Source organism: Shewanella sp. SM32 (assembly GCF_025654235.1).
GTDB classification, from domain to species: Bacteria; Pseudomonadota; Gammaproteobacteria; order Enterobacterales; family Shewanellaceae; genus Shewanella; species Shewanella oncorhynchi.
In genome coordinates this window covers 1-91,105 of the sequence record NZ_JAKKRO010000015.1, presented here as the reverse complement: position 1 = coordinate 91,105, position 91,105 = coordinate 1, and the positions used below count along the sequence as shown (strand labels likewise).

Annotated in this window: 78 protein-coding genes and 2 pseudogenes; 45 read left to right on the top strand and 35 right to left on the bottom strand. The window is 45.9% G+C overall.

What is annotated here, in order from left to right; translation table 11 throughout:
• Nucleotides 1-233 (top strand): annotated as a pseudogene (locus L5M10_RS08550) (IS4 family transposase); the annotation flags it as partial.
• A gap of 373 nt (nucleotides 234-606) precedes the next feature.
• Here L5M10_RS08550 and L5M10_RS08545 read toward each other — a convergent pair.
• The 4 genes from L5M10_RS08545 to L5M10_RS08530 form a co-directional block, all read right to left on the bottom strand.
• The gene (locus L5M10_RS08545) at nucleotides 607-1,011 is read right to left on the bottom strand and encodes a GreA/GreB family elongation factor (protein ID WP_028759523.1); all 405 of its coding nucleotides are present in this window, start codon (nucleotides 1,009-1,011) and stop codon (nucleotides 607-609) included.
• Between the two features lie 597 nt (nucleotides 1,012-1,608).
• The gene (locus L5M10_RS08540) at nucleotides 1,609-1,743 is read right to left on the bottom strand and encodes a DUF2474 domain-containing protein (protein ID WP_105250029.1); all 135 of its coding nucleotides are present in this window, start codon (nucleotides 1,741-1,743) and stop codon (nucleotides 1,609-1,611) included.
• Nucleotides 1,744-1,847: 104 nt separating this feature from the next.
• On the bottom strand, nucleotides 1,848-2,855 hold the full coding sequence (cydB, locus tag L5M10_RS08535) for a cytochrome d ubiquinol oxidase subunit II (protein ID WP_105250028.1): 1,008 nt from the start codon (nucleotides 2,853-2,855) through the stop codon (nucleotides 1,848-1,850).
• Between the two features lie 60 nt (nucleotides 2,856-2,915).
• Nucleotides 2,916-4,250 carry a cytochrome ubiquinol oxidase subunit I gene (locus L5M10_RS08530; RefSeq protein ID WP_263255173.1) on the bottom strand — a complete coding sequence of 445 codons (1,335 nt, stop codon included), beginning with the start codon at nucleotides 4,248-4,250 and terminating at the stop codon, nucleotides 2,916-2,918.
• A 158-nt stretch (nucleotides 4,251-4,408) separates the two neighbouring features.
• Between L5M10_RS08530 and L5M10_RS08525 the strand changes: the two genes are divergently transcribed.
• Together L5M10_RS08525 and L5M10_RS08520 are read left to right on the top strand one after the other, a co-directional pair.
• Nucleotides 4,409-5,848, top strand: a complete 1,440-nt coding sequence (locus L5M10_RS08525; RefSeq protein ID WP_263211575.1) for a PLP-dependent aminotransferase family protein — start codon at nucleotides 4,409-4,411, stop codon at nucleotides 5,846-5,848.
• 122 nt (nucleotides 5,849-5,970) lie between these two features.
• Nucleotides 5,971-7,269, top strand: coding sequence for an O-acetylhomoserine aminocarboxypropyltransferase/cysteine synthase family protein (locus L5M10_RS08520; protein ID WP_263255172.1), 1,299 nt, complete (start codon nucleotides 5,971-5,973; stop codon nucleotides 7,267-7,269).
• 120 nt (nucleotides 7,270-7,389) lie between these two features.
• Here the strand turns inward: L5M10_RS08520 and L5M10_RS08515 are convergent, their stop codons facing one another.
• Both L5M10_RS08515 and L5M10_RS08510 read right to left on the bottom strand, forming a co-directional pair.
• Entirely contained in the window at nucleotides 7,390-10,620 is a 3,231-nt protein-coding gene (locus L5M10_RS08515; protein ID WP_263255171.1) for a DUF2339 domain-containing protein, read from the bottom strand.
• Nucleotides 10,621-10,824: 204 nt separating this feature from the next.
• Nucleotides 10,825-11,961, bottom strand: coding sequence for a methyltransferase (locus tag L5M10_RS08510; protein WP_263255170.1), 1,137 nt, complete (start codon nucleotides 11,959-11,961; stop codon nucleotides 10,825-10,827).
• 83 nt (nucleotides 11,962-12,044) lie between these two features.
• On the opposite strand from L5M10_RS08510, the gene L5M10_RS08505 reads away from it, so the two are divergent.
• From L5M10_RS08505 to dinB, 16 genes are all read left to right on the top strand, one after another.
• Nucleotides 12,045-12,659 (top strand): alpha-ketoglutarate-dependent dioxygenase AlkB family protein, encoded by a 615-nt coding sequence (locus tag L5M10_RS08505; protein WP_219235186.1) that lies wholly within the window; start codon nucleotides 12,045-12,047, stop codon nucleotides 12,657-12,659.
• 151 nt (nucleotides 12,660-12,810) lie between these two features.
• Nucleotides 12,811-13,131 (top strand): BolA family protein, encoded by a 321-nt coding sequence (locus tag L5M10_RS08500; RefSeq protein WP_173246445.1) that lies wholly within the window; start codon nucleotides 12,811-12,813, stop codon nucleotides 13,129-13,131.
• Nucleotides 13,132-13,384: 253 nt separating this feature from the next.
• Complete coding sequence (locus L5M10_RS08495) at nucleotides 13,385-14,503, top strand: TRAP transporter substrate-binding protein (protein WP_263255169.1); 1,119 nt, start codon at nucleotides 13,385-13,387, stop codon at nucleotides 14,501-14,503.
• Between the two features lie 167 nt (nucleotides 14,504-14,670).
• Complete coding sequence (gene luxS / locus L5M10_RS08490) at nucleotides 14,671-15,180, top strand: S-ribosylhomocysteine lyase (RefSeq protein WP_028761570.1); 510 nt, start codon at nucleotides 14,671-14,673, stop codon at nucleotides 15,178-15,180.
• A 164-nt stretch (nucleotides 15,181-15,344) separates the two neighbouring features.
• A complete protein-coding gene (locus L5M10_RS08485) occupies nucleotides 15,345-17,399 on the top strand; it encodes a TonB-dependent receptor domain-containing protein (RefSeq protein ID WP_263255168.1) in 2,055 nt (684 codons plus the stop codon).
• A 401-nt stretch (nucleotides 17,400-17,800) separates the two neighbouring features.
• Nucleotides 17,801-19,135, top strand: a complete 1,335-nt coding sequence (locus tag L5M10_RS08480; RefSeq protein ID WP_028761568.1) for a Na(+)-translocating NADH-quinone reductase subunit A — start codon at nucleotides 17,801-17,803, stop codon at nucleotides 19,133-19,135.
• Entirely contained in the window at nucleotides 19,135-20,334 is a 1,200-nt protein-coding gene (locus L5M10_RS08475) for an NADH:ubiquinone reductase (Na(+)-transporting) subunit B (RefSeq protein ID WP_105250021.1), read from the top strand. Before L5M10_RS08480 ends, L5M10_RS08475 begins: the two co-directional genes overlap by 1 nt.
• On the top strand, nucleotides 20,327-21,115 hold the full coding sequence (locus tag L5M10_RS08470) for a Na(+)-translocating NADH-quinone reductase subunit C (RefSeq protein ID WP_028761566.1): 789 nt from the start codon (nucleotides 20,327-20,329) through the stop codon (nucleotides 21,113-21,115). The genes L5M10_RS08475 and L5M10_RS08470 overlap by 8 nt, the downstream gene beginning before the upstream one ends.
• A complete protein-coding gene (locus L5M10_RS08465) occupies nucleotides 21,115-21,747 on the top strand; it encodes an NADH:ubiquinone reductase (Na(+)-transporting) subunit D (RefSeq protein ID WP_006080467.1) in 633 nt (210 codons plus the stop codon). The genes L5M10_RS08470 and L5M10_RS08465 overlap by 1 nt, the downstream gene beginning before the upstream one ends.
• A 5-nt stretch (nucleotides 21,748-21,752) precedes the next feature.
• The gene (gene nqrE / locus L5M10_RS08460; RefSeq protein WP_006080469.1) at nucleotides 21,753-22,361 is read left to right on the top strand and encodes an NADH:ubiquinone reductase (Na(+)-transporting) subunit E; all 609 of its coding nucleotides are present in this window, start codon (nucleotides 21,753-21,755) and stop codon (nucleotides 22,359-22,361) included.
• A gap of 46 nt (nucleotides 22,362-22,407) precedes the next feature.
• Entirely contained in the window at nucleotides 22,408-23,664 is a 1,257-nt protein-coding gene (gene nqrF / locus L5M10_RS08455) for an NADH:ubiquinone reductase (Na(+)-transporting) subunit F (RefSeq protein WP_028761565.1), read from the top strand.
• Between the two features lie 98 nt (nucleotides 23,665-23,762).
• Complete coding sequence (locus L5M10_RS08450; protein ID WP_113939874.1) at nucleotides 23,763-24,809, top strand: FAD:protein FMN transferase; 1,047 nt, start codon at nucleotides 23,763-23,765, stop codon at nucleotides 24,807-24,809.
• A gap of 15 nt (nucleotides 24,810-24,824) precedes the next feature.
• Complete coding sequence (gene nqrM, locus L5M10_RS08445; protein ID WP_105250019.1) at nucleotides 24,825-25,049, top strand: (Na+)-NQR maturation NqrM; 225 nt, start codon at nucleotides 24,825-24,827, stop codon at nucleotides 25,047-25,049.
• Nucleotides 25,050-25,301: 252 nt separating this feature from the next.
• On the top strand, nucleotides 25,302-25,775 hold the full coding sequence (gene bfr, locus L5M10_RS08440) for a bacterioferritin (RefSeq protein ID WP_006080475.1): 474 nt from the start codon (nucleotides 25,302-25,304) through the stop codon (nucleotides 25,773-25,775).
• Nucleotides 25,776-25,784: 9 nt separating this feature from the next.
• A complete protein-coding gene (gene bfr / locus L5M10_RS08435; protein WP_263192018.1) occupies nucleotides 25,785-26,252 on the top strand; it encodes a bacterioferritin in 468 nt (155 codons plus the stop codon).
• 202 nt (nucleotides 26,253-26,454) lie between these two features.
• Complete coding sequence (dinB, locus tag L5M10_RS08430) at nucleotides 26,455-27,531, top strand: DNA polymerase IV (protein ID WP_219255278.1); 1,077 nt, start codon at nucleotides 26,455-26,457, stop codon at nucleotides 27,529-27,531.
• A gap of 28 nt (nucleotides 27,532-27,559) precedes the next feature.
• Here dinB and L5M10_RS08425 read toward each other — a convergent pair whose 3' ends face one another.
• Complete coding sequence (locus L5M10_RS08425; protein ID WP_263255167.1) at nucleotides 27,560-28,459, bottom strand: LysR family transcriptional regulator; 900 nt, start codon at nucleotides 28,457-28,459, stop codon at nucleotides 27,560-27,562.
• A 92-nt stretch (nucleotides 28,460-28,551) separates the two neighbouring features.
• Here L5M10_RS08425 and L5M10_RS08420 point away from each other — a divergent pair, with 92 nt between their 5' ends.
• Nucleotides 28,552-29,484 (top strand): DMT family transporter, encoded by a 933-nt coding sequence (locus L5M10_RS08420; protein ID WP_263255165.1) that lies wholly within the window; start codon nucleotides 28,552-28,554, stop codon nucleotides 29,482-29,484.
• A 152-nt stretch (nucleotides 29,485-29,636) separates the two neighbouring features.
• Here L5M10_RS08420 and L5M10_RS08415 read toward each other — a convergent pair whose 3' ends face one another.
• The 3 genes from L5M10_RS08415 to L5M10_RS08405 form a co-directional block, all read right to left on the bottom strand.
• Complete coding sequence (locus tag L5M10_RS08415) at nucleotides 29,637-31,283, bottom strand: methyl-accepting chemotaxis protein (RefSeq protein ID WP_263255164.1); 1,647 nt, start codon at nucleotides 31,281-31,283, stop codon at nucleotides 29,637-29,639.
• Nucleotides 31,284-31,378: 95 nt separating this feature from the next.
• Nucleotides 31,379-31,933 carry a cache domain-containing protein gene (locus tag L5M10_RS08410; RefSeq protein ID WP_028761558.1) on the bottom strand — a complete coding sequence of 185 codons (555 nt, stop codon included), beginning with the start codon at nucleotides 31,931-31,933 and terminating at the stop codon, nucleotides 31,379-31,381.
• A gap of 243 nt (nucleotides 31,934-32,176) precedes the next feature.
• A complete protein-coding gene (locus L5M10_RS08405) occupies nucleotides 32,177-33,637 on the bottom strand; it encodes an aminoacyl-histidine dipeptidase (RefSeq protein WP_263255163.1) in 1,461 nt (486 codons plus the stop codon).
• A gap of 219 nt (nucleotides 33,638-33,856) precedes the next feature.
• Here L5M10_RS08405 and L5M10_RS08400 point away from each other — a divergent pair, with 219 nt between their 5' ends.
• Together L5M10_RS08400 and L5M10_RS08395 are read left to right on the top strand one after the other, a co-directional pair.
• On the top strand, nucleotides 33,857-35,395 hold the full coding sequence (locus L5M10_RS08400; RefSeq protein ID WP_263164228.1) for a leucyl aminopeptidase family protein: 1,539 nt from the start codon (nucleotides 33,857-33,859) through the stop codon (nucleotides 35,393-35,395).
• A gap of 1,075 nt (nucleotides 35,396-36,470) precedes the next feature.
• Nucleotides 36,471-36,791, top strand: a complete 321-nt coding sequence (locus L5M10_RS08395; protein ID WP_263255162.1) for a hypothetical protein — start codon at nucleotides 36,471-36,473, stop codon at nucleotides 36,789-36,791.
• Nucleotides 36,792-36,837: 46 nt separating this feature from the next.
• On the opposite strand, the gene L5M10_RS08390 is transcribed toward L5M10_RS08395, so the two are convergent.
• From L5M10_RS08390 to L5M10_RS08360, 7 genes are all read right to left on the bottom strand, one after another.
• The gene (locus tag L5M10_RS08390; RefSeq protein ID WP_173246420.1) at nucleotides 36,838-37,182 is read right to left on the bottom strand and encodes a DUF2956 domain-containing protein; all 345 of its coding nucleotides are present in this window, start codon (nucleotides 37,180-37,182) and stop codon (nucleotides 36,838-36,840) included.
• A 114-nt stretch (nucleotides 37,183-37,296) separates the two neighbouring features.
• Complete coding sequence (locus L5M10_RS08385) at nucleotides 37,297-38,136, bottom strand: heme ABC transporter ATP-binding protein (protein ID WP_263255161.1); 840 nt, start codon at nucleotides 38,134-38,136, stop codon at nucleotides 37,297-37,299.
• 10 nt (nucleotides 38,137-38,146) lie between these two features.
• Nucleotides 38,147-39,163, bottom strand: a complete 1,017-nt coding sequence (locus L5M10_RS08380; RefSeq protein ID WP_028761552.1) for a FecCD family ABC transporter permease — start codon at nucleotides 39,161-39,163, stop codon at nucleotides 38,147-38,149.
• A 50-nt stretch (nucleotides 39,164-39,213) separates the two neighbouring features.
• Nucleotides 39,214-40,107 (bottom strand): ABC transporter substrate-binding protein, encoded by an 894-nt coding sequence (locus tag L5M10_RS08375; protein WP_411569211.1) that lies wholly within the window; start codon nucleotides 40,105-40,107, stop codon nucleotides 39,214-39,216.
• Between the two features lie 190 nt (nucleotides 40,108-40,297).
• On the bottom strand, nucleotides 40,298-40,735 hold the full coding sequence (locus tag L5M10_RS08370; RefSeq protein ID WP_168824988.1) for an ExbD/TolR family protein: 438 nt from the start codon (nucleotides 40,733-40,735) through the stop codon (nucleotides 40,298-40,300).
• Nucleotides 40,732-41,487, bottom strand: coding sequence for a MotA/TolQ/ExbB proton channel family protein (locus tag L5M10_RS08365; RefSeq protein WP_219250302.1), 756 nt, complete (start codon nucleotides 41,485-41,487; stop codon nucleotides 40,732-40,734). Before L5M10_RS08365 ends, L5M10_RS08370 begins: the two co-directional genes overlap by 4 nt.
• A gap of 136 nt (nucleotides 41,488-41,623) precedes the next feature.
• Nucleotides 41,624-42,496, bottom strand: coding sequence for an energy transducer TonB (locus L5M10_RS08360; RefSeq protein WP_263185506.1), 873 nt, complete (start codon nucleotides 42,494-42,496; stop codon nucleotides 41,624-41,626).
• Between the two features lie 304 nt (nucleotides 42,497-42,800).
• On the opposite strand from L5M10_RS08360, the gene L5M10_RS08355 reads away from it, so the two are divergent.
• The 4 genes from L5M10_RS08355 (at nucleotide 42,801) to L5M10_RS08340 (ending at nucleotide 48,225) form a co-directional block, all read left to right on the top strand.
• Entirely contained in the window at nucleotides 42,801-44,891 is a 2,091-nt protein-coding gene (locus L5M10_RS08355) for a TonB-dependent hemoglobin/transferrin/lactoferrin family receptor (protein ID WP_263255159.1), read from the top strand.
• Between the two features lie 35 nt (nucleotides 44,892-44,926).
• A complete protein-coding gene (gene hutX, locus L5M10_RS08350) occupies nucleotides 44,927-45,508 on the top strand; it encodes a heme utilization cystosolic carrier protein HutX (RefSeq protein WP_263164217.1) in 582 nt (193 codons plus the stop codon).
• A 36-nt stretch (nucleotides 45,509-45,544) separates the two neighbouring features.
• Nucleotides 45,545-46,102, top strand: a complete 558-nt coding sequence (hutZ, locus tag L5M10_RS08345; RefSeq protein ID WP_263164215.1) for a heme utilization protein HutZ — start codon at nucleotides 45,545-45,547, stop codon at nucleotides 46,100-46,102.
• A 218-nt stretch (nucleotides 46,103-46,320) separates the two neighbouring features.
• A complete protein-coding gene (locus tag L5M10_RS08340) occupies nucleotides 46,321-48,225 on the top strand; it encodes an ABC transporter transmembrane domain-containing protein (RefSeq protein WP_263182771.1) in 1,905 nt (634 codons plus the stop codon).
• Between the two features lie 124 nt (nucleotides 48,226-48,349).
• Here L5M10_RS08340 and L5M10_RS08335 read toward each other — a convergent pair whose 3' ends face one another.
• The 3 genes from L5M10_RS08335 to L5M10_RS08325 form a co-directional block, all read right to left on the bottom strand.
• Nucleotides 48,350-49,951 carry an AMP-binding protein gene (locus L5M10_RS08335; RefSeq protein WP_263148345.1) on the bottom strand — a complete coding sequence of 534 codons (1,602 nt, stop codon included), beginning with the start codon at nucleotides 49,949-49,951 and terminating at the stop codon, nucleotides 48,350-48,352.
• A gap of 521 nt (nucleotides 49,952-50,472) precedes the next feature.
• Entirely contained in the window at nucleotides 50,473-51,945 is a 1,473-nt protein-coding gene (ccoG, locus tag L5M10_RS08330) for a cytochrome c oxidase accessory protein CcoG (protein WP_263237422.1), read from the bottom strand.
• A gap of 172 nt (nucleotides 51,946-52,117) precedes the next feature.
• Complete coding sequence (locus L5M10_RS08325; protein ID WP_105250005.1) at nucleotides 52,118-53,578, bottom strand: sigma-54 interaction domain-containing protein; 1,461 nt, start codon at nucleotides 53,576-53,578, stop codon at nucleotides 52,118-52,120.
• Nucleotides 53,579-53,947: 369 nt separating this feature from the next.
• Here L5M10_RS08325 and L5M10_RS08320 point away from each other — a divergent pair, with 369 nt between their 5' ends.
• Entirely contained in the window at nucleotides 53,948-56,524 is a 2,577-nt protein-coding gene (locus L5M10_RS08320; protein WP_263164260.1) for a TonB-dependent receptor plug domain-containing protein, read from the top strand.
• Between the two features lie 141 nt (nucleotides 56,525-56,665).
• Here L5M10_RS08320 and L5M10_RS08315 read toward each other — a convergent pair whose 3' ends face one another.
• Nucleotides 56,666-57,217 carry a thioredoxin family protein gene (locus tag L5M10_RS08315; RefSeq protein ID WP_113939891.1) on the bottom strand — a complete coding sequence of 184 codons (552 nt, stop codon included), beginning with the start codon at nucleotides 57,215-57,217 and terminating at the stop codon, nucleotides 56,666-56,668.
• Nucleotides 57,218-57,494: 277 nt separating this feature from the next.
• Here L5M10_RS08315 and L5M10_RS08310 point away from each other — a divergent pair, with 277 nt between their 5' ends.
• Nucleotides 57,495-58,109 carry a LysE family translocator gene (locus L5M10_RS08310; RefSeq protein WP_105250002.1) on the top strand — a complete coding sequence of 205 codons (615 nt, stop codon included), beginning with the start codon at nucleotides 57,495-57,497 and terminating at the stop codon, nucleotides 58,107-58,109.
• A 92-nt stretch (nucleotides 58,110-58,201) separates the two neighbouring features.
• On the opposite strand, the gene L5M10_RS08305 is transcribed toward L5M10_RS08310, so the two are convergent.
• The gene (locus tag L5M10_RS08305; RefSeq protein ID WP_263164208.1) at nucleotides 58,202-58,522 is read right to left on the bottom strand and encodes a DUF3144 domain-containing protein; all 321 of its coding nucleotides are present in this window, start codon (nucleotides 58,520-58,522) and stop codon (nucleotides 58,202-58,204) included.
• A 74-nt stretch (nucleotides 58,523-58,596) separates the two neighbouring features.
• Entirely contained in the window at nucleotides 58,597-59,160 is a 564-nt protein-coding gene (locus L5M10_RS08300; protein ID WP_028761538.1) for a Tfp pilus assembly protein FimT/FimU, read from the bottom strand.
• Between the two features lie 187 nt (nucleotides 59,161-59,347).
• Here L5M10_RS08300 and ung point away from each other — a divergent pair, with 187 nt between their 5' ends.
• A complete protein-coding gene (gene ung / locus L5M10_RS08295; protein ID WP_168825006.1) occupies nucleotides 59,348-60,013 on the top strand; it encodes a uracil-DNA glycosylase in 666 nt (221 codons plus the stop codon).
• Nucleotides 60,014-60,095: 82 nt separating this feature from the next.
• Here ung and ispB read toward each other — a convergent pair whose 3' ends face one another.
• Entirely contained in the window at nucleotides 60,096-61,067 is a 972-nt protein-coding gene (gene ispB, locus L5M10_RS08290) for an octaprenyl diphosphate synthase (RefSeq protein WP_049821790.1), read from the bottom strand.
• Nucleotides 61,068-61,339: 272 nt separating this feature from the next.
• Here ispB and rplU point away from each other — a divergent pair, with 272 nt between their 5' ends.
• From rplU to L5M10_RS08255, 7 genes are all read left to right on the top strand, one after another.
• Nucleotides 61,340-61,651, top strand: a complete 312-nt coding sequence (gene rplU / locus L5M10_RS08285) for a 50S ribosomal protein L21 (RefSeq protein WP_006080526.1) — start codon at nucleotides 61,340-61,342, stop codon at nucleotides 61,649-61,651.
• Nucleotides 61,652-61,665: 14 nt separating this feature from the next.
• The gene (gene rpmA, locus L5M10_RS08280) at nucleotides 61,666-61,920 is read left to right on the top strand and encodes a 50S ribosomal protein L27 (RefSeq protein ID WP_006080527.1); all 255 of its coding nucleotides are present in this window, start codon (nucleotides 61,666-61,668) and stop codon (nucleotides 61,918-61,920) included.
• 214 nt (nucleotides 61,921-62,134) lie between these two features.
• On the top strand, nucleotides 62,135-63,304 hold the full coding sequence (cgtA, locus tag L5M10_RS08275; protein WP_105250000.1) for an Obg family GTPase CgtA: 1,170 nt from the start codon (nucleotides 62,135-62,137) through the stop codon (nucleotides 63,302-63,304).
• Nucleotides 63,305-63,331: 27 nt separating this feature from the next.
• Nucleotides 63,332-64,093: a threonine/serine exporter family protein gene (locus L5M10_RS08270; protein WP_113939893.1), complete on the top strand. Its 762-nt coding sequence runs from the start codon at nucleotides 63,332-63,334 to the stop codon at nucleotides 64,091-64,093.
• The gene (locus L5M10_RS08265; protein WP_113939894.1) at nucleotides 64,090-64,563 is read left to right on the top strand and encodes a threonine/serine exporter family protein; all 474 of its coding nucleotides are present in this window, start codon (nucleotides 64,090-64,092) and stop codon (nucleotides 64,561-64,563) included. Before L5M10_RS08270 ends, L5M10_RS08265 begins: the two co-directional genes overlap by 4 nt.
• A gap of 27 nt (nucleotides 64,564-64,590) precedes the next feature.
• Nucleotides 64,591-65,073, top strand: a complete 483-nt coding sequence (gene folA / locus L5M10_RS08260) for a type 3 dihydrofolate reductase (protein ID WP_263255158.1) — start codon at nucleotides 64,591-64,593, stop codon at nucleotides 65,071-65,073.
• Nucleotides 65,074-65,292: 219 nt separating this feature from the next.
• On the top strand, nucleotides 65,293-65,706 hold the full coding sequence (locus L5M10_RS08255; RefSeq protein WP_105249997.1) for a DUF3718 domain-containing protein: 414 nt from the start codon (nucleotides 65,293-65,295) through the stop codon (nucleotides 65,704-65,706).
• 235 nt (nucleotides 65,707-65,941) lie between these two features.
• Here the strand turns inward: L5M10_RS08255 and L5M10_RS08250 are convergent, their stop codons facing one another.
• From L5M10_RS08250 to lptD, 7 genes are all read right to left on the bottom strand, one after another.
• Nucleotides 65,942-67,963 carry a methyl-accepting chemotaxis protein gene (locus tag L5M10_RS08250; RefSeq protein ID WP_263175731.1) on the bottom strand — a complete coding sequence of 674 codons (2,022 nt, stop codon included), beginning with the start codon at nucleotides 67,961-67,963 and terminating at the stop codon, nucleotides 65,942-65,944.
• 97 nt (nucleotides 67,964-68,060) lie between these two features.
• Entirely contained in the window at nucleotides 68,061-68,885 is an 825-nt protein-coding gene (locus L5M10_RS08245; protein WP_263164203.1) for a symmetrical bis(5'-nucleosyl)-tetraphosphatase, read from the bottom strand.
• A 21-nt stretch (nucleotides 68,886-68,906) separates the two neighbouring features.
• A complete protein-coding gene (gene apaG, locus L5M10_RS08240) occupies nucleotides 68,907-69,287 on the bottom strand; it encodes a Co2+/Mg2+ efflux protein ApaG (protein WP_263164201.1) in 381 nt (126 codons plus the stop codon).
• Between the two features lie 48 nt (nucleotides 69,288-69,335).
• Entirely contained in the window at nucleotides 69,336-70,142 is an 807-nt protein-coding gene (gene rsmA / locus L5M10_RS08235) for a 16S rRNA (adenine(1518)-N(6)/adenine(1519)-N(6))-dimethyltransferase RsmA (RefSeq protein WP_263164199.1), read from the bottom strand.
• Nucleotides 70,143-70,157: 15 nt separating this feature from the next.
• Nucleotides 70,158-71,144 carry a 4-hydroxythreonine-4-phosphate dehydrogenase PdxA gene (gene pdxA, locus L5M10_RS08230; RefSeq protein WP_105249994.1) on the bottom strand — a complete coding sequence of 329 codons (987 nt, stop codon included), beginning with the start codon at nucleotides 71,142-71,144 and terminating at the stop codon, nucleotides 70,158-70,160.
• A 6-nt stretch (nucleotides 71,145-71,150) separates the two neighbouring features.
• Nucleotides 71,151-72,455: a peptidylprolyl isomerase SurA gene (surA, locus tag L5M10_RS08225; protein ID WP_105249993.1), complete on the bottom strand. Its 1,305-nt coding sequence runs from the start codon at nucleotides 72,453-72,455 to the stop codon at nucleotides 71,151-71,153.
• A gap of 242 nt (nucleotides 72,456-72,697) precedes the next feature.
• Nucleotides 72,698-74,995, bottom strand: a complete 2,298-nt coding sequence (gene lptD, locus L5M10_RS08220) for an LPS assembly protein LptD (RefSeq protein ID WP_263164198.1) — start codon at nucleotides 74,993-74,995, stop codon at nucleotides 72,698-72,700.
• A gap of 117 nt (nucleotides 74,996-75,112) precedes the next feature.
• Between lptD and L5M10_RS08215 the strand changes: the two genes are divergently transcribed.
• The 5 genes from L5M10_RS08215 (at nucleotide 75,113) to L5M10_RS08195 (ending at nucleotide 79,393) form a co-directional block, all read left to right on the top strand.
• Complete coding sequence (locus L5M10_RS08215) at nucleotides 75,113-76,198, top strand: aminoglycoside phosphotransferase family protein (protein WP_263255157.1); 1,086 nt, start codon at nucleotides 75,113-75,115, stop codon at nucleotides 76,196-76,198.
• Nucleotides 76,195-76,872, top strand: coding sequence for an N-acetylmuramate alpha-1-phosphate uridylyltransferase MurU (gene murU / locus L5M10_RS08210; protein WP_263237420.1), 678 nt, complete (start codon nucleotides 76,195-76,197; stop codon nucleotides 76,870-76,872). The genes L5M10_RS08215 and murU overlap by 4 nt, the downstream gene beginning before the upstream one ends.
• Before the next feature lie 69 nt (nucleotides 76,873-76,941).
• Nucleotides 76,942-77,730: a co-chaperone DjlA gene (gene djlA, locus L5M10_RS08205; RefSeq protein ID WP_107402465.1), complete on the top strand. Its 789-nt coding sequence runs from the start codon at nucleotides 76,942-76,944 to the stop codon at nucleotides 77,728-77,730.
• A 41-nt stretch (nucleotides 77,731-77,771) separates the two neighbouring features.
• The gene (locus tag L5M10_RS08200) at nucleotides 77,772-78,404 is read left to right on the top strand and encodes a porin family protein (RefSeq protein WP_263237419.1); all 633 of its coding nucleotides are present in this window, start codon (nucleotides 77,772-77,774) and stop codon (nucleotides 78,402-78,404) included.
• 35 nt (nucleotides 78,405-78,439) lie between these two features.
• On the top strand, nucleotides 78,440-79,393 hold the full coding sequence (locus L5M10_RS08195) for a D-2-hydroxyacid dehydrogenase (protein ID WP_263238654.1): 954 nt from the start codon (nucleotides 78,440-78,442) through the stop codon (nucleotides 79,391-79,393).
• A 68-nt stretch (nucleotides 79,394-79,461) separates the two neighbouring features.
• On the opposite strand, the gene L5M10_RS08190 is transcribed toward L5M10_RS08195, so the two are convergent.
• From L5M10_RS08190 to purT, 4 genes are all read right to left on the bottom strand, one after another.
• The gene (locus L5M10_RS08190) at nucleotides 79,462-81,744 is read right to left on the bottom strand and encodes a hypothetical protein (RefSeq protein ID WP_263255156.1); all 2,283 of its coding nucleotides are present in this window, start codon (nucleotides 81,742-81,744) and stop codon (nucleotides 79,462-79,464) included.
• On the bottom strand, nucleotides 81,734-83,200 hold the full coding sequence (locus L5M10_RS08185) for a DUF3142 domain-containing protein (RefSeq protein ID WP_263255154.1): 1,467 nt from the start codon (nucleotides 83,198-83,200) through the stop codon (nucleotides 81,734-81,736). Before L5M10_RS08185 ends, L5M10_RS08190 begins: the two co-directional genes overlap by 11 nt.
• 143 nt (nucleotides 83,201-83,343) lie before the next feature.
• Nucleotides 83,344-85,068 (bottom strand): RluA family pseudouridine synthase, encoded by a 1,725-nt coding sequence (locus tag L5M10_RS08180; RefSeq protein WP_263255152.1) that lies wholly within the window; start codon nucleotides 85,066-85,068, stop codon nucleotides 83,344-83,346.
• A gap of 290 nt (nucleotides 85,069-85,358) precedes the next feature.
• Nucleotides 85,359-86,534, bottom strand: a complete 1,176-nt coding sequence (gene purT / locus L5M10_RS08175; RefSeq protein WP_263255150.1) for a formate-dependent phosphoribosylglycinamide formyltransferase — start codon at nucleotides 86,532-86,534, stop codon at nucleotides 85,359-85,361.
• A gap of 280 nt (nucleotides 86,535-86,814) precedes the next feature.
• Between purT and L5M10_RS08170 the strand changes: the two genes are divergently transcribed.
• From L5M10_RS08170 to L5M10_RS08150, 4 genes and pseudogenes are all read left to right on the top strand, one after another.
• Nucleotides 86,815-87,207 carry a DUF3302 domain-containing protein gene (locus L5M10_RS08170; RefSeq protein ID WP_028759246.1) on the top strand — a complete coding sequence of 131 codons (393 nt, stop codon included), beginning with the start codon at nucleotides 86,815-86,817 and terminating at the stop codon, nucleotides 87,205-87,207.
• Between the two features lies 1 nt (nucleotide 87,208).
• Entirely contained in the window at nucleotides 87,209-88,354 is a 1,146-nt protein-coding gene (locus L5M10_RS08165) for an HlyD family secretion protein (protein WP_263164186.1), read from the top strand.
• Between the two features lie 95 nt (nucleotides 88,355-88,449).
• Nucleotides 88,450-89,959 (top strand): annotated as a pseudogene (locus L5M10_RS24170) (AAA family ATPase).
• Nucleotides 89,960-90,094: 135 nt separating this feature from the next.
• Nucleotides 90,095-90,730, top strand: coding sequence for a DUF2625 domain-containing protein (locus tag L5M10_RS08150; RefSeq protein ID WP_263141545.1), 636 nt, complete (start codon nucleotides 90,095-90,097; stop codon nucleotides 90,728-90,730).
• Nucleotides 90,731-91,105: the final 375 nt, after the last annotated feature.

The window sequence follows — 91,105 nt, the reverse complement described above, 5'->3', positions numbered from 1 at the left end:
TGATGGTTCAATGCCTGTTGTGGCTAGTTGGTTTACACGCACAGCAACAGGGCTGGGATAAGCATTTTCAGGCCAATACCATTGGGCATCGAACGGTACTCTCAACGATTCGCTTGGGATTGGAGGTACTCAGGCGGCCTGATTATCAAATCACGGAGAAAGAATTGCTGGCGGCCTGGGTATTATTCGCCAATCAGTTGCTCAAATATGGCTATGCTATGGCTGATTTATGAGGGGATCCTTCAGGGCGCCGTGCTAAACCTCTTAACCCCTTTGCTGTTTACTCTAAAGCGCTGCCATGACTTATACGTAAATAGTTGCAAAGAGTCGTTAATTGTAGTGTTAAACTTATCTAAAGTGTCTCTTTAATAAATATCGCGGCCAGTTAATGACTTCAAAATAACATTCCCTCTTATTATATTTTGTTGAAAATGCCGCTATAAGCCACCGCTAATAGCGAGTTCAAAGCATGTTGCCACTGAATTGAACATGCTCTATTTTAAAATGCTTACAACCTTATAATCATATCTTTAAAATTTTCTGAAATGTTATCAAGTAGCAATACTCAATAGCCATTTACAAAAAGTATGCCCAAATGATTTTTTCCTATACAGACTTTTTAGGTTGTTTTTTCGTTAAACTGACATCTTTAATCATAAACAGAACTGGTTTGCCTAAAATGCTCACCTCTGCCAATTCGCCCTTTGATAACCCAAGTAAGCTGACGCCTAAATCTGATATGACAGAGAAACGTCCTGCACTGGGTTTATGCCTTGGTGGATACACGAGTTCAATTTGGTACTCTTGCTGATCCTGCAGATTAACTAAGTGAATTTCTCGTCCCACAGTCACTTTATCACTCGTCGTATCATGCTTTAGCTGCTCAAGCTTACTAATCACGCCTGCCAAAGCCGTTGGGCGTAGAGAGGCATTAAAACTGTTTTGTAAATAATAGGTTTCAGTTTTTAGAATAAAATTCTGGAAAAGACCACTAAAAAAAGAATATGCCATTGCCGCCTCTGAAATAACAAAGTTAAAATATAAGCATAGAAATTAAAATGAGTATTACTCTGTGCTTATTTCACAAGAAGTTATAATTCTGCCGAGCGCGAGTGACGCTCGGCTTAGACTGGGAATTTGAGCGAGAGGCGGATTGAGCTTACTGAACTAGATGTGTTAGCTAACACATGGGAAAATAGTGATGAAAATGCAGTGCTAAACATAGTGTTACATCTCCAGTCAAAAGTTGATATTCGATTGATTATTTATTTTTTTGTATATCGATTTAGTATATCGGTCTTGCCATTAACTAAATAAGTAATTGCTTGGCTGATACCATAGGTCAAGTAAAAATATAAAGCAAGCCTAACTAAGCTAATCTTGCTGAATATACTGATAACAGTAAAGTTGGATTTAACATTTTTTTAACTTTGCCACATTGGGGGCTAGTCTTCGTCAATTTAATGCTAGCACTCGTAAAGTAAACTGAGCACTTGTTAATTTGGCGCAAATTAATTCAACCATTGAATATTCTAGTGCATTGTTGCTAGATGCTATGGGCACTAACTGAATTAAGCCTTAATATAAGCTTCTAAAGTCAATATTTACTTAGGTTGTTAAGCCCGCACCTTTTAAAAGTATTTTGATACACATAGAGACGAGGAACAGACAGCTTACGCTCGTACACCAAATCAGCACTAACCAGCCGAGTCGATAGGCGAGGGATTTCGTTTGGGTCGTCATGTTGATCTCCTGCATATGTAAAGTCATCTAAGGTGAATCAGCGACCTAAGCCAAGTTAGCTTAGGTCGCGTTTTGGGAAGCCTCTTCTTTTATCTGAGTCATGGCTAGTGATAGCCTGCATCCTTGGTCACTTTGCCGCGGAACACGTAGTAGCTCCAAAAGGTATAAACCAAAATCAGCGGGATGATCATCAGGGCGCCGACGAGCATAAAGCTCAGGCTGCTGTCGGGGGCAGCTGCCTGCCAAAGGCTGATGTTGGGTGGAATAATGTGTGGCCAGATGCTGATCCCTAAGCCACTAAATCCTAAGAAAATCAGCCCTAGAGTGAGTAGGAATGGCTGATAGTTATCATCACGATTTAGGGATTTTATCAAGGCCCAACTGCAGGCTAATACCAGTATTGGCACTGGGGCGAAGTAGAATAAATTCGGTAAACTAAACCAGCGCAGGGCAATATTGGGTTGCACGAAGGGGGTCCATAAACTGACTAAACCTATGGTCATAAGCAGGCATAAGGTCAGTGCTCTACCGAGTTGTTGCATGGTCGTTTTAAGCTCGCCTTGGCATTTTTTTACTAACCAAGTCGCGCCGAGCAGAGCATAGGCCAGCATAAGGCCAAATCCACAGAAAAGTGAGAAGGGCGTTAACCAATCGAAACTACTGCCGCTAAATTGTTGGTTACTCACCGAAATGCCGGAGATAAACGCCCCCAGCACTACGCCCTGTGAAAAGGTGGCCGTGATAGAACCAAACATAAACGCTTTATCCCAGAATGGTTTAGCTTCTGCGCCCGACTTAAATCTAAACTCAAATGCCACGCCGCGAAAAATCAATGCCAGCAGCATGATGAGCAGCGGTATGGTTAGCGCTTCGAGCACTATGGCATAGGCGAGGGGAAATGCACCGAGCAGACTAGCGCCGCCGAGCACTAACCAAGTTTCGTTTCCATCCCAAACGGGGGCGACGGTATTGACCATAATATCCCTGTCGTCCTCGTCGTGAATGAAGGGAAACAGTATGCCGATGCCGAGATCGAAGCCATCCATCACGATATACATTAAGGTGGCAAAAATGATGATCCCGAACCAAATCAAGGGTAGATCGAATTCCATAGTGAGCCCTTAAATATGTTTAAGATTGAATAAGTAAAACTAGATTCATTTACTTTAAAATTAATGGCTTGTTACCGCGATATCTGGCCCTTTGCGGATGAGTCGCATCATATATCGATAACCAACGCCAAAGATGCCGCAGTAACTGACGATGAAAATCCCTAGGCTGATACTCAGGTGGGTAACGCTGTGGGAAGACACGGCATCCTGAGTGCGCATGAACCCTTGGATCACCCAAGGTTGACGGCCAAGCTCGGTGGTAAACCAACCCGCTAGTGTGGCGAGCAATCCGGCGGGGCCGAGCACGAGTACAAATCGCAGAAAGTGTTTGTTGCTGTAGAGGCTGCCTTTGCGCCTGAGATAAGCACTCCACAGTCCAGCAAAAATCATCAATAAGCCTAAGCCGACCATGAGCCTAAAACTCCAGAACACTAACAACACATTGGGTCTGTCCTCGGCGGGATACTCAGTCAAGGCTGGCACTTGTTTGCTTAAATCATGCTTTAAGATCAGGCTCGCGAGCCCTGGGATTTCGAGGCTGAAGTGGTTTTTCTCTGCGTCCATATCGGGAATCGCAAACAAGATAAGCGGTGTGGGTTTGTCACCCTCATTACGCCAATGGCCTTCCATCGCCGCGACTTTTACAGGTTGATATTCAAGGGTATTTAAGCCGTGAAAATCACCAATTACAGCTTGCAGCGGCGCGACGATTAACGCCATCCACATCGCCATAGACAACATCTTGCGGATAGCGGGCGTGTCGTTACCTTTGAGTAAGTGCCAAGCCGCCGATGCGCCCACAAAGAAAGCCGATGAAATAAAGGCCGCCACTGTCATATGGGCTAAACGATAGGGAAATGAAGGGTTAAACACTATCTGAAACCAATCCACAGGAATGACGCGATTATTCACAATTTCAAAACCTTGGGGCGTCTGCATCCAGCTGTTTGAAGCTAAGATCCAGAAGGTTGAGATAATCGTGCCCGTGGCGACCATACAAGTGGCGAAGAAATGCAGGTTTTTGCCTACCTTCTGCTGACCAAATAGCATGACCCCCAGAAACCCCGCTTCGAGGAAGAAGGCGGTGAGGACTTCATAGGTGAGTAGCGGCCCAGTTACGCTGCCCGCGAAGGCGGAAAAAGCACTCCAATGGGTACCAAATTGATAGGCCATCACTATGCCTGAGACCACGCCCATGCCGAAGTTAATGGCAAAAATCTTCGACCAAAATTGATAGAGTTGTTGGTACACCTGATTCGCCGTTTTCAGCCATAAGCCTTCTAATACCGCCAGATAGGTGGCTAGGCCGATAGTGATGGCAGGGAAAATAATGTGAAAAGAGATGGTAAAAGCAAATTGGATCCTAGCGAGTACTGTGGCATCAAAATCAAACATAATTTCCTCGAGCGATAGGCATTTCTCGTTACAAAGGCATTGTTCTAGTCGCGTTCACTGAACCCTAAATTGGCTTGACGGTGAAAGCTTGTGTGCTATTAGACCATGGGATATGCTGGCTATAACAGACACAGAATATCTTGACTTGGCTATAACAGATGACGAAGTACGAGCAGTTAGCGCAGGAATTAAAGACACGAATAGCCCAAGGTGTCTGGCAGGCGGGGGATAAGTTGCCGTCGCTGCGCCAAACTGTGGCCGATTCGGGCTTGAGTCTGATGACAGTGCTCAATGCCTATCAGCTATTGGAAAGCCAAGGCGTGATCTCGGCGCAGGCTAAGTCTGGCTATTTAGTGGCGCCAAAGCCGGAATTAATCGCGCGGCAGGGAGAAGCCTTTCGTTATCCCGAGCGACAAAAGCCGATTTATCTTTCCGATACCGTGGATATTAATGAGTTTGTCTTCAATGTGCTGCAGGCTTCAAAGCAGGCGGACATAGTGCCCTTTGGCTCAGGATTTCCCGATCCTAGTTTATTCCCGCAACAAGCACTGGCGCGATCTTTGGTTAAGGTGACTCGGCACATGTCACCTTCTTTTGCCGCCGATAATTTACCGCCAGGAAATGCGGGATTGCGTAAGGCTATTTCCCAACGTTATGCCAAATTAGGCATGAGCATTTCGCCCGACGAAATCATCATTACCTCGGGTGCCATGGAGGCGCTCAACTTGAGTTTAGCGACGCTGACTCAAGCGGGGGATTGGGTTGTCATTGAATCACCGACCTTTTATGGTGCGATGCAAGCGATTGAGCGGCTTAAGCTTAAGGCCATTGCGGTCGCGACCGATCCACAACAGGGGATTGATCTCGAGGCGCTGGCAGAAGTGTTAAATACCTATCCAGTGAAAGCCTGCTGGTTGATGAGCCAACATCAAAATCCCTTAGGTTGCAGCTTATCGGATGCTAAAAAACAGGCGCTTTATCAGTTACTAAATAAGCATAAGGTCAGTCTGATTGAGGATGATGTTTATCAAGAACTCTATGTCGACTCGAGCGCGCCAAGGCCAGTAAAAGCCTTCGATACCGAAGGACGGGTGTTGCACTGCGGCTCATTTTCTAAGTCTTTGATTGCTGGTTATCGTGTCGGCTGGGTGGCGGCAGGATGCCATGCACCGCAGTTACAACGCTTACAAGTCATGTCGACGTTATCGACCAGTGCGCCGATGCAGCTCGCCATCGCCGATTTTATTCAGTCGGCGCAATATGAACGGCATTTGAAACAGTTACGTAAAAAGTTAGCCAGCCGTAAATTGGCCATGTATCAATTATTGTGCGCGCATCTGCCCGAATCTGTGGGGGTCAACTTCGCGCAGGGCGGCTATTTTCTCTGGTTAGCGCTGCCATCACACATGGACGCTACACAAATTTATTATCAGGCGATTGAGCGTGGGATCAGTATTGCACCCGGAAATCTCTTTAGTAATCAGGTCGAATTCCGCTATTTTATGCGTTTGAATGCCTCATACGAGTGCTCGCCAGAGATAGTCTCTGCAGTCGTGGTGCTGGCCGAACTTATCCGTAACTATTCGCGCCGAAGTTAAAGATGTGTCTAAAAAATTTTAGACTTCTAGATGTCTATCTGGTAGCTTGTTGAACATGCACAAATCTTGTGCAATTCTCAATGTCGATTGAATACTGGGCTGCTACGGATAAGGAAGGGAAAATGAAATTAGAGTCACTGGCATTACACCATGGTTATGAGTCAGAAGCGACCACGAAGGCGGCCGCAGTACCTATCTATCAAACGACCTCTTATACCTTCGATGATACCCAGCATGGTGCTGATTTATTTGACTTAAAAGTCGCTGGCAATATTTATACTCGGATAATGAATCCTACCACTAGCGTGCTAGAGCAACGTCTGGCGGCCATTGAAGGCGGCATAGGTGCGCTGGCCGTAGCATCGGGTATGGCGGCGATTACCTATGCGATTCAAGCCCTGACTCAAGTTGGTGATAACATCGTCAGCACCAGTCAGCTCTATGGCGGCACTTACAATCTGTTTGCCCATACATTGCCGCGCCAAGGCGTTGAAGTGCGTATGGCGGCTTTCGATGATTTTGAAGGCCTCGATGAGCTGATCGATGACAAAACTAAGGCCTTATTCTGCGAATCGATTGGTAATCCAGCGGGCAATATTGTCGATTTACAACGTTTAGCCGAGATTGCCCATAAGCATGGCGTGCCTTTAATTGTCGATAATACGGTCGCGACTCCAGTGTTATGTCGCCCCTTTGAGCATGGCGCCGATATCGTTATTCATTCTTTAACTAAATACATTGGTGGCCATGGCACGACGATTGGCGGCGTGATTATCGATTCTGGCAAGTTCGATTGGGTGACGAATAAGGAAAGATTTGCCTTACTTAATCAAGCCGATCCTTCCTACCACGGCGTGGTTTACACCGAAGCCTTTGGTCCTGCGGCATTTATTGGTCGTTGCCGTGTGGTACCGCTGCGTAATACCGGCGCTGCACTGTCACCGCACAGTGCATTTTTACTGTTGCAAGGCCTTGAAACCTTAAGCCTTCGAATGGAGCGCCATTGCTCGAATGCGCTAGCATTAGCCGAGTATTTAGTGTTGCATCCTGCGGTCAGTTGGGTGAACTACGGCGCCTTGCCGAGCAGCCCTTATCAGGATAATTGCCACAAGATCACTGGCGGAAAAGCTTCTGGGATAATCAGCTTTGGGATTAAAGCGGTCACAGCAGAAGAAGGTAAGCTTGCTGGCGGACGTTTTATCGATGCACTGCAGATGATCCTGCGTTTAGTGAACATTGGGGATGCGAAATCCTTGGCCTGCCACCCTGCGAGCACTACGCACAGACAACTCGATGCCGATGAACTGGCAAGGGCGGGCGTGTCTGAGGATCTTATCCGTATCTCGGTTGGGATTGAGCATATCGACGACATCATTAACGATGTGGCGCAGGCGCTCGATAAGGCACTGGTGAGCAAATAGCTCGTATCGAATAGTTCATATTAAATAGCCGATACCTCATCGCTTTATTAAATCGTTAACAGTAAAAAGCCGCCATCGATTCAATTCGATAGCGGCTTTTTTAGTGCTTTAAAAACGATGTTAATCTTGCTGCAGTCGATTTCTCGCCTTCTGATAGAAGTAAGAAACAGTCAGCAAAATAACCCCGATCAGCATAAAGGCAATCACCTTTTGCACTAGCTCGAAGGACGCCATATCCAGTAATAGCACCTTGAGCGTCGATAAGGTAAATAGCCCAGCAGCGAGGCGGATCATATCGGCATTTTGTGGTTTTAAGCTGATAAACATCAACACACTGCCATGGATAACCAATAAAATCGCGCTGAGTGGGGCGGCAATAATGTTATCGAAGCTATAACTCCACATGAAGTAACTTAAGGCGAGTAACAGATGCCAACCCCACTTAAGTCCTTGTAAAGGTAAGATGCGTCTATGTAAGCGTATTGCTGCACCGTGCTGCAAGATAAGCCTTGCTAGGAGCGCCAGTGATAAAAACTCGATTAACATAAACGAGGCATTATCACGATTAAGCCCGAGTGTTAGCTCAAAATGCAACATGATGGGCAGCAGGGCTAAGCCTAACGTTAGGCCATAGGCGAGATGGTAGCTTTCCTTTATTGCGGCTTGGATTTCGGCTGCGAGGGGGAATTTTGCGCTATATGAGGTTTGGCCTACAGATGCCTGACTTACACCTCTCAGGCTTAAACCTCTTTGGATTAGCAATGCAAAATAACCACTTAAGGCTAATGCTGTCATGGCTATTCCTACTAGCTCAGAATGATTAAAGCCATAAACGATCACGGCCAATACCAGTGCAAAGTAATAAGGGCTCAATTGCCATTGTAGTTGCAGTAAGGGGCGCCAATGCTCGGGTAATTGGCGATAACGAAGCAGTGTGAAGCCCATAAAGAGGGCGCCAACGGTTAGCGCCGCGAGTCCTTGCCAAGCGTGAATAAGGCATAGCGAGGCTGTCATCAGAACCGCTAGCCAAGTGAGGATTTTGGCTTCTATATTCAAACTCTTATGTTTAACAAAGTAGGCTAAACCTAGGCTCATAAAACTGCTCAGCCAGAGTGCAATAGCGGTATATTCCCAATGGTTGCGGATGATTTTGGGCAGCAGAATAAGCGGCAGCAGCAAATAGCAGAAGATTTGCATCGTATAAGCGGCTTTGGCAAGTAAGGCATCTTTATAGTGGCGACGATACCAATAATGGGCCAAGAGTAGGGCGATAAATAACTCAAACCGTGCCAGTTTTACCATAAGCGGCTGGGCACTAAAGCTAAAACTGCCTGTGAGCGTTATGCCTTCAACGACCTTAAACAGCAGCGGCAATAGTAAGAGCCAAGCAGCAAACTCGCTGATAACGAGTCTGTCCTTTGCGCTCAAATACAGCAGTAATAGGCTGACCAGTGGCAAGATGGCGAGGTAGTAATCGCTGCTCAGAAGGTAAGCCGCGAGGATAATTGTCGCCACATAAAAACCGCTTAATAGCTCTTTTAACACTCTGTTTAGCTGACTTTCTAGGGTCGAAAGTAACGTATGATGGAGTGTTAATAGCCGAATCACTAAGACTAAGGCGGCGCAACTTAAAGCCAGTGCTAACAGTGGAAAGCCAAAAGCTGACAAGGGAGAAATTGGCGCCCCATCGATAAAGCTTGATTCTAAAAGGCTCATGCCTGTCAGTACACTAGACGCATTGAGCCCTAATCCCATCAGCAGCAATACATAGCCTTCGGCGCGAACGGAAATCAGTTCTTCTTTGGTGCCTATCCACAAGAGTAATAAGGCTTCGAGCAGTAATACTAATCCAAGGAAATCGTGGCTGAGTAAATACAGTGCGGCAAATCCCGCAAAACTCCCTGCAAAGACTAACAATAAGCCGTTGCGGGCTTTTTCTAGGTTGCCTGTGCGCTTCCAATAGAGGGCTGCGCAAATCAGTGCGTTGGCCGCAAAGATTTCCCCTGCGAACTCAGTAAATTGCGTCAACTCTAATAACACAAAGGCGAGCAATGCTATCGGTAGGGCGAGTATGCGATTGCTTAGTGCATTATGTTTTTCATTCTGATGGGTAAACTGCTGGGTAAATAGTAGGCCTGTGATGCCGTAGAGATAAAAGAACGCATTAATACTGATAAGCGCGAGCAGACTGACGCCGCCAACGTCACTGAGTGGCAATTCAATGAAATAGTTAAAGGCTTCGATGCAGCCTATGTGCAACAGGGCGGTGATTTCCAGTAGCAGCGGCCACTTAAGTTTGCGACTCTGGGCAAGGGCGCCGGCACCAATAAGTAGTAAATAAGGCAGATACAATAGCGGCGCATAGCTTTGGGATAACAGCATCATAGGCGCGGTCGAGCCACCGACTAAGGCGATCACGGCGATCACTTTGGCATCTAAGCGCATCGACAGGCCATAACCCGCCAAAGTGATCAATAACAGTAAGATAAAACTCGCGCTATTGGGAATTAACTCAAAATACGGCCCAATAAAGTACGCGCAGAGATAATTAAGTATGAGTCCGAGTCCGACAATACCTGAGCCAAAATCCGCCATGCCCGCGCGTTTTTGGCGAATAAAAATCCCGCCCACTATGATAGCGTTCGCGCTGGCAAACCCGAGTAGTGCTTTGCCAAGTTCTGAAAACCAATGGTTGATTGAATATTGCAGTAAATAACCAAAGCCTAAGGTCAGGGTAATAATGCCTGCGACAGTCATCAAAAAGACAGGTCCTAATCCCTTAGCCTGATAATGATGGTAGAAAGATTTGACTTGCTCGTTGACTGCCGCAAAGGGTGCCATGACGGCCGCGAGTCCTTGGGATAACAACTCATCAAATTGACTCGCCGCTTGCACGCTTGCCTGCAATTTGACTTCATCACTCAGCTGTTGATTTTGTGCTTGAGAAAGGTGTTCGGTTTTAGCGGTTTGTTCTGTCGAGGTATTTTTCGTTTTTCTTTGCCAAGGGTCTTCTTGCCAAGGTTCACTTGGTATAGGGCCTTGCTGCCATGGGTTGGGTTCTGCTGGGGCTGGCTCTACGGAAGCTGGCTCAAGGGTTGGTGTTTGTGACGCATAGGTTAATGTAGGCGCGTTATCGGCGGCGGTGAGCACAGATGCAATTGATGAAGCATTCGCTGCCATATTCAGAGTGGTTTCAGCTGCGTCTTCAGTCGCAATTTGCTGACTTAAGGTCTCGAGTTTAGTGGAGAATTCTGCTAATTGACGACCGAGCGAAGATTGCTGCGATAAATGCAGCGATTGTAACTGTGCCAGCTCAGCTTTTAGTTGGGCAACGTCATCCTTTAACGGCATATCTCATTCCTAAGTGTTTAACTCATAAACCTTTGTCGGTAAGAAGTGTACTTGTATGTGTATTTTTCGGCTAGTTGTTGTTGATTTTTAGGAAATCTCCGACTGCGATTTTTCCAACATGTCATTGCTCAGCATAAAAAGAGCCCTGTATAAAAAAGAGCCAAACATTGCTGGCTCTCATTTAACGTGTCAATTTCGATGAGGTTATTTTTTCTGTGCCTGCAGGATCACAAATTTACCGTTGGAGGCGACTGTGGTGCAGTTCTTAAATAAGCGCTGTAATTTTACATGGTAAGCCAGATGACGGTTACCGACGATATGTAAGATCCCCCCCTCTTTCAAGCGACGGCGAGCATCTAAAAACATCTGCCAGGCGATATGATCGGTAATGGCTTCACCTTGATGAAACGGCGGATTACACAGCACCAGATCCGGTTGAACATCATCGGGCAGATGCGTCATGCAATCGTCCCAATAGAAGTGGCCTTTGTCTGCGGATAATTGATTGCGTGCCCAGTTTGCCTTGGCTGATGCGACTGCCATTTCAGAATCGTCGATAAAGTGAATGTCAGCCTCTGGGAATAACTGGGCGGTGCGTAACCCCAGCACGCCATTGCCACAGCCGAGATCAACAATCGACTTAAAATCCCCTTTGGGCAGATTCTCTAGCATGATGCGTGCGCCAATATCGAGTTTGTTGGCGGCAAACACATTACTTAAATTGCTGATCTCAAGTTGATATTCGGGTACGGCCCAAGTCACTTCTTTGGCTAATGGTCTTGGTTTGCCATCACTGACACAGGTGATCACTCGCGTGTTTTTCCACGCTAAACTGGCGCTTGCGAGGCCTAAATGCTTAGCAAAGATGTCGAGTAAGGCGCCATTAATCGATTTGGATTTGGCGGCCACTAATACACGAGTGCCTGCGGGTAACACTTGCGACAAGCGCGTTAGCTGGTGGGCAAAGTAGCTTAAGTTCTTAGGCAACTTCATCAATACTAGGGCTAAGTTTTCTGGCAAGGTATCGCGGCTGGTAAACCATTGCAGATTATCCATAGGCAACTGATTGCGGCCATGGTTTTGTTCTGTGCCTAAAAAGCTGGTTCTGGCATCGGTTTCAACACGCAGTGGCCAACATGGATTCAATTTAGATAAACCGCAGCTTAAGGCGCCGAAACTGTCGTTGATAATGGCAGTTGGCACGGCGGCTTGCTCTGACTCAATAAGGCTTTTGAGTAAGTGTTCATCGGCGGCATCCCAAGCTTGAAGATTAGATTCCTGCTGAGCTGGATACCGTAAGAGTTCGAGTTCAACACCCGCTACTGAAAATTGTGTTGTCATGTGCCACACTGCGCCAATAAATTTAAGGCGCAGATTATCGCAGATTTCATGGCGCAGTGCGACGGCTCACATGGAGGACGTCAATGCAGCAAGGTAAGTTAGGGTTTGATACAGAGGGTGATGCTCAAATTAAACCGCCCATCACCTTAGTGCGGGGTTATCTTAATGCTGAGCAGCAAGCGGCGCTAATGAAAGAAGCGCTGACCTATCCCTTAAATCGCCCTGAAATCCAAGTCTTTGGTCAGCTTCACGCGATTCCTCGCCAGCAAGTGTGGTTTGGCGATTTGGGCTGCGACTATTTATATTCAGGACTGTTTATCCGCGCCTTATCTTGGCCTAAATATGCTCACAAGTTGAGGGATAAGTTAGCGCGGGATTATGGTTTGGAGAGCAATGGGGTATTAGTGAATCGCTACGCCGATGGTAAAGATTGTATGGGCGCCCACAGTGATGATGAACCTGAAATTGCTCAGGGGAGTCATATTGCTTCTATTACCTTAGGCGCCACGCGGGATTTTGTGCTTAAGCATAAGCACAGCCAAACCAAGTACAGCATAAGTTTGCACAGTGGCGATCTACTGATCATGCACTGGCCTATGCAAAGTGACTGGTTACACAGTTTACCTAAACGTTTGAAAGTAAAAGAGCCGCGTTGGAACTATACCTTTAGACAACTCATCGTTAATTTCCATGGTTAATTGCCTCCCGCTAACTGCCTATGGTGAAGCACTGCGAAATATGGCTGATATAAAGTGGTGGGGCATCAACAAATTGAAAGTGTGAATTTGATCTTTTCAATTTGAAGCAGTACTCTGCGGCAACTGGATTTTCCCATTCTGAGACTCGAATATGTCCAATACTCATGTGCAGGGCACTGTGGCTAACACTATTTCGCAGAAATTAACCGAATGCTTCTCGCCGACCCATTTAGAAGTGATTAACGAAAGTAATCGTCACCATGTACCACCGAATTCAGAAACCCACTTTAAAGTTGTGCTGGTAAGCGAGCAGTTTGATGGCTTACGTTTATTAGCCCGTCATCGATTGGTCAACACTCACTTAGCCTATGAGTTAGCCAATGGCGTGCATGCTTTGTCTATTCATACTTTCACTCAAAATGAGTGGGATGCGAATGCACAAGTACCTAATACGCCAAATTGTCGCGGTTAATTAATCGCTCAGCAATACTGTTTAGCTTAGATTTCAAGGCCACTCTTCATAGAGTGGCTTTTTGTTTTAGGCCAACTTAAGACCGTTTTTGGATTTGCCGACCTTAGTTTCTAGTTTCCCTACCTTAGTTTCTGTGTTAACAATATGTTTTATTTTAAGAGGTTGGGCGATGTGATTGTCGATACCCATCCTGAGTGCATTTCCATGTCAGTTGGATCCATGTGCTCGTTTGACATCAGGGAGACTATTAAAAATGCGTAAGTTAGGGAGTTTGTTTATCTCAGTGCTGCTGATGGGACTGAGCGGTTGTAACCCCGTCTCCAGTGATGCGCAAAGCGTAGCTGCCTCCCATGCCGCAACTGATGTTCCCCACGCTTTACCTGCTATTGAATGGCGTCTTGCGACCTCTTGGCCGAAAAACTTCCCCGGTTTAGGCATGGCTCCTGAGCGTTTTGCGCATTTAGTCGATGAAATGTCTAACGGTCGGTTAAAGATTAGCGTTTATGGTGCGGGTGAGTTGATGCCCGCTTTTGCCGTATTTGATGGTGTGAGTCAGGGTAAAATTCAAATGGCCCACTCCGCTTCTTTCTACTGGAGAGGAAAAGCGCCCGCAGCGCAGTTTTTTTCATCGATCCCCTTTGGTATGACCGCGCAGGAAATAAATGGCTGGCTTCACTATGGTGGTGGTATGGAGCTGTGGACTGAAGTGTATCAACCCTTTGGTATTATTCCCCTTGCGGGTGGCAATACTGGGATGCAAATGGGTGGCTGGTTTAATAAACCCATCAATACCATTGCTGATTTTAAGGGATTGAAGGTCCGCATGCCGGGCTTAGGTGGTGAAGTGTTGAAACGCGTTGGTGCTGTACCTGTAAACATGGCGGGGCGTGAACTTTATGGTGCATTGCAAACGGGGGCGATTGATGCCGCAGAGTGGGTAGGGCCAGTGAATGATCTTGCCTTCGGTTTACATAAAGTGGCTAAGTATTACTATTACCCTGGTTGGCATGAGCCAGGTTCAAATATGGAATTCTTGATTAATACAGCTGCCTTTGAGAGTTTACCTGAGGATTTACAGGCCATAGTCAGAGTTGCTGCGAGAGCCATTAACCAAGATATGCTCGATGAATACACGACCCGTAACGTGACCGCCCTTGAAACGTTAGTGAAGGACGAAGGTGTGGAGCTTAAAGCGTTTCCACAGAACGTGTTGTTGGAGCTTGAGAAAATTTCCAAACAAGTGATTGAAGATCAAGCGAATCAAGATCCCTTAATGCGAAAGGTGTACGATGCCTACCACACGTATGAGCAAGGTGTGCGCCAGTACCATAAAATATCTGAGGATGCTTACAGTCAACAGCGTCAACACTAAATGATGGTTTTTTTACTGCAAACTGTCACATTAGCATCTGATTTATATGAGATGATTTCATCTTAGATTATCTTGTTATCGGCGTAATTCATTTGGTGTTATGCTTGCAAGCCATAAATAGACAGTTACAGTGGCGTTGATGTCGCCCTGAGAATTTGGAGATCCCTATGCCATTACTTGATAGCTTTACCGTCGACCATACTCGGATGAATGCCCCTGCGGTTCGTATCGCTAAGCATATGAGCACGCCAAAGGGCGATGCGATTACGGTATTCGATTTACGTTTTTGCGCACCGAATAAAGAGATCCTCAGTGAGCGTGGTATTCATACTCTAGAGCATTTGTTCGCGGGTTTTATGCGTGACCATTTAAATGGCAGCGATGTCGAGATCATTGATATTTCGCCAATGGGATGTCGTACCGGTTTTTATATGAGTTTGATTGGTGAACCCACAGAGCGACAAGTGGCCGATGCGTGGTTAGCCGCGATGGAAGATGTGCTTAAAGTGGTTGAGCAGTCTGAAATCCCTGAGCTGAACGAATACCAATGTGGTACGTATGAGATGCATTCATTAGAGCAAGCACAAGATATCGCCCGTAATATTATTGCGGCAGGCGTAAGTGTTAATCGTAATGACGATCTAAAATTAAGCGATGAAATTCTAGGTAACCTGTAATTGTTCGCACTCTTATAGTATGAGAGTGCTTCTTTAGTAAATTCAGTTTCCTGAAGTAAATAAGAGAAAGCGACGAGAGTCGCTTTTTTTTTCATTCAAATTCAGCTATTTTACAAGTTAATAACAAAAACACCGTACGCTAACAAAGTTTTTGGGAGCTTGGTATGCCTAGTCGTTACTTCACTGTATCACTTTGTGCAATTTCTGTATCTCTTGCCTGTTCTAGCACAACGTTCGCCGATGATCTTCACAGTCAAATGCTTGAATTGAACAAGCTCAATGACACATTTCATTCAACGTCTAATCGTTTAGCATTAGGTCAATTGACGGCTTTGACGGTTTTGCCTGCGGATCTGAGTGGAAATCCCGCGAGCATCAGCATGCGCAGCGCGACTCAAGGTATTGCGGTATTACAAGATAGAGTGTATTTCTCACCTGCGCCTTATTCTGCACCGCAATTACAACTCTTACCTAATCTGCTGCAACAACAGAGTGTTACTGCCACCCCGATGGCAAATATGGCTGTCGGTGGGCAAGGTGCGTTTGGGGTGGTGAGTTATCAAACCTTACCTGTTGCTGAGCAGACCGAGAATAGTAAGGCGACTCTCGAGGGCAATACCGATTCAGACTACAGTGTCGATATGAATTGGGGAGTTAAGCAAAAAGAGTATGGCATGATACTCGCGGTTAATTATGCAGATAATAGCGGCGCAGATCACTTGCTCAATGGTCAAGACACAGACCACCAAACGACAGACATCTTATTTAAAATCAACGCCGCGAGTTTACTCGGCGCCAGAAGTCCACAGGTGACTGAGTTTACTTACCAGTTTCTCGATGATGATAGTTATCGCTCTCAGCTTGGGTTAACACAGGCTGATTGGCAACAAGATCCTATGAGTTTGTATTCGGCCACTGCGGCGGATAAACATCAGGGGCGACATCATAAGTACCAACTGTCTCACCAAGTTACGCTCAATGGTGGGCATAAGGTCACCACAGACTTTTACTACCAGTCTTATTCGCAGCAATTAAACCAACTCAATCAATTTGATGGGCAAATGCTCGATGCCCAGAGTCTTGCTGCGTTGGCCGCATTTGAACGTCAGCCGACAGTCGATGGCGTCGAACTGGCTTCTTTACAGCAAGACAATGATTTCAGCTCCTTTGGGGCACAAACTGAATCAGTGAATCAGTATGGTGCCCATCAAATGATCTATAGCGCCCGTTATCATACGGATAAAGCCGAGATGCGCCTTGGCGATCAACAGAGTCTATGGCAGCAGGACTTGAGTTTAGTGAGTGATGCACAAAATGCGTTATTGGCCTATACCGACGATGCAACTGCATTTACTTCGGCAATCGATTCCTTGTTTAATTGGGACGAATTACAGATAAAGCTCGCGCTCGCCTATGAACAAGTGAGCGTCAATCGCAAGGTCGATTTAGCTTATGTAGGACTGGATGCGGCTGATTTCTCCGACAGCGATTGGATGCCACAACTCGGTGTTTTATATGATGCTGGAGATTGGCGCTTTAGTACGGATATTCGCCGCTCATGGACCGCCGCAAGTGCGGGGAATCTTGAGCAAGAGGCGCAGGTATCATTGCAATATCAAGTCAGTGTCCAATATGCCAGTGAGCATTTTAGTGCTGACATCAAAACCTACGTTCAAGATTTTGATAATCTTCATGTGAATTGTGATGCGTATGCGCAATGTGCTGACAGTCGTTTGTGGGTTCAAGGCAATGTCGTGGATGTACTGACCAAAGGAGTTGAGCTGAGTCTTGGCTACCAGTGGGATATCGGTAGTGTACAGTTACCATTAGTTTTTAATTATCAATATTCGAATTCGGAGTATCAAACCAATAGCTGTAACGAAATCCAAGGTTGCGTTGTGGCTGGTGATAGAGTGGCTTGGTTACCTGAGCAGCAATTGCATTTTAGTGCTGGAATGAAATATGCCGAATATGAATTGAATGCAAATGTCTTTTATCAATCCGAGCGGGAAATGGGCCAATTTGGCGCTGAATTACAACCTATCGCAGTACAATGGCGAGTAGATTTGGCGGCGAATTATCATTTTAACCGTCACCATGAGATTTATTTTAGGGTAGAAAACCTCTTAGATGAGACATTAGTCACAACAGCATCAAATAGCGGAATTCGATCGGAAAATGGACGTATTAGCTATTTAGGTTATCAATGGCGCTTTTAAATTGAGTTTTATTTTGTTTGAATTTAAATCAATTGAAACAAATAAGATCGATTTCGGCTGCGTTTAGTGGACGTTTCGACTTTTTGCTAAATTAAATCTTTAATTATTAATGCTATAGTACCCAGTGGCCGTAATATTCTCTCTTTCTGATCAGTCACTAGGTCGGAAGGTGAACGCCGTAGCGCATGATTCTTTTCAATCCGTATTTTAGGTTTGAAATCACCTATAATTTTCGTGGCGATGCCAAGTCAATTGGGGTAAAATGCGCGCGACCAGCGTGATTGCGATCGCATTTCTGTGATAAATCTGCGCTAGCTCAATGCAGTAGGTTTTGTTTAAAACCTAAGTATTTAGCAGGAACGCGGCGCATTGTCTTTCCTTCAAACGTAGTGCTTGTGGATATGATTACAATTAAGAAAGGATTGGAACTGCCTATAGCAGGCGGACCAGAGCAAGTTATCCATAATGGCCCAGCCATTAAACATGTAGCTACTTTGGGTGAAGAGTATATTGGCTTACGTCCAACGATGAAGATCAAAGTGGGCGATAAAGTACAAAAAGGCCAAGTTCTTTTTGAAGATAAGAAGAATTTAGGCGTTAAATATACGGCTTTAGCCAGTGGTACTATATTAGACATTAACCGGGGCGCCCAGCGTGTTCTGCAGTCTGTTGTCATTGAAGTGGAAGGAAACGACAGCGTTGCCTTTGCTAAATATGATGCCACTGCACTCGATACGCTCGACTCGCAGTTAGTCCGTGACAATCTGATTGAATCAGGTTTATGGACTGCTTTGCGTACTCGTCCTTTTAGCAAAGTTCCTGCTGTAGACTCTTCTGCTGCTGGTATTTTTGTAACCGCAATAGATACTCAACCTCTTGCCGCTGATCCCGTTGTGGTGATCCGTGAGCATAAAGAAGATTTTGCTAATGGTCTTAAGGTCTTAGCAAGACTTACTGACGGTAAAGTTTACCTTTGTAAAGCGCCTGGCGCTGATATTCCTGCCGCAAACGCCCAAGTTGAAGAATTTGCCGGTGTGCACCCTGCAGGATTAGTCGGTACTCACATTCACTTCTTATTGTCTGCCTCTGCAAAACGTACCGTTTGGCATATTGGTTACCAAGATGTAATAGCAATTGGTCAGCTATTTACGACGGGTGAACTCAATACCGAACGTGTTATTGCGATCGCAGGCCCTAAAGCGGCTAAGCCAAGACTCGTACGCACTGTTGTGGGCGCGAGCATGACTGAATTAACCGCAGGTGAAGCCTTAGATGGCAATGTTCGTCTAATTTCAGGCTCTGTTCTGAATGGTCGTACAGCCGTTGGCCCACAAGGGTATTTAGGTCGTTACCATGTTCAAGTAAGTCTGTTAGAAGAAGGTACAGAGAAAGAATTTTTAGGCTGGGTATTACCAGGCTCAGACAAATATTCTATCACTCGTGCATTCTTAGGACATCTTGCTCCTTCTCGTCTGTTCAGCATGACGACCAGTACAGGTGGTTCAGACCGCGCTATGGTGCCAATTGGTAACTATGAGCGTGTAATGCCATTGGACATTCTTCCTACTATGTTGTTGCGTGACTTGATTTCAGGTGACTTTGACGGTGCTGCTACTTTAGGCGCGTTAGAGTTAGATGAAGAAGATCTCGCACTGTGTACGTTCGTATGTCCAGGCAAGTATGACTACGGTTCATATCTGCGTGACTGTCTAGATACGATCGAGAGGGAAGGCTAATGAGCTTGAAAGATTTTTTCGAACGTATTGAACCCGACTTTGAAAAAGGCGGTAAATACGAAAAGTTTTATGCCCTATTCGAAGCGGCATACACGATTTTTTATACCCCAGGTAAAGTGAACAAGGGCAAAACCCATGTTCGCGATAACCTCGACCTAAAACGTATGATGATTACGGTTTGGGCTTGTGCTTTCCCAGCGATGTTCGTGGGTATGTACAACGTAGGTTTACAAGCTCAATTAGCTTTAGTGGCTGGTTTTGCTACCCCTGACGTATGGCAAGTGAGCTTGTTCAGCATGTTCGGTACCGAACTTACGGCAAACTCTGGCTGGCCTGCGCTGATGTGGTATGGCGCCTGTTTCTTCCTACCTATCTACGCGGTGACCTTTGCCGTCGGTGGTATCTGGGAAGTGCTGTTCGCCTCTATCCGTGGTCATGAAGTCAACGAAGGTTTCTTCGTTACCTCTATCCTGTTTGCTTTAACGCTGCCAGCAACTATCCCATTATGGATGGTGGCGCTGGGTATCACCTTCGGTGTGGTCGTGGCGAAAGAAGTGTTCGGTGGTACAGGGCGTAACTTCTTAAACCCAGCACTAGCGGGTCGTGCCTTCTTGTTCTTCGCTTATCCGTTGAATATGTCAGGTGATACCTCATGGGTTGTGGCTGACGGTTACTCAGGTGCAACTGCACTGAGTCAAGCGGCGTCTGGCACTTTAGATTACGCAATTAACCAAAACTGGTGGGATGCGTTCTTCGGTTTCATTCCAGGTTCAGTGGGTGAAGTGTCTACATTAGCGATTCTGTTAGGTGGTTTGGTCATCATCTACACGCGTATCGCTTCATGGCGTATCGTTGGCGGTGTAATGGTGGGCATGATTGCCATTTCTACGCTGCTTAACGTTGTCGGTAGTGACACTAATCCAATGTTTGCAATGCCTTGGTACTGGCACTTAGTGTTAGGTGGTTTTGCGTTTGGCATGATGTTTATGGCGACAGACCCAGTGTCAGCGTCATTTACTAACCAAGCTAAATGGGCATACGGTATCTTGATCGGTGCAATGGCTGTGTTTATCCGCGTGATTAACCCTGCATTCCCTGAAGGCATGATGTTGGCAATTTTGTTTGCTAACTTGTTCGCGCCATTGTTCGACCACTTCGTGGTTCAGGCAAATATCAAGCGGAGGATTGCCCGTGGCTAGTAATAAAGATTCGTTCGGCAGAACCTTATTTATCGTCGTTGGCCTGTGTCTAATTTGTGCGATATTTGTGTCTACTGCAGCAGTGTTACTGAGACCGACTCAAGCAGAAAATAAACTGCTTGATAAGCAAAAGTACATTCTGGAAGCCGCTGGTCTTATCGATACTAAAGCTGGCAAAGTGACCAAAGCGCAAATTCTGGATACATACGGCAAACACATCGAAGCTAAACTGGTCGATTTGAAAACGGGTGCTTGGGTTGAGGGTGTTGATGCTGACACTTATGATCAACGTAAAGCGTCTCGTGATGTGAAAACCTCATTTGTACCTGAGAATGACATCGCTTCAGTGAAACGTGTTGCTGATAAGGCTGTGGTTTATCTTGTTCGTGACGGCCAAGGTAAATTAACCAGTGTCATTCTGCCAATCCATGGTTATGGCCTATGGTCTACTATGTATGCCTTCCTTGCTATGGATGCTGATCTAAACACAGTGCAAAGCTTAGTCTACTACGAGCACGGCGAAACGCCGGGCTTAGGTGGCGAAGTGCAAAATGCTCAGTGGAAAGCGAAATGGCATGGCAAAAAGTTATTTGATGAGCAAGGTAAACTCGCTATCAGCGTAACGAAAAACCCAACTGTTGCTAGCACTGAGTACGGTGTAGATGCATTATCTGGCGCAACCTTAACGAGTAACGGTGTACAACATTCACTGACATTCTGGTTGGGTAAAGAAGGTTTTGCGAGTTTCATTGAAAAAGCACGCAATGGAGGTCTCAACTAATGTCTGACGCTAAAGAACTGAAACAGGTTCTGACCGGACCTATAGTCAACAACAACCCGATTGCTTTACAAGTACTTGGTGTATGTAGTGCATTAGCGGTAACGAGCAAGCTCGAAACTGCACTGGTAATGGCGTTGGCGTTAACTGCGGTAACTGCGTTTTCGAACCTGTTTATCTCAATGATCCGTAATCATATTCCAAGCAGTGTGCGTATTATCGTACAGATGACCATTATTGCCTCTTTGGTAATCGTGGTTGACCAATTGCTGCAGGCTTATGCTTATCAGATCTCTAAGCAGCTGTCGGTATTCGTCGGTCTGATTATTACGAACTGTATCGTAATGGGTCGTGCCGAAGCTTACGCGATGAAAACACCGCCAATGATGAGCTTTATGGATGGTATCGGTAACGGTTTAGGTTACGGTGCGATTCTGTTAGCTGTTGGCTTCGTACGTGAATTGTTTGGTAACGGTTCTCTGTTCGGTGTTGAAATCCTGCACAAGATCTCTGATGGCGGCTGGTACCAACCAAACGGTCTGCTACTACTGCCTCCGAGTGCGTTCTTCCTGATCGGTGTTTTGATTTGGATTATTCGTACCTATAAGCCAGAGCAAGTTGAAGCAAAAGGGTAAGTGCGATGGAACATTATATTAGCCTGTTAATTCGCTCTGTTTTCATTGAAAACATGGCACTGGCCTTCTTCCTAGGTATGTGTACTTTCTTGGCTGTGTCTAAGAAAGTCACTACCGCCATGGGCCTAGGGATTGCGGTAGTTGTAGTGTTAACTATCTCTGTCCCAGCAAACCAAGTTATCTATCAAGGGCTGCTAGCTCCTGGTGCACTTGCTTGGGCTGGCGCACCTGAAGCTGACTTAAGCTTCTTGAAATTCATTACCTTTATCGGTGTGATTGCGGCTTTGGTTCAAATTCTGGAAATGGCACTGGACAAGTACTTTCCACCTTTGTACAACGCATTAGGTATTTTCTTACCTTTGATCACAGTGAACTGCGCGATTTTCGGTGCGGTATCATTCATGGTTGAGCGTGACTACAAGCTGGGCGAGAGTGTGGTGTTTGGTTTCGGCTCAGGAGTGGGTTGGGCATTAGCTATCGTATTGATGGCCGGTATCCGTGAGAAGCTGAAGTATGCCGACGTGCCTAACGGCCTACGTGGTTTAGGGATTACCTTTATCACCGCTGGTTTGATGGCCTTAGGTTTCATGTCGTTTTCAGGTGTGTCTCTGTAAGAGACACATAACGGCTTCTTGAATTGGACCTTCTAAGGATAAGTTAATGGATATTCTTGGTATTTTTAAATCTACTCCGCTCGAGGTTTACCTCGGTGTGAGTATGTTTACTGCTATCGTCCTCATCTTGGTATTAGTGATTTTATTCGCTAAGTCTAAGTTAGTGGCTAGTGGTGACATCACGATCGGCATTAATGACGATCCTGAAAAAGCGATTACAACCGGTGCGGGCGGTAAGTTGTTAGGCGTTTTGGCTAACAGCGGTATCTTCGTATCGAGTGCGTGTGGTGGCGGTGGCTCATGTGGCCAATGTCGCGTGGTGATTAAGTCTGGCGGCGGCGATATTCTGCCAACGGAACTTGACCACATCAGCAAAGGTGATGCCCGTAAAGGTTGTCGTCTTTCTTGTCAGGTTAACGTTAAGAACGATATGGAAATCGAGCTTGACGAAGAAATCTTCGGTATCAAGAAATGGGAATGTGAAGTTATCTCTAACGATAACAAAGCCACTTTCATTAAAGAACTGAAGCTGCAAATTCCTGATGGCGAGTCTGTACCATTCCGTGCTGGCGGTTATATTCAAATCGAAGCACCTGCTCATCATATTAAATATGCAGATTTTGATGTACCTGCACAATACCGTGGCGACTGGGAACACTTCGGTTTCTTCAATCTTGAATCTAAGGTTGATGAAGAAACTATCCGTGCATACTCAATGGCTAACTACCCAGAAGAGTTCGGTATTATTATGCTGAACGTGCGTATTGCTACGCCTCCACCACGTAACTTGACTCTGCCTTGCGGTAAGATGTCATCTTACATTTGGAGCTTAAAAGCTGGCGATAAAGTGACAATTTCTGGCCCATTCGGTGAATTCTTCGCGAAAGATACCGATGCAGAAATGGTGTTTATCGGCGGTGGTGCGGGTATGGCGCCAATGCGTTCACATATCTTCGACCAACTGAAGCGTCTTCAGTCTAAACGTAAGATGAGCTTCTGGTACGGTGCACGTTCTAAGCGTGAAATGTTCTACGTAGAAGATTTCGACGGCCTAGCGGCTGAGAATGATAACTTCGTATGGCATGTGGCACTTTCAGATCCTCAACCAGAGGATAACTGGGATGGTTACACAGGTTTTATTCATAACGTATTGTATGAAAACTATCTGAAAAACCATGATGCTCCAGAAGATTGTGAGTTCTACATGTGTGGACCTCCAATGATGAACGCTGCCGTCATTGGTATGTTGAAAAATCTTGGTGTCGAAGACGAAAACATCCTGTTGGATGACTTCGGCGGCTAATGTTCATTAGTCCTAGATAGAAAAGTTGCAGATGTTGAGGTTAACCTTTCATCTGCAACTTTTGCATTTAAGGGCCCAAATAAGAGTAGTAGGTCACTATGTTTCAGACCTTAAAGATCAATACCTCAGCGTTAAAGTATTCATTTAACTGGCTAGTCCTCGTGGGACTGGCCTTTTTTGTTTCAGCCTGTTCAAAGCAAAACGAAGTCATTTCGTTGGCCGGCAGCACTATGGGCACGACTTATCACATTAAAGTCGTCCCGAATGAGCAGATGCCGACGGCGCAGTTACTTCAAGCGGAGATTGATTTAGCCCTTGAGCTAGTCAATGACCAGATGTCGACCTATCGGCCTAATTCAGAATTATCCCGTTTCAACCAATTGCCATTGGAGCAAAGTGTTGAAGTCTCACCGGATACCATAAAAGTGGTGCAAGAGGGAATACGTTTATATCAAGTGACGGATAAGGCACTTGATATTACCTTAGGTCCTTTAGTTAATCTGTGGGGTTTTGGACCTGATAAGCGTCCAACGAAAGTTCCGACACAGGCTGATATTGATGCGGCTAAAGCCAAAACAGGGATTAGTGAACTTTCCATTGAAGGCAACCGTCTAAGTAAGCACAACACCTATTTATATGTAGATTTATCATCAATCGCGAAGGGATTTGGGGTTGATAAGATCGCTTCCATTCTTGATAAATACCACGCGACAGGGTATTTAGTTGAAATCGGTGGCGAACTGAGTATCAAAGGTGCCAAAGGTGATGGAAGCTCTTGGCGTGTTGCTATAGAGCAACCGACCAATGATGGCTCTGAAGCCGTACAGCAGGTTATTGCACCTGGTACTATGGCGATGGCGACCTCTGGCGACTATCGTAATTATTATGAAGAAGACGGCCAACGTTTTACGCATATAATCGATCCGCGTACTGGTTTGCCGATAAATCATAAGTTAGCATCCGTGACTGTATTGCATCAAAATTGTATGACGGCCGACGGTTTTGCGACGGCCATGATGGTTTTGGGCACAGAAGCATCATTGGAGCTTGCCAAGAAGGAACACTTGGCGATAATGCTAATCGAAAAGCAAGGCGACGGATTTAAGGTCTATTACAGCGACGCCTTCAAGCCTTTCCTTATTTAGTTTTTGGAGTAAACCATGACCTCTTTTATCGCGGCATTTGTGATCTTGTTAGTCTTCTTTTTGCTCATGTCGATTGGTTATCTCATCAAGCGCAAAGCCGTTGAAGGAAGTTGTGGCGGTTTAGGTGTTCTAGGGATTGAAAAAGCGTGTGATTGTGATGACCCTTGTGACAAACGTAAACGTCGTATGGCCGCTGAAGAAGCACGTCGTGAGAAGTTAACGAAAGACCGCATTATCTAAATAGTCTTGATTCGATCATAGCCTCCGATTTAGGGAGCTATTTTTTGCCTCGTATTTTCTTACACGGGTTAATCATTTGAGATTTATCCTTGGGATTAGAGTGGGATAGCAAGTTAATCTAAGCAGGAATGAGAATGCTTTTCATCATTAAGTGAGTGAAATATAAAGATAATTTGAGTTGGTCGATAAATTGTACTAGGCTAGAAGCTTGATTTAGATCAATCTTTTCACGCTTACCAAGGATAGTAACTTATGAAAGGTCATCCTAAAGTGGTTGGGCAACTGAATCGGGTGCTTACCTGTGAGTTGACCGCCATCAATCAATATTTCCTCCATGCCCGCATGTTTAAACATTGGGGCTTAGAGAAGTTAAACCACGTCGAATACAAAAAATCCATCCAAGATATGAAGCATGCCGATAAGCTCATCGAGCGAGTGCTGTTTTTGGAAGGTCTGCCTAATCTGCAACAACTCGAAAAACTTCGCATTGGTGAACATAGCCAAGAGATGCTCGATTGCGATCTGGCCATGGTGCAAGAGCAGCTTACATTGCTGCGTGATGCGATCAGCTTGTGTGAAGCTGAACAGGACTATGTGAGCCGCGATCTGCTGGAAGATATTCTCGAAGACGAAGAAGAGCACTTAGATTGGCTTGAGTCGCAGCAAGAGCTCATTACGCTAACCGGTATTCAAAATTATCTACAATCGCAAATTAGCGACCAATAGGAGCAAAATATGAAAGGCGATAAAGACGTCCTCGATGCGTTAAATCGACTCCTAACGGGAGAACTCTCGGCAATGGATCAGTATTTTGTCCATGCCCATATGTACGAAGATTGGGGCCTGAAAGAACTCTATGAGCGTATCGCCCATGAGTCAGATGATGAGAAAGCCCATGCAGCCAAATTAGTGCAGCGCATTTTATTCCTCGAAGGTACACCCAATGTTGCCGCCCGTGAGGCATTGAACATAGGTAAAGATGTAGAAGAAATGCTACGTAATGATCTCGCCTATGAATACAAGGTCGCGGACGATTTGCGCAAAGTGATTGCACTGTGTGAGCAGAAGCAAGATTACCAGACCCGCGAAATCCTTGAAGTATTACTCGACGATACAGAGTCTGACCATATGTATTGGCTCGAAAAACAACTTGGGCTTATTGACCGTGTTGGATTGCAAAACTACCTGCAAACTAAGATGTGAGCCTTAGATTGTTAGGTTGAGTAAATACCTAGGTCACTGAGTGTAATGGCCTAGGAAACTCAGTTATTAAGCATGTCTGTTGTTCCTCACACTTGTCTTGTTCTCTTTTCCAGCGCTAGGCCACATCTTATTGGCCCAAATCTATCAGGAATACTTGATTACTGTTTTTATATACAGTATTTTGGCGTTGGAGGAATTCAACGTGCGAAAAATTATTCATATCGATATGGACTGCTATTTTGCTGCAGTGGAAATGCGCGACTTTCCTGAGTACCGTGGCAAGCCTTTAGCTGTGGGTGGCAGTAGCGACCGTCGCGGTGTTATTAGTACTTGCAGTTACGAGGCACGTAAATTCGGTGTACGTTCAGCAATGGCGACGGCTTATGCCTTTAAGTTGTGCCCTGAGCTGATTTTAGTACCAGGCCGGATGCAGGTTTACAAAGAAGTGTCGCTACAAATTCGTGAAATATTTTCCAGATATACCCAATTAATTGAGCCGCTTTCCTTAGATGAAGCTTATTTGGATGTGAGTGAGTGCCAACAATATAAGGGCTCTGCGACCTTGATTGCCCAAGCGATTCGTCGCGATATCTTAGCCGAAACGGGTTTAACCGCATCGGCGGGTATCGCACCAGTAAAATTTTTAGCTAAGGTCGCCTCGGATCTGAACAAGCCAAACGGCCAATATGTCATTACGCCAGAGACGCTTTCTGAGTTTGTTAAGACCTTATCGCTGCGTAAAATTCCCGGTGTTGGTAAAGTCACCGCAGAAAAGCTCTCTTCGCTCGGGCTCAATACCTGTGGTGATGTGCAAGCTTATTCTAAACCTGAGCTCTTAGCGCGATTCGGTAAGTTTGGTGGCGTGTTGATTGAGCGTTCCCAAGGCATAGATGAACGGGGTATTTCTGCCGACAGAGAGCGCAAATCAGTGGGTGTTGAAACCACGTTAGCAAAGGATATTTATAGCTTAGAGCAGTGCCAGCAGGTGATGCCGAGTTTGATCCAAGAACTGTCGTTGCGTTTAAGTCGCAGTGCTAAGGAACGCAAAATACATAAACAGGTGGTCAAACTTAAGTTTAACGATTTCAAGCAGACTACAATTGAGCACCGCAGCGATGAAGTCTCGATTGTAATGTTCTATGAGCTACTCGCACAGGCTATGGAAAGGCAAGAAGGCCGTGGCATTCGTCTATTGGGGATTTCAGTTGGCCTTACTGATTCTACTCTTGTCGTCGCCACAAGCTTAAACGGCCAGACTCAGCTGGATTTAGCTCTCTAGTGGGTGGAGCACAATAGCCTATATTGGCTCAATAAGCCTCGGGTGGATTTGCCAGCATAAAATCAATTAACAGTCTGACCCGTAAGGGCAGGTTGTCCCGATCGCGATACATCAAGTAGGCGGTGCGCGGAATACCTTGCCACTCGGGCAGTATTTGAATGAGTTTGCCACTTCGTATCTGTTCACTCGCCATGCTGATGGGTATGAGTCCAATCCCAAGCCCCGCCACCACGGCCTGACAGGCAATCGCCATATCATCGACGGCTAGTTTGATATTCCCCATTGGTTCAAACTCGACATTTTGCCCTGTGCTATTGTGCTGTAAACGCCACGTTTTTGTGGGCTTGGCGATGATAACCGGATGCTGATCCAGCTCTTCAATGGATTGCAGCGCATGCCACTGCGTTGCCGATGTGCTGGTGCAAAGTACAAAGCTAATCGTGGTAAGTGGCCTTGCAATCCAATCGGGATCTTTAGGTTCGCCCACTCGAAAGGCGATATCGATGGCGTTTTCACTGACATCGATATTCATGTTCGACAGACTTAAATCGATATCAATATTGGGATAATGCCGTTGGAAGGCGTTGAGTGATTCACCTAGCCAGCGATAGGTTGTATTGATGGGCGCCGAGATCCGCAATTTGCCAACCGCTTGATGTTTATCCGCATGCAACTCACCAGATACCTGGTTTAACTCGATAAATAGCGGGCCGCAGCGTTCGAGATACCGCTGACCTGTGGCGGTAAGGTTGACTCTATGGGCGTCTCTGTGCAGTAAACGCAGACCTAAGGATTGTTCTAACAGATTGATTCGACGGCTTAAGGTTGAAGGTGGAATGCCTAAGTGCTGCGCCGCGAGCTTAAAACTCCCTTGCTGTGCCACCACCCAAAATAAGCGCATATCGTCTAAGGAATAATTAAGTTTCATATTTGGAATTTAAGCTCTCAATCTTGTTGGTTTTAATAATATATGAAACTTATAAACTAAGCTCAATCCCAATTACCTCCCTAGAGGCCGATATGAAATCCCATACACCTTACATGACATTCGTTTGTCTACTGATTTGCGTTTTTAGCTGGGGCAGTGTGTTTCCGATTGCTAAGCGAGTGCTGGAGGAGATGTCAGGAGAGTCCCTCGTCTTCTGGCGTTTTACCATTGCGGCTGTGACTCTAGCGTTATATATCGTTTTTACTCGTCAGGCTTGGCCCAAATTGAGTTTGGTGCAATATATTGTCATAGCGTTAGTGGGTGTGATTGGTGTGGGCGGCTTAAATCTGGCGTTATTTAATGGCCTGCAGCATACCTCTGCTGCCAATGGTGCCTTGATTATGGCGCTCAGCCCGCTGGTGACTTCAATCGTCAATGCGCTATTACAGCGTGAATGGCTCAGCAGACAACAAGTGTTTAGCTTAGTGGGTGGATTGGCGGGCGTACTGCTAGTGATCACCAACGGTAGTGTGCAGCAGTTGCTCAACTTTAGTTTTAACCAAGGTTATGTGATGATTGCCGCCGGCATGTTGGCGTGGAGTGGTTATACCATTTGTTCGCAACGGGTCGGCCATTGGTTGCCTGTGTTGCCCTTTACCTTGCTGAGTATGATAGCTGCCAGTGTGTCTATGTCCGTGGTTGGGCTTGGCCGAGGTGAGTTTCACCCTTGGCTGGAGTTGATGGAACTGTCGGCAACGGCTTTTTCTAGCGTGCTCTACATAGGTTTGTTCGCCACTGTGCTCGGTTATCTGTTTTGGATTAACGGTGTTAAGGCGCTTGGCCCCGCTAAGGCATCGATTTTTTTTAATCTCGTGCCCGTTTTTGCAGCATTAACGGCGTTAGCCATGGGGCAGGCGGTGACGGAAATTCAATTGGTAGGGATGCTGATAGTGATCCTTGCGTTGATGTTACCTATGTTAGTCAACTTACGCGCGGCAAGAGGCTTAGTGGTTAAGCGCTGCTAATCAGTGCTAGCTTTGCTGTTTAAATATAAGGGAGCACCTGAATTCAGATAATCACTGCGGCAGGTTTATGCTCCCTTATTCGTTAGAGGGGACTTTTCAAACATCACTGATTTACAAAAGGTAACTTATATAAAAGCTTTCACCCTCAAAAATTACAGTTTAAAGCGGCTGACCAGCGCCGTGAGATTACTCGCCATTGACGAGAGTTGTACGCTTGCTGCGTAGATTTCATCAGTGGTTCGTAGACTTTCCTCCGACTGTTCGGCAATGTGTTGAATATTTTGATGGCTCTCGTTGGCCATAGTGGTTTGCGCTTTAGCCGCGAGGGCGATTTGATTGTTCATCTCACTAATTTGGCTGACCATTTCTGCAATATGCGCTAAGGCTTCACCGGCATTACTGGCGGCTTCTACGCTTGAGATAGCCTTTTCATTACCGATATTAATCGCTGCCACAGCGCTTTGAGTGCCATTTTGCACATTGGCGATCATCAATTTAATTTCTTCGGTTGATTGGTGAGTCTTAGAGGCAAGGGATCGTACTTCATCTGCAACCACTGCAAACCCGCGTCCTTGTTCGCCTGCTCGCGCCGCTTCAATTGCGGCGTTAAGGGCTAATAGATTCGTCTGTTCGGCAATGGCTTGAATCACCTCAAGCACGCGGCCGATATGTTGGCCTTCCTGTTCGAGTTTATTGATCTGCATTTCTGCCGTGCCTACATCTCCCGCAAGTTCACGAATCACATTGATGGTTTTTTTCACTCTTGCCTGACCGTCGGCGGTAAATACGTCGGCTTGTTTAGCGGCATCGGCGGCATGACTGGCACTGACTGATACTTCTTGTACTGAGGCGGCAATATGATCGCTGGCATCGGCGATTCTGTGGGTGGCAGCTTGTTGATCCATCAAGTTATGTTTTGCTGATGCGCTGGTTTTGGCTAGACCTTCGGCAGCGGTGTTGAGCTCTGATGTAGACTGTTTAAATTGCGAGATAATACCGTGTAAGTTATCGAGAAAATGATTGAATGCCTTGGCGAGATCACCAAGCTCGTCCTTAGAGGTTAAGTGGACTCGTTCGGTCAAATCGCCATCACCATCGGTAATGTCGTGGATTTTTGCGAGTAAAACCGCCAGCGGTTTGCTGATGAGTTTAGGCAGTGCAACGATAAAGAGTATACAGATCAAGAGACTGATGGCTAAGGCAATTAACTGCATCTGTTGTCCATGATTGGCATCATCATCTACTTGGGCTATCGCTGCGGTAGTATTACTATTTAAATCATTGATTAAATGATTAATGTTCTGGTGTAGTTGCTCGAATTGCGTTGCTACTTGACCGAAACTAAGATCAATCGCCGTCGTTCTACCGTTACGGCCATTTTGGGTGCGTTGATTACTGATTTCTGTGGTTGTCGCTCGCCAAGTATCGAAACTGTGATTTAATTCATTGAGCTTATCTTTAGCGATGGGACTTGTGGTCACATCGGCAAACTTATCAATATGTTCTTTAACGAGAGAGATACTATTAGTGTGCTGCTTTAAAAGGTCGTTGTAAGAGTCTGTGCCCACGTTAACAAACATCAGGCTGCGCTCGGCCACTTGAGCTTGATAAAGCTCTTTATCGGCTTGTAGTAGTTCAGATTGGCTAGGTAAGTATTCAAGCGCGAGTGTATTCGCGCTGTGATTTAAGGCTTTGAGTCCTAAAATGCCAGTTGAAGAGGCGAAGATGACTACGCCAGCGAGTAGCAGACTTGGATAAGTCAGTTTCTGATTAACGGATAGATCTTTATACCATTCCATAGTCACGCCCTCCTTGATTGATGCACTGAAAAGGTGAGAGCCGCAATAACCTCTGTGGTAAGAGGATGCAGCCCATCACTGGCGTTCTCTGGTAATTAGAGTCCAAATTGATCTAGGTTGATCCCAATCGTGATAGCACCAATTGCAGCATCGCCATCCATCACTGGAATAGAAATTTGTACTAGATAGGCTTGGGAGCTCTCGTCAAATTTGACCGGACCTATGTGTTTATCGCCTTTGCCATTGGCGAATGATTTTTGCCATTTATCCTCATCACCCTGCCAATAATCTGAAGTTTTACTGATCATGGCGACGTTCGCGCCTTGATTGTCCATGAGGAAAATTTCTTGGTAGTAAGGTTTGCTGGCTTCGAAGGTCGTGAGAAACTTGGCCGCTTCGTTGTTCATCAGGGATGACATAAAGTCATCAATACCTGCGGTGGCAATCCATTTTTCATCTAATGTTTTGATTGAATCTAAGCTTTTGCCTTGGGCATTTTGCGCTTTAACAGCATTCACCAGTACCACTTCTCTGCCTAATGGCATCAGTGAATCGGCTAGGTCGATAACGGCTTTGGGGACTTCTTCGGCGAAACTGAGGTTACTGCTGAGCAGTAGTGCGGCGGCAGACAAGATTTTACCAAATTTCATGATCTCTATTCCTTAAGGTCACAGTATTGAAGGGGAAAGCGGTTATCTCTAAAAGCGCGATAAGCAAAAATACGTTAGGGTAAGACAGAACAACTATAGTAGAAAATTCAAGTTATTCAGTTCTTTCATAAAAATTTTATCGATGGCATTTCTACACAAATAGAATCCGCGGTAAAAATAAGGCCACATCTGACTTGAGCAGATGTGGCCTTGAATTGAGTGAGCTTGGGTAAGGTTAGAATATTAAGCCTTGACTGGAATACGCTCGAGTACGGCTAATAATAAGGTCCAATATTGGCCGACTGTGGTGATGTTTACCATTTCGTCTGGACCGTGTGGATATCGAATGGTGGGACCAATCGAGACCATGTCCATGTCTGGATAGGGTTTCTTGAATAGGCCACACTCGAGACCTGCATGGATCACCATGATCACTGGCTCTTTGTGGTAAATGTCTTGATAGGTTTCGCGCACTATTGCCATTACAGGTGAGCTGTTATCTGGCTTCCAGCCTGGGTAAGCACCGCTTAAATCGATATCGGCTCCGGCTAAGTTGGTCAGCGCAGTTAACATGCCTTCGACTTGAGTACGGCCAGAATCGATCAGCGAGCGGATAAGGCACAGGATAGTGACTTCTTCATCGTTAGTGCTGATAACGCCAACGTTGAGCGAGGTTTCAGTCACACCTTCGACTTCATCACTCATGCGGATCACGCCGTTCGGGCACACATGCAGCAAATCGATCAGGGTATTTTGGCTGTTTTCGCTCATCACACGTTTTGGCGTTGGGATAGTGTTTAACACTAAACGCATATCGGGATCGGCAATGGCGAGTTCGGTGCGGATAAGCGCTTCAAACTCAGCGACTTTTTCGTTTAAGGCGCTGACGTTTTCTTCTGGCAACATAAAGCTGATGTTGGCTTCCCGTGGAATCGCATTACGCAGTGAACCGCCGCTAAATTGGGTCAACTCCAACGTTAAATCATCTGCGTTTTCAAAGAGGAAACGCGCCAATAACTTGTTGGCGTTGCCGCGACCTAAGTGAATGTTCACCCCAGAGTGACCCCCTTTTAAGCCTGATAAGTGCAGGCTAAAGGCTGAGTAACTTTGCTCAGACGCTTGCCACACCATAGGCAGGGTGATTTGAGCATCGACACCGCCGGCGCAGCCCATGTAGATTTCACCTTCTTGCTCTGAGTCAGTATTGATCAGAATGTCTGCGTCTAACATGCCAGCCTGTAAACCGAAGGCGCCTGTCATGCCCGCTTCTTCATCTATCGTCAGCAGCACTTCTAATGGGCCGTGCTTGATATCATCAGAGCCTAAAATGGCTAAAGCCGATGCCATGCCAATACCGTTATCTGAACCTAAGGTTGTACCCTTGGCTTTAACCCAATCGCCATCGACATAAGCTTCGATAGGATCTTTAGTAAAATCATGCACTTTATCGGCATTTTTTTGTGGCACCATATCGATATGGGCTTGAATAACCACGATTTTACGATCTTCCATACCCGGCGTCGCAGGTTTACGGATGATCAAGTTGCCAACGGCATCCTCAACGACGGCAAGTTGTTTGCTTTTAGCCCACGCTTGAATGTGCTGGCTTAAGGCTTGCTCATGCTTAGATGGATGGGGAATCGCACAAATTTGTTCGAACCATTGCCATAATGGCTGCGGATATAACTGACTTAAGGCTGTCACTTGAGTGTCCCTCATAAGGTCTTGTGGGTATAGGGCAAATTTGCGGCCATTCTACCACATTCTGTGCAGCCAAATAATCTCAGCGTCACAGGCTTTTGGTGAGCTGGCAGCCAAAGTTTCCAGTTCGATTTTTTCTGGGAGTGTCGGTACCACTTTTAGATTGGTAATTAAGCGATAGAGCGGGAATAATGCAGGCACAATAATGAAAAAGGATGGGTCATGTTTCAAGTTAACTTCGTTGATGTAAAAGCAGAAAATGCTATTTTTGATGGTGAAGGCTGGGATGCGGTTGTGGTGGTGACGCCCGATCTGGATTCTATCGGTTTTGATGAGATAGGTTTATTGGCTCAGCACGGTGCCCACGTGGATAAGCGCGTGGGTAAGAGCCCGACATTACTGTTTGCCCCAGGGCTTGCGGGAGGGCGTTTGATCATTGCCCCTGTCACCCAAGTGAATGACGAGTATGTGGACGTGCGAGTCTATGCCAATGCTGCAAGGGCGGCGATTGCCATTGCAAAAGACGCAGGCGCAAAACGTCCATTGTTATATGTAGTGCCATCGAAGGACTCACGTTTTAGTTTTGCCTCTGAAGTTGCAGCATTAGCCTGCGGTCAAGAACTGTGGCAAACCTTAGAGCTGCGTGAAGCGACGGGCTTAACACCTGCATTTGAGGCCATAGGGTTATTATCTTCATCAACCCATAACAGCAATTTGCTCAATGCCTTAGAAGCTGGCCGCCTATTAGCGCGGGATTTGTGTGGTACTGAACCTGAGCGCATGTCGGCTAAAGCCTTTGCGGACTATTGTTTACAATCGTTTGCGGGCAGCGTGATCAAAACCGCAGTGGTAGAAGACAGAGATATTTTAGAGCGTGATTATCCGCTGCTCAGTGCTGTGGCGCGTTCTTCTTTTGCCGTCGGTCGTCATCAGCCTCGCGTGGTGAAGCTAGAGTATCTGCCTGAGGGTCAAGTGACTCGCACTTTCCTGTTTGCGGGTAAGGGCGTGATTTACGATACCGGCGGCGCCGATCTGAAAGTCGGCGGCGCTATGGCGGGTATGAGTCGTGATAAAGGCGGCGCTTCTGCCGTGGCGGGTTTATTTAAAACTCTGTCAATGCTAAAGCCTAAAGGTATTCGAGTCATTGCCGAGTTAGGTTTAGTGCGTAACAGCATAGGCAGCGAAGCCTTCGTGACCGATGAAATTATTACGAGCCATGCGGGTGTGCGGGTACGAATTGGTAATACGGATGCTGAAGGGCGCTTAGTGCTGGCGGATTTACTGAGCCATTTACGTATCAAAGCCGTGTCGGCGGTGAAGCCTGAGATGTTTTCGGTAGCAACACTCACAGGTCATGTCGTACGTTGTTATGGCAGCTATCCCGCGGCGGTGGAAAACTCTGTGGCGAGTTCACAGCAATGCGCTGTCACTTTACAGCAGCAGGCGACTCAATGGGGTGAGCCCTTTGAAGTGTCTACATTACGCCCTGAAGACTTCGCTAAGATCCGCGATGTGTCAGGCGCTGCTGAAATATTATCTTCCAATAATGCGCCATCATCGATTACCGCCCGTGGACATCAGTATCCCGCGGCATTTTTACTGAAAGCGTCGGGGCTATTTGATCATGGGGTTAATGCCCCTATTCCCTTGGCTTACACACACTTAGATATTGCAGGCAGTGCAACAGAAGGTGATCCGCTCTACGGCAAACCTACAGCGAGTCCGCTGGTGGGCTTGTATCAATATCTGATCAATCGCTAACGGGTAGGGCGTGTTGACGTTTCAGGGTTATTTTTGCAGCGAGTTGGCTGGCTTTTATGCAAGGTAAAGCCCGTGCGGTGTAGTTATTCTACATAAACGGGCGATAACGCAGCAGAAATGCCAGCCAAACGCTGCCCGAAGGGTTCGTCTGGCAAGCTCTTGCTCTTTGTCACTCGTCATTTGAGTAGAATAACTACACGTCACTCCTCGTTTCGCGATCACGAGCTTGCCAGAGCGAACAAAATTTAATCTCGAAACGTCAACACGCCCTAGTAACAAAAAGAAATAATTCTGTAATATCTTATTTATTAGATATTTACAGGGTTATTTCTGTTTTTCTGTGAAACAGATCGCCATTAACCTCACTATAATTGTGTAATTTAATTACATTAAAAAGCCTTAATCAAAAAAAATACAAATAAAGGTTGTAATAAAACTACAAATCCATATAATTACTTTCGTGGATTAGGCACTACGCCTTTCCTCTCTAGTCTATCCAGGATGGATATTTTTCTCCAAGGACCTGAGTGACAAGTCGTCTCAACGGATATGAGAATCTCTAGTTCCAAGGAACCGAGCCAAGCTTCACTAGAGTACTTAATCACAACTAATTTAGGAGTATTGACTATGTCTTATACAGGCAACAACCATATTTATTGGCAAAACACTTGGTTTAACACTGATGTTTTGCGTGGCGGTTTATTCGCCATGAGCTTTAAGGCCTAACCCTCCTTAAAGTTTTAGTTTCCATCATCCATCAACCTTTGTATCGCCTTTTTTGGCGTGTTTAGACTCAAGTAGCATATTGATGTTTTTGCATGGATATGCCAGGTTTTTCCCGCTAGCGCGGTAATGTACTTCCCCGAAAGGGACGCTTGAAATATGTCTTTGCCTGCTCATTGAGCAGGCTTTTTTTTGTCTTTTTTTCGCTTAAGTATTTAACGGTTTTGCCTGATGTAATGAGCGTAAACGGTTCGTGTTAGAAGTGATGTGGTATGGACAATAAATGGATATGGGGTTCAATATACAAGCTATCGGCCTATCGCTTGTGATACTTGTTACTCAGGGACTGTTTATGGACACTAAGTTGTTTTTTCAAAATGGTAAGTTAACACTGGATATCAACCCCAGTGAGATGCGAATGTCGCATTGGGTTTATGCGCCAGTGTTAATCAATACTGAAACGGCGGAAGTGATTTTTGATTTATCAGGGAAGGGCTGGGATTTTCGGTCTGCAGAAGAAAGTGGTGATGACATCATTTTAAAGCTTGCCCGTTATCCTGATGCGAACAATGTATTTAGGCTCGTTCTGAATATATCAAAAGACCGAGCAAGCCTTAACGGTAATATTTTTTCAATTAATGATGTGTGTAAGGTATTAGAGGATATTGCCTAACAAGTGATATATGGATGTCTTAATTTTTATATATAAATCATAGCTTTTAATCTGCAAAGATATATGCGGCAAACCCTACCCAACTTAATAGTAAAAGCGTTATGGCAATCCAAGTCGCGGTGGTGAACTGACGTTGAGATTCGAATAATGCGTCTGAATCCTCTAGTTCATCAGTGTCATTAACTGTGCGAGATTTTGCTCTCAACTGTTGTTTACGTGCTTTATCCCGTTCGCGAGCTTTGGCTTTTTGCAGCTTTTTATATTCAGCTATACCTTTTTCAATCCCTTGGGCAATGAGTTTAGTTTGCTCTTTGGTTTGGCCCGGCTTTTGGGTGGCTTTGGCTGCGACTAGTGCTTCTTGTTGAGTTTCTGTCGAGATAGTGGGTTTCATCTTGGCTCTGCCTGAATTAATGCGGCTGTGGCTAAAAGGTGATAGCTAAAGTGTAAACGCAGCGATTATACCCACATTAGATCTCAAAAACGTAAAATGAATATCTTCTTTCCATTAAAAAATCAGTGGGTGTCCACCCTGAGGGGAGGGGATATATACGGGCTCGTAGTCCCATACTTCCCTAATGGTATCAACCGACAGAGCATCGGATGGCGTGCCTTCACTGACGATTCGCCCTTGTTTTAACACAATTAATTGATCGCTATAGCGCGCGGCTTGGTTTAAGTCATGCAGTACCACTATTACAGTGTAGCCTTGTTGGTGAGCTAAGTTTTGGGCTAATTCAAGTACTCTGTGCTGCTGGGCAAGATCTAACGCCGATGTTGGTTCATCCAGTAATAGTACGGGCGGAAACGGCGATTGCCTGAGTTGAGTTAAGACTCTGGCGAGTTGGACTCGCTGTTTCTCGCCGCCAGAGAGGGTTGGATAGCTGCGCTTAGCCAGATGGGTTAAGCCCACTTGCGCCAGTTGCTCGGTAACTAACGCATCACCTTCTATCTTACTGATGGTTAAGGGATATAAGCCCATTGCTACGACTTCTGACACAGTGAAAGGAAAGGTGAGGCTGGCGTGTTGCGGCAGTACAGCTAAGGATTTTGCCAGCTCGCTCCTAGGCCAATCCGCCAGCTGGCTATGGCCTAGTCGTATACTTTGCCTTGGTGTGCTGATTTCTTGGCAAAGGGCTTTAAGCAGGGTGGATTTACCCGCACCATTTGGGCCGAGTAGGGCGGTTACCGCACCCGATTGAAACTGTACATTAATATCACTGAGCACGGTTTTTGGACCGATGCTGACATCGAGCTGACAAATGCTGAGCTCGGTGCGATCAAATTGCGCCTTAGCTGAATAAGTTGTCGATTGTGATGGTTGATTTGCAAAGGATGTTGCAGCCATAAAAACTCGCTTAGATTAGCTTACTGCGCTGTTGCAGTAGTAAAAAGATGAAGAAAGGCGCACCGATGAGCGCGGTGACGAGTCCAACGGGTAACTCGGCAGGCGGTAAAAAAGCGCGCGCGCCGATATCGGCCAATGCCAATAGGGCTGCACCTAAAAGTGCGCTGATGGGCAGCAGTTGGCGATGATCTGGCCCTAACATCATGCGCACTAAATGCGGCACGACGAGGCCGATAAAGCCGATAATTCCTGTTGCAGCTACACTTACGCCAACCCCTAAGGCGCAAAGCAAAATAAGCCTAAGTTTGAGCCTATCGACATCTATCCCTAAGTGGCGTGCTTCGGATTCGCCAAGCAGCAAGGCATTGAGTGCCGCCGCATCTTGGTGAAATCGCCAACTCAGTAGCGCTAAGGTCACAAGACAAAGGCTGACATATAGCCACTGCGCACCTGCAATCGATCCCATTTGCCATAGGGTTAAGTCACGTAGCGCCATGTCGTTGGCAAGATATGTGAGAACACCTATTCCTGCGCCTGCCAGCGCAGCTATGGCAACACCCGACAAAAGTAATAATACGACCGATGTACCTGTTGGGCTGCTGGCGAGTCGGTAGACGATAAGGGTGGTCACTAATCCCGATGCAAACGCACTGATGGGGATCATCAACGGATTCGCGTTGGGTAACAGCACGATACAGATGGCTGCGCCAAGTGCTGCGCCGGATGACACTCCGATAATACCGGGATCCGCTAAGGGATTGCGAAAAAGCCCCTGCATTACCGCGCCGCACTGTGCGAGCGTAGCGCCTACTGCTAACGCCAGTAATGTCCGTGGTAAGCGCACATTGTTGATTACTAGTTGCTCGTGGGGCGCAATATTGCCGATATTTTGCTGGGTAGCCCAATTGAACACTGCATTTAGGGCGTCGACAAAGCTGATGCTAACAGGGCCAGTGCTGACCGAGAGTAAGCCGCTTAGGGCTAACAGTGTGACTAGACTCGGCCAGAGCCAGCGGTTGAGGAACATCTCAAATATCCTTTCTATTTTTATCTGGGGTTAATTAGTGCTAACTGTACTCATCGCTGCGTTTGTGAATGGTTTTGCTTGAGCAATGTGCTGGCGAGCGTATCCGCGGCGCTTATGGCACTGATGCCTAAACCACCGAGAAGGGCTTGCGGTGCTAGTGTTTGAATATGGCCGTTTTCACCTGCTGGGGTATGGGCGAGTAGTGGCATCTCTTTCAACAGTTCTTGAGCAATTTGTGCATTAGTTTGATCTGTGGGTTTATCGCTACGCTTTGACAGCAAAATAATGTCGGGCTGCAAGGACAGAATCCCTTCTTGAGACATGCTTTTGTAGCCATCAAACTCGGCGATATTTTGTGCGCCAGACAGCTCGATAATAGTATCTGCGGCTGTGCCTTTACCGCCAACCCGAGCACCGCGGCCTTCTTGTAACAGCATGAAGAGAATTTTTGGCTGAGAGCCCGCATCGCGCACTTGTTGTTTTTTACCCGCTAAGCTTTGCAGTTGTTGATGTAAATCTTGTTTTAATTTAACCGCATGTTCTTGGCGATTGAGTAAGTGACCTAAGGTATCCACATTGTTCATCAGTTGTGGTTCATCATTTGTTGCGGGTAATTGCACGACTTGGATATTCGCTTGTTTTAATACCTTTAGTGTGGTTTCAGGTCCCATCACATCTGAACCGACAACCAGCGTAGGGGAGAGGGCAATAATGCCTTCGGCGGAGAGCATTCTGTGATAACCAAGCTTAGCCACATGGCTCAAACTTTCAGGCACATAGCTGGTGGAGTCGATGGCAACTAGTTCATTGCCTGCGTCGAGGGCGAGCACGAGCTCTGTGACTCCTGTACCCGCACTCACGAGTCTTATCTCTGGCTCGGCACTCAGTTCAGCGCTAAAAACGCTTGAGGATAGTAAGGCCGTAAGTGCTGATGTGAAAAACATCAATTTTTTTAATGTCTTATATGTGCGCTTATGTTGATAACGCTGAACTCTGGAACCTTTTTTTACTGGTATTTTAGTTGCTTGAAACAACATGGTTAAACTCCTAATACAACTTGTTCGTGACAGGCTTAGATGCCGTTTTTTGATATCAGACTTTTGCTTTCTCATTTAAATGGCTGGTTCGGATACGCTAATGCTCCATCAAAATTTGTGTCTGACTGATGGACTGCGTCTGCAACAGTGCAAGCAGTTGCATCAAAGGTTCCACTGGCGCGGCTTTGTCGGCGGCAATGACAACCGTCGCCTTCGGCATAGTCTGAAAATGTGCAGTAAATTCAGTGGTAAAAGTGGCTAAGTCATCAAACTCTTTGCCATCAATAGCCCAATAAGGCGCTGTTGCCATGATATTGATGGCAATTGTTTGTTTGTTGTCGATTGCCGTGATAGCTGAGCTTGGGCTTTGTGGCACATCTACCGGCAAACTCAATAATTGGCTATTTGCCGTCAGTAGTAAAAACACCAGCACGATAAAAATAATGTCGATTAACGCGGTTAAATCTAGGCTCGGAAGTTGCTCAGGCGAAGCAATGCCAGCCTGCGATAAGAATGATTTATCTGCACTTATCATGTCTGTGGCTCAATTTGAGAATGGGGCTTGGATGCCAATTTTTGCTCGACGCTGGTTTTACTGACTCGGGTGAATGCATGGTAATGATTGGCATCAATTGAAATATCTTCGATACCCGCTAACCAGAGATTGAGTTGATTGAGTACATGCCCTGCGCGCAGGCATTGGCCTTGAGCCCAGATCCCAAAAAGATGGGCGGCGGTAATGGCGGGCACGGCGATCATGAGTCCGGCAGCTGTGGTGTTCATCGCAAGGCCCAGTCCAGCACTGAGTTGTGCTGGAGTGACGGGGCCTTGTGATTGCCCGAGTTGGGCAAACATTTCGATGAGTCCTAATACTGTGCCGAGTAAACCGAGTAGTGGACTAATGATGCCAATCACTTGTAAAACCTTGAGTCCGGCTTGCAAGTCGCGTTGTTGCTTATTGAGCCACAGACTGAGTAATTCTTCCCTTAGCACTTTTGGCTGGTGGACTTGTTTGAGTAACAAGGTCGCGCCACGGGCGAGTAAATCTTGCTGTGCGCTGGTTTGCGCTAGCAGGGCGCTGACGTTTTCAGTGGTCGCCGCTGATCTTGATTGACGCAATGCTTTTACCCAGGCCTGTTTTTTGGGCCAGATTGACAGCAAAGTTTGATGCAAAAACAAGGCGCTACGTTCAAGGCAGATCATCAAAGCTAAAAAAGCACATAACAACAAGGGCCAAGTCAGCACGCCGAGTTGAGTCTGTAGGGTTGAAAAATCAGTTACGGGCATTAAGCCTCTCCAATCTATTGAAAAAGTAGTTTTATATGTAAGTTAGTAAAACAAAAATCAGGCTAGTTGTGCGGTGGCTAATTCCCTACGAGCTAACTCTCCACGGGCTAACTTTTCAGTGGCAACATTGGGCCTGTTAGTTGAGCGCGAAGCGAATAGGCACTCTGACCTTATAATGACTCGCTAGCCTTTGCGCTGGCGCCGCAAATTGCCAGTTTTCAACTGCATCTAACGCGGCTTGATCTAACAGACTGAACCCTGAGCTTTTTACTAACGTCAGTGCAAGTTGCTCACCAAGTTCGTTAAACATCACTTCTATGGTTGCAGTTCCTTCTAGCCCTTTTTTACGCGCTATCTTTGGATAAGTCGGTTGCGGTGGCGCTGCAGCGAACAGCGGTTTGGCTAATTCCACTATGTTAGTTTGGGCACTGTCAGCTGTTGCACTGGCCACATTTGGGGTCGCTTTTGCATCAACTTCGGCGGCGTTAGTGATTAAATCTATTTGTGCAGTTTTGGGTTCTGTTTGTTGTTCAACTTGTTCGAGTCGCTTATGTGCTAAAACGCTTGGATTTAAAGCACTTGGTTCTAAAGCGTTCGTCACTAAAGGGTCCGTATTCGGATGATTGTTAGCCGTGGGTTTTGTTGCTGAAGATTTTTTGGCGATTTGGCTGTCAATTCGTTGATCAGCTTTAGTTTTCGGGATAACCACCTTATCGACAGATCCTACAGTTGATACTTTTTGCGCTGTACTGTTTTTTTGCACTGTACTGTTCACAGTGGCTACTTTGGCGTCTATTTGCTTGATGGGCTCTGCACTCGTGTTGCTTTTAGTGCTAGTCGTGGTAGAAAAATTAAGGGTGACAGTATTCGCGCTGGGAGTGAGCGATGCTTGATTTACGCTCGATGTTTGGGCGCTTGGCTGCATAGTCATAGCGGGTTGGGAGGCGATAACACCCGTCTGGATGGCAACCGTTAACGCGCCAAAGGCAAGATATCGTTTTGGTGTCACAGCAACCTCTTTTTTCTAATGAAAGCCATTTTTCTAATTAAGATATCTCAATATAAACAAGATCGCAAATGATAATGATTTGCATTTGATCTATTTTGTTATCTCAGGTAGAGTGCCTGCAATAGCTCGAATGAGCGCTTAAAAAAGCAGCTAAACCGACAATTTATCCTACTTTATGGGTACTGATTGCCTTGGGCTCGATCTGGAAGAGGCTCAATCTCGAAAGGATTGGCGTCTGGAAAGAGAGTGTAGGCTCAGTAATAAATTGTACGGAAACAGCTGAATATCACTTGAGGATGAAGAGATGAAAAAAAAGCCGTTAGTGATCGCCATGGCGATAGCACTGAGTGGTACGGCCCTAAGTTTTACGTTAGCGGCAGAGGAAAGTGTTAAGCCCGTTGTTCAACAGGATGCGAATAAAAAACTGGTCACGACTGAATTTGATGAAGTATTGGTGAGTGCAACACGCATCAGTGAAAAAGCCTCCGAAACCAGCCGTAGCGTGGCAGTGGTTGATGAAGAGCAACTTACGGTCGCTCAAGCATCATCAGTTGCCAATGCCCTTAAAAATGAGGCGAATATTACGCTGACCAATGGCCCAAGAGCTTCATCTCAAGGGGTTGAAATACGTGGTTTAAGTGGCGATCGTGTGTTGCAAACAATTGACGGCGCAAGACAAAATACCAGCTCTGGTCACAGAGGTACCTACTTTATGGACCCAGAGTTGCTCAAATCCATCGAAGTGCTGCGCGGCCCTGCCAGTAGCTTGTGGGGCAGTGGTGCCCTCGGTGGCGTCGTAGCGCAGAATACTAAGTCGGCACAAGATTTTTTAGCACCAGACGAGACCTTTGGTGGCTATTTCAAACAAGGTTATGAGACCAATGGCTCCCGCACTAAAACCAGTGGCGCTATTTATGGGAAACAAGACAGTATCGATTGGTTACTCAATGGTGCCTATTACGATTCAAACAATATAAAAACCGGTAATGACGAAACTCTAAACAACAGTGCATCCCAAGGCAGCAGTGGTTTAGCTAAATTCGGTTGGCAAGCCGATGAGGCATCACGGTTAGAGTTATCAGCAAGAGCCAGCAAAAACAATGAATTAGTACCGAGCAATCCTTCTGCTGCTGTGAGTAGTTCAGTGCCTTTGGTGCGCCGCAAGACTGACGATCAAAACCTCACCCTAAACTACAGTCTCAATCCTGCTAATAACCCGTATCTGGATACTAAGATGCAAGTGTATTGGAACAGTACCGACTACGATGAAGACCGTATTACGAAAGGTCAGCAAGACAGTACTGAGTTCCGCACTGTGGGGATTAACCTTAATAACAGTTCGCGTTTAGGCAATACTCTGTTGACCTACGGGGTCGATGGTTTTCGCGATACCATAGAAACGACGCGTGATGATTCGGGCCAAGTGGGCCAGCGTCCAGAGAATATCGATGGCGAAACCACAGTATGGGGCGCTTTTACGCGTGCGGATATCGAGCTGACTAAGACGTTAAATCTTGATGCGGGTCTGCGTTATGACAGCTTTAAAAATGACAGCCATAATCTCAACTTATCCTCAGATGACAATGAGTTATCACCATCGCTTGGCTTGGTGTGGCAGACTCAGCCTTGGTTGACCTTAAGTGCCCGTTACGATCAAGCCTTCCGCGCACCTACGGTAGAGGAAATGTTCTCCAGCGGCACCCACTATTGCATCCCGCCAATCCCCGGATTTTTACCCCAAGGTTTATGTAACACCTTCGCGGTGAATTCGGATCTAAAAGCAGAGACTGCGCGCAATAAAGAAATTAAAGCGGACTTACGTTTCAGTGAGTTAGCGGGTGATGATGAACTGGCGCTAACGTTTAACGTTTTCCGTAACGATGTGGACGATTTTATCGTGCAGCAAGTATCTAATCCTTGGCGTGGCATTCCTGGATTCGAGCAAACGACCTCATGGAATAACGTTGAAGATGCACGTTTAACAGGTTTTGAAATTAGCGGTCGTTACCGTATTGGCCAAACTCGCTTAGCGATGAATTACGGCCAAACCCATGGCGAAGATCGTCAAACGGGCGATGATATAGAAGGTATACCCGCCAATAAGTTCAATGTCGATTTATCCCAAGGCATTATGGAAGGTGACATGAAACTCGGCACTCGCGTCACTTATGTGGCGACTCAGTCGAATACGCCTGACGGCTTTAAAGTGGCGAAATACGACGATTACACCCTATGGGATGTGTATGTTGCGTGGGAGCCGACTATGGGCGCGATGGCGGGTGTGAGAGTGGATTTCGCAATCGAAAATATCGGTGATGAGAAGTATCAACAAGCGTGGCAAACCTTGTATCAACCGGGTCGTAATATGAAGTTATCGGCGCGATATATGTTCTAAGCCACTCAATAGTCACTACCGCTGGAGACAGTAAAATGAAGATGACACTCGATACCGAGCTCGATGTCGCGCCAGATTTAAGCTCTGAGCAACGTCAGCTAAGTGAGCTACAGGCGCAATTGCGACAACGATTTGAACAACAAGCTGATTTAATGCCAGCACAGCTCGCCAGTGAATTAGGCATTGCCGAGCTTGAAGTGGTTGCAGCGCTGCCGCCCGAACAAGTGGTGTTTGTTCCGTTAACTCAGCTCGATACCTTACTGCAAGCCTTACCCAAATGGGGAAAGTTAACCACTATTGTGATGTTATCTGGCAGCGTATTTGAATTTAAAGGGGATTTCCCCGAGGGAAAATACGCCCACGGTTATTACAACCTCTACAGCAAGGGGGACGGTTTGCATGGTCATCTCAAATTAGATGACATGAGTGGTATCGCCTTGATCAGCAGACCTTTTAGAGGCAGCGAGAGCCATTCGATTAACTTTTTCGGCAGTGAAGGTGAGGTAGTGTTCAAAGTGTATTTAGGCCGTGATAAACAAAGAGCACTGTTTCCTGAGCAAGTTCGCCAATTTAAAGCGCTCGCGACTGCCTTTGCCTCGGTGCAATCACACCTCTGAATTGAGCATTAACAAAAGTATTAAGGAAAACAGTAAATGAAACCTGAAATTACCGAACAAGAACAACGTTTAAGAGACAAACTCTTACCCGAAATCGAAGCCTTTAAACAGCAGCGCGAGACCTTGCAACTGGCCACCATTGGCACAGATGGCCAGCCGAATGCGAGCTATGCGCCCTTTGCTCTGGCTGATGATGGTTTTTATATTTTGGTGAGTGACTTAGCCCGTCACGGTCATAATTTAAAGCACTCATCTAAGATCTCTGTGATGTTAGTTGAAGACGAAACTGCGGCCAAATCGGTTTTTGCCCGCAAGCGTTTAACCTTCGATGCGATTGCCGAGGCAGTGCCCCGCGATACGCCCGCCTTCAGCAAAGGTGTTGGTGTGTTATCGGCACGTTTTGGCGAAATGTCCGATAACCTTGCGGCGTTAACCGATTTTAACTTATATAAGCTCGCGCCCCATCAGGGTCTTTACGTCAAAGGTTTTGGCCAAGCATTTAGCCTGAGCGGCGCAGAGTTGTTAGATGTGGATTGGAAGCGCGATGGCCACCACGGCACGCCAAAAACGCCGGAAAACAAGCAAGTCGCTTAAGCCGCGTCAAGCTATTGTAATAAAACAAACCCGCACTCGCTGCGGGTTTGTTTTATGCTTTTCTTTTGAGTAAAACCACACAGCCCTTGAATTCCACTGCAAGAGGTAGCATCTCACTTATATGCTTTAAGTAATGCTGCGCGGTTAACGGCTGCAGATGATCCCATTCATGCTGATGTTATATTTGAATTGCCTTACCTACCTCAAGGATGCCACCCGTGACCGAGCCGACAGCCGAACTAGCCAAATCATCTGAACCCATTAAAGCGGGGGCTGAGCCATTGCCCGAAAAGTTAATTCCAGTCATGCCTACAACAAGCGCTGATGCATCAAAGGCTAAATGGACCTCGGCGCAGCAAAGATCGGTATTGCCTTGGATTATGGGTTTTCTTAAACCCTACAAACTGAAAGTTGTCGCGGCGATTATCTGCTTGATTATAGGGTCGCTCGCTTGGTTATCATTGGGCCAAGGTGTGCGCTTGATGGTCGATGAAGGCTTTGTAAGGGACAATGCGCAGCGGCTGAATGAAATCATACTGTTAGTGCTCGGAATTACCGCCGTCAGTGGCACAGCGGTGTTTTGCCGCTTCTATTTGATGACTTGGCTTGGTGAGCGGGTCAGCGCCGATATTCGTCTCACTGTTTACAATCAACTGCTTAAACTTTCTCCCGCCTTTTACGCTAAGGTGCGCACCGGTGAAGTGATCTCCCGTTTTACCGCCGATTCTACTTTGCTACAAACTGTGGTGGGTTCGAGTCTTTCCATGGCGCTGCGCTCTAGCGTAACTGTGCTTGGTGGTTTAGTCATGATGGGTATCACTAGCGTTAAGATGACATTGCTGGTGTTGTTGGCGGTGCCCTTAGTGTTAGGGCCGGTGATCTTTTTTGGTCGCAAAGTACGTGTGTTAGCACGGGAAAGCCAAGATAGGGTTGCGGATCTCGGCGCTTATGTTGATGAAACACTTCATGAAATTCATACGGTACAAGCCTATGGGCATGAAGATCAAGACCGTAGCTTGTTCAATCGCCGCGTCGAAGATGTGATGTCTGCGGCAAGTGGCCGTATCCGTTATCGTGCCTTGCTGATCTCGACTGTGATGTTTTTAAGTATCGCCGCCATCGCTATGGTGACTTGGGTCGGTGCCCACGATGTGATGGCGGCTAAGATGACCGGCGGTGAGTTATCTGCCTTTATGTTTTATGCTGTTATGGTCGCGGGCGCAGTAGCGACCATTAGCGAAGTGATAGGCGAAATTCAGCGGGCTTCTGGCGCCGCCGAACGTTTAATCGAACTGGCTGAAACACAAGTGGATATTCCCGTTGCAACTCATCCTGTGAGTTTGCCCGCCAAGGTCAGTGGCGAGTTAATGATTGAAGGGCTCAATTTTGCCTATCCAGAGCATGATGCCTTAGTGCTAAAACAGCTCAATATGAGCATTGCTGCGGGTGAGCGGGTCGCCTTAGTGGGGCCAAGTGGCGCAGGTAAAAGTACCTTGTTCCAGTTGTTGCAACGCTTTTATGTGCCTAGCGCTGGCAGTATTCGACTGGAAGGTATTGATATTGCCAATCTTCTGCCACAGGAGTTGCGGTCGCAGTTTGCTCTAGTGCCGCAGGACTCGGTGATTTTTGCGACTAGCGTACTTGAAAACGTGCGTTATGGTCGAGTCGATGCCACCGAACAAGAAGTGATAGATGCCTGTATTGCAGCACGTGCCCACGAGTTTATTAGCGAGTTTACTGAAGGTTATCAAACCTATTTAGGCGAGCGTGGCGTGCGGCTTTCTGGTGGACAAAAACAACGTATTGCCATTGCGCGGGCGATTTTAGCCGACAGACCGATATTGCTACTCGATGAAGCGACCAGTGCCTTAGATGCGGTGAGCGAGCAGAAAGTGAAGCAAGCGCTGGATGTATTGATGGCGGGTAAAACGACTTTGATTATTGCTCACCGTCTATCGACAGTAATCAATGCCGATAGGATTTTTGTGTTTGATAAGGGTGAGATTGTTGCCTGCGGTCGCCACCAAGAGTTGATGCAATCCAATGCGTTATATCGTGAATTTGCCAGTCTGCAATTGTTAACCGAAGAGGCCAATGCCAGCGCCTTGAATGAGACCATTTAGGTAAAATAAAACCCAGTTGCTAGCTTAAACACTTAAGCTCGGTCACTGGGTCTTTTATTGTGCTTTTGTTGCTAAGCTCTGTTACTCAGCTTTGTCTTTAAGTACGGCACTTTAAGTGCGGTCTCTAAGCTTTATCTTTTAGCTCGCGGCGCAGAATTTTGCCTACGGTACTTTTAGGTAATTGCGCCATAAATTCAATCACTTTTGGCAATTTATAGGCGGTTAACTGCTCGCGGCAATAGGTTAGAATGGCCTCTTTAGCCTGTTGATGATCTTGGCTATCATCCTTAAGCACGATAAAGGCTTTAACCGCTTCGCCCGAGTGCTCATCTTTTACTCCCACCACGGCGCATTCGATCACATTAGGGTGGCTCGCTAGGACGTTTTCCACTTCGTTGGGATAGACATTAAAACCTGAGACTATGATCATATCTTTTTTACGATCAACTATTTGGTGGAAACCTTCCGCTGTTGCTATGGCAATATCCCCAGTTTTGAAGAAGCCATCTTGAGTCATAGCATTGGCGGTTTCCTGCGGATTATTCCAATATCCCCGCATGACTTGTGGGCCGCGTGCGGCTAATTCTCCGGCCGTACCTAAGGGCACTTCAATGTCGTTTTCATCTAAGAGTTTAACCTCAGTGCCAATCACAGGTTTACCAATTGTGCCTAGTTTTTGATAACCGGGTGCATTGAGTGAAATCACCGGCGAAGTTTCAGATAGCCCATAACCTTCACTGATCATGTTGCCTGTCGTCTGTTGCCAAATGTTGGCCGCCGCGGCCGTCAGTGCTGTGCCGCCCGAGATAGTGATTTTTAAATGGCTAAAGTCGAGTGCTTTAAACTCAGGTTGATGGCATAGGGCGACAAACAGAGTATTGAGTCCTGCAAATCCAGTGAAGGGATATTTGGCGAGTGTCTTAATTAAGCCGCTAATATCCCGTGGATTTGGAATTAATACCGAGCAGCCGCCACACTCGAAATACAGCACTAAGTTCACCATAAACGCATAAATATGGTAAATCGGTAGCGGTGCAACGAAGATATCTTCCCCTTCGGTGATCACGCTCGCGATGCGGGATTTTACCTGCGCCGCATTAGCGAGCATATTGCCGTGGGTCAACATGGCACCTTTAGATAATCCAGTGGTGCCGCCCGTATATTGCAACGCCGAGAGGTCGTCGAGATTTGAGATAAATCGGCTAAAGGGGAGTTCTGCGCCTTGTTTTAAAATTTGGCAAAACTCCACATTCTTCAGGCCTGTCTTAGGCTGTACGTGCGGATCGATCAAATCTAATGGGTGGGTTGAAATGACATATTCTATTTTGGTGCTGTCGATGACTTTGGCTAAGGTCGGTAATAGATCGGATAAAACCACGATCGCTTTGGCACCAGAATCATTGAACTGATGGATGAGCTCACGCTCGGTATATAGGGGATTAGTGTTAACTAAAATAAGCCCAGCCCTGATTGCGCCGTAGGCCGCGATGACAAATTGGGTGATATTAGGCAATTGAATGGCGATGCGATCGCCAGGTTTGAGTGTGGTCTTATTTTGTAAATAGGCGGCAAAGTAACGAGAATCGCGTTCTATCTCGTTAAAACTGCTGGTTTTACCGAGACAGGCATAGGCGGGTTTATCACCGTAACGCAAGCTGGTTTTCTCGATCAGATCGACCAGTGATGAGTAGTTTAGTTTGAGTTGAGAGTCTTGATCGTATGCCATGCTGAACTACCTCAAAGATGATGTTTATTAGTTGTTATTATTTTGGAGTTAAACAGGTGTTTAGATTAGAGGGTGTTAGCACCAGAGGTCAATGCTTATCGCGAAAAACATCTTTATGCCAATAACGGTATCTTTATGTAACAAATAGTATTTTTACTCTAAAGCTGAGTGCTTAACTATAGCTTAGTTATCTTAGAAGCTTAGTTATCTAATGAAACACAAAACCTAAATAAGAGTTGAAGGAAAGACAATTTAAAATTTGTAACCGTTATGTTTCTAAGGATTGAGATTGAATGTGCTCAATTTGCTTTGTCTATGCGCCGTTTAACGGGGAAATTTTCAGATTTGTAGGTGTTTAAGGTTTTATTCTGATGTATGAGACGTTAAAGATATGGTTGTCTTTGGGGATGAATTCCTGCCTTTAACCGGCGCTTGAGTTGATTCCTCAAGCGCCGATTGGGTAGTTAATCTGATGATGACCAATGTTACGGTAACTCATATTAAGCGCTAAAAGCCCAGTGCTAAGGACTGAAGAATCCGGTTTCTTGGCTCACTTGTTGTGTTGGTTGTTTAACATCCGTCACCGAGAATTGGATAATTTTGCGCCCCGAGGGGATAGCATCCTTATCGGCTAATACAGTGACGGGATAGTCGACTTGTTCACCCGCTGCCAAGGTAATAATAGGATCGGCAATCAAGCTAAAGGGCATTTCACTGTCGACGGCGAGTTGATATTGCTTAGTATCTTGTGTCTTGTTGCGGATCTTCAGCTGATAGGTATTTTCAACTTTATTATCCAAGGTTTCACGGTACAAGCTTTGGCGATCACGGATCACGTTAAGCTGGATCTCGCTGCGGCTATTTAAGTCTAACCCTATGACGATAAACATGATAATGACCGCTGCACCGTAGCCTAAGAAACGCGGCGAGCGCCAATAGGAGTAATTTACTCCCTTAAGATCATTTTCACTCATATAGCCGATAAGATTCTGCTTGTAATCGAACTTCAACATAGTCTCATTACAGGCATCGACACAGGCGCCGCAGTTGATGCACTCATATTGCAAGCCGTTACGAATATCTATCCCTGTTGGGCAAACTTCGACACACAAATTACAGTCAACACAGTCACCTAAAGTATGGTCATCTTGATTGTTCTCTTGTTTACGTTTGCGAGGGCCACGGGCTTCACCGCGCTGTGCATCATAGGTCACGGTTTTAGTGTTGGCATCGAACATCACAGCTTGGAAACGTGAATAGGGGCAGCAATGTAAGCACATTTGCTCGCGCATCCAGCCCGCATTGAGATAAGTACAAATGGCGAAAAACCACACCCAGCTTGTCACCCAGAAGCTGGCATTACTCGTCAAGATGTCCACATAAAGTTCGCGGGCGGGAATAAAATAACCGATAAAACCACAGCCAGTGAGCAGAGCTGTTAGACCCCAAAGTAGGTGTTTTGCACTTCTTTTACCGATTTTACTGCTAGTCCAAGGGGCTTTATCGAGCTGCTTACGTTTATTACTGCTGCCTTCGATGCGCGTTTCTATCCACACATAGATAAAGGTCCAAGCTGTTTGTGGGCAAAGGTAACCGCACCAAACACGCCCCCAAAATACGGTAATGAAAAACAGACCGAAGGCGGCGGCGATAAAAATCCATGCCAGCAAGGTAAAGTCCTGTGGCCAGAGCGTGATACCAAAGAAAAAAAACTGTTGTTGGCTGATATCTAACAGTATTGCTTGGCGGCCATCAATAGAGATAAACGGCAGGGCGAAAAACATCACGATCAATAGGCTATTCATCATAGTTCGCAGGCGCTGAAAATCACCTTTTTGCTCACGAAAATGGATATTGCCAGAGGGGAGACGGCTTTTTGCTGCGGTTTCAGTAGAGAGGTTTTTAACCGGAATGTGTAGCTCTACTGAGGCAGGTTTCGCGCCCACACTCTTATTTACACTTGGAGAATTTGGGGTAACTTCGCTCTTGGGCATAAAGGGTCCTAACGGCTTAAATAAGATTCGCCTCCCTATAGCAAGCGCTAGGCCAAGTTTTAATTGGCTCAACATCATGATATTTATAATTATTTTTTGATTGGAACTAGATGGAGAACACGATATATCACACATTGGCGATATATCGCGTTTTTAGTGTGCTCGTTTTGAATTAGATTTCACTCGATTGACGCTGGATCCCCAGTTTTTTCATTCGCGATCTCAGTGTACTTGCGGGCACACCGAGGACATTCGCTGCGCCGAGTGGGCCGGATATGCGCCAGTTTAAGCGCTTAAGGGTTTGTTCTATATGCAGCGCTTCCGCTTCTGCTAAGGTTTGCCCTTGGGTTTGAGCTAAGGGATTATTGCTCGGCATAGCGTGGATCTGCAGAATATCTCCTTGGGATAGAATGGCTTCGCGTTCGAGGATATTTTGCAGTTCGCGCACATTGCCCGGCCAAGTATAAGCCATGAGTTTTTGTAGCCCTTTTTGGCTCACTCCACGAATTTTTTTACCTAGCTTACGATTCAAGTTGTGCAGAATATGGCTGACGAGTTCGGGAATATCTTCGATTCTTGCGCGCAGTGGTGGTACTTGAATAGGGAATACATTCAAACGGTAATAGAGATCCATCCTAAATAATCCCTGTTCGACTCGCTTGAGTAAATCGTGGTGACTGGCGGCGACTAAGCGAATATCCACTTGAATGGTTTCGCTGCCACCGAGACGTTCGAAGGATTGTTCTTGGATGACTCGCAGTAGCTTTGATTGGGCTTCTAAACTGAGTTCAGCGACTTCGTCGAGGAACAGTGTGCCTTGATGAGCAAGTTCGAAGCGACCTTTACGGCGGCTTGTGGCGCCAGTAAATGCCCCCTTCTCGTGACCAAAGAGTTCACTTTCTAGTAAAGATGCCGAAAACGCGGCACAGTTGACACTGATCATGGGTTTATCTTTGCGGCGACTGAGCTGATGTAAGTTACGGGCAACGAGTTCTTTTCCTGTGCCATTTTCACCACAAATGAGCACAGTACTGTCGGTATTGGCCACCATGTGCAATTGCTGGATCATATGGCGGATCACTGTACTGGCACCCGAAATATCCACATCACCCGTTTTGTCTGCCAACTCTGCCTGTAGATAATGATTTTCAGAGGCGAGTCGCTCCGAGAGTGCTTGTACTTGGGCTAGGGCTTGGCGTAATGACTGCTCTGTTTGTTTTTGAATACTAATGTCACGAAATATCGCGACTACGCCAATCAGTTGATTGTCACGGTAAACAGGGGTGGAACTGTAATGAACGGGGAAGCTACTGCCATCTTTACGCCAAAATACATCGTGGGTGATTTCTCGGGTGATCCCATCCTTTAAGGTGTTGTAAATTGGACAATCCTCTTGGGGATAATGACTGCCATCTGCATGGCTGTGATGATGGCAGTTATGGATGTTTTTACCGAGTAGCTCTTCATTCTTCCAACCCGTCATGCGTTCGGCTGCCGGATTGATAAACACCGCATTACCGCTTAAATCAAATCCATAAATACCTTCGCCGACAGCGTTGAGCAATAACTGGTTTTCCGGTAAGAAATGCTTATCTATCGATTTTTCATTATTGACTGAAATCTTATTGGTCATCTGTCTTACTCTGGTTTTGGCGGTATTTTCTGAGTATACCTTAAGTACTGTGACGCGATATATCGTGTTTTTGATTATGCCCTTTAAGCATTTTTTCTTTGGTGATTTTTCTGCTCACACTTTTTGCCGTTCGAGTACATTTTACTTGGTGCCATACTCTAAAAAATATTTTCATCTAAGAAATTGATATAAAAGATAAATGACTAATATTCATTCAAAAGTCTGATTTAACATTGGATATTGTTTAATTTGTGTTATAAAAATGTTTGTGTAATGTGATTTTGTGTTGGCCGTGGTAGCAAGGTTTAGGGACGAGAATCGCACAAAGCAGGTCAGGTATTCTAAAAATAATAAGCAGTTGGGATGAATATGATGACCTCAAAGAAGCAGAAGTTTGGATTAAGTGCAGTGAGTTTGGCGATTACTCTAGCCTTGTCTGGTAGTTTAATCAGTCCGCAGGCAATAGCAGAAGAAGATGAGACGGCTGTTAAAAATGAGAACGTTGAAAAAATTGCAGTTGTAGGGTCCCGTGCTGCGCCACGCTCAATCGGCGATTCCCCCGTTCCTATTGATATTATTAGTAGTGACGACCTTAAAAAAAATGGTTCGACTGACATGATTGATATGTTAGTGACTTCGGTGCCATCGTTTAACTCACGCGCTCAACCCATTAGTGATGCAGCAACCTTAGTTCGTCCCGTTAATTTACGGGGTTTGCCATCAGACAGTACGCTAGTGCTAGTTAACGGTAAGCGTCGTCACCGTGCATCTGTGATTGCGTTCCAAGGTGGTGGTATTAACGATGGCGCTCAAGGTCCTGATATCTCAGTTATTCCTGGTTCTGCATTAAAGCAAGTTGAAGTATTGCGCGACGGCGCTGCGGCGCAGTATGGGTCGGATGCGATTGCCGGAGTCATGAACTTTGTTTTAAAAGATAATTCCGAGGGTGGTTCCATCACTGTGACCCAAGGAGAATATTACGAGGGTGATGGTGCTACAACTACGGTCGAAGGTGATGTCGGTTTACCTGTGACTGAAAATGGCTTCGTCAATTTAAGCTTCCAGTATAAAAATGCTGACTCCACTAGCCGTAGTGTGCAGCGTCCTGATGCGGCTAACTTAGCCGAGCAGGGTAATACCGCGATTAATGACCCCGCACAAGTGTGGGGTAATCCTGAGATTAATGATGACTATTCAGTGTTCATCAACTCAGGCTTAGACATTAATGCCAATATGCATGCCTATGCCTTTGGTAATCTGTCTTCCCGCGATGCCGTGGGAGGCTTCTATTATCGTTACCCGCAAAATCGTAGCAATGTGTATTCCAATGATGGTGGTCAGAATTTACTTGTGGGCGCTGTAAATGGTGATCCATCAACATGTGGACTCGTACCGATCCCTAAAAATGCTGATGGAAGTGACGGCAACGTACTCGACACTGATGCATACAAGGCGATGGTTGCCGACCCAAATTGCTTTGCTATGAACCAGATATTTCCAGGTGGCTATACGCCACAGTTCACCGGCACCATTGAAGATATGTCCTTCTTCGCAGGTGTAAAAGGCGATATCGGTGAATGGAATTATGATTTCAGTGCTGGTACTGGGGCGAACAAAGCCAGTTTTGGTCTTAAAAATTCGTTGAATCCATCACTAGGATTAGACACTCCGACCGATTTTGATACGGGGGCTTATGAGCAAGTTGAAACTACCGTTAACCTCGATTTCTCGCGCTTCATAACCTTAGGAGGCATTGAAGACATTAGTTTTGCTTCTGGTTTTGAATGGCGAAATGAGTCGTTTGAGATTTCTCAAGGTGATGAAGCCTCGTGGATTGCTGGCCCTTATGCTAGTCAAGGTTTCAACATTGGTGCGCATGGTTTTAAAGGCTTTGGCCCAGAGTCTGCGGGTAAAAACTCACGTCATAACATAGGTATTTATACTGATTTAGAAGCTTATTTAAGTGATGACTGGTTACTCGGTTTAGCACTGCGCTACGAAGACTTTTCAACCTTTGGTGATACGTTAAATTACAAATTGACGTTGCAGTATTCTGCAACGGATGAATTGTCGTTCCGCGCCTCACACAGCACCGGCTTTCGTGCTCCAACGGTTGGCCAAGAAAACGTGGTGAATACCCAGACATCGATCATCGATGGTGAATTGATCCAGACCTTTATTGCCCCCCCAACCGATCCGCTTGCGGCATTTTACGGTGGTGAAGTGTTAAAGCCAGAAGAGTCGATTAGTTATGCGATTGGGGCTGTATATGAGTACGAAAGCTTCTTCTTAACGGTCGATTACTACAACATTGGCGTAGAGGGCCGTATTGCACAGTCGAGTAAGATTGATGTTGAGGCTACAGATTATGATGCCTTACGTGCCGCAGGGGTTGAGTTCCCTGAGTTGATCCAAGGCGTGAGCTATTACACCAATGACTTTGATACTACGACTCAAGGTATCGATATCGTCGCCTCCTATGATGCGGAAATCCTATCGGGTAATGCTAAATTCAGTCTTGCCTATGGTTGGACCGATACCAGCGTTGATAAGTTTGATCTTAAAACGACCGATGCGGGTAAAGTTTGTCGATTAGAAGATGGTATCCCAGCGCACCGTGCCACCTTAACTTGGGCACAGTCATGGGACAAGGTAACCCTGTCACTACGTGGTAACTATTTTGGTGAGTACTATGCGACTCACGCTGATGATACCTCTGACTGGGGCTCTGAAATGGCTGATGCTGCAGTGACCGTCGATCTTGAAATGAGCTATCAATTACTTGATGGCTTAACCTTGGCGGTGGGGGCTAATAATCTATTTGATCAAGAAGCGCAAAAGCTGAAAGAAGGGACCTTGGGTGAACTCGGTGGCGTTTATTATGAAAGTGGGCCATTCGATTACAACGGCGGTTTCTACTATGGTCGAGTGAATTACCGTTTTTAATGAGTAAGCCAATTTATAGAAGCGATTTCTAACCCACCTTTCAAGAAATTTGGCTTTTATAAATAGAAGTGAAGTAAGCAAAAAGGCTGCAATGCAGCCTTTTTTATTCGTATTTGACTCGTCCTAAATATGGTTTAGTGCTTAGTTACGATTCGTTTGCGCGGCAACTAAACCATTTAACACATCACTCATACTGAGTTTTGATGGCAATAGAATCCCATTAGGGGCGCTTGGACCATAAATTTTATTGTAGGGCGTGCCGGGCACTCCTTCATGGCGCATATAGGTTTCAATCGTTTTATTCGCCTCACTCCAGTTACCTTGCATCAGGATGATATTGTCGGCCATCAAGGCATTTACAATTTGCTCCCTGTGGGTGACTTCCGCTTTATTCGTTTGGCAGATGGTGCACCAATCAGAGGTAATATCGACAAAGACGGTATAGCCTTGGGCAACCAGAGGCGCGATTTTCTCTGGGGCTAAGGTGTGCCATTGTAGTTTTTGATAGGCTTGGTAATCCTCGCTTTTGTGCACAAATCCAATAATAGCACTGAGCCCTAAGGCGAAAAATCCCAGCACAAAAATCACCGTCAGCGGTATGGTTTTACCTTTTTGTCTTTGCCAAAGCAGTAATAAGATCGCACCTATTAATAGGCAAAGAATAAAAATACTGATCAGCGTTATAGTGTTCATAAAATTTCCTGATTGAGAATCGCCTTTGTGATAATAGCGATGAAGGCTTAGGTATTAAGGTTTGGCTATAAAGACTTAGGTTAACGCTAATCTTAGCGGTTAACGGCTTAAATCAGTGTGAATTTATGGGATTATCGCGTTTGGGGTTCTCTTAAATGACTGTTCATTTATTGAAAATGGATTTATTAGCGTTAACGCCTTGATGACGCGATGTTAGAATAGCAAGCAAGTTTAAGGCCCAGCAGTGGGCTTTTTTATTCGGCGAAAGGTGTCATCAATGAGTTGGAGTACTTGGTTAGGTTTATTGGCTATTTGTTGTTTGGGGGCTATGTCGCCGGGCCCAAGTTTGACTATGGTAGTACGTCATACTTTAGGTGGTGGGCGGGGAAAGGGTATCGTTTGTGCTTGGGCACACTCGATAGGGATTGGGATCTATGCGCTGGTGACGTTACTGGGCTTAGCCGTAGTCCTTAAAAAGGCGCCCTTAGTCTTTAATGGCATTGCGATTCTCGGTGCCTTATACCTTGCTTGGATGGGAGTTCAAGCGCTGCGTTCCAATGGCGGTATGCAAGCTAAATTGGCTGCAGGGGAGGCGACAGATACCTTAACCGCAGCCCGTGATGGTATTGCTATTTCTTTATTCAACCCTAAGATAATGCTATTTTTTCTTGCGTTATTCAGCCAATTTGTGATGGTCGCCGACAGCATGACGGCTAAAGCATTAATTGTTTTTACACCGTTAGTGGTCGATGGTCTTTGGTACACCTTGATAGCCTTATTGCTATCCCACTCGAGTGTGTTGCCTAAGTTGAGAGAAAAAGCGGGGTTAATTGATAAGTTGTCCGGCGTAGTATTGATATTGCTGGCGATCCGTGTGGTGTACACGCTTTAGTGATCTATCTAAAATCATTGGTTTTAAATAACAAACACGCCATCAATCGATGGCGTGTTTGTTTATGGCTATGCATTTAAATCAAGGCGTGATTAGCCTTTAAACATTTGCACAGAATTATCAGCTTCTTCTGCCACACTTTCTTGGATAATGGGTGGATTGGCAATGTGGTCGTCTAAGTTGTCACTCAGCATTTCTTTGAATTCACTGCTAAACCATTCTAATGCGCTCTCTTTTTCAGCACCGAGATCCGCTGATTTAATCGCGGCTTCGAAGGCATTAAAACGTGCTGCGGCAAAACGGAGTGCTGTGCCAACTTTACCTACATCTGCTTCTTGTTGGCTTAGCTGATTGGCTAAGGCAATAAACTGATCGGCAAGTTCGTAAATGGTGGTGGTGCTCGTGTCGGTCATGGCGTTCACTCTAAAAAAGTAACAGATTAAAGTTCGATTCTAACTTAATTGGTGTAAGAAGGAATCGTCAGGCATTAACTATTGGGATCTGTGTCGGTAATGACGACTCCTGTATGGGAGTCATAATTAATCGACAGTTTATCGTTTGTTCGATACAAATAAGTGCACTGGCCAGGATCGGTATAACTGGCTTTATAGTCGGTTTCAGTCGCATCAATATTCAAGCGCGAGACACTTGGCTGGGCATTTTGAAATAATACTTCCCATACCGATATACAGTCTTCAACATTATCGAGTGCCGGAGAGGCCTCATTGCCATGGATATAGTGTTGTGCTGGCCAACCGAAGGCGTTGAAATCTATTTGTTCGGATTGTGCCGTACCAAATACGGGTAAATCCTCTTTTGGACCTGAGCCCACTTTTACAGCCCATACGGAACGTGCCAGATTGATGGCTGATTTAAAGCCTCCGCCTGCCGCTTTAACGGTTGCAATTTGCGCATCTTGTTGCACATTGATAAATTTTGGCAGGGCCACTACGGCTAAAATACCGAGCACTATGATGACCACCACAAGTTCAATTAAGGTGAAACCCGTTTGATGTCTTTGAATTGATTTATCAGAATGTTGGATCATCATTACGTATCAGAGTGTGCGAGAATGGGCGCACTATATCACTTAATTTCGAATGTTTTAAATTGAAAGTCTTAACGTGAGACCTAGCAGGTTTAGTGGTATTACTTAGCGGCAGGTAAGGTCTGCAAACTTGCCATACCACTATAGGACTTTTAAGCTAACCCGATTATAGAATTGAGGAAGTAAAATAGTGACTCAGGCGACATGGCAAACATTTATCGATGAGCAAAGAGCTTTGCCTTATTTTCAGCAACTAAGCGCATTTGTTGACAATGAACGCAGGGCTGGGAAAGTGGTTTATCCCCCCGAAGTTGATGTTTTCAATGCTTTTAGTATGACGCCCCTTGAACAAGTCAGAGTGGTTTTGATTGGCCAAGATCCCTATCACGGCCCAGATCAAGCCCATGGTTTATGTTTTTCGGTTAAACGCGGGATAAAACCACCGCCATCTTTAGCCAATATGTACAAAGAATTAGCGACGGATATTGAAGGTTTTGTTGTGCCATCCCATGGTGATTTATCCGCATGGGCGGAGCAGGGGATACTGATGCTCAATACTGTGCTGACGGTTGAGCAAGGCAAGGCGCATTCCCATGCCAAAGCCGGGTGGGAAGTCTTTACGACTGCGGTGCTGGAATTATTAAATCGGCAGACTCAGCCGATTATTTTCGTGCTTTGGGGTAGTCATGCCATTAAAAAGGGTCAAGTCGTTAACGCACCGCAACATCAAGTGCTCACAGGACCACATCCTTCACCTTTATCGGCTTATCGCGGTTTTTTTGGTTGTGGGCATTTCTCTCAAGTGAATCAATTATTGCTTGAGCGAGGCGAAACGCCGATCCTTTGGCAGGTTTGATTTTAGGATTGCGGTTAAAGCAATAAAAAAGGTCTTACTGAGTAAGACCTTATTTTTGTGGCGAAATTACATTAGTTAGCAATCAGTGGTTTCTGTCGACCGAAATCTTAGCTAGCGTTACTAAGGCTTGCTTATAGTCGCTATCGGGTAAAGCAGATAATGCCGCGATGGCTTTCTCTGATTCTTCAATTGCTTTTTGTTGGGTGTAGTTTAACGCGCCGCAATGGTGCAGTGCTGCTACGATTTTATCTATGGCCTGAGTACCATCACCTTGCTCAATTGCTTGACGTATGAGCTGTTTCTCTTCGTCTGTGCCATGGGCAATGGCATAGATGAGTGGCAGAGTCGGTTTACCTTCGGCAAGGTCATCGCCAATATTCTTACCTAGCTCGTCACTGTCGGCGGTATAGTCGAGTAAGTCGTCGGTAAGCTGAAAGGCGGTGCCGAGATATTTACCATAGTTGCCTAAGGCGGTTTCTTGCTCAGGCGTTGCACCTGCTAGCACGCCCGCAAGTAGCGTAGCGGCTTCAAATAACTTGGCTGTTTTGCAATAAATGACCCGCATATAGCTTTCTTCAGTGGTGTCTGGGTCATTACAATTCATCAGCTGTAAGACTTCACCCTCGGCCAACACGTTAGTCGTATCAGCTAACACTCTGAGCACTTTCATGTTGTCAAGTTCGGTCATCATCTGGAATGAGCGGGTATAAAGGAAATCCCCGACTAGCACACTGGCACTATTGCCAAACAGTGCATTGGCGGTTTCTCGTCCGCGGCGTAACGTCGATTCATCAACGACATCATCATGGAGCAATGAGGCTGTATGGATAAACTCAATAATCGCCGCTAGCTTAAGATGTGCTTCGCCTTCGTAGCTCACTGCACGTGCGGCTAAAACCGACAGCAGAGGACGAAGACGTTTACCACCACCATTAATAATGTAAAAACCTAATTGATTAATTAGGGCGACATCTGATTCAAGCTGTTTATATATCAGCTGATTGACTGCTTGCATATCAGTGTCAGCCAGTTGACGAATAGCGTTTAAATCCATAATAGACTCTGGTTGTGGGGTCATTACGTACCCGGCCCCTGTTTAGGCTCACGTGTTATAATGAAATGAATTTTACCTAAAATTCTGACATATGACAGCACTAGCTCAACTAATGTGAGAGTTAATCCGGTCTTTTTTTATTCTTTCCTAATTAGGGCTTGCCAGAGTTGGATTCTTCGCGTAAACTCCGCGCCCATTGTCAATAAAGTTTTTGTAGCACCCTGCCTCATCCAAGAATGAGCCCGCGTGTTAGGAATTGGAGTAAAATAGCTATGTACGCTGTTTTTCAAAGTGGTGGTAAACAACACCGTGTAGCTGAAGGCCACACAGTACGTTTAGAAAAGTTAGAAGTTGCAACTGGCGAAACTATCGAGTTCGATCAAGTTCTTTTGATCGCTGATGGCGAAACAGTGCATGTTGGTGCTCCTTTAGTAGCTGGCGGTAAAGTCGTTGCTGAAGTTGTAAGTCACGGTCGTGGCGATAAAGTTACTATCGTTAAGTTCCGTCGTCGTAAGCACCACGACAAGAAAATGGGCCACCGTCAGTGGTTCACTGAAGTTAAAATTACTGCTATCAACGCATAATAGGAGTCTAACTCATGGCACATAAAAAAGCTGGCGGTTCTACTCGTAACGGCCGCGATTCAGAAAGTAAACGTCTAGGTGTTAAGCGCTTTGGCGGTGAATCAGTTCTAGCTGGTAACATTATTGTTCGTCAACGTGGTACTAAATTCCACGCTGGTGTAAACGTAGGTATTGGTCGTGACCATACTCTGTTTGCTCTGACTGACGGTAAAGTTAAATTCGAAGTTAAAGGCGCTAATAACCGTAAGTTTATTAGCATCGAAGCTTAACTTTCGAACCTAGCTTATACTGTTAAAGCCCCGCCATTGGTGGGGCTTTCTGTTTTTTGTGCTTCTATTTACGCCGTGTAGATGCTTGAGTTGGTAAATGATTACCAAGAATGAGCATTGACAGGTAAGATTGGGAGCAAAGTATCTCGAGTTTTTTGGCGACCAATGAAGTTAGACGGTATAATTGCTTCATTCAGTGGTGCCAGGAGTAAGTATGAAGTTTGTCGATGAGGCAGTAATTAGGGTCGAAGCAGGCGACGGCGGTAGCGGTTGTGTTAGCTTTAGGCGCGAAAAGTATGTACCTGATGGTGGTCCTGATGGTGGTGATGGTGGCGACGGTGGCAGTGTTTTTCTGCAGGCTGACGAAAACTTCAACACTTTGATCGAGTTCCGTTTTGAACGTTTTCACATGGCTGAACGTGGCGAAAATGGTCGTGGCCGTGATTGTACTGGTCATAGCGGTAAAGATTTGATCTTAAAAGTTCCTGTTGGTACTCGCGCGGTCGATCATGATACTGAAGAAGTCCTTGGGGATTTAACAACCCACGGTCAAAAGCTATTGGTTGCCAAAGGTGGTTTCCATGGTTTAGGTAACACCCGTTTTAAGAGCAGTACTAACCGTGCCCCACGTCAAAAGACGTTAGGCACACCCGGTGAAGTTCGTAGCCTTAAATTAGAGTTGTTACTGCTGGCTGACGTTGGTTTGCTTGGCATGCCTAACGCGGGTAAGTCGACATTCATTCGTGCGGTTTCCCGTGCAACGCCGAAAGTGGCTGATTATCCGTTTACAACACTGGTGCCTAACTTAGGTGTGGTTAATCCACGTCCTGGGCAAAGCTTTGTGATTGCGGATATTCCTGGTCTCATCGAAGGCGCTGCCGATGGTGCGGGTTTAGGTATTCGCTTCTTAAAGCATCTTGAGCGTTGCCGTATTCTGCTGCACATCATAGATATTGAGCCGATTGACGGAACCGACCCGGTTGAGTCTGCGCGCGCTATCGTAGGTGAGCTTGAGAAATATTCTCCAAAGTTGGCGAGTAAGCCGCGTTGGTTAGTCTTTAACAAAACCGATCTGCTGCTTGAAGAAGAGCTGCAAGAGAAGGTTGATCGTATCGTTAAAGAAATGGGTTGGGAAGGCGATGTTTATACTATCTCCGCCTATAACCGCGACGGTACCAGTGAGTTGGCATTAAAACTCCTCGATTATATTGCGAGTCTTCCACCAGAAGACAATGAAGTCGACCCAGATAGTGAAGTTGAGTTCAAGTGGGATAATTATCATCAAGCAAACCTTGATTCATTGAATGAAGATTATGTTGATGAAGATGATGACGACGACTTTGATGATGACGACTACGACGTAGAAGTTATTTACCAAAGATAATAGTAATCTTTGAGTTTTGAGAGTTCTGTGTACGCTGATACTCAAAATGATATTACTCGGCAAGTTGTGCGTGCTGCACAATTGCTACTGGCCTACGGCGCGGAATCTGATTTAGTTGAAGAAATCAGCCAGCGTCTAGGTCAGGCTTTAGGTCTTGCCAGCGTAGAACTCTCTATTTCCTCTAATTCCCTCGTGTTAACCAGTTTGGTTCATGGTCGCTGTATCACAACTACTCGTCGTATTCGTGAGCATGGCATTAACATGACAGTCGTCTGTGAATTACAACGTATCTGTTTACTCGCTGAAAAAGGGTTGTATGGCCCAAATGAAGTGCGTAAACGCTTGGCGCGGATTGAACCTAAAACCTATCCTCCTAGCTTAGTGGTATTCATGATTGGCCTGTCGTGCGCTAGCTTCTGTCATTTATTTAATGGCGATCTCACTGCCTGCGTGATTACTTTTTTTGCCGCGGCAGTGGGTATGTCGGTACGTTTAGCAATTGCTAAGCGGCATTTTAATTTATTAGTCAATTTTGCCATCACAGCTTTCGTCACCAGTATGCTGGCTCAAACGGGTTATTTGTTTGAGTTAAGTGAAACTCCTAAGGCTGCTATGGCCGCGAGTGTGCTGATGTTAGTGCCGGGTTTTCCGATGATTAATGCGATTTCCGACATGGTAAAAGGGCACATGAATGTCGGTATATCCCGCTGGGGTCATGCTACTTTGCTGACTGTTTCTTCAGTGATAGGGATTACAATTGCGATGCAGATCGGCGGAATTTTCCTATGATGGAATTACTGATAACGCTGCTGCACGATGCTTTTTTCTCAGCAATTCCCGCCGTAGGATTTGCTATGGTATTTAATGTTCCTAAACGATTTCTTCCTTACTGCGCTTTAGCGGGAGCCATTGGCCACAGTTCCCGTACTTTAATGTTACAGTTTGGTCTGCCAATCGAGTGGGCAACCTTCGCCGCCGCGGCATTAGTAGGGATTATTACCATAGGGTTTGGTAAGCGCCACTTAGCGCCACCTTTAATGTATGCTGTCGCCGCAATTATTCCTATGATCCCAGGCACTTATGCATTTAATACTGTGATTGCCTTAGTGCAATTAACCGCTCAATCTCAAGTCAGTCCTGAACTGACGGGGCAAGTGATTAGTAATGGCCTCAAAACCGTCTTTATTCTAGGGGCGTTAGCCGTGGGTTTGGCCATGCCGAGTTTGCTGTATTTCAGGACTCGCCCCGTCATTCAATAATTCTATTTCTATAAAACAGGAGTGAGCATGCGCATTGCTATGATAGCCGCGATGGCAAACAATCGAGTCATCGGAAAAGATAATAAAATGCCATGGCATCTTCCAGAAGATCTACGTCACTTTAAAGCGATGACCCTAGGCAAGCCTGTTGTGATGGGACGTAAGACCTTTGAGTCAATCGGTAGGCCCCTTCCTAGTCGACATAACATAGTGATTTCACGCCAAACGGATCTTGTGATTGAGGGCGTGACCTGTGTGACCTCATTTGATGCAGCCAAACAAGCTGCTGGTGAATGTGAAGAGTTAGTGGTTATAGGTGGTGGCCAGCTTTATGCCGAGTTATTGCCCTGCGCCGATATCTTATATTTGACGCAAATCAATCTTGAGGTGGAAGGCGATACATTTTTCCCCCACTGGGACGATGGGACTTGGAAGGAAACTGAATCTTTGGCGAGTATAAATGCTGCTGGTTTGGAATATCGCTTTATCAATTTGGTAAAAAAATGTTAAATTGCAGATTCTGTTGTGTACCCTGTGTGTATGGGGCGTCAGTTTATCTAACGTATTGCATCATATCGGACATTTAGTTTTCACGGAAAGAGATAGCCTATTTCGTTATCCTAGATTTCGAACGAGAGCTAAAGCCAAGAGGTCAATATCATTTAGACAATAGATGCAGCCCATACAGAATTGATAATAAAACTATAAGAAAGTATTAAGGAGTATCGGATGCGTCTTATGCCTGTGGCCTTGGCTGCGTTGATTGGATTTAGTTCTATTGCTGTACCAACCTCTGCCGTTGCGGGGGAAGATCCACTCGTAGCGAGTCTTTGTGATTATGTAAAAGCTAATGACAAAAACCGCTTACGTAAAAAGTTAAAAGAAAGCCGCGTTAAGTTACGTCAGATTTACAGTGGTATCAGTTGCGATGGTGCAAGTCTATTGCGCACCGCTTACGGTGCGAGTGCGAACGATACCGGTGAGTTTGTGGCTAAGCGTTTGTCGGCGACTGAATTGAGTGTTGCTGAAGCTGATGGGATGACTATCCAAGCTTGGGCTGAAGCAAACGGTCATGGTGCTAGCCCAATTACCGCTGCAGTGAAAGAGCGTCTTGGCGCTGCTGCGGGCGGTGAAGAAGAGTAATGCGGATTTGAACTTAGCGGCACTTTAGCTCTATTTGCTGCTACGTTATATTAAGCGTCTAATATCAAGTATCTAGCATTAAGCTAGATAAAAATGCCAAACTTAAGTTTGGCATTTTTTATGGCCTTAATTTGTGCAAAGGCCGGACAGTTCGAGTCGTCAGTAAGATAGGCAAGTGAATTCGTCTCAAAAGAAAGGGCCGCTAAGCGACCCTAGGTTTTAGTGGTGATAAACATTAGACTCTAAATTCACCGACCGAAGCTTGGAGTTCTTCGGCTAATTTGGCGACTTGATGGCTAGACTGAGCCGTTTGATCTGCACCGATAGCGGTTTCTTCTGAAATTGCTGCAATATGCTCTAGTTTTTCAGAAACTTGCTGGCTTACTAAATTCTGTTCCTGCGCAGCATGGGCGATATGGGTGCCAGAATCATAGGCCTTATGCACAGATTGGCTGATGGTCTCGAGGGCAATGTTGGCTTGCTCCGTTTTTTCAACGCAGGCGTTGGCTTGAGCACGCCCCATATCCATGGCGGCAACGGCTTGCTCTGCACCTTGCTGCAACACTTCGATCATCTGTTGGATCTCTCGGGTCGACACTTGAGTGCGTGAGGCTAAACTACGCACTTCATCGGCAACTACCGCAAAACCACGACCTTGTTCACCCGCACGGGCGGCTTCAATAGCGGCGTTAAGGGCGAGTAGGTTAGTCTGTTCTGCAATACCACGGATCACATCCAAAATTGAGCCAATAGAGGCGCTGTCCGACTGCACTTTATTAATCACAACACCCGCTTTAGCCACTTCATCGGCTAAAGCCAAAATAGTCAGTTTGTTCTCTTGCGCAATGGCACGCATATGCTGAGTTTCTTGATCAGCCTGTTTGATTTGCTCAAGGGCTTGATTGGCACTTAAAGACACCTGCTGAGCACTAGAGCTAAGTTCAGTTGTTGCAGTAGCCACTTGGTCAACTTGGCTTTTTTGTTCTTGTATGCCTGAGGTGGTTTGTGCTGTGATTGCCGATGTTTGTTCGGCTGCCGCGGCAAGTTGATTTGACCTATCTAAAATACCAATGATTAAACTGCGTAAGCTATCGACGAGACGATTACAGTTTTTTGCTAGTTCGGCAAATTCATCGTGTCCAGAATCATCTAGTTTATGGGTAAGGTTGCCTGAGGCTAAGACGTTAAGGGCATTGTTCACTTGGCTGAGTGAGCGTTTTAACGGATTCACCACAGCAAAACTCACAATCACAGCGACAACGATTGCTATTAACACGACAATCATGGTTTGTATGCTGGCAGAGTCAATCTTGGCTATGGTGTCATTGCTCATGTTCGCGGCAACAAGTTCGATGTTATCGCTGACATCATTCATGTTGGAATTGATGACTTTCACATCTTTTTCGATAATGCCTAGTTTTATCACAGCTTCTTTGGAGTGGGAGAGCTGACTCGATTTTAGCTGCAACATAGATTGCGGACCGGTGACGAGCGCTAATACTTTTTCGATATCTTTAGTGACCGAGCTTAAGGTATCCGCTTCGACGATACCTTGACCGTGACGATTCACATATTCAAGTTTGTTCTTGGTTTCGCTGATAATGTAGTCAAGTTCCTTTGAGATCAGTTCGTGCTTACTGTCTTCGTCATTCGTTACTAAATCTGCAATAGTGGTGATGATATTTCCGAGACTAGTATCAATAGCGCTGGCTGATGCAGCAAGACTCTGCTCATCGGGATTCTGACTGCTTTCTAAATCAACAATATCGAGCAGTTCTGATGAGGCATCATCGGCGGCATTTTCGAGCTTTTTCTTTAGTTCAACTAGCTGTTCTTGCTTGCTCAATGAGGCCTCACGTTCGGCGATCATGGCAATACTATCTCGCTCAAAGGTGGCAAAGCTGCCGCTTAATTGGGCAATTAAAGAAGATAGATTCTGCTGGCTCTTGACTAACTGAGTGAGGGTGGCAATTTCGTTTTTGAACTGAGTCCCGTGGTCTTCAAACACTTTACGAATATTCGGGATATTTGCCGATCTAGGGGTGTTATAGGCAATGAGGATTTGTCTTTGTTGCTCACCCAATGCTTCACTAAGGTGGTTTGTTGATTTCAGCGCGGGCAAGCTTAATTCTTGCATCATAGCAGAGCTGGCTTTTAGGCTATTGTTGGTTAAATAAGATGTAAATCCTAGCAACACGAGTAAAAGTGTGACAATACCAAATCCGCCAATCACTCTGGTGGCTACATTAAATTTCATAGGATACTCCGATTTTTATTATATTTTTCCAAATGAAAACAGGGTGATATTTAGGGTTAGGCGGCTCAGTCTGTTATCGACTTTAAGCTGTTTTAGTTTAACTCTTTTTTAACTTTTTTTGCGTAATTTTTTGGTCTTTTTCAAGATGCCATAAGGTTAAGTGCTCACCCCAACAACAGCCTGTATCTAAAGCCTTTAATTTAGTATCGTCGACCTTGCCCATCAACGCAGCCCAATGGCCAAATACTAAGGTATGACTTTGGCGCAGCGGCGAAGCAAACTCAAACCAAGGTTTGAGTTGTGGATTAGTACAGTTTTCAGGAGGTTGTTTGCAATCAAAATCAAGTCGGCCATCGACATAAAGATAGCGCATGCGTGTTAATGCATTGATGCAATAACGTAAGCGTTCTATGCCAATTGCACTTGGATCCCATTGTTCGGCGGTATCTGAATACATTTGGCTTATTAATGTCTCAAGATAATCATCGTGCTTGAGGGCGCGACTGACGAGTGCGGATTCTTCTCTTAATACCTCCAGCGACCACTGGGGTGGTACACCCGCATGACTCATAATGAGTTGGTGTTCAGGTAATTCACGCATAAGAGGTTGTTGTCTCAGCCAGTCAATTGAGGCTGAGATATCGGGGGATTCTAGAGTTTCAGTGAGATTATCGCTGGGCTTAGCGCGTTTGAGCTTACCGTGTAATGCCATTAGATGGAGATCGTGGTTACCTAAAACCGTTTTAGCGGAATCACCTAAGGAGCGAAAAAACCGTAGCGTAGCTAAGGAGTCAGGTCCGCGTGCAACAAGATCACCTACAGCCCAGAGTTCATCGCGGGAAGGATTAAAATCGACCTTAGCTAGTAATTTTTGTAACTCAGCGAAACAGCCTTGAATATCACCAACAAAATAATGCGCCACAGTACCCCTTTCCTAACGATATTAATGTAGTAAGCCTGGGGTCGCTAAACGGAAGGGACGGATTGTCGCCTGGAAACGCTCACCCGATTCGCTGACCATACCATAAGTGCCGTGCATTATGCCAAGTGGCGTATCGAGCACAGTACCACTGGTGTATTGATAGGCAGTATTCGGCGCTATGGTTGGCGTTTCACCGACAACACCGGCACCTTTGACTTCACTGGTGTTGCCATTGGCATCAGTGATTATCCAGTGACGAGTTTCAAGTTTAGCCGCTTGCTCACCTAAATTGATGATAGTGATGGTGTAACTGAAGAGGTACTTTTCATCCTCGGGCGAGGACTGCTGCTCTATATACTCAGTTTTGACTTCGACCCGAATGGAGGTGTCCAATGCGCTCATTCTTGTTCCTAGGCTCTGGTCTAAGGGCACCTAAGTGCCCTGACATATTTATGCTTTCTTATCGCAAACCATGTTAGCCATAGCAACATACTGCTGCACGCTAATCTGTTCTGGGCGTTGACTTGAGTCAATCCCTAACTGCTCGAACTCATCGTCAGATAACATGTGCTTTAAGTTATTACGCAGAGTCTTACGACGCATGTTGAATGCGGTAGTACAAAGGTGGCGTAGTACGGTTACATCTTTACAAGGGAACGGCTTTACGGCGTATGGCAATAAGCGTACGACTGCTGAGTCCACTTTAGGCGCAGGGGTAAAGCTGTGGGGCGGCACTTCGAGAACCGGGACCACTTGGCAGAAGTATTGTGCCATGACCGTTAAACGGCCATAGGCTTTACAGCCTGGGCTTGCCGATAAGCGCAGTACCACTTCTTTTTGTAGCATAAAGTGCATGGTTTCAATCTGTTCGGCAAATTCGAACAGGTGGAACATCAGCGGCGTTGAAATGTTGTAAGGTAAGTTACCAAATACTTTCATCTTTTTGCCAGGCACACTCAGTTGGCCAAAATTAAACTGCAGTGCATCACCTTGGTGAATAGTCAGTTTATTTTTAAGGACTGGGTGTTGATGTAAGCGTTCAACCAGATCGCGGTCGAGTTCGACGACAGTCAGATTATCTACAGCATCGGCTACAGGTTCTGTTAAGGCACCAAGGCCAGGGCCGATTTCGACCATCACATGGTGATTATCGGGTGCAATTGCACCCACAATGCGGTCAATCACATTGCCGTCGGTAAGGAAGTTTTGTCCGAAACGCTTTCTGGCCGTGTGGCCTAAATGTACTTTGTTGCTCATTAATAATGTAATCGTTTAGTTCTTTGAGGATAACTCAATGGCTTTATTCAGAGCACAGACAAAACTGCCAATATCGGCCTTGCCTGTACCCGCGAGATCGAGCGCCGTACCGTGGTCAACCGAGGTACGAATATAAGGTAAACCTAAGGTGATGTTTACCGATTTGCCAAATCCTTGTGACTTGAGAACGGGAAGTCCTTGGTCATGGTACATGGCCAAGACGACATCGGCGTCCTGTAAATATTTAGGTTGGAATAGAGTGTCGGCCGGTAATGGGCCGACAATATTCATTTGGAACTCTTCTCGCAACTCGTTGAGTGCAGGAATAATCACGTCGATTTCTTCACGCCCTAAATGGCCGTCTTCACCTGCGTGTGGATTGAGACCACAGACATAAATTTTCGGTGAAACTATGCCAAATTTGCTGATGAGATCGGCATGTAGAATCTTGATAATATGCTGTAAGCGTTGGCGTGTTATGGCTTTTGCAACATAGGCCAGAGGAATATGGGTGGTCACGAGTGCCACTTGCAAACCAGGCGTTGCCAGCATCATCACTACATCGGGGCAATTTGCTTGATGGGCAAAAAACTCAGTATGGCCACTAAAGGAAATACCTGCTTGATTGATAATGCCTTTATGCACGGGGCCTGTCACGACAGCATCAAACTCGCCGCTCATGTTTTTTTCGCCCGCATAACGCAAGGTTTCAACTACATAAGTGCTGTTTTGCTCATCGAGCTGACCACAAATCGATTCGCTCACTAACTTAAAGGGCGCTATGGTTAATGTGCCAGCTTCTTGCGGTTTAGGAGCTTGATTTGGCTGGTAAGGGCGGAAAGTCACTTGCAAACCGAGTCGTTTCGCACGGCTCGCAAGTAATTCTGGATCCGCACAAACGACTAACTCAGCAGGCCAAGCCTGCTGAGCGAGTTGTACGACTAAATCGGGGCCAATACCTGCGGGTTCGCCTGGGGTAACGGCAATACGTTTAGTGCTCAATTAGAATTAACCTCGATTGGTCTCTGGCTGGAAGATTTCAATGTATGCGTCTGAACGCATTTCGTCTAGCCAGTTTTGCAGTTCTTCGTTAAATTTGCGACGGAAGATCAACTGGTGCGCACGGTTGCTATTGAACTGATCCGTGGCGTCGGTTTTTCTGCGTTCTTCTAATTGAGTGATATGCCAACCGTGAGTCGTACGGAATGGCTCACTAATTTGGTCGTTTTTCAAACTATTGAGCGTTTGAGCAAACTCAGGTACGTAAATGCTTGGTTCTGCCCAACCTAATTCACCACCTTTTGTGGCCGAACCAGGATCTTCTGAGTACTGACGCGCTAGGTCTTCAAACTTAGCTTCTCCTGAGCGGATTTGCTTCAGGAATTGCTCAAGCATGGCTTTAGCGCGGTCTTCTGACAGGATCGGCGATGGCTTGAGCAAAATGTGGCGCGCTCTAACTTCTTCGATTTCTTTGGTTTGTAGGCCGCGAGCATCCATGATCTTAATAATATGGAAACCTGCACCACTCTTAATCGGGCCGATAATGTCACCCATTTTTGCACCGTTGATCACTTCGGCGAACAGAGTTGGCATTTCGTTGATGTTCATATAATCCCAAATACCACCTTCGAGTGCTTTAGGACCTGAAGAAGAAGCGATAGCGGTACGACGGAAATCCTCACCACTCTTCAAACGTTCTAATACGATATTGGCGCGTTTGCTTGATGCTTCGAGTTGTTCACTGGTGGGGTTATTAGGCACGTCAATCAGGATATGGCCAATTTGGTATTCCACATCTTTCATCCCTTGTTCTTGGATGAGTTTGACTAGGCTAGTAATTTCCTGTGGTGATACTTGAATACGGCGTTGTACCTGAATACGTTGAATTTCACCTAGAGTGATTTCTTCGCGCAATTGTTCGCGGTATTGGCTGAAACTTAAACCTTCGCTTTCAATTTTTTGTTGCATCTGCGCGACAGACATTTTTTGTTCACGCGCGATGTTTTCAATCGCTTGGTCTAGTTGTAAGTCACCAATATTCAGCCCTATACGACTGGCCATTTGCAATTGTAGGCGAGTTAAGATTAAACGCTCAATCACCTGAGTGCGCAGGGCACTGTCAGAAGGTAATGATTGGTTTGCTGCTTTGGCATTCGCTTTAACAGTGTCAATCATGTTAGTGATTTCACTTTCGAGCACTATGCCGTCGTTAATTTGGACTGCAACGCGGTCTAGCGGCTGGGGGGCGGCCAATGTAGGTTGGCTGATCGCGAGTGCAAATAAAGCAAAAATCAGATGTTTACTGGGTTTCATCCACAAAATCCTTGGCACGTTCTAAGGTCAGGTTCGACGGCTTAATTGAAATAACTTTACCATTTATATCGAAATTACAGTGAGTTGCCCTAATGTAATTTTTTGGCGACGCATTTGAGTGCAAGGTTAGACCTTAAGATCCGCTTTTATTCGCTTTAGCAAAAGGTGAACGGTAAAGCACTCATTAATCTGTTTGGACTCTGAGTCCTTGTTGAGGTTCAGCAATCTATCACAATTCTTTGCTAATTCCTCAGATAAAGCGGTTTTCTGTAGTTAAACAGGCCGTCATTGAGCATATCGGATACGCCTAATGGGCCAGAACCACCGAGTCCCTTAATGATTAAGTTCAGGTAGATACCACTATCAAACTGCTCACGAGGATCAATTGTGGCAGAACCTATATTGTCGTCATAGTTGGTTTTAATGCGGTAATGATAACTAAGTCTTACTGCGTAACAGCATGATTCGTACTGGATACCTGTGTAAGTTTCAATACTGCGACTTTCGTTAAGGTCATAATACCAATTACCAACAAAGTAGAGGTCATCACTGATTGGCCAAGCGCCACGAACGCCCGCTTGGGAGATGTTCACTGTATCATTGGTATTTGAGTTCAATAAATCTGGGACATAGCGATAGCTAAATTGCAGCAATTTATTCGCTTCAGGTCTGAAATCTAAGGTGATTTCGGATTTTTTATTGTCACTGGTGTTGGTATCGTACTGAATCGCAGCCCCCATATACCAATCATGGGACAAGCGGGTATCTACCTCTGCAGCAAGTACTGAAGTTGATTGATTAGACTCAAAAATACTGTCTTCATAACCGACTTTACTGTCTTGCAGGTAAAAAATTTGTCCTAGGCTGAATTTAGTGGCTTCTTGGTTGTGACTATCAAACAGGCGTGTGGTAACACCTAGAGTGACTTGATTTGCATCGGAAATCCGATCCAGACCCGAGAAGCGACGATCACGGAATAGGCCAAAGTAGTCGTCCTGTAATTGAGCCGTATCATAAATGCCTATGTTGCGTTGGTCTTCGTAGCCGACATAAAGATATTGAAATTGTGGCTCGAGCGTTTGGCGGTAGTTTTGATCGAAAAGCTCAGTAAAACGTTCGAAGTTGATTTGACCATTAATCCGTACTTGCGGGATGGTGCGATTCACTGTGTCGTCAACAACTATGTCTGGATCTTCGTTATGCTGCCAATAATTGGTCTGCATCAACTTAACTTGACTGGTGAGCGAGCCTGAAGGCCCATGTATTGGCAGAGTTACGCTTGGTGACATGTACAAACGAGTCGCCGTATTAACATTGTTGTCCTGATGGGCAAAATTCGTTAGCTCCGAATTGAAACCAAAATCTAAATTGTTCCAAAAATCAGCAGCGCGATAGTTAAAGTTAACCTGAGGCATGACTTGATATGGTTTTTCATCCTCACCCAGTACTTTAATATCTTGTACTCGGGTGCTTAGATCCCAGTTACTTTCGAAGTAGCTGATTTCACCTATGCGTGATAACTGGTTATCGGTTGCACGGTTAACATCTGACTTTAAGTCATTGAAATAATTGTTATCTGATACATCGGTAAAATTCGCTAATACGCGCCAATTTTTGTCGATCGCTCCTTGATGCTGCCAGTTATATAAGTAGCGATTCGGGCTACCATCGATCAATTTGTCATTGCCTAGATATTCTAAATTGACTCGGCCATTTTGGGCCTCACCCGCCAGATAACCAAACTCTGTTTTAGTGAATAAACCACGGTTTGACATATAGCTAGGTGTAAATGTTAAATCGTACTCTGGGGCAATATTCCAATAATAGGGTGCGGAAATTTCGACACCATCAGTAGTGCTAGTGCTAAAACTAGGGTAGAGAAAGCCAGATTTACGTTTGTCTGAAACGGGGACTGTCATGTAGGGGATATAGAATACAGGTACACCACCAATTCTTAGTTTGGCATTCCAAATTTCGCCCCATTCTTCTTCACTGTTGATCTTGATCTTTTCGGCCTCGAGTAGCCAAGACACATTGTCAGGAGGGCAAGTAGTGAAGTTGGTATTCGTTAAAATTAAATTGTTATTGATAGTAATTTGCAGTTTTTCGGCATCACCGTGAACTTGTTGGCCATGGATCCAATATTGTGCGCCTTTAAGGGTGGCACGGTTTGTCCGCATTTGAGCTTGTAAGGATTCGGCTGTAACGGTGAAGTTACTGTCTTGAAAGACTAAATTACCATTGGCATCAAACTGTTCAGTAGCTTGATCTAAAATCGCCTCATCGGCTGCTATGTGCCTATCGCCTTGGCTAAAAACCACATCGCCACGGAAAATCGCCTGCTTCCCCATTTCGGCATTGGTGTTATCAGACGCAATACGAATTTTGTTGAGTTCAGCCGCACTCATCCCTTGGGTTTGAGATACGATACGGGGTACTGGCGGTTCGATTAAGCATTGGGATGCCGAAGCGGTTAGAGAGTCGTCTGCCAGGACTAATTGCGGTAACAGGCTCAGGGCCAGAAGGTATCGGATCTGCATCTTTAGGTCAGTAATTATGATTTCTTATTCTGGACAAGTATGGATGGGGAAAGTTGCAATTGACAAACGCAACATCGCTTAATAAATCTCTCAATTTCTTAGCTGTTTCCAAATTCTATGCCAGCTATAATAAAGCAATTTTTCTTTAAGAGCCATGAAATGACTTTATCCGATCCGAGATTTCTTTCCCTTAATCAGTGGCTGAATGCTTATTTTTCCTGTGAGGTGATGCCTGTGTTGATTTCCGGAGACGCAAGTTTTAGGCGTTACTTTCGGATTTCGATGCCTGATGCTACCTTTATCGCCGCCGATTCACCGCCGCAGCTAGTGCCTATCGCCCCCTTTATTGCCCTGTCGAATGCTTATTCAGCCGTGGGGCTGACAGTTCCAAAAGTAATCCACGCCGATGCCGATCTGGGTTTTATGTTGATGAGTGATTTGGGCGATACTCAACTCTTATCTGTATTGACGGTACAAAATGTTGAACGGTTTTACCGTCAGGCGCTCGATTTATTACCGCAAGTGGCCGCTGTAATTGAGTGCAAGAATCTTGATAGTGGTTTAGTACAGGCATTACCTAACTACGATGAAGCCTTTGTGCGCCGTGAATTACACATTTTTACTGAGTGGCTGTTAGGAACACATCTTAATTTGTCTTTGGACGCGGCAGAGTTGCAATTGCTGAATGATACTTTTGATCGCCTCGTCGGCAATGCGTTATCTCAACCTAGTGTGGGAATGCAAAGGGATTTCCATAGCCGTAATCTTATGCTGCAAGCGGACAAGCTGTGCGTGATTGATTTTCAGGATGCTGTCGTTGGTCCTGTGACTTACGATGCGGTATCACTACTACGCGATTGTTATATTCGTTGGCCACAGCCGTTAGTTGCAGGCTTGATGCGGTATCATTATCAGCAAGCATTAGCGCTTGGTTTTATTCCTGCACAGACTCCTTTTGAGCAATATCAAACTTGGTTTGATCTCATGGGCTTACAGCGTCACATTAAGGCGGTAGGGATTTTTGCACGGTTAAACTATCGCGATAGTAAACCTGCGTATATGGCGGATATTCCACTGACATTAACGTATATTGTCGACATCTCGCTGCAGTATCCCGAACTCGTGCCATTTGCACACTGGTTAACTCGTCGTGTGTTACCTGCGTTTACTGTGAGTCAGTCTTCATCTGAGGTTAAGCAATGAAAGCCATGATCTTGGCCGCTGGACGAGGGGAAAGGTTACGGCCGTTAACGGACAGTTTGCCTAAACCTATGGTGCCAGTGTTAGGTAAGCCACTGATTGTTTATCATATTGAAAAACTTGCCGCGATAGGCATAGTCGATATCGTCATCAACCATGCTTGGCTAGGGCATAAGTTAGTTGAAGCACTGGGCGATGGCAGCACTTTTGGGGTGCGCATTCGGTATAGCGCTGAAGAGAGCGCGTTAGAAACCGGCGGCGGTATTAAACGCGCTTTGCCTTTATTGTGTGAGGACGGAAGCGACGAACCTTTTTTAGTGATTAATGGTGATGTTTTTATTGATGCATTACCGCCAATCACGCAACTGGCTGCGGATAGGCTCGCTCACTTATGGTTAGTGCCTAATCCTGAGCAGCATCCAAATGGCGATTTTGCTTTGAATGGTCATCAAGTGCAGGAGCGTGGCGATGTTAAGTACACGTTTTCGGGCATGGGTATTTATCACCCTACACTATTTCATGACACGCCGCAGGGCGCCTTTGCACTAGGCCCGTTGTTGAGATCGCAAATGGCTCAAGACAGAGTTAGTGGTGCCTTGTTTAATGGATTTTGGTGTGATGTCGGTACCATTGCACGATTGCAAGCGCTTGAACTAAGGTTACAAAGTAACAAGTAAATTTCGGTGCTGGCATATCCATAGGATTAAGCTAGTGCATCAAATACATAATAGAAATCAGGAAATAAGATGCGGCTTTGGGGTAAGTTTTTTGGATTTGTCATTGGCTTTATGTTCGGCCGTATTTTTGGTGCACTGCTAGGTTTGTGGCTCGGTCATCTTTACGATAAGCGTGCAGCATCGGGCGTGGGTTTTCGACAGGTTTTAGGGCAGGCTAAGAATCGCCAAGCCATTTTCTTTAATACCACATTTGCAGTAATGGGGCATGTGGCGAAAGCATCAGGACATGTTACCGAAACCGATATTCGCATTGCGACCTTATTAATGGATCAAATGCGTTTAACGGGGGAAGCACGTAAAGAGGCGCAACAGGCATTTCGTGAGGGTAAATCGGCGGATTTTGATCTGCGCAGCAGCTTACAAGCTTTCCGTGTTATTACGATGGGACGCAAAGAGTTAGTGCAGATGTTCATCGAAATCCAGATCCAAACGGCACTGTCTGATGGTGAATTGGATCCTGCTGAGCACGCTATCTTGATGACGATTGCTCAAGAGTTAGGTTATGGTCGAGCGCAGTTAGATGAATTACTTAAACGCTGGCAGGCGGAGTTTCGTTTCCATCAAACGTCGAGTGGCAATAAAACATCGATTACTGATGCCTACAGTTTACTTGGCATTACGAACGAAGCTAGCGACCAAGAAGTTAAACGGGCTTACCGTAAATTGATGAATGAACATCATCCCGATAAGTTAGTGGCGAAAGGGTTACCACCGGAAATGATGGAGCTCGCTAATCGTAAGGCTCAGGATATTCAAGCAGCGTATGACAGAGTCAAGTCTGAGCGCGGTATGCGTTAGCCTTGATAAAATTGGTTTTTGTAAAAGATAAGGAATTCATTATGAAAAACACTTACCGTTTGTTGCTGTTGGCGAGTTTGTTACCTGTGGCTATGTCCGCGCAGGCCGAGGTGTTTATCGCTCCTTTTGGCGGTTATAGTCTGGGGGGCGGTCAATTTGATGTGAATCAATATGAGGTCAACACAGATCAAACGGGTGATAAGGCTGATGTGAAGGTCGAGGAGTCGAGTCATTACGGTTTGATGGTGGGTATTGGTACGAATGATCCCGGTAATATTTATCTTTTATATAGTCATCAAGCCTCTGAACTGAAAAGTGGCGGCTTGTTTACGCCAGACTTTCTTACCTCGTTAGATTTAGATTACATCCACTTGGGTGGCACTTTATATTTTCCCCGTGGCGATATCCAGCCCTATGTCACCGCCAGCGCGGGGATCACCCGTATGCTGCCTAGCGGTTGGTCGAGCGAAACGCGTTTCTCCATGGGAATTGGTGGCGGGGTAGAGTATCAAGTGACGCCACACTTTGGCCTGTTTGCGGATATTCGGGGTTATGCGACTTTTATCAACAGTGACACTTCGCTGTTTTGCAATGAAGATGAATGCCTATGGCACATTACGTCGGATGTGATGTGGCAGGCTCAGGCTAACCTTGGGCTCAAAGTCAGTTTTTAGATCTAACGCATCGTCTTAAAAGGAGATTTAGTGGCATGAAAATAGTCGTACTTGATGGTGAAACCTTAAATCCTGGCGATCTCAGCTGGCAATCCTTAAATGAATTAGGCGAGTTTGCGTGTTTTCCCCGCACAAGTGGCGCTGATATTGTCGCGCGAGCCCAAGGTGCTGAAGTCATTCTCACCAATAAAACGCCGTTGACTGCAAAGACGCTAGCACAACTTCCTAGTCTCAAATACATAGGCGTATTGGCCACGGGCACGAACGTTGTCGATATCGCGGCAGCTAAAGCGCAAGGTATAGTGGTCACTAATGTGCCCGCTTATGCGCCTGATGCCGTTGCGCAAATGGTGTTTGCCCATATTCTGCATCACACCCAAGCCGTGGCCGCCCATCATCAAGCTGTGGTCGACGGCCGGTGGGTGAACTGCCAAGATTTTTGTTTTACTTTAATGCCGTTGCAATCTTTAAAAGGCAAGACTTTAGGCTTAATAGGTTATGGCGATATCGGTCAGCAGGTGGGAACACTCGCCCTCGCATTCGGGATGAAAGTTCTTGTCAATACTCGCTCAGTTATCAAGGATTTACCCCAAGGCGTGACGTGGGCGCAACGTGATACTGTGCTTAGCGAATCAGATATTATTTCGCTCCATTGTCCGCTTACTCCAGAAACTGAGCAATTTATCAATCAACAAACCCTCGCCTTGATGAAGCCTAATGCGCTGCTGATTAATACAGCGCGCGGTGGATTAATTGATGAAGCCGCGCTTGCAGCAGCGCTGGCTCAAGACAAGTTATTTGCCGGCGTGGATGTGTTATCGACTGAGCCGCCCACTGCAGATAATCCCTTATTGCGTGCGCCTAATATCAGCATCAGCCCCCATAATGCGTGGGCGACGAAGGAAGCAAGACAAAGTCTACTCAATATCGCAGTGGCGAATTTGAACGGTTATTTAAAGGGTGAAGTGATTAACTGCGTGAACAAGTAAAGCGGTATGCGTCTTTCTCTCTTTTCATCATGTCGACGTTGAGAGAGAAAGACGTAAATGGTAATTTATTATTGAGTTTTTCTTCTACGCATCCACCACACACCCAATAAGCCTGTGAGGGCTAATACGCCAAATACGACGGGCTTTTTCAGCTTGTGGTACAGGGCGTTCCATTCTGCCATTTCATTCGCCTGCGCTCGTTTTACTGCACTGTCAAAATCGGGCGCTTCACACTGCAAACCAAAGTTCTCGGCCCAAGGCACAAAGGGGCCGTTGGCGACGTATTTTTTGTAGTAACGCAGGGCAAGCTCTTGATCTCGATACAAGACCCAACCAGTGGCTTGGCAGAGTAGCGCTGCATAGGCTTGGCTGTTGTGGGGTACATGATCCGATGCCTTGTTGGCTAGTTCTGCTGCCGTGTAGCGATAATGGAAGCGTTTATCGGGAATTGCTTGGCTGGCGCTGATCCGCAGTTGTTCTTTCTCAGCCAGTTTGCTCGGCTCATTCCAATCACTTAGATCGAACACACCTTGGTAAATAGTGTAATCCGGGGCTAATTCAAATCCTAAGAGTTCCATGCCTTGGTGGCGGGCAAGTTCGGCAACAGCCCAATAGGCTTTCGCGCTATCAATGCCTTTTGTTTTTTTCGCTGCATTCAACTCTGTGCCGTAGGCAAGGGCGCTGGCATTCAGTTTAGGATTAGGGAAGTAAACTGGCGCTTCAGCTATCGCGCCTTCGCGTAATAGCCTGCGACCTAGCAAGTAGCGCAAGCGGTTGTTAATTGGCTCAATATTATCGTACCAGTCGCTGTCTTTAGGGTATTCAAAGGCGATAAATGGCACATGTTCGTCGACAAATAACTTAAGTTCAGCCGTGGTGAGCACGCGCTCCGCCACATAGGCGATGTCTTGCCAGTACTCATCACCGCTGGCGAGTAAGTGACTGAGCGCATCGACATATTCGCCACGCTCTAGTGACAACACCCCTTGCTCTGCACGAATACGACAGTAAGTGGCTGTATCTTCATCGGCATTAATGGCTTGTTGCTGAGTTTCTTTAGCGTCAACTGTGGTCGAGATCTTATTGAGTTGCTCTGGGAAGTGACGCGCTGCCTGAGCATAGGCCTTGGCAGCTTCTGCTTGATCGCCCTTTTGTAGCATTAATTTTGCGTTGAGCCACCAAGTGAGGCCGCTCGGTTTCGCTAGCGTTAATAGGCGCTCAGCACTGGCATAATCCCCTAACTGGTAATAAATCGCCGCTAATTTATCGCCATGGTTGAGCTGTAAGCCATCGGTTGGAAATACTTTAAGGAGCTCAGCAACCTTTAATCCCATTTCTGAAAGCTGGCCATTGTAGGCGAATTCATTAGTGCTGCTTTGCCAATAGGCAATCAATAACTGCTGCACGCTCGCCTGTTGCAGTAGCGGCTTAAGTTCAGCAATCTCTTTACCCATCAAAGTGCGGCTTAACATCAATAAGGAATCATAACCGCCGCTATCGCCCTGTACCGATTGGGTGGCATAGAGCTCAATAGCTTTATTCAGTGCATCAGGGGTGAGAGTCATTTGCAGCTCTGACTCAGTTTCACCTGTAGCTTGATTGGCCAATTGCGGGAGCGGCTGGCCTTGGTGTAGCAGGATATAGGCTTGTTCACCTAAGCTCGCTAAACTCAAACGCAGGGGATCGGCGGCGCCTTGTGCGACTTCGGTTTGTAATTGTGTCAGGTAAGCATTGGCACGATTAAAATGTTCAGGATCAGCCGAAGTCTTGCTTAAGATAAGCTCAATACGCGACAGCGAATAGAGTGCCCACAGGCTACGAGATGCGCGTTCACTTTGTGGTAATTTAATGATTTTGCTGAAATAGTTACTCGCCCTCTCATAATCTTTTGCTTCAAACGCTACGGCACCTAAGGTGTACCAAGTTAGTGCTTGTGGTAGATCTTTGTCTAACTTAGCGGCCATTTGCTCGGCTTCAATGGGGCCCGTTGCATCCCGCAGGGTGTTTACTAAGGCCAAATGGGCGTCACTTAACTCGCTGTTTTCAAAGGCGCGAGTTTGTGAAAGATAACGGCTATGCACTTCATCCCACAGATATTCCTGTGCAGCGGGTGCATCTTGATACTGCCAAGGCAAAGGTTTTGCGAGGGCGGTGAGCTGCTGGCTGAAAGAGGTTTGCGGTAAATAACTGAGATTGCTCTGCCTATCATGAGTGAGTTGCAAAGGAAAATCGGGGCCGCAGGCCAATAGCATAGGGGAAAATAAGCTTAAACAAATGAGCGTGGTCTTTTTAAGCATAAAAGCCCGATTGGGTGTTGCCATGGTAAACGATAGTTTTGGCTTATGGCGCATAAATTCCCTGTAAATATAATGACTCACAACGTGCCCAGCCTATCACTTTTTGGCCGCCAGGGTTGAGCATGTGTGTTTGAATGTCTCTGTTTGATTGCGGCATAGGCATGATTGCAGTGCGTGAAACTGTTTTGGTTGGTGTCAACGCTGCTGTATTCTCAGCTCGCCATTGCCACGTTAACAGCCCATCTTTTTGTATTACGCTATAGCCATTTTGCGCATCATACCCGCTGCAAGCTTGTCCCGCTAGCGACAAAATAGGAGGAATTTCACCTGCAATATTACCGTGATTCATTAAGCTCAGTTGAAATAGCTGTGGCCTGTGGATTTCCAGATTTTTTGGCTTATTTTCAGCGGCTAATATCGTTTGGGTTGTGGCCTTGTTATCGCTTGAGATCACTAATTCAATCTTAGCGGCAAGTTCACCTTGCTGTGCAACGGCGATTAAGGTGTTGAGTGGCCAAACCCTTTTATCCCCTTCCAGCGGCAGCCGAAACCAGATAATGCCTCTGAGTTTGGCATCTTTTTGAGTGTGTAGTTTTTGCACAAAGGCTTGTAATACTAGAGGATCGGCCATCAGTTCCTGTACTACATTGGCTGATTGGAGTTGATCGCGCAGCGGTGTTTCACTTTCAACTTTATAACCTGAAGCAGTACTGATGACCGCCGAACCATAGGCGGGGAGCGCAATAAGGTAAGGCACAGTGTTGATATTTGAGAGTTGCTGCACCCACTGCCAACCTTGAGTCGCATCGAATAGTCCGAGGCGTGGATCGCTTACGCTGTGAATTTGTAGCACGAGTTCATCAATACTGGTGAGTAACACGGGAAAATCGGCGCTACTGAGCCAAGCGGGCAGTGCAGTAATGCTGAGTTTGAGTTCTGTGGGTAACTGCGCTTTAAGCTTTTTAAGAAAATCCCGATAGGCTGGCAGTTTACTGTTGGCACTGTCGTGGTCGATTTCAACACCTGTGATGTGCGTGCCTTTTGCCTGCCAATTTGCTAGTACTTTTTTGATTTTATTAATAACTTGTTCATCATTTAAATGCACGAACTGACCATCTAAGCGAATCACGGCAATTTTTGGCCTAGGATCTGCCTGCAACCAAGCATGATTGACCGCAACTTCAAACCAAATGTCTGCGCCATTGGTTTTGGGATGTGCTTGCAGCGCTAAAATACGTAATCCTTGGAATGCACCTTGGCTTTGCACTAATGCCGTTTGATTGGCGGGGCGCCATTGGCGCTGCCAGATATAGACTTCCTGCGCGAGTGGCGCTCGAAGCGTTGTTGCTTCTGTAGCGGCTTTTACTGCGACACTGGTATTTGGGCTAGCCGTGGTTTCATTAGCGTTCGATGCTGGCTGACAGGCGCTCATAAATACGGCGGCGCTCAACAAAGCAAATAAGAACCATTGATTTTGGCTTATGTTTTTAACCAGATTGCCTATGCCCATACTACCGCTGTCGATTCCGTTTTGAGTGAGACATTACTATGCCTGAAAAATGCCACTTATACATCGCGGTCAAACTTCTGATAATGCTCACTAAGCTTGGTTTTCCTTTTGGTGCCTTGCTAATCAATATCAGAACTCAGATCTCAAAAATCAGGATCGACTTGAAAGCGCATCTGTTCACGGGTGACGGGATGTTGAAGCATCAATAAATCTGCATGCAGATGGAGGCGATTGGCGCGAGTGCCGTACAGATCGTCACCTACAATGGGCGTATTTAGCCCTTCTGAGTGGGCGCAGTGAACTCTGAGTTGATGGGTTCGGCCCGTTTTTGGGGATAGATATACGCGGGCTGTACGTGCCATTTCATCGATATGGCTCAATTCCCAATAGGTTTGGGCCGCTTTGCCAAACTCATGGCAAACGAGTTGCCTCGGTCTATCGTCTAAATCGCCACGTAGGGGTAAAGAGATTTGTCCGGCTGCCTGCTTATCTGCCATTGCTGTAGGGATCCCTGCTAAAAGTGCCATATAACGTTTAGTCACTGTGCGCTGGATAAACTGTTTTTGCAGTTGTTTATGGGCGTCTTTTGTCAATGCGATCACCATTAATCCCGAGGTCGACATATCGAGCCTGTGGACGATAAGTGGTCCAGTGGCATTGGGAAATGTTTGCCGTATGCGCGAATACACTGAGTCTTCAATCTCTTTGCCGGGCACTGATAAAAACTCGGCGGGTTTGTTCACAATCGCCATCGCCTCGTCTTGGTAGAGGATGCTTAAGGTTTTGCCTTCGGCGGGGTTCGTCAGCAGCGGATTATCATCGACAACAAGCCCTTCGAGCATATGTCCCAAGATAGGTTGGCATTTACGCAGACAGGCAGGATAAAACTGCTTATGTTGGCGAATTTCTGATTTTGGCGGCGCCCCCCACCAAAATTCGGCAATCGCCAATGGTTTAAGACCGTGTTTAAAGGCGTAATGTAGCAACTTCGGGGCGGCACATTCCCCTGAGCCTGCGGGCGGTGTTAACTCAACCGTCCCGTTAAATATGCCGTTAAGGCTTTTTTCTGCGCCGCGAATATTCAAAAAACGATACTGCTCAAACAGCTTTTGCTGCAGCGCCGCCGAGAGCTGTTTACGCTGTAGTCTTAACGCGTCACGCTTATCAGTGAGCAGAGTTAACGCTTGGCTGATGGCATGGATACGTTCATCCCAATAGCGTTTAATATCTCTTAACTGATTCTTTTCGTTAATGCTTTCTTGGCTGAGTTTAGCTTCGATTGCAGTATTTTCACCTAAAGTCTCATCAGTCGGATTGGCAGCCCATTGCACTGCGAGTTGATTGCGCTGCGTCTTGCGGGATTGACGGCCGTCGATCATCACTTGCCTGTGGGCGGCAAGCTTGGCTTGTGCTTGAGCTTGCTCAGCGTTGAGTTCGTTCGATAGCCGAGGAATATCGGGGTGATTTTCTACTGCAAGTAGCTGCTCGTTAATTTGGTTGATTTGCAGATTTTCGGCGTGGAAAAAATTGTCCTTAGCCAGCATATCAAACACAGGTGGAACGAAGCGTGGCCAATGGTTCTGCTCAGCTAACTTGCCCGAAAATGCCGACAAATAGCCCACATCTCCCTGCGGATCTTGCACTAAAAGTACACCAAACATTTTACCAATGGCACCGGTTAACTCCCCTGTGAGGCCAAAGTTATGTTGCCAATCGTTTTGAGTCTCAAGGTGGCGTTGTAATTCGTTGGCGGCGATCACGCATAATGGATGCGGTTCGTAATAGAAAGGAAAGGTAAAACGTTGCGGCAGGGCATAGGCATCAATGGCTTGTGTGAAAGAGGTAAAGCAAGAAGGCTGAAGATGCATATTGGGATCTACTGTTGGTTTTACTTATCTGGGTTAATTATCGGAGTTAATTATCTGGGTTAATTATCTGGGTTAAGCCACTACTTAGGATGAGGGCAAGCAAGAAAGGGCGTTAGTTTACTCTGTCGATTTGGGACTGTCGATTTGGGACTGTCGATTTTGGGCTGTCACTTTTTATTGGTACGGATTTTAGATACGGCTCTGTGTTGAAAAAGGGAAATGGCATTAAAGCGCATTTCCCTTTGATGTGTCGCTTGTACTTAAAGCCAATTTTAAACGGTTAAACCCGCTTAAAAGATGACTTTCACTTTACTGGCGCTATCGAGTGCTTTGCTGATTGCGCTGTCGATATCGATATCACGGGCAAGCGCGACACCTAAACGGCGGCGACCATCAATATCGGGTTTGGCGAATAATCTAAGCTGAGTGTTGACCGCTTCTAATGCCGCACCAATCCCTTGGTAGCGGATATTGCTTGAGGTGCCTTCGGCCAAAATTACCGCTGAGGCACTTGGACCATGCTGATGGATATTGGGAATAGGTAGGCCGAGAATCGCTCTAACATGCAGGGCAAATTCCGATAAATCTTGGCTGATGAGTGTGACTAAGCCTGTGTCATGTGGTCTTGGCGAGACTTCAGAGAAATACACTTCATTGCCTTTAACAAACAGTTCTACGCCAAATAGTCCATAACCGCCAAGGGCTTCGACGACTTTGCTCGCAATCGCTTGGGATTTTGCTAACACTTCATCGGACATGACTTGTGGCTGCCATGACTCGCGATAATCGCCATCTTCTTGCCTGTGGCCAATGGGAGCACAAAAATGAATGCCGTTGACTGCGCTGATGGTTAACAGGGTGATTTCATAATCGAAGGGAATAAAGCCTTCGACTATCACGCGACCGCTGCCGGCGCGTCCGCCTTCTTGGGCGTATTGCCACGCTTTATGGCTGATGGCGATATCGCGAATAACGCTTTGGCCTTTGCCCGAGGAGCTCATGACTGGCTTCACCACACAGGGCACGCCAATTTCACTAATCGCTTGATTAAATTCGGTTTCGGTATCACAGAAAAAATACGGAGAAGTCGGTAAACCTAAGGTTTCAGCGGCGAGACGACGAATACCTTCCCTGTCCATAGTGAGCTTCGTTGCCCGAGCCGTTGGGATAATATTCACCCCTTCTGCTTCCATGTCCACTAAGGTTTGGGTGGCGATGGCTTCAATCTCTGGGATGACTAAGTGCGGTTTTTCTAACTCGATAACCGCACGCAGGGCGTTGGCATCGAGCATATTGATCACATGGGAGCGATGCGCGACTTGCATGGCGGGGGCGTTGGCGTAACGGTCAACGCCAATCACTTCAACGCCTAAGCGTTGCAGTTCAATGGCCACTTCTTTGCCAAGTTCACCGCAGCCGAGCAACATGGCGCGTCGTGCGCCCTCAGTGTAGGGAGTGCCTATCATGTGTGGGTACCTTTGAGATTGTAGGGATGATGAGTTTTATGCTTGCGTTCTATGCCGCAATGATGTGGCTAGTTTAGCCTGAACAGGCTTTAGGGTCATGGAGTAAATCGACAAGTGTGTCCCGGATCACTGGGGCAAAAACGAAACCGCATATCTTTGGCTAATATTGGGGATAAGGTTGAGATGAAACTCAAATGTTAATGTTCTGTTGATGGCATGTTTTGTGACCATCCACTAATCTTTGGGATGGAATACATATTATTAATACAAGGAGATGCTGATGTTCTTAGATTACTTTGCGTTAGGTATTTTGTTTTTTGTCATCATTATTATGTTTTATGGCGTCATTGCCATTCATGATATCCCCTATGAAATAGCCAAAAAACGTAATCATCCCCAGCAAGATGCATTGCATATTGCCGGGTGGGTGAGTCTATTCACCCTACATGCTATTTGGCCATTTTTATGGATCTGGGCGACTTTATACCGTGAAGATCGCGGTTGGGGGTTCAATACTGTAATGAAGCGAGAATTAGTTTTAGAGGAGGATGTGAATTCATTGCGCGAGACGGTCAGAGGGCTTCAGACTCGGCTTGAACAGTTAGAGCAAATAACTCCCATGAATATAGCGCCTGCTGTGGATGCGATAAAAACAGACAAAGTTGAGGTATAACATGGATTTATTACTCATACTCACCTATGCGGCCGTGTGTATTGCTATCTTTAAAGTCTTTAAAATTCCGATGAATAAATGGACTGTTCCCACCGCAGTGCTGGGTGGAGTGTTCATTATTGGTACCTTATTGCTCGTGATGAATTACAACCATCCTTATTCTCGTTTTGCCCGTGAATATTTTGTCACTATCCCTATCACCCCCGCAGTAAAAGGCTTAGTGACTTCGGTGGAAGTGCTGCCTAATGTGCCAGTTAAACAAGGGGATGTGTTATTTCGTCTCGATCCTATTCCCTTCGAGGCCGTTGTTAAACGTAAACGCGCAGCTTTGATGGAAGCAGAGCTCCAAGTGCCACAACTCGCCGCGGCGTGGGAGTCTGCTAAGGCTAATGTAGAGCGCGCTAGGGCCGATAAAGACCGTAATAAATCTGCCTTCGAGCGTTATGAGTTAGGCCGCAAGAAAGGGGGCGCGAATTCGCCTTTTACTGAACTGGAACTCGATAATAGGCGTCAATTGTACTTAGCCTCAGAGGCACAACTGACTGTCGCGAATGCTGAAGAACTGCGTGTCCGGCTGGCCTATGAATCTAATATTGATGGTGTTAATACCAAAGTAGCTGGCTTGCAAGCTGATGTAGCCAGTGCACTCTACGATTTAGAACAGACCGTCGTGCGGGCACCTGCAGATGGTGTGGTGACGCAAATGGCACTTCGTGCGGGAGCGATGGCAGTGCCTTTACCATTACGTCCCGTAATGAGCTTTATTCCCGACGAGCAGCGCTACTTTGCGGGGGCATTCTGGCAAAACTCGTTAATGCGTTTGCAGGAAGGTGATGAAGCTGAAGTGATATTGGATGCCGCTCCAGGACAAATCTTTAAGGGAAAAGTGGCGAAAATATTACCCGCTATGGCTGAAGGTGAAGTTCAAATGGGCGGCGCGCTGCAGTCATCGGCTCGTTTATTTCAAAATGGTCGCGTTATTGTGCTGATTGATATCGAAGATGATGCTATCCGTACGCAATTTCCTGCGGGTGTTTCTGGGCAGGTTGCAATTTATACTGAACATTTCCATCATGTCGCTGTGATGCGTAAAGTATTGCTGAGGATGCAAGGTTGGCTGAATTACTTGTTTTTTGATGGACATTAACCCTTAATCGGTTAACTTTTGTCTGTTGTATCAAGTCCAGTTCGCTGGACTTTTTTGTGACACATTTTTGGGTGAATAAAAAGGAATTTGAAAGCATGCAAGATATTCACGATTTAACCTCAGTGCTGCGCTCCAATACGCCAATCGTAGTGATTGAAACCTATGAAGAATATCGCGTGGTCGAGTTACTTAAACGGGTCGCCAGTGTGCTTTATCAACCTGTGTTTACTTGGAGCATTACCCAAGGTTTAGCACGGGTCGATAAACCTATGGCGGCGCAAAAGTTTAATAGTGAACCCACAGATTTGCTTGGGCAAATTAAATCAACCTCGCAGCAGGGGATTTATGTACTGTGCGACTTTCATCCCTTTGTGATCGATGCGCCAAAGAATGTCCGTTTACTCAAAGAAATCGCCCTCGAGTACGAGACGCTGCAACACACATTAGTGCTGGTGAGCCATGCCTTTGATATCCCGCCCGAAATCAAACGTTATTGCGCCTATTTTCAATTAACCTTACCAAGCACAGTGCAATTGCAAAACCTGATCTACCTTGAGGTCGATAAAATTCGTCAACAAGGCACGCCGTTACTGGTCGATGATATCGCAGTGGTCAAATTAGCGGAGAATCTGCGGGGCGTGACCTTAGACGATGCCCGCCGTCTGGTGCGTAAAGCCATAGTCGATGATGGTGCTGTTACCTTGTCAGATATTGATGCTATCAATAAAGCTAAGTTTCAGTTACTCGACTTAAATGGCGTGTTGCAATTTGAATACGACACCAGTGATTTCTCGCAGGTCGCTGGCCTGCATAATCTTAAAAAATGGCTCAAGCAGCGCGCCCATAGCGGCTGTCAGCACCCTTGACCAAGGCGATAAGCCGATTTCTGTTCAACACACCAAGGCGCTCGATGCGCCCAAGGGGATTTTGCTGCTGGGCGTTCAGGGCAGTGGTAAGAGCCTCGCGGCTAAGGCAGTTGCGGGCGTCTGGCAACGACCTTTGCTCAGACTCGATATGGCAGCCTTATATAACAAATACATAGGTGAAACTGAGAAGAACCTGCGTAATGCACTGGATCTGGCTGACATGATGTCGCCCTGTGTGCTTTGGATAGATGAAATTGAAAAAGGCTTAAGCGGGAGTAGCAGTGATGAGGGAACATCGACGCGGATCCTCGGCACCTTACTCACTTGGATAGCGGAGCGTAAATCTGAAGTGTTTGTGGTGGCTACCGCTAATGATATTCAAGTTCTGCCGCCAGAGTTGATGCGAAAGGGCAGGATGGATGAAATCTTTTTTGTCGATTTACCCGACGAAGCTATACGCAAAGCCATCTTCTTAATCCACTGTAAGCGCCGTGGAATCGATGTGGCGAGCTTAGATCTCGCCCAATTATCGGCTCGCAGCAAAGGATTTTCCGGCGCCGAAATCGAACAAGCGGTTATTGCTGCCATGTATACCGCAAGAAGTGTCGAGTGCAGTGTCGACCAAGTGTTATTACTTGAAGAACTTAGTAAGACACGGCCTTTATCTGTGGTCATGAGCGATAAAATCAATGCGCTACGACAATGGGCTGCAGGCCGAACCGTGAATGCCCATGAGTAAGATTTTTGCTTGGTTCCATGAGTGCTAACTAGCATTTTTAAACGCTATATTGGCTTAGTTATTTTCGAGATTCCCAAGGTACAGTTATGAATGATGAGTCGTTTTACTGGATATTAGTGATACAAGGATAAGAGATTGAAAAGTATATATGAACTGATTGATATCGAAGACTCTGGCATAAAAGTAGTCAATGAAATGGTTGCTGGTGCTGAGCATTGTGTAGAGATACTGCCGCCTTCAAAGGATCGGGTTGAAGTACTTGAATCACTTCAGGTATCGACTCGTTCGGTATTAGGGGCAATTGCCTACGAAACCGGTGGGATTTTGATCGACAATGGATGGATTCGTTTTTTCGGCTCTGGACATGAAAGATTGTCTAGAAACCTTACTGATTGGAATAGAAGTGCACATTATCTTTTAGTGGCGAATGACGTAGTTGGTGGATTTTTTGCTATCAACGGCGGCGGTTTAGGCGCAGATGTTGGGAATATATACTATTGGTCGCCAGACTCAATTCATTGGGAAGGGTTAGAAATCGGGTTCGCAGATTTTTTTCAATGGTCAGCTACAAAGAGAATCAATGAGTTTTATGCGAGTTTAGGTAAAGAGCGCTTTCAAAAAACCTATTCACAGATAGCTACAGATAAATGCCTGAGTTTTTATCCATTTTTATGGGCGAAAGAAGGTTCTATTGAAATAAGCAGCGTGAAAGTGGTGTCAGTTGATGAAATGTATAGGCTGAAATTGGAATTATTAACCTCGGTTAGTTAATTCGTTTACCCGCTGATTTTATGAGTACTTCTGCAATAATTATTTGTTATAAACATCTAATATATTGATTGTTAGATGTAAATCTGCTTATCAGCTCTATTGATTCAACATGGATGGGCTGTATATGCCATATATGGACCCATCCGGTTTGCAAGACATTCGATATCAATTTTGAGAAGAGTTCATTGCACCCATATATTCGGCCTGTTATTGAGGTATGCCTCTGGCCCTGATGGATATCTGCTTCTACTGTCCTTATCATCCTTGCGGCTTCATTATGAGCCTATGGCGAGCTAAGGTTTTTAGTAGATCAGTCTGACTGTCTCATCATCAATTCAAGTGTCTTAGCAACTTGCTGGTTGGTTAATTATTAAC

Bases quoted from the DNA above. Each gene is read 5' to 3' on its own strand.
- L5M10_RS08545 (WP_028759523.1), bottom strand. From the start codon at position 1,011: ATGGCATATTCTTTTTTTAGTGGTCTTTTCCAGAATTTTATTCTAAAA.
- L5M10_RS08540 (WP_105250029.1), bottom strand. From the start codon at position 1,743: ATGACGACCCAAACGAAATCCCTCGCCTATCGACTCGGCTGGTTAGTG.
- cydB (WP_105250028.1), bottom strand. From the start codon at position 2,855: ATGGAATTCGATCTACCCTTGATTTGGTTCGGGATCATCATTTTTGCC.
- L5M10_RS08530 (WP_263255173.1), bottom strand. From the start codon at position 4,250: ATGTTTGATTTTGATGCCACAGTACTCGCTAGGATCCAATTTGCTTTT.
- L5M10_RS08525 (WP_263211575.1), top strand. From the start codon at position 4,409: ATGACGAAGTACGAGCAGTTAGCGCAGGAATTAAAGACACGAATAGCC.
- L5M10_RS08520 (WP_263255172.1), top strand. From the start codon at position 5,971: ATGAAATTAGAGTCACTGGCATTACACCATGGTTATGAGTCAGAAGCG.
- L5M10_RS08515 (WP_263255171.1), bottom strand. From the start codon at position 10,620: ATGCCGTTAAAGGATGACGTTGCCCAACTAAAAGCTGAGCTGGCACAG.
- L5M10_RS08510 (WP_263255170.1), bottom strand. From the start codon at position 11,961: ATGACAACACAATTTTCAGTAGCGGGTGTTGAACTCGAACTCTTACGG.
- L5M10_RS08505 (WP_219235186.1), top strand. From the start codon at position 12,045: ATGCAGCAAGGTAAGTTAGGGTTTGATACAGAGGGTGATGCTCAAATT.
- L5M10_RS08500 (WP_173246445.1), top strand. From the start codon at position 12,811: ATGTCCAATACTCATGTGCAGGGCACTGTGGCTAACACTATTTCGCAG.
- L5M10_RS08495 (WP_263255169.1), top strand. From the start codon at position 13,385: ATGCGTAAGTTAGGGAGTTTGTTTATCTCAGTGCTGCTGATGGGACTG.
- luxS (WP_028761570.1), top strand. From the start codon at position 14,671: ATGCCATTACTTGATAGCTTTACCGTCGACCATACTCGGATGAATGCC.
- L5M10_RS08485 (WP_263255168.1), top strand. From the start codon at position 15,345: ATGCCTAGTCGTTACTTCACTGTATCACTTTGTGCAATTTCTGTATCT.
- L5M10_RS08480 (WP_028761568.1), top strand. From the start codon at position 17,801: ATGATTACAATTAAGAAAGGATTGGAACTGCCTATAGCAGGCGGACCA.
- L5M10_RS08475 (WP_105250021.1), top strand. From the start codon at position 19,135: ATGAGCTTGAAAGATTTTTTCGAACGTATTGAACCCGACTTTGAAAAA.
- L5M10_RS08465 (WP_006080467.1), top strand. From the start codon at position 21,115: ATGTCTGACGCTAAAGAACTGAAACAGGTTCTGACCGGACCTATAGTC.
- nqrE (WP_006080469.1), top strand. From the start codon at position 21,753: ATGGAACATTATATTAGCCTGTTAATTCGCTCTGTTTTCATTGAAAAC.
- nqrF (WP_028761565.1), top strand. From the start codon at position 22,408: ATGGATATTCTTGGTATTTTTAAATCTACTCCGCTCGAGGTTTACCTC.
- L5M10_RS08450 (WP_113939874.1), top strand. From the start codon at position 23,763: ATGTTTCAGACCTTAAAGATCAATACCTCAGCGTTAAAGTATTCATTT.
- nqrM (WP_105250019.1), top strand. From the start codon at position 24,825: ATGACCTCTTTTATCGCGGCATTTGTGATCTTGTTAGTCTTCTTTTTG.
- bfr (WP_006080475.1), top strand. From the start codon at position 25,302: ATGAAAGGTCATCCTAAAGTGGTTGGGCAACTGAATCGGGTGCTTACC.
- bfr (WP_263192018.1), top strand. From the start codon at position 25,785: ATGAAAGGCGATAAAGACGTCCTCGATGCGTTAAATCGACTCCTAACG.
- L5M10_RS08425 (WP_263255167.1), bottom strand. From the start codon at position 28,459: ATGAAACTTAATTATTCCTTAGACGATATGCGCTTATTTTGGGTGGTG.
- L5M10_RS08420 (WP_263255165.1), top strand. From the start codon at position 28,552: ATGAAATCCCATACACCTTACATGACATTCGTTTGTCTACTGATTTGC.
- L5M10_RS08415 (WP_263255164.1), bottom strand. From the start codon at position 31,283: ATGGAATGGTATAAAGATCTATCCGTTAATCAGAAACTGACTTATCCA.
- L5M10_RS08410 (WP_028761558.1), bottom strand. From the start codon at position 31,933: ATGAAATTTGGTAAAATCTTGTCTGCCGCCGCACTACTGCTCAGCAGT.
- L5M10_RS08400 (WP_263164228.1), top strand. From the start codon at position 33,857: ATGTTTCAAGTTAACTTCGTTGATGTAAAAGCAGAAAATGCTATTTTT.
- L5M10_RS08395 (WP_263255162.1), top strand. From the start codon at position 36,471: ATGGACACTAAGTTGTTTTTTCAAAATGGTAAGTTAACACTGGATATC.
- L5M10_RS08390 (WP_173246420.1), bottom strand. From the start codon at position 37,182: ATGAAACCCACTATCTCGACAGAAACTCAACAAGAAGCACTAGTCGCA.
- L5M10_RS08385 (WP_263255161.1), bottom strand. From the start codon at position 38,136: ATGGCTGCAACATCCTTTGCAAATCAACCATCACAATCGACAACTTAT.
- L5M10_RS08380 (WP_028761552.1), bottom strand. From the start codon at position 39,163: ATGTTCCTCAACCGCTGGCTCTGGCCGAGTCTAGTCACACTGTTAGCC.
- L5M10_RS08375 (WP_411569211.1), bottom strand. From the start codon at position 40,107: ATGTTTTTCACATCAGCACTTACGGCCTTACTATCCTCAAGCGTTTTT.
- L5M10_RS08370 (WP_168824988.1), bottom strand. From the start codon at position 40,735: ATGATAAGTGCAGATAAATCATTCTTATCGCAGGCTGGCATTGCTTCG.
- L5M10_RS08365 (WP_219250302.1), bottom strand. From the start codon at position 41,487: ATGCCCGTAACTGATTTTTCAACCCTACAGACTCAACTCGGCGTGCTG.
- L5M10_RS08355 (WP_263255159.1), top strand. From the start codon at position 42,801: ATGAAAAAAAAGCCGTTAGTGATCGCCATGGCGATAGCACTGAGTGGT.
- hutX (WP_263164217.1), top strand. From the start codon at position 44,927: ATGAAGATGACACTCGATACCGAGCTCGATGTCGCGCCAGATTTAAGC.
- hutZ (WP_263164215.1), top strand. From the start codon at position 45,545: ATGAAACCTGAAATTACCGAACAAGAACAACGTTTAAGAGACAAACTC.
- L5M10_RS08335 (WP_263148345.1), bottom strand. From the start codon at position 49,951: ATGGCATACGATCAAGACTCTCAACTCAAACTAAACTACTCATCACTG.
- ccoG (WP_263237422.1), bottom strand. From the start codon at position 51,945: ATGCCCAAGAGCGAAGTTACCCCAAATTCTCCAAGTGTAAATAAGAGT.
- L5M10_RS08325 (WP_105250005.1), bottom strand. From the start codon at position 53,578: ATGACCAATAAGATTTCAGTCAATAATGAAAAATCGATAGATAAGCAT.
- L5M10_RS08320 (WP_263164260.1), top strand. From the start codon at position 53,948: ATGATGACCTCAAAGAAGCAGAAGTTTGGATTAAGTGCAGTGAGTTTG.
- L5M10_RS08315 (WP_113939891.1), bottom strand. From the start codon at position 57,217: ATGAACACTATAACGCTGATCAGTATTTTTATTCTTTGCCTATTAATA.
- L5M10_RS08310 (WP_105250002.1), top strand. From the start codon at position 57,495: ATGAGTTGGAGTACTTGGTTAGGTTTATTGGCTATTTGTTGTTTGGGG.
- L5M10_RS08305 (WP_263164208.1), bottom strand. From the start codon at position 58,522: ATGACCGACACGAGCACCACCACCATTTACGAACTTGCCGATCAGTTT.
- L5M10_RS08300 (WP_028761538.1), bottom strand. From the start codon at position 59,160: ATGATGATCCAACATTCTGATAAATCAATTCAAAGACATCAAACGGGT.
- ispB (WP_049821790.1), bottom strand. From the start codon at position 61,067: ATGGATTTAAACGCTATTCGTCAACTGGCTGACACTGATATGCAAGCA.
- rplU (WP_006080526.1), top strand. From the start codon at position 61,340: ATGTACGCTGTTTTTCAAAGTGGTGGTAAACAACACCGTGTAGCTGAA.
- rpmA (WP_006080527.1), top strand. From the start codon at position 61,666: ATGGCACATAAAAAAGCTGGCGGTTCTACTCGTAACGGCCGCGATTCA.
- cgtA (WP_105250000.1), top strand. From the start codon at position 62,135: ATGAAGTTTGTCGATGAGGCAGTAATTAGGGTCGAAGCAGGCGACGGC.
- L5M10_RS08265 (WP_113939894.1), top strand. From the start codon at position 64,090: ATGATGGAATTACTGATAACGCTGCTGCACGATGCTTTTTTCTCAGCA.
- folA (WP_263255158.1), top strand. From the start codon at position 64,591: ATGCGCATTGCTATGATAGCCGCGATGGCAAACAATCGAGTCATCGGA.
- L5M10_RS08255 (WP_105249997.1), top strand. From the start codon at position 65,293: ATGCGTCTTATGCCTGTGGCCTTGGCTGCGTTGATTGGATTTAGTTCT.
- L5M10_RS08250 (WP_263175731.1), bottom strand. From the start codon at position 67,963: ATGAAATTTAATGTAGCCACCAGAGTGATTGGCGGATTTGGTATTGTC.
- apaG (WP_263164201.1), bottom strand. From the start codon at position 69,287: ATGAGCGCATTGGACACCTCCATTCGGGTCGAAGTCAAAACTGAGTAT.
- rsmA (WP_263164199.1), bottom strand. From the start codon at position 70,142: ATGAGCAACAAAGTACATTTAGGCCACACGGCCAGAAAGCGTTTCGGA.
- surA (WP_105249993.1), bottom strand. From the start codon at position 72,455: ATGAAACCCAGTAAACATCTGATTTTTGCTTTATTTGCACTCGCGATC.
- lptD (WP_263164198.1), bottom strand. From the start codon at position 74,995: ATGCAGATCCGATACCTTCTGGCCCTGAGCCTGTTACCGCAATTAGTC.
- L5M10_RS08215 (WP_263255157.1), top strand. From the start codon at position 75,113: ATGCCAGCTATAATAAAGCAATTTTTCTTTAAGAGCCATGAAATGACT.
- murU (WP_263237420.1), top strand. From the start codon at position 76,195: ATGAAAGCCATGATCTTGGCCGCTGGACGAGGGGAAAGGTTACGGCCG.
- djlA (WP_107402465.1), top strand. From the start codon at position 76,942: ATGCGGCTTTGGGGTAAGTTTTTTGGATTTGTCATTGGCTTTATGTTC.
- L5M10_RS08200 (WP_263237419.1), top strand. From the start codon at position 77,772: ATGAAAAACACTTACCGTTTGTTGCTGTTGGCGAGTTTGTTACCTGTG.
- L5M10_RS08195 (WP_263238654.1), top strand. From the start codon at position 78,440: ATGAAAATAGTCGTACTTGATGGTGAAACCTTAAATCCTGGCGATCTC.
- L5M10_RS08190 (WP_263255156.1), bottom strand. From the start codon at position 81,744: ATGCGCCATAAGCCAAAACTATCGTTTACCATGGCAACACCCAATCGG.
- L5M10_RS08185 (WP_263255154.1), bottom strand. From the start codon at position 83,200: ATGGGCATAGGCAATCTGGTTAAAAACATAAGCCAAAATCAATGGTTC.
- L5M10_RS08180 (WP_263255152.1), bottom strand. From the start codon at position 85,068: ATGCATCTTCAGCCTTCTTGCTTTACCTCTTTCACACAAGCCATTGAT.
- purT (WP_263255150.1), bottom strand. From the start codon at position 86,534: ATGATAGGCACTCCCTACACTGAGGGCGCACGACGCGCCATGTTGCTC.
- L5M10_RS08170 (WP_028759246.1), top strand. From the start codon at position 86,815: ATGTTCTTAGATTACTTTGCGTTAGGTATTTTGTTTTTTGTCATCATT.
- L5M10_RS08165 (WP_263164186.1), top strand. From the start codon at position 87,209: ATGGATTTATTACTCATACTCACCTATGCGGCCGTGTGTATTGCTATC.